This window comes from Citrobacter sp. Res13-Sevr-PEB04-36 (assembly GCF_015672735.1).
Taxonomy (GTDB): Bacteria; Pseudomonadota; Gammaproteobacteria; order Enterobacterales; family Enterobacteriaceae; genus Citrobacter.
On sequence record NZ_JADABY010000055.1, the window covers coordinates 1 to 115343 of the forward strand.

Sequence of the window (115343 nt, forward strand, 5' to 3'; positions counted from 1 at the left end):
GCTTCGCTTTTTCTCAGCGGCGCGGGGTGTGCATATTACGCCATCCCGCTACGAAGTCAAGCTTTTATTTTGCTTTTCTCCGCGAGGTTCTCACTGGAACCCCGCTGACCCGGCGGCTTGTAATCCGTTATTCCGTGTCAGTGGAGGCGCATTATAGGGAGTTATTTCAGGCTGACAAGCGGAAATTTAAAATAATTTTCCGAGTGCGCATTATTTCATCAAAACTCATAAAACTGCCAGTTTTTCGAGCGTTTTGAAGCCGTAACGCTGGAGTACTGGCAATAATTGTTCAGCCTCAGGCGTCATTGCCATGCAAAAAGCGATGTTTTCGTCAGCTGATTTTGCGTCAGGGGATTCATGCTCTAGCAACCAGGCTGTACGGCGCGCAATCGCGGCACCGGAATCCACCAGTCGCGTCCCTTCAGGTAGAACCTGTAAAAGTTCTTCTTGTAATAGAGGGAAATGCGTACATCCGAGAACAACCGTATCCGGCGGTTCCGACATCCGCAGCCATGGACGCAGAATGCGCCGCAACTCATCCAGAGGAACCGCTTCTCCGTGCAGCTTAGCTTCTGCTAGTTCCACCAGCTCAGCGGAACCCAACATCGCAATCTGACACTCGTTCGCAAAGCGCGCAATCAGCTCATGCGTATATGAACGCTTCACCGTCGCACGCGTAGCCAACAACCCCACTACACCGTTAGCCGTAAGGCGCGCCGCCGGTTTAATCGCAGGTACCACGCCGACGACCGGGAAGGCGAACTTTTCACGTAGCGCAGGGAGTGACACCGTGCTGGCGGTATTGCAGGCGATAACAGCCAGTGAAAGAGGGTAGCGCTGCTGAACCGCAGTCACAATCTCAACAACACGCTCGACAATAAACTCCTCGCTCTTCTCTCCATAAGGAAAGGCGACGTTATCGAAAGCGTATATATAGTGGAGATCCGGCAAGAGGTTGCGGATCTCGTTATAGACCGACAACCCACCGACGCCGGAATCAAACACCAGCACGGTGGGACGTGGATCAGAAGGTGTAGCTGCCAGACAAGGTGTATTCCCGTCCTGCAGTTGGGTAGCCATAAACTGTCTCGTAATCTTTATCGAACAGGTTGGCGATTTTACCACGAACTGTCAGCTGTGAGGTGATCGGATATGACACTGCCAGATCCCACAAACTCACTCCACCCAATTTTACCGGCTGGTTAGTGACATAGTCCTTGTCATATCGTGTTCCCAGATATTGATACGTCAGGCCCCAGTCAAAATCATAGACCTGCCAGTCGAGCTGATACTTCACCTGCTGTTTGGAACGGCGGGCCAGCGGCTTGTCCGTAATCGCATTACGCGCATCGACATAGTCATAGCTCAGCGTATGCGCCAGCGGACCCGTATCGAAACTCGCCGTCGCTTCAACGCCTTTAATCCGCACTTTCCCTTCGTTATAGTATTTCAGAGTGTGGGGGTCATAATCGATCATGTTATCGATATCGTTGCGATATCCTGACAAACGCCAGTTTACATCCGCTGTTAACCCTTCAAACGCCCCTTCCCACTGCTTGCTCTCTTCAGGATCAAGGTTTGCATTGCCATACATACCGTACAGCTGCCCCAGATTAGGTGCTTTGTAAGAGGTACCATAAGAAGCAATAAAACGATAACCGTCAATAAACGCCCAGCCGGCGCTGGTTTGCCATGTACCATGACGACCAAACTGGGAATTGTCGTCACTGCGCGCTGCGCCTTCGAAGGTGAAATCGCCGAGCTGTTGCAATCCGGTCAGATAAAGACCGGTATTACGCTGATCGTAGCCATCCGTAACATACCCGGTGCCTGGCTCTGTTGTTTGCTTTTGCCAGTCGACGCCAGCACCCACATTACCGTGGCCAACCACCATACTGTTTGACCACTGAAGATTATATTGCTTCATCTCATCCAGGGTTGCCGAGGAGTCGTAGCGACCATAGTCCGGGTCATAGTTGTAGTCTTTGCTATGGCTGTAGCTGGAAACAAGCTGTGACTGGATTTGCTCGCCATTAAAGCGCAGTCCGGCATCCCAGCTTTGGCTATAGAGCTTACGGGTATCGACTAACGGCGTGCCCGGAGAATAATAGGAGTCATAATTGGTACGGTTATCATAGCCATAGCCGCGCACAAACCCGCTCCAGGTGTCAGAGAAGTTATGTTCCAGTGCGCCATACAGCGTCTTACTTAAAAAACCATCTTTGTCGGGCTGCGCTTGCTCACCAGTGCTGCCGTAGGCGACAACGTCAAAACCTTTGGTATAGGCATAATCCCCCATCAGCGTCACGCGCGTATTCTCACCGAGCTGTTGCTGCGTCGAAATGTCGTAATTCTGATAACCATTACTGCCCACACCGGCGGTCAATTCCGTCCCCGGGTTTTCGCGTGTGGTAATGATATTCACCACGCCACCAATCGCATCAGAACCATAAACAGCAGAACGCGGCCCGCGAATATATTCAATGCGTTGCACCAGTGATACCGGGAACTGGCTGAGATCGGCGGCACCGCTCACGCCCGCTAAGTTCAGACGCACGCCGTCAATCAGCACCAGTACATGGCTGGCGTTAGTCCCACGAATAGAAATAGACGAATTTTGTCCCATACCACCGTATTGCGCGATATCAACACCTGGCAGGCGGCGAAGAACGTCATTCACAGAGGTGGATTGCCAGCGATCGATTTCCTGACGCGTAACAACGGTGATGGGAGCAAGCACTGCGCTAAGAGGTTGCTGAAAACGGTTAGCAGTAACGACGAGAGTATCCGGGCTAGCATCCTGCGCCCAACCAGAAAATGCCGCGACGGAAAGTGCCGTCAGCAGCAATGATTTTTTAATCATTGTAAAGCATCCACAATATAAGAAGGATGCCGCAGGTCCCACCGATAGTACGCGATGATGAAAACCAGATGCGACGTTAACCGGCAGGTCTTCGGGCTTGGAAGGTTATTCAGGATAGAGAATAAAAAGAAATGAAGACTTCCCACCCACAGGCAGTGTCTGCTTACGCTCTCATTTCACCTTTCCTTACCGCTGCGCGTCAGCTCCAGATTTACACTGGATTCCCTTTTAACTCACAGGACCGGAACGCGGATGCTACAGTTTGTTACAACCCACTGTCCAGACCGCACGTCACAATATAGGAAATCATCAATGACTGGACATCTGTTGAGCAATCCCTACAATCCCCGCGTACTTTTATTTTTCAGGATGCATCATGACCCCCGAACACCTTCCGACAGAACAGTATGACGCGCAGCTGGACGAAAAAGTGGCACGTTTGCAGAGCTTAATGACGCCCTTTACCGATCAGGCTCCGGAAGTGTTTCGCTCGCCGGTTAGCCATTATCGTATGCGCGCTGAGTTTCGCATCTGGCACGACGGCGATGACCTGTACCACATCATGTTCGACCAGCAGACCAAAAGCCGTATTCGTGTCGACAGCTTTCCGGCAGCCAGCGAACTCATCAATTCGCTGATGACGGCCGTGATAGAAGGGGTTCGCCACAACCACATCCTGCGTCATAAATTGTTCCAGATTGATTACCTCACTACCATGAGCAATCAGGCGGTAGTCTCCATGCTGTACCATAAAAAATTAGATGACGAATGGCGTCAGGAAGCCGAGGCGTTGCGAGATGCGCTGCGCGCGCAAAACCTGAACGTGCATCTGATTGGCCGGGCCACCAAAACTAAAATCGAGCTGGACCAGGATTACATCGACGAACGTTTGCCGGTTGCGGGTAAAGAGATTATCTATCGCCAGGTTGAGAACAGCTTTACCCAACCGAATGCCGCCATGAACATTCAAATGCTGGAATGGGCGATTGATGTCACCACAGATTCGCAGGGCGACCTGCTTGAGCTGTACTGTGGTAATGGCAACTTCTCGTTAGCGCTGGCGCAGAACTTTAACCGCGTACTGGCCACCGAAATCGCCAAACCGTCCGTGGCTGCTGCACAGTACAACATTGCGGCTAACCATATTGATAACGTGCAAATTATTCGTATGGCAGCCGAAGAATTTACCCAGGCGATGAACGGCGTGCGTGAGTTCAACCGTTTGCAGGGTATCGATCTGAAGAGTTACCAGTGTGAGACCATTTTTGTTGACCCACCGCGTAGCGGTCTGGACAACGAAACGGAGAAGATGGTGCAGGCGTATCCGCGAATTCTGTACATCTCCTGCAACCCGGAGACGCTGTGTAAGAACCTGGAAACATTGAGCCAGACGCACAATGTGTCACGTCTGGCGCTATTCGATCAGTTCCCGTATACGCACCATATGGAGTGCGGAGTATTACTGACCGCGAAGTGATTTTTTTGTAGGCCGAGCAAGCGAAGCGCCCCCGGCCTACAAATACTATTCCGCAATTTCTTGCTTACGGTTACGCACCTTAAAGCCGATCCAGAACACCAGAATCACAGACAGGACCGCCGGGAAGAAGTTCGAGCCGATATCCGGATATTCCGCACGCACCACGGTGCTGTACAACAGAACGCCAAGAATAAAACAGGCCGCAGCCAGACCCGGCAGCCCCACAGGCATTGTGCGATTCTGGTAACGTTGATGCAGGCAGTAAACTGTCAGCACCAGCGAAATAATGGGGAATACGGAGAATGGCACAATGGAGCTAAACAGCGCCGCGAATGTGCCATTGATCGATAAGCCAGCAACCAGCGCCAGCAGCAGCGTACCTTTATCTTGACCTGACTGTTTCATTGCTCGTCCTTCTCGTTACTCGGAGTGATGCGTCATCTTCTCTTGTTCACGGCGGTACCAATAAAATGCGCCCTTGGCGATCATGCGCAATTGCAATACCAGCCGCTCTTCCAGTTGTCGACGCTGTTCGGCGCCAACATCCAGCGCTTCTGCCCCCGCACTGAAAACAATCGTCACCATGGCTTCGGCTTGTGCTTCAGTAAACGCACGAGGCATATGGTTTTCGAGTTCCAGATAGTCCGCAAGTTCCGCAATGAAATGCTGAATTTCGCGAGCCACTGCGGCACGAAATGCCGCGGAGGTACCAGACCGCTCGCGCAATAATAAACGGAAGGCGTTAGGATTGTTGCCGATGAACTCCATAAATGTTGAGACCGAGGTGCGGATCACACTGCCGCCCTTGGCGATGCGTTGACGCGCCTGACGCATCAACTGGCGTAGCATCAGGCCACTCTCATCCACCATCGTCAGGCCGAGTTCATCCACATCGCGAAAATGGCGATAAAATGAGGTTGGCGCAATGCCCGCTTCACGAGCAACTTCTCGTAAACTGAGGCTGGCAAAACTCCGCTCTGCGCTCAATTGACTAAATGCGGCTTCGACCAGCGAACGCCGGGTTTTTTCTTTTTGTTGCGCTCTAACGCCCATCACGATGTCTGAATCCTTCCTTATAGCTTGCTGGCACTATACCAGAGATTAGGCGGTTGGCATGGCTTTGTGAACGATTGTTTACGCGCAGTTTGTGCTTCGGCTTCGCAAAAAAGCACAACGATAATTGGGTTATCCCAACAACGATGTTACTATTCTGTTGCTTTTATGTATAAGAACAGGTAAGCCTGACCATGTCACATTCCTACGATTACGATGCAATAGTAATAGGTTCCGGCCCCGGCGGCGAAGGCGCTGCAATGGGTCTGGTTAAGCAAGGTGCGCGCGTTGCCGTTATTGAGCGCTATCATAACGTCGGCGGCGGTTGTACCCACTGGGGTACCATCCCGTCAAAAGCGCTCCGCCACGCCGTTAGCCGTATCATTGAATTCAACCAAAACCCACTCTACAGCGACCATTCCCGGCTTCTTCGCTCTTCTTTTGCCGATATTCTTAACCATGCCGATAACGTCATTAACCAGCAAACCCGTATGCGGCAAGGTTTTTACGAGCGTAACCACTGCGAAATTTTGCAGGGAAACGCCCGTTTTGTTGACGAGCACACCCTTGCCCTGGAGTGCCACGACGGTACGGTAGAAACGCTCACAGCGGATAAATTTGTTATTGCCTGTGGCTCTCGCCCCTACCACCCGACTGACGTCGATTTTTCACACCCGCGCGTTTACGATAGCGATTCCATTCTCAGTTTGCACCATGAACCTCGCCATGTTCTGATCTATGGCGCGGGCGTCATTGGCTGTGAATATGCGTCGATCTTTCGGGGAATGGACGTCAAAGTTGATTTGATCAACACCCGCGACCGTCTGCTGGCGTTTCTTGATCAGGAGATGTCCGACTCGTTGTCTTATCACTTCTGGAACAGCGGCGTGGTGATTCGCCATAACGAAGAGTACGAGAAAATTGAAGGCTGCGATGATGGCGTCATCATGCACCTGAAATCCGGGAAGAAACTGAAAGCCGACTGCCTGCTGTACGCCAACGGTCGTACCGGTAACACCGATTCGTTAGCGCTGGAGAATATTGGCCTGAAGACGGACAGCCGCGGCCAGCTAAAAGTGAACAGCATGTACCAGACGGCGCTGCCGCATGTGTACGCCGTGGGGGATGTGATCGGTTATCCAAGCCTTGCCTCCGCAGCTTACGATCAGGGCCGTATTGCCGCCCAGGCGTTGGTGAAAGGTGAGGCTACCGCGCACCTGATCGAAGATATCCCGACCGGTATTTACACCATTCCCGAGATCAGCTCCGTCGGTAAGACTGAACAACAACTGACGTCAATGAAAGTCCCTTACGAAGTCGGCCGTGCACAGTTTAAACATCTGGCTCGCGCACAAATCGTCGGGATGAGTGTCGGAACATTGAAGATTCTGTTCCATCGGGAGACCAAAGAGATTTTAGGGATCCACTGCTTTGGTGAACGCGCTGCCGAAATTATTCATATCGGTCAGGCAATAATGGAGCAAAAAGGTGGTGGTAACACCATCGAGTACTTCGTTAACACCACCTTTAACTACCCAACCATGGCTGAAGCTTATCGGGTAGCTGCACTGAACGGCTTAAACCGCCTGTTTTAATGTGTTGTCGAAATGGCCATCCATTGCACCACGGATGGCCTCTGCCAGCTGTTCATAACGGCTACGCAGTGGCGAACCCGGACGGTATACCAGACCAATGGTACGACGCGGTTCTGGCTTAATGCACGGCACATAGACCACACCATCACGCTTACGCTCCGGTGGGACAGCCAGCGCGGGCAGTAAAGTAATCCCGCTGCCTGCTGCCACCATGTTACGCAGCGTTTCCAGACTGGTTGCCCGGAAATGGGTATCTTCATCAGCACCGGCTTCAAAACAGAATCCCATCGCCTGATCGCGCAAACAGTGACCATCTTCGAGCATTAACAGTTTTTCACCTGCCAGATCGGACATCGGTACGCGGTCACGGTTTGCCCATGGATGATCTTCATAGATCGCCAACATCATTGGCTCATCAAACAGCGGTACCTCGATAAACGCCTCACTCTCTTTCACCAGAGCCAGAATCACACAGTCGAGTTTACCGCTGTCCAATTGTGCCAACAGCTGATGCGTTTGCGCTTCATGCAGGTACATTTCCAGTTTCGGGAAGGTCTGGTGCAACATAGGAATAATATGCGGCAGTAGGTAAGGTCCTACCGTAGGGATCAAACCAATATGCAGCGGGCCAGACATTGTCTCACCCTGTTGGCTTGCCATCTCCTTGAGCACTTTGACCTCGCGCAACACGGTGCGCGCCTGATCCACCAGCAGTAAACCCGCTTGAGTGAACAGCACTTTACGACTCGTACGCTCCAGCAACATAACGCCAAGCTCATCTTCGAGTTTGCGGATTTGCCCACTCAGCGTTGGCTGGCTGACGTGACAGGAGTCTGCCGCTCGTCGGAAGTGACGGTGTTCGGCGAGTGCTACCAGGTATTCAAGATCACGAATATTCATTATTCATCCTCCATTGCCACGATAGTTCGTAGCGATAGGTAGAATAGCAACGAACGATTATCCCTATCAAGTATTCTGTTTAATAATGCACCACAGAAACGGCGCAGACCCCTTTAACCCTTGAAGCCACTGCCCGTTAAGAGATCTGATCTCATACTCGAAATAACTAAAGCCAACGTGAACATTTGCGGACCTCTGGTCCGCTTTTTTTTGCATAAAAAAGCCCGGCTTGAAGCCAGGCTCAGATAACCATCCGGCAAAACACACGTTACGCCAGACGTGCCTTCGCGTAGCCGATCGCCTGCGCCACCTGCTGTGGTGAAACGCCACCTTTCGCCGCACGCTTGTCGAGGCACGACTGCAGCGAGAGGATCGGGTACACGTCATCGCCAATCACCGCGCTAAATTTTTGCAAATCAGCCAGTGACAGTGCTTCCAGCGGTTTACCCTGACGAATCGCCTCCACTACCGTTTCACCCACAATATGGTGCGCTTCGCGGAACGGTACACCTTTTGCCACCAGATAATCGGCCAGCTCAGTAGCGTTGGCATAGCCCTGCTGTGCAGCCTCCTGGCAGCGTGGGCGTTTAACCTGAATACCTTCCAGCACCAGCACCGCCATATGCAGGCAATCCAGCCAGGTATCGAGTGCGTCGAACAGCCCTTCTTTGTCTTCCTGCATATCCTTGTTATACGCCAGCGGCAGTCCTTTCAGCGTCATCATCATGCCGGTCAACGCACCTTGTACGCGGCCACATTTGCCACGAATCAGTTCTAAGGCATCCGGATTTTTCTTCTGCGGCATTAATGATGAGCCGGAAGTTACGCGATCGGACAGTTCTACAAAACCGGCTTCCCCGGTATTAAAGAAAATCAGATCTTCAGCAAAGCGTGACAGGTGAACCATACCGATAGAAGCATCCGAGAGGAGTTCCAGCACGTGGTCACGGTCAGAAACGCTGTCCAGACTGTTGCGAGTCGCCGAGGCAAAGCCCAGCCAGTCGGCCAGTTGTTCACGATCGATTTCATAGGCAGTACCCGCCAGCGCGCCACAACCTAACGGGCTGACGTCCAGACGCTTGAGCGCATCCTGCAAGCGGCTTTCATCACGCGCCAGCATTTCAACATAGGCCAGACACCAGTGAGCAAACGTCACCGGCTGCGCACGCTGCAGGTGCGTATAACCCGGCATAACGGCATCCTGGTTATTCTCTGCCGTCACTACCAACGCGCTTTGCAACTGACGGTTAGCAGACAACAATTCAAGCACCGTGTCTTTGCACCACAGTTTAAGATCGGTTGCCACCTGGTCATTACGGCTACGCCCGGTATGCAGTTTTTTACCCAGTTGACCGACTTTATCGATGAGCTTGCCTTCTACCCAACTGTGAATATCTTCCGCATCACTTTGCAGGATCTGCTGTGGGTCGAGCCGCACCTCTTCCAGCAGATTATTGAGCGCCTCTTCCAGCTGAAGTTGTTCATCGGAGGTCAACACGCCGACCGTGACCAGCGCTTTGGACCAGGCCACAGAGCCGACGATATCTTGTTCGGCCAGGCGGTAGTCGAAGCGCAAAGAGTCGTTGAACTGTTTGAACCGCTGATCTGCTGCCTGTGTAAAACGCCCACCCCAAAGTGCCATAACGAATTTCCTTAATATGATATTTTTGCCCGGTGGCGCAACGCTTACCGGGCCTACAAAACCCATGCAGGCCGGGTAAGGCGAAGCCGCCATCCGGCACAGTAGTAGTTAAGCCAGAATACGGGTACCGATCGGCGTGCCGTTAAACAGTGCCGGGAGTTGTTCGGCATGACGCCAGGAAGCGATATCTACCGGACGTCCCAGAGTACGTGCCGCATCCAGCGCCGCGTTCACCTTCACAATCATGCCATCGGTAATAATACCTTGTTCGATCAACTGCTCTGCTTTGGCGGCGGTCATTTCGGCGATCCGCTGACCTTTACCATCCAGAATACCGCTGACGTCAGACAACAGAATCAGATCCGCGCCCAACGTTGCCGCCAGCGCCGTCGCTGCCTGATCGGCATTGACGTTCATCAGTTGCCCTTCTTTCGTTACGCCAATTGAGCTGACCACCGGCAGAAAACCGTTTTCCAGCAGCGTGTTAATCAGCTTAGGCGAACCCGGCTGTGCCAGCCCAACGTGACCTAACGCTACATCGAGCTGGGTCACTTTTACGCTGTCGCCATCGCCAAGGTACAGACCGACAGCGTCAATATGGTGTTTCTTCGCCCACGCCAGCAGCGTTTTATTCGCTGTTCCGGCCAGGGCGCCAGTAATGATGTCGATCTGGTCAGCTGGTGTCACGCGCAGACCATTTTTCTTTGTCACCGGCAAGTTGAGCCCTTTCATCAGCTCATCAACCACGCAGCCGCCACCGTGAACAATGACCAGCGGACGCTGGTGCGACTCGCGATAATTTACCAGTGCGGTAAACAGACGCTCCAGCGCCTCTTCGCTATCCAGTAAAACGCCGCCCAGCTTGATAATTAATGGATTCATCATTGCACCCTTAAAGAAGAGACTGCGTTTCAGCAAAGCCGAAACGGATATTTGCGCACTGCATCGCCTGTGCGGCAGCGCCTTTCAATAAATTGTCTTCGGTTGCCACCACAATCAGATGCTCGCCCTGCACGGCAAAGCCGATATCGCAGAACGGCAGCCCCACCACATTTTTCAGGGCCGGAACGCCGTTGTCATACAGGCGAACCAGAGGTTTATCACCATAGGCCTGCTGCAGCGTTTGCGCCACCTGCGCATGGGTCACACCCGGCTTCAGACGACAGGTGATGGTTTCCAGTATCCCACGCGGGAAGTTGCCCAGATGCGGGGTGAAAATCACGTCCGCCCCCAAATGTGTGGCGATTTCCGGTTGATGGCGGTGGGTAAACACGCCATACGGCTGCAAGCTAACTTCACAGAAACTGTTCGAGATGGCAGCTTTACGTCCTGCTCCGCTCACACCACTGGTGGCGTTAATCACCGGCCACTGGCTGAGATCAAGCAGGTCTGCATCAATCAGCGGTTTGAGCGACAACTGCGCCGCCGTGGGATAGCAACCCGGTACGGCAATCAGATTCGCGTCTTTTAGCTTGCTTGCACTCCACTCCGCCAGCCCGTAGACCGCTTGCTCCAGCAGCTCAGGATGCTGATGAGTAAAGCCATAATATTTTTCATAGAAGGTGCCGTCGTTTACACGGAATGCACCGGAGAGGTCGAACACCACACAACCGGCCTGCAGAAACAGTGGTGCCAGGTCATGGCTGACCTCATGGGCCGTCGCGAGGAACACAACATCTACCCCTGCGCTAAACTCGCTGATATCCGACATGGGTTGCAATGGCAAATCGACAATGCCCTTTAACTGCGGATGTAAATCAGAGATTAACTTTCCTGCATCATTGCTTTGCGCTGAGACAGTCAAAGCGGTTATGGTCATATCAGGATGGCGATTTACATAGGTCACAAGCTCTGCACCAGCATAGCCACTGGCGCCCACAATCAGCGTATTCAACATCGGGGCTGTTCACCTTCTTAGATTCGGTTGCCAGGTATAAGCCTTTATCACCTCACCTTACACTTGGTGGGTTTTATTACGCTCAACATTATTGTATTTTTATTCACAAATACTGCATGAATATTGATACTATCATGACCCGAGGTGTGTCAACAATGAAAAACAATTTACCGCCATTTATCGAGATTTACCGCGCTCTGATTGCCACACCGTCGATTAGCGCCACCGAAGAAGCGCTCGATCAAAGTAATGCAGGTTTAATCACTCTGCTGGCGGATTGGTTCAAAGATTTAGGCTTCAGCGTTGAGGTACAACCGGTTCCCGGCACCCGCAATAAATTCAATATGCTGGCGAGTACTGGCACCGGTGCCGGTGGCCTGCTGCTCGCCGGTCATACCGACACCGTACCGTTTGACGACGGACGCTGGACGCGCGATCCGTTCACCCTGACCGAGCATGACAATAAGCTCTACGGGCTGGGGACGGCGGATATGAAAGGCTTCTTCGCATTTATCCTCGATGCGCTGCGTGATGTCGATGTGAAACAGCTGAAAAAGCCACTCTACATCTTGGCCACCGCCGATGAAGAAACCAGTATGGCGGGCGCACGTTACTTCTCTGAAAACACAGCGATTCGCCCGGATTGCGCGATCATCGGTGAGCCAACGTCCCTGCAGCCAATTCGCGCGCACAAAGGCCATATTTCCACGGCGGTACGCGTGCTCGGCCAGTCAGGACACTCCAGCGATCCGGCGCGCGGCGTGAACGCCATTGAACTGATGCACGATGCCATCGGCCACATTATGCAGTTGCGCGACTCACTGAAAGCACGCTATCACCACGATTCATTCACCGTGCCTTACCCGACGCTGAACCTCGGCAGCCTGCATGGCGGCGATGCCTCCAACCGTATTTGCGCCTGCTGCGAACTGCATATGGATATCCGCCCGTTGCCGGGAATGACGTTAAGCGACCTGAATGGCTTACTGACGGAGGCGCTGGCCCCGGTGAGCGAGCGCTGGCCTGGCCGACTAACGGTTTCCGAGCTGCACCCGCCGATCCCGGGTTACGAATGCCCGCCGGATCACCAACTGGTCGAGGTAGTGGAAAAACTGCTCGGCGAGAAAACCGACGTGGTGAACTACTGCACCGAGGCGCCGTTTATCCAGACGCTGTGCCCGACGCTAGTACTGGGACCGGGTTCCATTAATCAGGCACATCAACCAGATGAATATCTGGAAACACGCTTCATTAAGCCAACCCGCGAATTAATTACCCAGGTTGTGCATCATTTTTGCTGGCATTAACCGAACGTCGCCTCGCTAATCCTTTGGTGGTAAGCGAGGCGTTTTTTTTAACATTTGCATAAGCAACGCTTATTTGACGCGATGTGAATTAAATAACGTAAATTCCCGCCATTTTTTCGTTTGCTGAACCGATTTCGCAGCAATTGACGTCAGGTGTTTTACGTGGCTTTATAAAAGACGACTAAAAAGTTAAGTCCGAAAGATTTCGCGTTGCAGCCAACGCCGCTGCGGCGCGAAAGATACAGGGCATTTACAAATAAAGATGGGGTGTCTGGGTTAATATGAACGAACAATATTCCGCGTTGCGTAGTAATGTCAGTATGCTCGGCAAAGTGCTGGGAGAAACCATCAAGGATGCGCTGGGAGAGAACATTCTCGATCGCGTAGAAACAATCCGTAAGCTGTCTAAATCATCCCGCGCTGGCAATGAAGCAAACCGTCAGGAGCTGCTCACTACGCTGCAGAATCTTTCCAACGACGAACTGCTGCCAGTTGCCCGCGCGTTTAGTCAGTTCCTGAACCTGGCCAATACCGCCGAGCAGTACCACAGCATTTCGCCAAAAGGCGAAGCTGCCAGCAACCCGGAAGTGATTGCCCGTACCCTGCGTAAACTGAAAGACCAGCCCAACCTCGATGAAGCGACAATCAAAAAAGCCGTGGAATCGCTTTCTCTGGAGCTGGTGCTGACCGCCCACCCGACCGAAATTACCCGCCGTACGTTGATCCATAAAATGGGCGAGGTAAACGCGTGTCTCAAGCAGCTTGATAACAAAGACATCGTCGATTACGAACGCCACCAGCTGATGCGCCGCCTGCGCCAGTTAATCGCCCAGTCCTGGCATACGGATGAAATCCGTAAACTGCGTCCCAGCCCGGTTGATGAAGCCAAATGGGGCTTCGCCGTGGTTGAAAATAGCCTGTGGGAAGGTGTGCCGAACTATCTGCGCGAACTGAACGAACAGCTGGAAGAGCATCTGAACTACAAGCTGCCCGTCGATTTTGTCCCGGTCCGATTCACCTCCTGGATGGGCGGCGACCGTGACGGCAACCCGAACGTAACGGCAGATATCACCCGTCATGTACTGCTGCTCAGCCGCTGGAAAGCGACCGACCTGTTCCTGAAAGACATTCAGTTTCTGGTTTCCGAGCTGTCGATGGTCGATGCCACACCTGAGCTATTAGCGCTGGTAGGTGAAGAAGGGGCGGCAGAACCTTACCGCCACCTGATGAAAATGCTGCGTTCGCGTTTGATGACGACCCAGGCCTGGCTGGAAGCGCGCCTGAAAGGCGAAAAATTGCCGAAACCTGCTGGCCTGTTAACGCAAAACGAGCAGCTATGGGAACCGCTGTACGCGTGTTATCAGTCACTGCAAGCCTGCGGTATGGGCATCATCGCCAATGGCGAACTGCTCGATACCCTGCGCCGGGTGAAATGCTTTGGCGTACCGCTGGTGCGTATCGATATTCGTCAAGAAAGCACCCGTCATACTGAAGCATTGGGCGAGCTGACCCGTTATCTGGGCATTGGCGACTACGAAAGCTGGTCAGAAGCAGACAAACAGGCCTTCCTGATCCGCGAACTGAACTCCAAGCGCCCACTGCTCCCACGCAGCTGGGAACCGAGTAACGATACTCGCGAAGTGCTCGACACTTGTCGGGTGATCGCCGAAGCACCTCATGGATCTATTGCTGCCTACGTTATCTCAATGGCGAAAACACCATCGGACGTGCTTGCCGTTCACCTGCTGCTGAAAGAAGCCGGTATTGGTTTTACCATGCCGGTAGCGCCGCTGTTTGAAACGCTGGACGACCTGAACAACGCTGACGATGTAATGACTCAGCTGTTGAACATCGACTGGTATCGCGGTCTGATTCAGGGCAAACAGATGGTTATGATTGGCTACTCTGACTCTGCAAAAGACGCAGGCGTTATGGCGGCTTCCTGGGCGCAATATCAGGCACAGGATGCGTTGATCAAAACCTGCGAAAAAGCCGGCATTGAATTGACGTTGTTCCATGGTCGCGGTGGTTCTATTGGCCGCGGCGGCGCACCGGCTCATGCGGCGTTGCTCTCACAGCCGCCAGGCAGCTTGAAAGGCGGACTGCGCGTCACTGAACAGGGAGAGATGATCCGCTTCAAATACGGTTTACCGGAAGTGACCATCAGCAGCCTGTCGCTATATACCGCCGCAATCCTGGAAGCCAACCTGTTACCACCGCCAGAACCGAAAGACAGCTGGTGTCATATTATGGATGAGCTGTCAGATATCTCCTGCGAGCTGTACCGGGGATACGTTCGTGAGAACAAAGACTTTGTTCCCTACTTCCGCTCTGCAACTCCCGAGCAGGAACTGGGTAAATTGCCGCTCGGTTCACGTCCGGCTAAACGCCGCCCGACCGGCGGAGTAGAATCTCTGCGTGCCATTCCATGGATATTCGCCTGGACACAAAACCGTCTGATGCTCCCGGCCTGGCTGGGCGCTGGTACCGCACTGCAAAAAGTGGTCGAAGACGGTAAACAAAGCGAACTTGAAGCGATGTGCCGCGACTGGCCATTCTTCTCCACGCGTCTTGGCATGCTGGAAATGGTGTTCTCGAAAGCGGACCTGTGGCTGGCGGAATACTACGATCAACGACTGGTCAAAAAAGAGCTGTGGCCGCTGGGCGAAGAACTGCGCCATCGACTGGAAGCCGACATCAACGTGGTGCTGGCGATTGCCAACGACTCGCATTTAATGGCCGACCTGCCATGGATTGCCGAGTCAATTCAGTTAAGGAATATTTATACCGATCCGTTGAACGTGTTACAGGCTGAACTTTTACACCGTTCGCGTCTGGCAGAAGAACAAGGTGAGGCGCCCGATCCGCGCGTTGAACAAGCGCTAATGGTCACCATCGCCGGTGTTGCTGCCGGTATGCGTAATACCGGTTAAGCAAGTCCCTATCACCCTCGTGCTATTGCGCGGGGGTGACGTAAAAAACTGCTGTCATAACCACTTCATTTCAAATATATTTCTCCCCCTTGATTCATTTATTTTATGAATGAATCATCAACAACATGCGTTTCTAACATCGCAACGCTTCAGATCCCCTTAAGATTTAGCCGCTACTCTTGGCGACACGATTAATAACAGGCTCACACTATGCAATCCTTATCACCCCAGTCTAAACCCCTGTTTAGCTGGAAAGCCCTGGGTTGGGCGCTTCTCTATTTTTGGTTTTTTTCTTCATTACTACAGGGCATTATCTATTTTAGCGGTTACAGCGGTTCGACCGGATTACGCGACTCATTGTTATTTAGTTCTCTGTGGCTGATCCCGGTATTTTTATTTCCAAATCGAATCCGTATTATTGCCGCCGTCATTGGCGTCATGTTGTGGGCTGCGTCGCTCGCTGCGCTGAGCTATTACGTCATTTACGGGCAGGAGTTCTCACAGAGCGTGCTGTACGTGATGTTTGAGACCAATGCAAATGAAGCCAGTGAATATTTAAGCCAGTATTTCAGCCTCAAGATCGTTTTTGTCGCGCTGGCCTACACCGCAGTGGCGATTCTGCTGTGGACACGTCTGCGCCCGGTTCATATTCCCTCTCCCTGGCGTTATCTGGTATCGTTTGCGCTGTTATACGGTTTGATTCTGCATCCGATGGCCGTCAATACGTTTATTAAGCATAAACCTTTCGAGCAAACGCTGGATGGTCTTGCTGCGCGTATGGAACCCGCCGCGCCGTGGCAGTTTATCTCGGGCTATTATCAGTATCGTCAGCAACTGACTTCTCTGAACAGTCTACTAAATAAGAATAACGCGCTGCCGCCGCTGGCACACTTCAAAGACAACTCTGGCGATGCCCCGCGCACGCTGGTGCTGGTGATTGGGGAGTCAACTCAGCGTGGACGCATGAGCCTGTACGGTTACCCACGGGAAACCACGCCAGAACTCGACGCACTGCACAAATCCGATCCTAATCTGACCGTATTCAATAATGTCGTGACCTCACGTCCGTACACCATTGAAATCCTGCAACAGGCGCTGACCTTCGCCAACGAGAAGAACCCGGATTTATATCTGACACAGCCGTCGCTGATGAACATGATGAAACAGGCTGGTTATAAGACCTTCTGGATCACCAACCAGCAAACGATGACCGCCCGTAACACCATGCTGACCGTATTTTCCAAGCAGACGGATAAGCAGTTCTATATGAATCAGCAGCGGACCCAAAGTGCGCGTGAATACGACAGCAACGTGCTGGCACCGTTTAAAGAAGTGCTGACCGATCCGGCGCCGAAAAAGTTCATCATCGTTCATCTGCTGGGAACGCATATTAAGTACAAATTCCGCTATCCGGACGGTCAGGGAAAATTCGACAACAATATCGACAACGTCCCGGCAGGCCTGAGCAACGATGAGCTGGAGTCCTACAACGACTACGACAGCGCCAATGTGTATAACGACCACATCATTGCCAGTCTGATTAACGACTACAAAGCCACCGATCCGAATGGCTTCCTGCTCTACTTCTCCGATCATGGGGAAGAGGTGTATGACACGCCGCCGCATAAAACACAGGGTCGTAATGAAGACAACCCAACGCGCCATATGTATACGGTGCCGTTCCTGCTATGGACGTCTGAAAAATGGCAGGCCGCACACCCGCATGACTTCTCACAAGATGTTGATCGTAAGTACAGCAGCTCTGAACTTATCCACACCTGGTCTGATTTAGCGGGCTTTACCTACGATGGATTCGACCCGACGCGTGCCATTACCAACCCGCAGTTCAAAGAGACAACCCGCTGGATTGGTAATCCGTACAAGAAAAATGCTCTGATAGATTACGATACCCTACCTTACGGCGATCAAATCGGTAATCAGTGATAGTTTGCTATATCAGGCCACTCTTTTAGGGTGGCCTTTTTTTATCATCAACGTTACTGTGGCCCTGTCTGCTGCCTGCAAGGGATTCACATGTATCACGACGTCAGCCACCTTCTTTCCCGCCTGATTAACGGTCCCCTCCCGCTGCGGCAGGTATGTTTCGCCAGTACCAACGGTTCAATGCCGGAATTAGCCTATCAGGTTGATTTTCCCCGGCTGGAGATTGTACTGGAAGGGGCACTCGTTGATGCCAGTAGCGGAAGCCGGCTTACTGCTGGCGACGTACTGTACGTCCCGGCAGGTGGCTGGAATCTCCCTCAGTGGCACACGCCGGTCACGACGCTCAGCATCCTGTTCGGCAAACAGCAGTTGGGTTTCAGCGTCGTTCAATGGGATGGCAAGCAGTATCAAAATCTCACCAAACAACACGTTGCACGGCGCGGACCGCGTATCGGCTCCTTCCTGCTGCAAACCCTCCATGAGATGCAGATGCAGCCTCGGGAGCAACAAACAGCCAGGCTGATCGTCGCCAGTTTGTTAAGCCACTGTCGCGATCTACTCGGCAGCCAGATCCAGACCGCATCGCGCAGCCAGGCACTTTTCGAAGCCATTCGCGACTATATTGACGAACGCTACGCCTCGCCACTGACCCGTGAATCCGTCGCCCAGGCGTTTTATATCTCGCCGAATTACCTGTCGCACCTGTTTCAGAAAACGGGCGCTATCGGTTTTAACGAGTACCTGAACCATACGCGACTGGAACACGCCAAGACGCTACTGAAGGGTTACGACCTGAAGGTTAAAGAAGTGGCGCACACCTGTGGGTTTGTCGACAGTAACTACTTCTGTCGCCTGTTTCGTAAGAATACAGAGCGTTCTCCGTCAGAGTATCGTCGGCAATATCACAGCCAGTTAACGGAGAAAAAAACTACTCCAGAATAAGCTGGGTATGCTGCGGAGCTGAAAGTAGTTTACGCACGGCACTCATCACCCGCTGAGGTTCTCGTAAAAAGGCGCTAATTCCCGACCGCACATAGCGACTCTGGGTAAATCGCTCAGCGCCTGCCAGATCAATATCGGTAATCAGCAACACCACATCGGCACGGCTAATATCCTCTTCAGTTAGTCGATTCTCCGTACCGAGCGCCCCCTGAGTTTCAATCTTGATAATCCACTTCTCATGCTGACAGAGCTTTTCCAGTCGCTCAGCCGCCATATAGGTATGCGCCACGCCGCTGACACAAGCGGTCACGGCGACCAGATATCGTACAGATGCGACGGCCATATCAACCTCCCACAGTGACCAGAAATCCGGCGTCTTCCGCCAACTCACGCAACACCGCCACCTCCAGGGCTGACGGGGCGGGTATATCTTTCATCGACCATTGCTGCCCAAGCAGGCGGTATTTTGGCTCGCCATATTGATGAAACGGTAGCAGGTGAACCTGCTTTATGTCTAATGATGCTAATACGGTTAGCGCATGTCGCATGTTCTCCACGCCAAGCGTAAAGCCCGGAATCAACGGCAAACGAGGAATGACATTGATTCCCTCACGCACTAACAGCCGCAAATTCTCCAATACGCGCGGAAGATTCATATTTACGACATCTCTAGCCTGGCGCACATTCATTATTTTCAGATCGAAGAGTACCTCATCGCACATTTTTGCCAGCGGCAAAATGCGACTGACAGGGGCATCTCCCGCCGTTTCAATGGCGCACTGAACACCGTTTCGCCGCAGGCGCTGTAAAAATCGGGTAGCGAAGGGTGCTTGCATCAACACTTCACCACCTGAAAGCGTCACCCCTCCGCCAGAGGTACGAAAGAAAATATCATCCTTCATCACCTCGCGTTCCAGCTCATCCAGCGTGATATCGCGGCCAATACGCTCAAACGCGCCGGAAGGACATTCATCCGCATCGCGCAGACACGGCGCGCAATGCAGGCATTTACTCTCCCGACGTACCGTTTCAATACGTGGCGAAATTGACTCCGGATTGGCGCACCATGGACAGGCATGTGGGCAGCCTTTAAAAAAAACCACCGTACGAATGCCCTGCCCGTCATTTAGCGAATAACGCTGAATGTTGAAAATGCGCGCAACCTCCTCGCCGCGCGGCTCCACAACCTCACAGTTGATGCGCGGTGCGGCGAATGATGTCATCCTGAATCTCCTTTGACAGCTCAACAAAGAAGGCGCTGTATCCCGCCACGCGGACCACCAGCCCGGCGAAGTCCTGCGGGTGCTGCTGCGCTTCCCGCAGCGTATCGGCATTCACTACGTTGAACTGGATGTGTTGCAGCTTGAGCTGGGTAAATGCGCGCAGAAAATCAGCCAGTTTTCGTAAACCCGCCTCACCTTCTAGCGTGGCTGGCGTGAACTTCACGTTCAACAACGTACCATTAGAAAGCAGCGTGTTATCCAGTTTACTTACCGATTTCAGCACCGCCGTCGGTCCCTGCATATCCTGACCCAGCATCGGCGACAAACCACCGTCCGCCAGTTGTTCTCCTGCAAAACGGCCATCCGGCGTTGCCCCCACTACGGAACCCAACGGCACGTGCGCAGAGACGGTATAGGAACCCGGTGTAAACTGACCACCGCGTGGGTTCTGATATCTTTCCACCTCTTTGCAGTAATGACGCAGCAGTTCGGCGCTGATGTTATCCACATCATCAATATCGTTGCCGTATTTTTCGAAGCGGTTGATCAACCTGGCGCGAATTTTCGCACCTTCCGGAGTAGCGAAGTTGCCTTTTAATACCGACAGGAGTTCGTCAAAACGTAAACGCTGTTGCTCAAATACCAGCCCATTAAGCGCATGCAGAGAGTCGCTCAAGTTAGCGATGCCAATACCCTGTACGCCGGAGAAGTTGTAACGCGCGCCACCATCAGTAATATCGCGCCCCTTATCCAGGCAGTCGTTGATAAATGAAGAGAGCAGCGGCACGGGTGCCCAGTCGCGATGCCCGATATCACAAATATTGCTGCCCTCCACCATCAGCGCAATATAGTGGCTGATTTTGGCGCGAATGTGCGCCAGCAAGTTTTCATACGTCAGCGCGCGGTTGCTTTCATTTTCATACAGGCTGATTTCCATCACTTTCAGCAAGTTAAACATGGCAATGTCGTGCAGACCGTAGGTTCTACCGGGAATCGACAGTTCCACACAGCCCACCACCGCGTAATCGCGCGCGTCTTCCAGCGTAACACCACGATTCAGGAACGCCGGCACAACAACTTCATCATTGAAGATTTGCGGAATACCGGTACCAAGACGGATCGTCTCCGCCGTTTTCATCAGGAATGGCGTATCAATCAGCGCATTGGTGCGCACCCCAAGATTCGGCTGCGGCAGCTGCACGCTCTGATAGGCGTCAAGGCAGAGGAACGAGAGCACGTTCACCGCACTGCGCCCACTCTCGGTTAATCCACCCAATAACGCGGTATACCCCGTCGGAAAACCAGCGAAATAGCGGGCGCTGCTGGTGGATCGGAGCAGTACGATGTCGTTGCACTTTACCCACAGCGATTCGAGGAGCTCTTTTAAAAACGCCGGGTCTTCGCCCTGGGTCAACGAGGTCTGGTAGAACGGCAGCATATACTGGTCAAAACGCCCTAGCGAGAGCGAACTGGCGTTGGATTCGTATTGCAGAATAATGTTCATGTACCAGAACAGCTGGCACGCTTGCCAGAAGGTCTGCGGCTTATGTTCGGCGTTGTGGCGAGAGTGAGCGGCAATCGCCAGCAGTTCCTGACGACGCTGCGCATCAGGGCAGCCTGACGCCATTTTCTCCGCAAGCGTAGCATAACGGAGAATGTGCCGTTGCGAGGCTTCAAGCAGCAGCAGTGCAGCCTGATAAAAGTGATTATCCGGATGCTGTGTAGCATGCTGACGCATCTGTGATACCAATTCACCCAGCCCATGATTCAACAGGCGCGGGTAATCAATAATGATATGCCCCTGCCCTTTGTCCGTCTGATTCACGCTAAAAATCTGGGTGCTGACGGCGGCCTTCACCTCATCGGTCATCTGACCGTTGATAAAATCTTTCATAGACCGTTGCTCCCAGTACGGGAACAAGACGTCGCGGTACAGGTGTTTATCTTCATCGCTGATATCAAAACGGTCCTGCGGGCGCGTCGGGAACTGATCCAACTCCTTAAGCAACCAGTACGGATCCATCTCTGGTGACATAATACCCGCACGTGGTTTAACGGTACGGTTCCCGGCAATCAGTTCTTCATCACGAATCGAAATTTCAACGTGCTCAAGGATATAGGCCGTTGCTTTGGCCCGCCGCAGAATAACCGGTTCCCCCTCCGTCTGCTGATGGCTCACAGTGTAAAGCTGTGCGCGTTCAAGTGAAATTTCACGGTTATTCTCGAAGAGAGCAGCTTTCAAACGTTGAATACGAGTGGTCATGAAGAACTCCTGTGGGCAAGCTTGTTGCCGGATGGCGGTGTGAATGCCTTATCGGGCCTACGGGGATTAATATCGTAGGCCCGATAAGCTGCGCCATCGGCGCAGTCTAACGTTACGCGGTTTGCGCCAGATGCGCGCCAATCTTGTTCATGATGGCGTCGGCGCGTTTGACCGCATCGCTGATGTTGACACGAACAATGGTTTTCCCGGCAAAACGCTCCTCAAACTTGATACCGATATCTTTGGTCAAAATGACCATATCAGCATCTGCCACATCTGCCGCAGTCAGCTCATTTTCCAGGCCAATCGAGCCCTGAGTCTCCACCTTTACTTCCCAGCCTTTGGCTTTGGCTGCGCTTTCCAGCGCTTCAGCTGCCATATAGGTGTGCGCAACACCAGAAGGACATGCGGTTACTGCGATAATCTTAGTCATGGCTCATTCCTCACTTAATTCATTTCAAAATCTAAATCCAGGTCGTCTTCTTTCTCATCAACCTGGGACACATTCTTCCGCGCCAGACTTTTCAGTACGTTAACGCACACAGCAGTCACTACAGCACCAATGGCAACTGCCGCGATATAACCCAGTTTTCCTTCCACGACGGGCAGAACAATCAGCCCCCCCCAACCGGCATAACACTGCGCACCAAACAGCGCGGCGGTTACCGTGCCACAGGCTGAGCCGATCATAATGGACGGGATCACGCGCAGTGGGTCAGCTGCAGCAAAAGGAATCGCCCCTTCAGTGACGCCGACGCAGCCCATCACCAGTGCGGCTTTGCCGGCCTCACGCTCTTCAGACGAGAAATTCTTGCGGCCAATCAGCGTTGCCAGCCCTAAACCCAGCGGCGGAACACAGATCCCCACAGCAGCAATCGCGACGACGGTATACACCCCCTGCGCCACGCAGATCAGCATGAAGGCGTAGGCAACTTTATTGATTGGACCACCCATATCGAAGGCCAACATTAAGCCCATTATGACCGCCAGCAGTACAATGCTGCCCTGCTGCATTCCTTGCAGCCATTGCGTCAGGTTGGTGGTTAATGCACCCACCGGCTCACCCAATCCCCACATCATGATGCCTGCGGTAACAAAGGTGCCGACGATGGGAATAACGAAGATAGGCATGACTGAGCGCAATACCTTATGCACAGGAATTTTCTTCAGATAATGGACGACGATACCGCCGATGATCCCGGCGATCAGTGCGCCAAAGAACCCGGCACCAAAGCTATTGCCAACCCAGGCCCCAATCGCACAAGGTGCCAACGCGGAACGCTCGGCAATGGAATAGCCGATATACGCAGCGAGGAACGGCACCATCAGGGTCAACCCGGCAACACCAATATCAAATAACTTTTTGAGATTGGGATCGGTAGCAACATCCGGTACAGCGCCCTTGCCATACAGCATGACGGAGACCGCCAGTAAAATACCGCCTGCTACTACGAAGGGGATCATATGTGAAACACCGGTCATCAGATGCTGACGGGTGTTTTTCAGGATCTGCACCAACTCTTGCATAAGTCGCTCCCGGGCTGGTTGAAGCCCATATCCATAAGGTTGTTGCGGAAAACAATAGGCAATCTGGGGCGGCACAGACAGTGGATAAAAAGGCCATTTACTGGACTTTTGTAATGTCAGTACAAAAATGCGATCCGCCTCATAACTTACGAAATATCGGAAATGTAGGAAGGAACATCGACTTGTGAAGCATCTCTCACTTTGATAGTTACATTACATTTGTCCAGTTTTTGGCAGATTTGTCACATGGCGGGTTCAGGCATTGCCCTTTTATTCTGTAATCAGAAATCGTTACGGGAGAGAGGCTATGGGCCTGATTGTGGAATTTACCTGTGAATTGCCTAATGGCGTACATGCACGCCCGGCAAGCCACGTTGAAAAACTGTGCAACAGCTTTACCTCACACATTGAGTGGCACAACCTGCGCACTGACCGGAAAGGGAACGCCAAAAGCGCGTTAGCGCTGATTGGCACCGACACGCTGGCGGGCGACAACTGCCAGCTACTGATTTCCGGTGCAGATGAACAAGCAGCCCACCAGCGTTTGAGCCAGTGGCTACGCGATGACTTCCCACAATGCGACGCTCCGCTGGCGGAGGCCATAAACAGTGAACTGGAGCCACTTCCGGCATCACTCACTCACCTGAACCCCCAGATTTTCCGTGCCAGAGCGGTTTGCAATGGTAGCGCGGGCGGAATCCTGACACTTCTTTCGTCGCTGGATCTCAACGCACTCGGCGAGCTTCCCACTGCCGGGAATGTGGAAGCTGAGCAATCCGCGCTGGATAACGGCTTAACCCTGCTGGTGAAGAATATTGAATTCCGTTTACTCGACAGCGACGGCACGACCAGTGCGATTCTGGAAGCACACCGCTCGCTGGCGGGTGACACTTCCCTGCGTCAGCACCTGCTGACAGGGGTTTCTCGCGGGTTAAGCTGCGCCCAGGCGATAGTCGAAAGCGCAGGGCACTTCTGCGATGAATTTGCCCGCTCCAGCAGCAGCTATTTACAGGAGCGCGCGCTGGATGTACGCGACGTCTGCTTCCAGCTTTTACAGCAAATTTATGGCGAACAGCGTTTTCCTGCACCGGGAAAACTCACCCAGCCAGCAATCTGCATGGCTGATGAACTCACACCTAGCCAGTTCCTCGAACTGGACAAAATATTTCTCAAGGGTTTGTTGCTTAAGAGTGGCGGCACCACCTCGCACACCGTCATTCTCGCCCGCTCATTCAATATTCCCACACTGGTCGGCGTGGACATTGAGACCCTGGCGCCGTGGCAGCAGCAAACCGTCTACATCGACGGCAATGCAGGCACCATCGTCGTGGCGCCAGATGAATCCATTGCTCGCTATTACCAGCAGGAAGCCCGCGTACAGGACGCCCTGCGCGAGCAACAGCGTATCTGGCTCACCCAGCAGGCACGCACCGCCGATGGCATCCGCATCGAAGTTGCCGCCAACATCGCCCACTCAGTGGAAGCATCGGCGGCATTTGGCAACGGCGCGGAAGGGGTTGGCCTGTTCCGTACAGAAATGCTGTATATGGACCGAACCAGCGCTCCCGGCGAGAACGAACTGTACAATATTTTTTGTCAGGCGCTAGAGTCAGCAAAAGGCCGCAGCATTATTGTTCGTACGATGGATATCGGCGGTGATAAACCCGTTGATTACCTGAATATTCCCGCCGAAGCTAACCCGTTTCTTGGTTATCGCGCCGTGCGTATTTATGAAGAGTACGTCACGCTGTTTACCACACAATTGCGGGCGATCCTCCGCGCTTCAGCGCACGGTAGTCTGAAAATAATGATCCCGATGATCTCCTCCATGGAAGAGATCCTGTGGGTCAAGGAAAAGCTGGCGGAAGCCAAACAGCAGCTACGCAATGAACACATCCCGTTTGATGAGAAGATCCCGCTCGGTATCATGCTGGAAGTCCCCTCGGTGATGTTCATCATCGATCAGTGCTGTGAAGAAATTGATTTCTTTAGCATTGGCAGTAACGATCTGACCCAGTATCTGCTGGCAGTCGATCGTGACAATGCCAAAGTCACCCGTCACTACAACAGCCTGAATCCGGCCTTCCTGCGCGCGCTGGATTACGCGGTACAGGCGGTACATCGTCAGGGCAAGTGGATTGGTTTGTGCGGTGAGCTTGGCGCAAAAGGGTCGGTTCTGCCGCTGCTGGTCGGACTGGGACTGGATGAACTTAGCATGAGCGCGCCGTCAATTCCTGCCGCCAAAGCGCGGATGGCAGAACTCGACAGCCGCGCCTGCCGTCAATTGCTGAACCAGGCGATGGCGTGTCGCACCTCGCTGGAAGTGGAACACCTTCTGGCCCAGTTCCGCATGACTCAACAGGACGCCCCACTGGTTACCGCCCAATGCATCACGCTGGATAGCGACTGGCGCAGCAAAGAAGAGGTTCTCAAAGGGATGACCGACAACCTGCTGCTGGCCAGTCGCTGCCGCTACCCGCGCAAGCTGGAGGCCGATCTGTGGGCGCGCGAGGCGGTCTTTTCCACCGGACTAGGCTTCAGCTTCGCCATTCCGCACAGCAAATCTGAACACATAGAACAATCCACCATTAGCGTGGCACGACTGAAAGCGCCTGTACGCTGGGGTGATGACGAGGCGCAATTCATCATTATGCTAACCCTCAACAAACATGCCGCAGGCGACCAGCACATGCGTATTTTCTCGCGACTGGCCCGCCGCATTATGCACGAAGAATTCCGCAACTCGCTGGTTAACGCCGCTTCCGCCGACGCTATCGCCAGCCTGCTGCAACATGAACTTGAACTGTAAAGGAAAGGTTATGGAACTGTACCTGGATACCGCCAACGTGGCTGAAGTCGAACGTCTGGCACGCATTTTCCCTATTGCCGGTGTCACCACCAACCCGAGCATCGTGGCGGCAAGTAAAGAGTCCATCTGGGATGTACTGCCGCGCCTGCAAAAAGCAATTGGCAAAGACGGCATTTTGTTTGCGCAGACCATGAGTCGTGATGCGCAGGGCATGGTGGCAGAGGCTAAGCGCCTGAGCCACGCTATGCCGGGTATTGTAGTGAAGATCCCGGTCACTGCCGAAGGCCTGGCTGCTATCAAGCAGCTGAAAAAAGAAGGAATTACCACCTTAGGCACCGCCGTGTACAGCGCAGCACAAGGACTGCTGGCCGCGCTGGCTGGGGCAAAATATGTCGCACCTTATGTAAACCGCATTGACGCCCAGGGCGGCGACGGTATCCGCACGGTACAGGAGCTGCAAACATTGCTGGAGCTACATGCGCCAAACAGCATGGTGCTGGCGGCCAGCTTTAAAACGCCACGCCAGGCACTGGATTGCTTACTGGCAGGATGTGAAGCAATCACCCTGCCATTAGACGTAGCGCAACAAATGCTCAATACCCCTGCGGTAGAGTCAGCGATAGATAAGTTTGAACAAGACTGGAACAACGCATTTGGTCGTATCACTCTTTAAGGAGAAAACGTATGGATCGCATTATTCAATCACCGGGTAAATACATCCAGGGTGCCGATGTTATTACTCGTCTTGGCTGCTACCTCAAACCGCTGGCGGAACGCTGGCTGGTTGTTGGAGACAAATTTGTCTTAGGCTTTGCGCAACCCGCCCTGGAAAAAAGCTTCCAGGATGTCGGCCTGGCGCTGGAAATCGCCCCGTTTGGCGGGGAATGTTCACAAAACGAAATCGACCGCCTGCGCGGCGTGGCGGAAAAAGCGCAGTGTGGCGCGGTCCTCGGTATTGGTGGCGGTAAAACGCTGGATACCGCCAAAGCGCTGGCTCACTTTATGGGCGTGCCGGTCGCTATTGCACCGACCATTGCCTCAACTGATGCCCCCTGCAGCGCACTCTCGGTAATTTACACCGATGCAGGTGAGTTCGATCGCTATCTGCTGCTGCCGAACAACCCGGACCGGGTCATTGTGGATACCAAAATTGTCGCGGGGGCACCGGCACGTTTACTCGCTGCGGGTATTGGCGATGCGCTGGCGACCTGGTTTGAAGCCCGTGCCTGTTCACGCAGCGGGGCTACCACCATGGCGGGTGGCCAGTGTACTCAGGCAGCACTAGCGCTGGCCGAGCTGTGCTACAACACGCTGATCGAAGAAGGCGAAAAAGCCATGCTGGCCGCCGAGCAGCACGTGGTGACCCCGGCACTGGAGCGCGTGGTTGAAGCCAACACCTACCTGAGCGGCGTCGGTTTTGAAAGCGGTGGACTGGCAGCGGCGCATGCCATTCACAACGGCCTGACGGCCATCCCGGATGCACATCACTACTATCATGGTGAAAAAGTGGCGTTCGGTACGTTAACGCAGTTAGTGCTGGAAAATGCACCGGTAGAAGAAATTGAAACCGTAGCGGCGCTGTGCCATTCCGTTGGTCTGCCGATTACCCTTGCTCAACTGGACATCAAGCAGGATATTCCAGCCAAAATGCGCATCGTGTCCGAAGCAGCCTGCGCCGAAGGCGAAACCATTCACAACATGCCTGGCGGCGCCACACCAGAGCAGGTATACGCCGCGCTGCTGGTAGCAGACCAGTACGGTCAACGTTTTCTGCAAGAGTGGGAATAATCCCCGCGAACACTTCCGGCATCGCCGGAAGTGTTTCTTTATGTTCGTTTCAACGCACATTGCCAGTATGACGTGTGTGTTTTATAGTGCGCTTTTCCTTCCGAAGAAGCGTGACTATGCAATCATCAGACAGAAGAATGAGCATTTACGCCATTCTGCAGCAAGACAAGAAAGTCGTCGTTAACGAACTCGCCGAAAAGTTTGGCGTCACCAAGATGACCATACGACGCGATCTCTCTTTCTTTGAAAAACAAGGGATTGTCAAAACGACCTATGGCGGTGCTTACCTGACCAGCGGCGCCAGCGTGGAGCCCAGCTTTCAGCTAAAATCAGTACAAATGGTCGATGATAAACACCTGATCGGCCAAAAAGCTGCCGAACTTGTTGAAGATGGCGAGACCATCATCATTGATTGCGGCACAACACTGCTGGCTTTTGCCCAGTTCCTGTTTGATAAAAAAATCATGGTGATTACCAACTCCATTCCGGTGGTAAGTCTGCTGAAAGGAAGACGTGGGATCAAACTGATTGTCGCCCCTGGAGAATATGAAGATGATACCCAGGGCATGATTTCTTCCAGCACGTCTGATTTTTTCAATAATATCCATGCCGATAAAGTCTTTCTCAGCACCCAGGGCATCAACGAGGCGGGTGAAATCACCGTACCTAAACTGTCGGATGCACATGTAAAGCAGGCCTTGCTGCGCGCCGGGCGACAAAAAATTCTGCTGGCGGATAAAAGCAAATTTGGGCAGACATTTCTTGCCGGGCATGGCCGGATTGCTGATTTTGATTTCATCATCAGTCAGAGCGGGATCCCTGAATCTCTTACTGCACAGCTTAACGAACATGTTCAGTTGCTGTTAGCAGATACCCCATCCTGATTTTTTCCTTTGAAGCGCACACAATGTGGTGCGTTTTTGTGCCTCACAAATGTTCTTTTTGTATTTTTATGTGATCAAAAGAACAAAATAGATCATCAATCGATTGACAATCGAACACCTCAGGCGTGGAATACAAAAAACCCTTCCCGCCACGAGGTCTTTATGAACGGATTACTCAGCTTTAAACCCGCCAACAATGATTGCGATTTCGTCAGGATTGCAAAAAAACAGGATCAGATGTTCCACCGAGTGGCGACAATTTGCCCGGAACGCGCGGAAATTATTACCGAGTCCTTTAAACGCTCCGAGGGCAAATCGATTGTCATTCGCCGGGCGCTGGCGATGGCAGATATTCTGGAAAAGATGACCATCTATATCGAACCAGACATGCTAATCGTCGGCAACCAGGCAAGCGCCAACTTCGCCGCGCCGGTGTTCCCGGAATACTCATTCAACTGGGTGATTGACGAGCTGGACCAGTTCGACAAACGCTCTGGCGACAGCTTCCAGGTGGCCGAAGAAACCAAAGCGCGTCTACGCGTACTGCAAGATTACTGGCAGGGAAAAACTCACCAGGATGAAGTGCTGACCAATCTGCCGCAGATGAACCGCCTGGCGGAAAAACAGGGCGTGCTGCACCGCGGCGGAATCAGTATGTCCGGCGACGGTCACATCATTCCTAACCATGACTTCGTGCTGGAAGTCGGCTACGGCGGCATGCGCGATATCGCGAAACAGCATCTGGCTGAAGACAAAGACCTGACCGAAGAGCAGACCGATTTCTACCAGGCCGTCATCATCACCATGGATGCGGCGCTGAATTACTGCAAACGTTTCTCGCTGCTGGCTAAAGAAGAAGCCGCAAAAACCGCCGACGCTAAACGCCGCGGCGAACTGCTGGCGATGAGCGAAATGTTCGCTCACCTGATGGAAAGCAAAGCACAGAATTTCTACGAAGCCGTCGAAACCGTCTATCTGACTCACTTGCTGATGATGATCGAAAGTAACGGTCACTCCTTCTCCTTTGGTCGCTTTGACCAGTACGTCTGGCCGTTCTACGAAGCGGATATCAACTCCGGCAAAATCAGCAAAGAGAAGGCGCTGGAGATCCTGACTCACTTCTTCATCATGACCAACAGCCTGAACAAAGTTCGCCCATGGGGTCACACCCAGTACAGCGGCGGCTACCCACTCTATTCCAACCTGATGGTTGGCGGCATGAAGCCGGACGGTACCGACGGCACCAACGACCTTTCTTATTTATCGCTGGAAGCCATGGCATTGACCGGCCTGCCGGAGCCAAACCTGAGCGTACGCTTCTCTAAAGATACCCCGCATTCACTGATGCAAGACTCCGCAAAACTGATCCGCAAAGGTTTCGGTATGCCGTCTATCTTCTGTGACGAAGTGGTGATCCCGGCAATGATGACCCTCGGTCTGAGCGAAGAAGTCGCGCGTGAATATGCCTCAATGGGCTGCGTGGAAACCGCTATTCCAGGCCGCTGGGGCCATCGCGCCACCGGCATGACCTACGTCAACTTCGGCAAAATTCTTGAGCTGGTGATGAACAACGGCTGCGATCCAGCAACCGGCGTACAACTGGTTAAAGTGAACGGCAAAGAAGGCCGCGAGATTAACTACGAATCCTATGACGAAGTGTGGGCCGCGTGGAACCAACTGCTGGAGTTCTACTCCGATCTGGCGGTGGACTGCGACCTGGTCTGCGACCGCGCGCTGAAATATCACGATGCCGACGCCTTTGCCTCCGCCACCATCAACTGTTCGCTGGAGCGCGGTAAAACGTTGAAAAACGGCGGTGCAGAGTATGACTTCGTCAGCTCCTCCAACATCGGTCCTTCCGTGGTAGGCGACAGCCTGGCCGCCGTGAGAAAACTGGTCTTTGATGATAAAGTCCTGACGCTCAAACAGCTACGCGACGCCATGGACTGCAATTTTGAAGGTCTTGAAGGTGCCCGCGTGCGTAAGCTGTGCCGCAACGCGCCGAAGTTTGGTAACGATATCGACTACGTTGACTACATCGTCGCTGACGTATTCGAGTCCTATCTGAAGCTGCTGCCAAAATACAAAACCGACCGTTATGGCAAAGGTCCGAAGGGCTGTGGATACACCATGTCCACCTCCAACATCACCTCTTACGTACCGAATGGGTTCGACGTTGGCGCGACCCCGGATGGCCGTCTGGCAACCCTGCCGCTGAACGAAGGTGCATCACCGTGCCTTGGCGCTGATAAAGAAGGCCCGACGGCAGTGATCAATTCCATGGCGAAACTGCCAAACCAGAAAATTGCTGGCGGCCAGCTGTTGAATATGAAATTCACGCCAAGCGCGCTGGAAGGTGACGACAACCTGGAGAAATTTACCCACTTCATGGAAGCCAGTCGCGAGAAGAATATCTTCCACAACCAGTTCAACATCATCGACTCGAATATTCTGCGTGCCGCCAAAGAGCGCCCGGAAGATTATCCGAACCTGATGGTCCGCGTGGCTGGTTACTGCGCTCTGTTCTCAACGCTGATGCCGGAAGCGCAGGATGCGATTATTGCCCGTACAGAACTGGCCTGGTAAATATCCCGTCATACTTCAAGTTGCAGATGCGTTGGCTACGCTCGCTCACCCCAGTCACTTACTTTAGTAAGCTCCTGGGGATTAGCTCCCTTGCCGCCTTCCTGCAACTCGAATTATTTAGGGCATATATGGAGGTAACATGAAGACTGGCCTGATTTCCCGTATTCAACGCTACTCGACCAAGGATGGTCCGGGGATACGTAGCACCGTATTTATGCAGCAATGTAATTTACGCTGTCAGTGGTGTGCGAATCCGGAAACCATCAGGCCAGGATTTAATGTGTTCTGGTTTAAAGAACGCTGCCGCCAGTGCGGTACCTGCACCCAGGCCGCAGTCAACAACACCATCACCATGGCGGAGCCGGGTAATGGCGTGAATATCGACCGGAAAAACTGCACTAACCTGCTGGACGTCGTCGATATGTGCCCCTATGACGGCTACGAAAAAGTGGGCAAAGAGATGACTTCCCGCGAGCTGGCCGATCTGCTGTTGCGCGATAAATCGTTTTACGATTCCAGCCACGGCGGCGTCACTTTTTCTGGTGGCGAACCGGCGCTACAGGCCGAATTCGTCAGAGAAACCGCTCTGTTGTTAAAAGAAGCTGGCGTACATGTTTGTCTTGATACCGCAGGACACATCCGTTGGGAGAAACTGCGCCCGTTGATTGAAACGGTCGATTTGGTCTCTTACGACTTTAAAGCCTTTAATGCCGAGACGCATCTCGCCTGCACTGGTGTGGATAACCGCCTGATCCTTGAGAATGCCAAAGCCATCGCGGCAATGGGCACGCCGATGTTTGCCCGTATGGTCATTGTTCCAACGCGCAATGATGACCCGGAAGATATTCGCCAACGCCTCGATTTTATCCGCAAACTTGGCAGTGCCGTGCTGCAGGTCGATATCCTGGAATATCACATCTATGGTGTCGGAAAATATCAAAAGCTTGGTATGCCTTATCTTCTTAACAATATTCCGGCCTGCCAGCGGGAAATTACCGAACAAATAAAACATTACGCCGAAGAGATTGGCCTGAAAGCAACTATTGGCGGCTAAAGGATGAACATGTTGAACTTTATTATTACTGAAACCTACAAAGAAATGAGTGGACTGGCAGCAGAGCGGATTGCTCTTGCGCTAAAGAAAAAGTCAGATTTAGTGATGGCGCTGCCTACTGGCGGAACGCCTGTTGGTCTTCTCGAAGAGATGAGCCGAATGGCCAAAAGCGGCGAGGCTAATTTCGCCAAAGCTAAATCCTTTAATATTGATGAATATATTCCGCTAAAAAAAGATGACCCGCAGAGCTATTATTGGTTTCTCAATCACTACTTTTATCAGCATGCTAATATTTCTGTCGAAAATACCTTTGTCCCGGATATTCTGGCCGATGATTTAACCGCCGAATGCGCACGTTACGAACAAACTATCCAGGCACATGGTGATTTTGATATCACCATCCTCGGTATTGGTCATGACGGGCATATTGGCTTTAACGAACCACACGCTACCCATAGCCCCGTCTGTCACATTATTAATCTTAATGAAGAAACTATCGAAGCCAATGCTCGATTCTTCTCACATAAAGAAGATGTTCCGCAGCAGGCCATTACCCTCGGTATGGGGACTATCCTGAGAAGTAAAGAGATCGTCCTGATTGCTAACGGAAAATCGAAAGCGGCGGTGATGAAGCAACTTCACAACTGCGCGCACATCGATCCGTTGTTCCCGGCGTCGTTCCTGTTGCTACACCCGAATGTAACAGTGATTTGCGATCGCGAGGCAGCATCACTGCTAAATATTTAATGTCCTGAGGCGCTTATGATTATTCAAAGTGAACGGGTATGGCTTTACGGGAGTTTTTTTCCAGCACACATTACCGTTGAGAACGGGAAAATTCACGATATCAACGTCGGATTAATCGCCAACGCTGATTATGATTTTGGCCAACGCTGCATTGTCCCCGGTTTTATTGATATGCATGCACATGGCGGATGGAACTATGATACCAACGAAGATGACGCCGCAGGTCTACGTCGTTGGATCTCACACTTACCGCAGGAAGGCGTCACCGCCTTTTGCCCAACAACGGTGACTGACGATCACCCCATTCTGCTTGCGGCATTACGTAATATTGCAAAGGTGATGCAGCGACCCTCGGCGGGTGCGGAGATCCTCGGCATCCATCTTGAAGGTCCTTTCCTGAACCCTCGATATCGTGGCGCACAGCCGGAGAAGGCAATCCGGCAGACAAGTATTACTGACTTCGCCGCTTATGAACAGGCGGCTGAGGGGCAAATCATCGCCGTCACTCTGGCGCCAGAGATGGACCCCGACCACCAGCTAACCCGCTACTGCAAAAAGAAGAAAATCGTGGTCAGCATGGGACATTCCGATGCTTCATTCGAACAGGCATTAGAAGCGATTGGCAATGGCGCAAGCAGCGTCACCCACGTTTACAACGGTATGGCAAAATATATAAACCGTGAACCCGGTTTACTGGGGGCAGCATGGCGGCTGGACGGGCTGTATGGTGAACTGATCGCCGATGGCATTTTTGTCAGCCTGGTTTCAGCAGCACATTTATTCCATGCCAAAAATGATGATTACATCATTATGATTAGCGACTCAATGAAAGCCAAAGGTGAAGCGTCTGGCCGCTACATGTTTGGCGGCGAACCGATGATTCTCGGTGACGACGGTGCCACCCGACGAGAAAATGGCGTACTGGTAGGGAGCACATTGCAACTCAATCGCGGCCTATACAATATGGTCGAGAGAGCAATGGTGCCATTTAGTTCAGCGTTAAAATCTTGCACGATTAATCCCGCTCGGCTTCTCGGATTGGGCGATCGTAAAGGAAAGATACAGTACGGTTATGATGCCGATATTGTCGTACTGGAAGATAATTACCAGATTAATACTACCTTCTGTAAAGGAGTGATATCCTGGTCAATTAATTAAACAGTATTTAGCATAATTATAATTAAGCCAGCGGCTGTTAAATAACAGCTGCCGGAGGTTATTTATATTTATTTAAATAAATAAGTAATTTTCACTTAAAATTTAAAACGAGACACAGATAACATTAATTAATTAAATATTCACTTAAAAATACCGCACTACACAATAAGACCTACCCACCCAATTTATCTCCCATCGCAAACATTATTTACCAGCCAGCAAAGCTTTTGCTGGATTGATGATTTTTATATGCTTACAGGGAATATTATGAATATTTTAGGATATTTACAAAAAGTGGGCCGTGCATTAATGGTTCCGGTAGCAACCTTACCCGCTGCGGCTATTTTAATGGGCATCGGATATTGGATCGATCCCAATGGCTGGGGGAGCACCAATGCGCTGGCTGCCTTATTCATTCAGTCAGGTTCGGCCATAATCGACAATATGGGCGTACTGTTTGCTGTCGGTGTGGCATATGGGATGTCAAAAGATAAAGACGGTGCAGCAGCACTGACGGGATTTGTTGGCTTTCTGGTACTCACCACCCTCTGTTCACCCGCCGCTGTGGCGATGATCCAACAAATCCCGCTGGATCAGGTCCCTGCCGCCTTTGCCAAAATTAAAAATCAGTTTATTGGCATTATGGTGGGCGTAATCTCCGCCGAACTCTACAACCGCTTTGGCAGCGTCGAATTGCCAAAAGCCCTTTCATTCTTCAGCGGGCGCCGGCTGGTCCCCATCATCACTTCTTTCGTAATGATTGTTGTCGCTTTTATCATGATGTTCATCTGGCCTGTGGTCTTCAGCGGCCTCGTCGGATTTGGCGAACATATCCAAAAACTCGGCTCCATCGGCGCAGGTATTTACGCCCTCTGTAACCGACTCCTGATCCCCGTCGGTTTACACCACGCCCTCAACTCCGTCTTCTGGTTTGATGTCGCCGGAATTAACGATATCCCCAATTTCCTCGGAGGCGCGCAGTCTATTGAGACGGGTAAAGCCGTTATCGGCATCACAGGACGTTATCAGGCCGGTTTCTTCCCGATCATGATGTTTGGTCTGCCAGGGGCTGCACTGGCAATTTATCAGTGTGCGCGCCCGGAAAACAAAGCGAAGGTGTTAGGCATTATGATGGCGGGCGCGTTCGCCTCATTCTTTACCGGCATCACCGAGCCTCTGGAATTCTCTTTTATGTTCGTCGCACCAGTACTTTACGCGATTCACGCGCTGCTGACCGGCATTGCCGTCTTTGTTGCGGCCAGCCTGCACTGGATTGCCGGTTTTGGCTTTAGCGCAGGTCTGGTGGATATGATGCTTTCTTCACGCAACCCACTCGCCGTGCAATGGTACTTACTGATTCCAATGGGCCTGGTATTTTTTGTTCTCTATTACCTGGTATTTCGTTTCACCATCATCAAATTTGAACTGATTACCCCAGGGCGTGAGTTGGCGCTTGCCGGAAGCAACGCCGATGGCCAGGACATCAACATCAGCAGCCCAAAAGATCAGAATGTTAGCGAACTTGCTCGTCAGTACATTGCCGCCATCGGCGGCTCGGAAAACCTGACTGCCATTGATGCCTGCATCACTCGTTTACGTCTGGGAGTCAAAGACTCTTCACTGATCAATGACGCGCTGGCAAAACGTCTAGGCGCAACGGGCGTAATCCGCCTGAATCACACCAGTGTGCAGATAATCGTCGGATTTGCCGCAGAAAAAATCGCCAATGCAATGAAAACCACAGGCTTTGTAGAGGCCGCCAGAGTGGTCACCGTCGCCACTGCCCCCACCCCGGCGAAGCCGCTGATAACAAAATATGCCGGTGTTATCACTGAGCTGGTTGCGCCAGTAAGTGGTGAGATAGTCATGCTCGAGCAGGTGCCGGATGAAGCCTTCGCCAGCAAAGCCGTTGGAGACGGTATGGCTATCCAACCGACAGGTAAAATAGTTGTTTCGCCCGCCGCTGGCACTGTCGTCAAAATCTTCAACTCCAATCATGCTTTCTGCCTGACAACGCGCACTGGTGCGGAAATCATCGTTCATATGGGGCTGGATACCGTTGCACTTAACGGGCAGGGGTTTAGTCGTCTGGTGGAAGAAGGGGCGGAAGTTGTCGCAGGTCAACCGGTACTGGAAATGGATCTCGATTTCCTTAATGCCAACGTTCGCTCAATGCTGAGCCCGATGGTATGCAGCAATATTGAGGATTTCGCAGGTATTCAGTTTAATACGCGAAGCGGAGACGTCGTGGCGGGGCAGACTCTACTGTACACAATCAAAGGGTAAACAAAAAAGTCAGCGACTGCCCGAAAGCAGTCGCTGATCTGATTTGCGATACAGATTACAACAAATCGAAACGGTCCAGATTCATCACTTTCACCCATGCCGCGACAAAGTCTTTCACAAACTTCTCGTGGGCATCACTGCAGGCATACACTTCAGCCACAGCACGCAGGACCGAGTTAGAGCCAAACACCAGGTCAGCGCGGGTTGCCGTGTACTTCACTTCGCCGCTCAGACGGTCGCGACCTTCGAACAACTCCTGTGACTCATCAACCGCTTTCCACTCGTGACGCATATCCAACAGATTGACAAAGAAGTCAGTGCTGAGTACGCCAGGACGATCGGTAAAGACACCATGCTGACTACCATCGAAGTTCGTTCCCAGCACGCGCATACCGCCCACCAGCGCGGTCATTTCCGGCGGGGTTAACGTTAGTTGCTGCGCTTTATCGATCAACAGCGACTCGGTGGTCGAAACCTCAGGACGGGAACGATAATTACGGAAACCATCGGCAATCGGCTTGAGCAGTTCAAACATCTCAATATCGGTCTGATCCTGACGCGCATCCACACGACCCGGCGCAAAAGGTACATTGATGCTGACACCCGCCGCACTTGCCGCCTGCTCTACACCTACAACACCGGCCAGCACGATGATATCGGCCAACGAGGCGGTATGCGCGGATTTATAAATACCTTCCAGCACTGGCAGAACACGGGCTGCCGTCGCATTCACATCCCAGCCGCGCTGTGGATTCAACGCCAGCCGCGCGCCGTTAGCCCCACCGCGTTTGTCACCACCACGGAACGTTGATGCAGAAGCCCACGCCACCGACACCAACTCGCCCACGGAAAGCCCGGAAGCCGCAATTGTCGCCTTCAGGTTAAGGATATCTTCTTCGCTTGGGTTGAAGAACGCGTGCGGCAGCGGATCCTGCCAAATCAGATCTTCCTGCGGGACTTCAGGTCCAATGTAACGTGATTTTGGCCCCATATCCCGGTGCGTCAGTTTAAACCACGCGCGGGCAAAGGCTTCGTTAAACGCCTGCGGATCGTTGAGGAAACGCCGGGAGATCTTCTCGAACTCCGGATCAAAGCGCAGCGTCAGATCGGTTACCAGCATCGTCGGCTTACGTTTTTTCGACGGATCAAACGGATCCGGAATAATTTCAGGAGCATCGACCGCTTCAAACTGGATAGCACCGGCCGGGCTGCGGGTCTGTACCCATTCGTATTTGAACAGGTTCTCGAAGAAATAGTTGCTCCACTGGGTCGGCGTTTGCGTCCAGACCACTTCCAGACCGGAGGTGATATTGTCTGCGCCCACGCCACTGCCGTAGCTGCTGGCCCAACCTAAGCCTTGTGCTTCAATCGGTGCCGATTCTGGATCGGGGCCGACGTGCGATGCAGGGCCTGCACCGTGGGTTTTACCCAACGTATGCCCGCCGCCGATCAGCGCTACGGTTTCTTCGTCGTTCATCCCCATGTTGCCGAAGGTGGCACGAATCGCTGCCGCCGCAGAAAGCGGTTCGCCGCTATGGTCCGGCCCTTCAGGGTTCACATAGATAAGTCCCATCTCGGTCGCACCCAGCGGGGATTTCGCCAGTTCTTCCGGGTGGCGGTGCGTCAACCAGGCTTTTTCGTCGCCCCAGTTCACATCCAGATCCGGTTCCCATACATCTTCACGGCCGGCACCAAAGCCAAAAGTACGGAAGCCGGAGTTTTCCAGCGCCACGTTACCCGCAAGGATAAACAGGTCGGCCCAGGAAATTTTCTGCCCATATTTTTGCTTAACAGGCCACAACAGACGGCGTGCTTTATCAAGGCTCACGTTGTCCGGCCAGGAGTTTAGTGGTGCAAAGCGCTGCTGTCCGCGACCTGCGCCACCGCGTCCATCAATAGAGCGATAGGTCCCTGCACCGTGCCATGCCATACGGATAAATAAACCGGCATACGAGCCCCAGTCAGCGGGCCACCACGGTTGAGATTCGGACAGGAGTGCTCTGAGATCCCCTTTCAGGGCAGAATAGTCGAGTTTGCTAAATTCTTTGCGGTAATTGAAATCTTCACCCAATGGGTTCGAACGGTTGGAGTGTTGATTCAAAAGGTCTACGCGGAGTTGATTCGGCCACCAGTCGCGGTTATTTCTTCCTGCTCCCGCACTGAGATCGTGACCGCCTTGATGGAAAGGACACTTACCGGCAGTTGATGCGTTTTGGCTATCGTCGGACATGCTCATCTATATGCTCCCTTTACAGTGTTCTAGCTACGATATACACCACCAGAGATAAGATATAGTCGAAAAAACCCACAGATTCGATAGCTAAATCCTTTTATATTTTTAGTTACAGAGATGTAGATCAAAATGATCTACAAAAAGCCCTCCGTAGAGGGCTGATGTTACAATTAAGCAGGCCTGACGCCCAGCGTATGGCATATCGCGTAGCTCATCTCGGCGCGGTTGAGCGTATAGAAATGAAAATCTTTCACCCCTTCGCGGCTTAAAATCTTCACCATGTCCATGGCAATGTTAGCGCCCACCAGCTTACGAGTTTCCGCGTCATCATCCAGGCCATCAAACATCGTCGACATCCAGGAAGGGATGCGCACATTGGTCATGTCAGCGAATTTTTTCGCCTGCTTAAAGTTAGAGACAGGCAGGATACCCGGGATAATTTCCACATCGATACCCGCCGTCACACAGCGGTCACGAAAACGCAGATAACTTTCCACGTCGAAGAAGAACTGGGTGATCGCGCGGTTCGCCCCGGCATCGACTTTACGTTTTAGGTTGAGCAGATCGGCCTGGGCGCTTTTCGCTTCCGGGTGTACTTCCGGGTAGGCCGCAACAGAGATATCAAAGTCAGCCACCTCTTTGAGTAACCCAACCAGATCGGTTGCATACATATCCGGCTTACCGCCGCCTGGCGGCAGGTCACCGCGCAGGGCAACAATATGGCGAATACCGTTGTTCCAGTAATCCTGAGCAATGGTACGCAGCTCATCGCGAGTGGCATCAATACAGGTCAGATGCGGAGCAGCTTCAAGGCCGGTACGATCCTTAATCCCTTTAATGATGCTGTGCGTGCGGTCACGCTCACCGGAGTTTGCGCCGTAGGTTACGGAGACAAACTTAGGCTTCAGACTGCTCAGGCGATCGATTGAGTTCCACAGTGTTTGCTCCATTTCACTGGTGCGCGGCGGGAAAAACTCAAACGAAACGTTAATCTGACCCTGGACTTCAGCCAGGCTCTGATTCAGGGCTTCCCGCTGGTTGGCGTGAAAAAAGCTCATACCTTACCTCATCAATCTTTTGTCGTTATATGTTGTGTTGTGAACTGCTATACGTTTAGACGTCTAGATGTAAAAATGACGGAAAAGCACAGTAACGTCAACATAAAAATCATCGTTAAAGGTGAGGAATACTCAGTGAAGATGAAAATAATTCACTTTAGCGTGCAGACAGAAGAGATTCCGATAGCACCGAGGGAAGCCATTGCAGGCGAGATTCTTGTTCAGGCGATAATACCAACCCGGCAGTAATACACAATTCCGTGCCGTATAGAGGACGAAAAACCACGCCCTGCCGCTGGATAGCGGAAAATGACGCAGGAAACAGACTTACACCATCACCACGGGCAATACGTGCCAGCAAAACGTCATGTTCCAGTGGTTCTTCTATGCAGGCAGGTGAGTAACCTGCACGACGGAAAATAACCCGCGTGTAGTCGAAGAAGGCCGGGTTACGCTCACGCTTAAACCAGAATAGAGGGCGCTCGCTGAGCGTGGTTAGCGTCAGCGAATCTGCTTCTGCTTCCGACCAGTGAGCAGGTAAGGCAGCAATCAACGGTTCTTGCCAGACTAGCGGGATCACGGTGAGCCCGGATGTCTCCAGCGGCAACGCCACAATAGCCGCGTCCAGTTTTCCACGTCGCACCTGGCGCACCAACTCCGGCGAGCCGTGACGCACAATATTCAACACCTCAACGCACGTCACAAGCCGGCTTTCCAGCGAGGAAAAAACACCTTGCTCAAATGCAGTGGTCAGCCCAATGCGCAGCGACTGTGTGCCAGTTTGCGCAAGCGTACTCAACGCGGCATAGGTTTTATCCTGCAGCGCCAGCAGCGGGCGGATAATCTCCAGCACGCGTAGCCCTTCATCCGTGAGCGTCAGTCCTTTGGTATGACGTACAAAAAGCGTCACCCCCAGCCGGTCTTCAAGCTGGCGAATATGGCGGCTGAGCGGTGGCTGCGACATAAACAAGCGCTGTGCCGCACGGCTCATATTGTTCTCTTGCGCCACCACCGCAAAGTAGCGCAGCAGGCGAATATCCAAAGAGTGAAGCGGCGAAGTTGTCATACCGAAAAGGTATCACGGAATCGGTATTATCCAAATCATTCTACGCCCCCTATGCTCTCGTCATACCGTAATCAACGAGGGAATTATCATGCATTCAGAACGCTTTATTACCGGTCAAAAAATGTTGCAACAGGTCGATGGTAAAGGGGGCGACGCCGTCATTGAGAGCCTGAAAGAGATTGCGCCAGACTTCGCCCGCTACCTGATCGAGTTTCCTTTTGGCGATATCTACTCGCGTCCAGGGCTGGATTTACGCAGTAGAGAAATTGCCACCGTCGCCGCACTTACAGCACTGGGTAACGCCGCACCGCAGCTAAAGGTGCACATTGCCGCCGCGCTGCACGTGGGGTTAACACAAGAGGAGATAATTGAAGTGATTACGCAGATGGCAGTATATGCAGGCTTTCCTGCTGCGCTGAACGGGCTGTTTGCGGCAAAAGAGGTGTTTTCCACCTGTCAGAATTAAGGCGACAGGCCAGCAGATGCTCTGCTGGCCTGAGTACATTTATGGCTTCACATCTTCCACACGCATGCCTTTCAGTTGCTCATCCGTAAGCGTGTTCCCCGCTTTGAAATAGTCAACGACGGCATTAGAGACGTAGTAACCACCGGATGTATTACGCGCTTTACCTTCGGTAAATGCCGTAAAACCATCACCTCCATCCGCCAGGAAACTATTGGTGGCAATATGATAAACAGTGGCGTCCTCAATCGGTTTGCCGTTTAACGTTAATACGGTAACCCGCTGGCCGACCGGTTTACTGCTGTCATACTTCATCTCCAGTCCTTTGGATACCTGCAACACACCATTGCTTAAGCCCGCACCGTGCTCCATCAAACTACGCAGTTGCTTACCGCTGAGATCCATCGTTGCCAACTCATTCGGGAACGGGAAAGTACTAATGACCGCGCCCATGGTGATGGCACCCGCCGGGATTTCATTGCGGATGCCGCCTGAGTTAGTTAGCGCTAACTGGGTATCTTTACCTGCCGCCACCAGCAGCGCATCCGCCGCCAGATTCCCCAGCGAGGAGGATTCGCCATAAGCACGCGTCAACTCAACCGGTGTATTTGCGACCGTTTGCTGTACGACCTTATCGAGCTGTTTATTCCATCCATCAATGACCGCTTTCGTCTGCGGATCGGGCTGCCACTCATCAGCAAAAATAGTCTTCAGCTCAAAGTTTTTCACGGTAAATTGATGCGGTTTATTCTGATAATCCAGCACCAATTTACCCACATCAATACCGCCACTGTCGGTAGAGAGGATCAGGGTATTGCCCACCTTAATCGGCTCCGGCGTCCCAACATGCGCATGTCCGGTAATAAGAATATCTAACCCTTTCACCTGACCTGCAGTCTGAATATCTTTATCCAGCGCGCGCCGTACATCAGTGCTCCCCTGGCTGGACTGACGCGCAGGCGTACCTTCGTGGATCAGTGCTACGGTCAGATCAACCTTTCCTTTCAGCTCATCAATATAGCGTTGCAGCCACTTCACTTCATTCCGCGCTTCAATACCTACACGCGTCGACGCGGAAACCGTGTCATCAAAGGCAAACACGCCGTGCAGACCAATAACGCCAATCTTCACACCATCTTTTTCAATAATGGTGTAAGGCTTATCCCAGAACATTTTGCGGCTGTTCTGGTAAAAGATATTGCCCTGCACAATCGGGAACTTCGCCTGACTCAACTGCAATAGCGTATTGTCCCAGCCATGATCGAACTCATGGTTGCCCATAGTGACAGCATCGAAATTCATGGTGTTCATGATATCGATAATCGCCTTCCCCTTGGTCAGGCTGCTGATATATGGCCCGGTAAAATAGTCGCCAGCATCAAAAAACCAGGTGGCGCTATTTTTCGCTTTCTCCTGTTTTACCATCGTCGTGATATTGGCCCAACCGCCAATATCGCGTGCGCCATTGGCTATCCACGGCACTTTATACGGTTCGACATGGGCATGGAGATCGTTGGTATAGATAATCGTGACATCTTTGGCACTCGCCCAGAGCGGCAAAGAGACCAGAACACCGACAGCAAGCATTTTTAACTTCATAATCAATCCCTTTCAGTCATATAAAGAATCGCTACGTTACTTTCTGAAAGGTTTTTTTATGTGAGAAAACTCACATCCATCGGTGATAGTTGCGAGCCAGAATCAACGACCATTAATAATCGTTGGTAACAGGATGACGTCACTGTTCACTATCAATTGCTGCAAGTCCTTTGGCTGCCAAAATCTGGGGCTGGCGAGCTCAGCAGATTACAGCTGGCCAGAGTATCGACTGGGTTATGCCGCACTGCATTGCCGGGCATGCGGCAGCCTTCCACCGCTGTTTGATGAGGAACAGTTCCGTTGCTGGTTGTCGGCATATTTAGCGGATTTTGCAGCCAATCGTGGTCAGTTTTGCCCATGTTGCTACCAGCGAGAAATCATCCGCTATGGGTATAATCCCCAGGGCAGCCATCGAGTTCAGTGCCGAAACTGCAAAAAGGTCTGGACACCAAAACAGCAGCCGCCCACCGACATCGTTCCGCCAGAACAAATAGCAACGATCCCCCTGCTCGTCCCTTTTCAGGGTGTTAGCGCAGATCAGCAGCTCTATGTATTACTCAGTTTTGACGCTATTCGCGGCAATATTCTGCATATTTCCAGCAACTTCACACCACACATTGTCGGCGTTTCATTGCTTTACCGCTGGCGTGGCAGCGCGGAGCCAAAAGTCATTCATGACGATATTGTTGAGCGAGTGAGTCAGCGAGAAACCCTGTTTTTACGCCGTAGCCAGTTTGACGAAACTCAGTACGGCAGCGCGATGCTCAAACGGAACGCCAGTGGCGCTATTTTGCGCCCAGTAATTTCCGCACACGGGCATTTCCGCCTACTGAGCCATCTGTGGCCAGAGGTAAAAACCCATATTATTGCCCACGAATGCTTCCTGCGCGGCGCAGCGATTACCGCATGGGCGGAACAGTTTCGCCATCACCGCGCTTCGCTGTGGTTTATTGATGAAGAAATGAATCACGATAAGCGCACGCTGTCCTGGCAATTGCTGGGCAAAACATATCAGGGATGGTGGCAAAACCAGTGGCAAATTTGGCAACGAGGCGATACGCGTAAAATGGTGTGTTTGTTAACGCAAGGGCGGGTTGAAGAAGGCGCGTCTATAACTCTGGCAGCATGCCATCATTTTCTCGCCTGGTTGCGGCAACAGACGGAATTTCAGCAAAGCACCCGTTACTCTGCCCATTCGGTGTTTCAGACGATAAGGACGCTGGTAGATCAATACAACGCCCTGATCACCCAGCGCGATTTGCCCGGTGGCGCTGCCGCTTATCGGGCCTACGGTTCATGAAATATGTAGGCCGGATAAGCGTAAGCGCCATCCGGCAACGCAAACTACAGCAGCTGCGCCAAACGGTTGATGTCTGACTGAATAGCTCCGGCGGTGACGTCACGACCTGCGCCCGGTCCACGGATAACCAGCGGGTTATCGCGATACCAGCGGCTTTCTATAGCGAACACGTTATCGCACGGCAGCAGCGCCGCCAGCGGATGTTCAGGACGGACCGCTTCCACCCCCACACGCGCTTTGCCGTTGGCATCGAAACGCGCTACGTAGCGCAGTACCAGCCCCATTTCACGGGCGGCCTCCAGGCGCTGAACCATCTGCTCATTCAGCTCATCGCCATTTTCAAAGAAATGGTCAATAGAGCCTTCTTCACAGTGCGCAGGCACCAGTGACTCCACGCGAACCTGGTCCGGTTCGATGTCGTACCCCGCTTCACGCGCCAGGATCACCAGCTTGCGCATCACATCTTTACCAGAAAGGTCAACGCGCGGGTCAGGTTCAGTCAGCCCCTGCTGCCACGCCTGATCCACCAGATCAGTGAACGGGACTGAACCGTCAAATTGCAGGAACAGCCACGACAGCGTGCCGGAGAAGATCCCGCTGATCGACAAAATGGTGTCTCCGCTGTCAATCAGATCCCGAACGGTATGATTGATTGGCAATCCGGCACCGACAGTGGCGTTATACAGCCAGTGACGACCAGTTTTCTCGAAGGCGTCGTGGATTTGGCGATACTTATTACTGGTGCTTGCACCCGCCAGTTTATTGGCGCTGATCACGTGAAAACCGTGGCTGGCGAAATCCAGATACTGATCCGCCAGTTGTTCGCTGGCGGTGACATCCAGCACGACTAAATCGTCATACGGATGGGCACGCATCCATAAAAACAGGGACTCTTCATCCTGTTCCACCGCTTCATCATCAAAAAATGCCAACGCGCGGCTGGCATCCAGCCCTTCGTAGTTCAGCAGGCTACGGCGGCTGTCCACCACGCCTGCCAGTACAAATTCAAAACCGGTACGCGCAGACAGCGTGCTTTGCTCACGAGCAAACAGCTCCAGCCAACGCGAACCAATATTCCCTTTACCAAACAGCACCAGACCGATGCGTTTTTCAGCGCGGAAAATTGACTGGTGCAGACCCTGGATCAAGCTTTCGGTCGGACCCGTACGCAGCACGGCGACCAGGCTAATGCCCTCTTCCGACTGCCAGGTAAACTCAACCGGCTGGCCCTTCAATTGTTGCCAGAAACGGTGGCAGTGCAGCGGATTACGCGTCACGCCAGCGCCCACCATCGCCACCAGCGCCAGGCCCTGACGCAAACGCAGCTCACCCGGCAGGCCTGCTTCATCAAGAATTTTCAGCGCGCCGTCCGCGACTTCGGAGGTATAGCAAAATTGCAGTAGTTGGCGGTCAGGATGTACGCCCACCGCCAGTGGACGCACCTGCGCACGTTTTAAAATCTGGTCGATATCTTTGTAAGCCAGCTTAAAGTCCTGGCCGGAGGGAACCAGGAACTCAATCAGGCAGACGTCGTCATGGCTGGTGACAATGCGCGCTCCAGTACCGGAAGCCAGCACGCGTTCAATGCGCGTTGATCCTTGCTCCGGCGTGTAGCTACAACGCAACTGGAGATCAATATCGCTGCCGGAAACCGGCTGTAAGGTGCGAGCATGGAGAACCGGAGCCGCCAGACGCGCCAGCTCGCTGGCTTCATCAAGGCGTAGCAGCGGCAGCAGACAGGCATCTTTCACTTTACGCGGGTCAGCGCTATATACCCCGGCAACGTCGCTCCAGATGGTCACGCGGGAAACGCCTGCCAGTGCGCCAACCTGGGTCGCGGAGTAGTCAGAGCCGTTACGCCCCAACAGCACCGTTTCGCCCGCATTGCTGCGGCTGATGAATCCGGTCACCACCAGGCGTTTACCCGGATGCTGTGCTAGCAGCTGTTGCAGTAAAGGGTACGAAAGGCCTTCGTCCACCTGTGGTTGAGCACCGCGCTCCGCACGCAAAAACTCACGCGCATCCAGCCAGGAGGATTCCAGCCCCTGCTGGTTAAGTACGGCTGACATCAGACGCGCAGACCACACTTCACCATGCCCCACCACTTCGGCATAGACCGCATCGTTGACGCCGCTGTCGAGTAAACCGGCCAGGCGCTCCAGATCGTTAATGAACGCACCTACCAGCCCATCGGCCACCTCAGGCGGCAGCAAGCCACTAATAAGCTCGCTCTGATAGCGGCGTAACGTCTGCTGAACCTGATGCGCAGAAAGGCGATCGGTCTGGCTTAATTTCAGCCAGCTAATCAACTGGTTAGTGGTACTGCCTGCCGCGGAAACGACCATCATATCGTCAGGATGCGAGTACTCCGCCATAATGCCTGCGACACGCAAATAACATTTCACGTCAGCCAGACTGCTACCACCAAATTTGTGCAGTTGACGACCCTTCGCCCCTGCCTGCGCAATCACACTCATGTTTACCCCTTGTTTGCAGCCCGGAAGCCATTTTCCAGGTCGGCAATTAAATCTTCGCCATCTTCAATACCGGTGGAGATCCGCAGCAGCGTCTCAGAAATGCCGGCAGCAGCACGCGCTTCTGGCGCCATCCCCGCGTGTGTCATAGTCGCAGCGTGGGAGATCAAACTTTCAACGCCCCCCAGTGATTCTGCCAGCGTAAACAATGATAACCCGCCAAGGAAGTCACGCAGCGTTTGCTCATCACCATCCAGTTCAAAACTCAACATCGCGCCAAAGCCTTTTTGCTGGCGCGCGGCAATCTCATGCCCCTGATTATCCGGCAATGACGGGTGATACAATTTTTTCACCAGCGGCTGGGTTTGCAAAAAGTCGACAATCACCTGGGCATTGCGTTGCGCCACCTCCATACGGGGTGACAGCGTACGCAGGCCACGCAATAGCAGATAGCTATCAAATGCACCGCCAGTGACGCCAATATTATTCGCCCACCATGCCAGCTCAGTGACCGTTTCTGGATCTTTTGCAATCACCACGCCAGCCACAACGTCTGAGTGACCATTTAAATATTTCGTGCATGAATGCAACACCAGATCGGCGCCCAATGCCAGTGGATTTTGCAGTGCCGGGCTTAAAAAAGTGTTGTCGACGACGCTTACTGCGCCAGCCTCACGCGTCAGCTGGCAGATTTTCGCAATATCGACCACGCGTAACAGCGGATTACTTGGGCTTTCTATCAGCACCAACTTCGGTTTCTCTGCCAACGCGGCTTTCAACGCCGCTTCATTGCCCTGATCAACAAACAGCACGCGATAACACCCACGCTTCGCCAGGCTGTCAAACAGACGATAGCTACCACCGTAACAGTCGTGTGGCGCCACCAGCAGGTCACCCGGCTTCAGGAATACCGTAGTCACCAGATGAATTGCCGACATACCGGTACTGGTCAGCACCGCGCCCGCACCGCCTTCCAGCTCCGCCAGCGCGCGCTGGACAACATCACGCGTCGGGTTACCGCGACGTGAATAGTCATGGGCGCGAGGCTCATTGAAACCGGTAAAATTATAGGTGCTGGAAAGATGAATTGGCGGGACAACGCAACCGTACTGCTCGTCGTCATTTAATCCGCTACGCACTGCGATGGTGGCCTGTTTACGCGTCATATTGAGGAGATCCTGGCTGAGCTGGTGAATAGTCAGACACCAGAGTAATCATTGTTACAATAGCCGTCAATACATCTGGACATCTAAACTTCTTTGCGTATAGATTGAGCAAACTCGAAATAGCCGTTAAAATTATATGCATTAGCGTACATCTGCGTCGGCTAACTTCGTGTCAGGGCCGCGCCACTACGATAAACTACGCACAATTATGGTCCGGGCTCAGGTTCTGGCCTCAATTTTAATGACAAAGAGGATTAAGTATCTCATGGCTGAATGGAGCGGCGAATATATCAGCCCATACGCTGAGCACGGTAAGAAGAGTGAGCAAGTCAAAAAAATTACGGTTTCCATTCCTCTGAAGGTGTTAAAGATCCTTACCGATGAACGCACGCGTCGTCAGGTGAACAACCTGCGCCACGCCACCAACAGCGAGCTGCTGTGTGAAGCGTTTCTACATGCCTTTACCGGGCAACCGTTACCCAACGATGCCGATCTGCGCAAAGAGCGCAGTGATGAAATTCCGGAAGAGGCTAAGGTAATTATGCGTGAACTGGGGATCGACCCGGAAACGTGGGAATACTGATAGCTAAAACGGTGGTTGACGTTTAGAAAGATGAGAAAAGGCAGGATTACTCCCGCCTTTTCTCGCCCCATCCATGTTAACGCATAGCACGCACTATCGAGCGTCATGCATTCACAATGCTTACTTGCTAATACCATTGAGTTTATTCAATGTTTCTTCCATTTTAAGCGTTTCTTTACGGTTCAACGGATAGAAATAAATCAGCACGACTGCCGCTAAAAACAGGCATAAAGCCGGCAAAAGATTCGCCATCGTATAAATATTTTCCTGCACAATGCTGGTTTGCACCGCCCCCCCCGTTGACGAGGATTGATAACCAATGATCGCCAGCATAAAACCGCCAATAGCCCCTGCACACGCCTGACCAATCTTGCGAGCAAAGAAGTTCACACCATAAACGGTGCCATCCTCACGATCGCCAGTGACATACTGGTGATAGTCACAAACATCAGTCATAAACGCCCAAATCATTAGGTTGAATAACCCCGCCCCCAGCGTCGCCAGGAACAAGAAAACCAAATAGACTTTCGGGTCGGTAATATGGATGAAGTACATCATCACATACATAACTACTGAAAAGAGCAGCGCGCCTACGCTGGCTTCTTTCTTACCAAATCGCTTAGTCAGCCAGGATGCCGAGGGCGCCAGCAAAATCAGAGAGCCAAAGGTAAACAGCAACGCCACAGACATCGCCTCTTTATTGTGGAAATAGTCATTAAACAGGTAGGTCATATTGGTGCCGGAAAGCCCCTGATTAATCACGATCAGCAGATCCACCACAACCAGAACAATCAGGGCTTTATTGCGTATCAACCCTTTCAGAAGCACCGACACGGGCATGCTATCTTTTCTCTCCACCCGCACGCGTTCCGTCGTTAACTGGCAGGTCAACGTTAAAAAGATAAAGCCCAGTATTGCGCAACCAATGGCGATCCAGAAGAAGTGCTGCCCGGAAATCACCTGGCTTCCGTCCACCAGAGTGGTGTACATCAGGATAGGAATAAAAAAGCCGGTTGCCCCGCCACCGATTGCTGACCCAACGCTACGCCAGGTTGAGAGCGATACGCGATCTTCCGGGTTAGAGCTAATCGCCGCAGACATGGCACCATAAGGAATACTCACGGTCGATAACAGGGAACCGTAAATAAAATAGGAGCCGCAAATGTAGATAATTTTCGCCGTATACGAAAAATCTTGTACAAACGGCAGGAACAGAACAACCGCAATGATACAGAACGGATACTTCATGCGGCGTACCCAGGGGTTAAAACGCCCATGTACCGTCAGTTTAGACGTATCACATAAGCGCCCTACGCCAACATCGACAAACGCATCAAAGAGTTTGGTCACAAAATACAGTGAGCCGACAATAACGCCGGAAACACCGAGTACGTTAGTGTAATAAATCATTAAAAAACTATTCACCAACCCAAGAATAAAACAAGTTCCCAGGTCACCACATAAATAACCAACTTTATCTCTGAATCCGAAAGGTCTGACGGCAATATTTTTATTGCTTCCGATCATAGTTCCATCATTAGACATGATGTCAACTCCTTAGATATATTACTCACGCAAATAATGCATACATCCTGATGCTCAGCGTAATAAACTGAGACGAAGAGTATTAGCGATCAGAAATTATAACCAAGACCTACACGATAACGGGTCTGACGATCATCAGTGGTCGTAGTGTTATAACCCGAAGAAACGTTACCGATCTCAACAAACGGAACCCAGGAACCTATTTTATAAGCGACCCGGAAGTTATACTCATAATCTTCGCTTTTGTTGTTATATAAATCTTCACTGTCGGCAATTTTATAAATACCGTTTAGCTCAAACATCCAGTTATTGATGTTATAGCCGACCCAGGCTTCAGGGCGATAGACCATACGATCATCTTTACCATCCGTGTTTCTACGCATGTACTCCTGACGATAACGGAACGCGGTCCACCAGTTGTCATCAATATTATACTGCACGCGAATATAAGGCTTATAAATGGTAATGTTATCGCCTGTTTCAATCGCAATGCCTGGCTGCCAGATAAGCCCCTGAGAGGTAAACTGATAGCTTGCCGTATACTCATTGCCGTTACTTTCCATATTGTTCCACGAATCATTTGATTGCGAATCATCGGAACGAGAAATAGCTTCGACTGCCACACCAAAACCGGTAGCAAAACGGTGAGACATATAAACACGGTCATAGTTACGGCCATCGTCATAATACTCATGGCGGTAATCAACATAACCTGCGTGTGCAGCTGCAGAGAATAATGGAATAAGTAATAATGCGGAGTTTAATTTCATAAACGTCCCTTCCCATAAACAATTAAGGAATTAATCCATATTGTTTTCTAAAAAAGAAAAACAAAATTGGATCTATGAATAATTTTAGATTTCCCAAAAATTGTATTTAAGCAGGAGAGACAAAACCTTTTAAATTTTGCCAGGAATTCAAATTAATGGCAAAGGTGTAAAGATAAAAATGACAAAGATCACCAATAGAAACATTTTATCGATAAAATAAAAACACTGTTTTATTTAATGATTAAGAGTTGCATTCATCGGAAAAATACATGCTTCAGCACTGATTCACAGACACAAAAAAAGCGCCGTAAGGCGCTTTTTTCTGACAGCAAAAAACTTATTTGCTGGTACCCGGTACGCTGAAACGCTTGTTGAAGCGGTCAACACGGCCACCGGTAGCAACATCACGCTGTTTGCCAGTATAGAACGGGTGGCATTTACCGCACACGTCGAGGTTCAGATCGTGACCAACGGTAGAGCGGATTTTCATGACGTTACCGCAAGAGCAGTTTGCAGTAATTTCTTCGTATTTCGGATGAATATCTTTTTTCATGGGGAGAACCTCAGTTAAGGCCGCGTCGCTCTTCCAGCCCTAACGCCAGACACCACGCGATGTTAATTATTCCCCGTCACCTTTCACACTGCTGATGCGTTGCCTGCGTTCACTCACTCTGGTCACATAGCTCACTATGCTCCCAGAGATTCGCCCGCTTGCCGCCTTCCAGCCGCGCGAAACTCTCGGGTAATGGTCAGTATTTGACGCAATCAATTTGCATCAAAGGCGGCGAATCATACAGAAATTAGCCTGCTCATGCAAACTGATCCGCATTCTGCCCTCCACTAATGTGTATACTAACCCGCCAGATTTCAAGCCAGGATGATTCAATGCCCGTTGCGCACGTTGCCTTACCCGTTCCGCTGCCCCGTACCTTTGACTACCTCCTGCCGGAAGGCATGAGCGCCAAAGCCGGGTGTCGCGTGCGTGTGCCCTTTGGCAAACAGCAGGAACGCGTCGGTATTGTCCTGTCGGTCAGCGAACACAGCGAACTGCCGCGGAGCGAATTAAAAGCCGTCATTGAGGTGCTGGACAGCGAACCGGTCTATTCGACCTCCGTCTGGCGCTTACTACTGTGGGCTGCTGATTATTACCATCACCCAATTGGCGACGTGCTATTTCATGCCCTGCCGATTCTGCTGCGTCAGGGTCGCCCCGCCACCAATACGCCAATGTGGTACTGGTTCGCCACCGAAGAAGGCCAGGTTACTGACCTTAATGGCCTGAAGCGCTCGCCAAAACAGCAGCAGGCGCTGGCGGCGCTGCGACAGGGAAAAATCTGGCGTGACCAGGTGGCCGACCTCGAATTTAACGATGCCGCATTGCAGGCACTACGTAAAAAAGGCCTGTGCTCCCTGGCAAGCGAAACACCAGAATTTAGCGACTGGCGCACGCATTACGCCGTCTCTGGCGAGCGTTTAAGACTAAATACCGAACAGGCCACCGCCGTCGGTGCGATTCACAGCGCATCAGACAGTTTTAGCGCCTGGCTGCTCGCTGGCGTCACCGGCTCTGGTAAAACAGAGGTCTATTTAAGCGTGCTGGAAAATGTCCTCGCCCAGGGCAAGCAGGCGCTGGTAATGGTGCCGGAGATTGGCCTGACGCCGCAAACCATCGCCCGTTTTCGCGAGCGCTTCAATGCCCCGGTCGAAGTCCTGCACTCCGGTTTAAATGACAGCGAGCGTCTTTCCACATGGCTAAAAGCGAAAAACGGTGAAGCGGCAATAGTCATCGGTACCCGCTCATCGCTGTTTACGCCGTTTAAAAACCTCGGCGTGATTGTCATCGACGAAGAACACGACAGCTCCTATAAACAGCAGGAAGGCTGGCGCTATCACGCTCGCGACCTGGCGGTTTACCGTGCGCACAGCGAGCAAATCCCGATTATTTTGGGTTCGGCGACACCGGCGCTGGAAACGCTGTGCAACGTGCGGCAAAAAAAATACCGCATGCTGCGCCTGACACGCCGCGCCGGAAACGCCCGTCCCGCGACGCAGCACGTGCTGGATCTGAAAGGTCAGCAGGTACAGGCCGGACTGGCCCCGGCGTTGCTCGCCCGCATGCGTCAGCATCTGCAGGCCGATAATCAGGTTATCTTGTTTCTTAATCGCCGGGGTTTTGCCCCCGCGTTGCTGTGTCATGACTGCGGCTGGATTGCCGAATGCCCACGCTGCGATCACTACTACACGCTACATCAGGCGCAGCATCATCTGCGCTGCCACCACTGCGACAGCCAGCGCCCGATACCGCGTCAGTGCCCGTCCTGCGGCTCTACACACATGGTACCGATAGGGCTCGGCACCGAACAGCTCGAACAAGCCTTAGCGCCGTTCTTCCCCGGCGTGCCGATTTCACGCATCGATCGCGACACCACCAGCCGTAAAGGAGCGCTGGAACAGCATCTGGCGGAAGTCCATCGCGGGGGGGCGCGCATTCTTATCGGCACGCAAATGCTGGCGAAAGGCCACCACTTCCCTGACGTCACGCTGGTGGCGCTGCTGGATGTGGACGGGGCATTATTCTCCGCTGACTTCCGTTCCGCAGAGCGCTTTGCCCAGCTCTACACCCAGGTATCCGGGCGCGCAGGACGTGCCGGGAAACAGGGGGAAGTGGTACTGCAAACGCATCATCCTGAACATCCTTTGCTGCAAACCTTGCTGCATAAAGGCTACGATGCCTTTGCTGAGCAGGCGCTGGCCGAGCGGCAAACATTGCAGCTTCCGCCGTGGACCAGCCACGTCATCGTGCGGGCAGAAGATCACAACAACCAGCAGGCACCGCTTTTTTTACAACAGCTGCGCAATCTGATTCAGGCCAGCCCGCTGGCTGACGATAAGCTGTGGGTGTTAGGTCCGGTTCCGGCACTGGCGCCCAAGCGTGGCGGCCGCTATCGTTGGCAAATCTTGTTGCAGCATCCGTCACGCATTCGCCTGCAGCATATCGTCAGCGGCACGCTGGCGTTGATCAATACCCTACCCGATGCACGCAAGGTCAAATGGGTACTGGATGTCGATCCCATTGAGGGATAGCCCCTCATGATGCGAGGCGGATCGTAAAATTAAATATCCATCACACTTTTTATGAAAATTCTGTAACTGCTTCTATTCACTATCTGATAAAAATGTTTCAGATGAAGGTTACCCAGGGACAGGTCTGCACCAGCAGTGCCCTGGCGAGGAGAAAGAGTGAAACCGAACAAGCAGGTCACTGCCGCAACGATGAAAGATGTTGCTCTGAAGGCGAAAGTCTCCACAGCTACCGTTTCCCGTGCATTAATGAATCCAGACAAAGTCTCTCAGTCCACCCGTAGCCGGGTTGAGCAGGCCGCCCTGGAAGTGGGATATTTACCGCAGTCGATGGGTCGCAACGTTAAACGTAATGAATCACGTACCATCCTGGTCATTGTCCCGGATATTTGCGATCCCTTTTTTAGCGAAGTCATTCGCGGCATAGAAGTCACCGCCGCCGAGCAGGGTTATTTGGTACTGATCGGCGATTGCGCGCACCAGAACCAGCAGGAAAAGACCTTTCTTAACCTCATTATTACCAAGCAGATCGACGGCATGGTGCTGCTCAGCTCGCGCCTGCCATTCGATGCCAGCGTAGAAGAACAGCGCAATTTACCACCGATGGTGATGTCCAACGAATTCGCGCCAGAGCTGGAACTGCCCACCGTCCACATTGATAACCTCACCGCAGCGTTTAACGCGATGAACTACCTGCTGGAGTTGGGGCATAAACGTATCGGTTGTATCGCCGGACCAGAGGACATGCCGCTGTGCCACTACCGTCTGCAAGGTTACGTTCAGGCATTGCGCCGCAGCGGGATTACGGTCGATCCACATTTTATCGCACGCGGTGATTTTACCTATGAAGCGGGGGCTAACGCGCTAAAACAGCTGCTTGAGCTACCGCACCCGCCGACCGCCGTTTTTTGTCACAGCGACGTCATGGCGCTGGGTGCGCTCTCCTACGCCAAACGCCAGGGATTAAAAGTACCTGACGATCTGTCGATTATTGGTTTTGATAATATTTCACTAACAGAATTTTGTGATCCACCGCTGACAACTGTCGCACAGCCACGTTTCGATATCGGGCGTGAAGCTATGCTGTTACTGCTCGATCAATTGCAAGGGCAAAATGTCAGCAGTGGCTCACGTTTACTGGACTGTGAGCTCATTATTCGGGGTACGACCCGGGCGCTGACGTAAAGTAAAGCGCTTTCGGACTCCCCTGTCTGGTCAAAGGCCCGCCGCTTAAGTAACATGGCGGGCTGACGAACGAATAAATACAGCGAAACGATAGTGGCACAACGAGATTATGTACGTCGCGGCCAACCGGCACCTTCGCGGCGCAAAAAGAGCACCTCACGGAATAAGCAACGCAATACACCCGCGGTTTCACCCGCGATGGTCGCTATTGCTGCAGCCGTACTCGTGACCTTTATCGGTGGTCTGTACTTCATTACGCATCACAAGAAAGAAGAGTCCGAGACGCTGCAAAACCAGAAAGTTACCGGCAATGGCATTCCGCCAAAGCCTGAAGAACGCTGGCGATACATCAAAGAGCTGGAAAGCCGCCAGCCAGGCGTGCGTGCGCCAACCGAACCTTCTGCGGGCGGCGAAGTGCTGAATGCCGATCAGTTGACCAATGAGCAGCGCCAGTTGTTGGCGCAAATGCAGGCTGATATGCGTCAGCAGCCTACCCAGCTCAACGAAGTCCCATGGAATGAACAAACGCCTGAGCAACGCCAGCAAACGCTGCAGCGTCAGCGTCAGGTGCAACAACAGCAGTGGACCAACGCCCAACAGCAGGCCCAGCAGCCACGTCCTCGGGCAACGGAACAGCCTCAGCAGCAGCAAACGCGTACCGCGCAAGCCGCACCGGTACAGCAGCCGCGTCAAACGCAGCCCAAACCGGTGGCCCAACAGCCGTACCAGGATCTGTTGCAAACACCTGCGCACACCGCTACCACTCAGCCGAAGACGCAGCCAGCCGCACCGATTACCGAAGTGCCGAAGCAGACTGCTGAGAAAAAAGATGAGCGCCGCTGGATGGTACAGTGTGGGTCGTTTAAAGGGGCTGAACAGGCAGAAACCGTGCGTGCACAGCTGGCTTTTGAGGGCTTTAACTCCCGCATTACCACCAACAACGGTTGGAATCGCGTGGTCATTGGCCCACTTAAGGGCAAGGAAAACGCTGACAACACCATCAGTCGTTTGAAAGTCGCGGGTCACACAAACTGTATTCGACTGTCTGCCGGGGGTTGAAACCCCCAAAATCCCCCCCATCTATACTTGCATTACGCCCCGTACATCTGCGCGGGGCCTGAATTCCGTATTTGTAACCAAGGGGTCTGCTCGTGACAACAATAGTAAGCGTACGCCGTAACGGCCATGTGGTAATCGCCGGTGATGGTCAGGCCACACTGGGTAACACCGTAATGAAAGGCAACGTGAAAAAAGTCCGCCGTCTGTACAACGACCAAGTCATCGCGGGCTTTGCGGGCGGCACTGCGGATGCATTCACGCTGTTTGAACTGTTTGAACGCAAACTTGAAATGCATCAGGGTCACCTGGTGAAAGCTGCCGTTGAGCTGGCGAAGGACTGGCGTACCGACCGTATGCTGCGCAAACTCGAAGCGCTGCTGGCCGTTGCCGATGAGACTGCATCGCTCATCATCACCGGTAATGGCGATGTCATTCAGCCAGAAAACGATCTGATTGCCATCGGATCCGGCGGTCCCTACGCCCAGGCTGCGGCACGTGCTCTGCTTGAAAACACCGAGCTTGGTGCCCGCGAGATTGCTGAGAAAGCGTTGGATATTGCAGGGGATATCTGCATTTATACCAACCACTTCCATACCATCGAAGAATTGAACTCCAAAGCGTAAGGATCCCCCATGTCTGAAATGACCCCACGCGAAATTGTCAGCGAACTGAACAAACACATCATCGGCCAGGATAACGCCAAGCGTTCCGTGGCGATTGCTCTGCGTAACCGCTGGCGCCGCATGCAGCTTGACGAAGAGCTGCGCCATGAAGTTACGCCAAAAAACATTCTGATGATTGGCCCAACCGGCGTCGGTAAAACCGAAATCGCCCGTCGTCTGGCAAAACTGGCCAACGCACCGTTCATCAAAGTTGAAGCCACGAAATTCACCGAAGTCGGCTATGTTGGTAAAGAAGTTGACTCCATCATTCGCGATCTAACCGATGCAGCCATTAAAATGGTTCGCGTCCAGGCGATCGAGAAAAACCGTTTCCGTGCCGAAGAAATGGCGGAAGAGCGTATTCTCGACGTACTGATCCCACCGGCTAAAAATAACTGGGGACAGTCTGAACAGCCGCAGGAACCTTCTGCTGCGCGTCAGGCATTCCGTAAAAAACTGCGTGAAGGCCAACTGGACGACAAAGAGATTGAAATTGATCTCGCCGCTGCACCGATGGGCGTAGAAATCATGGCGCCTCCTGGCATGGAAGAGATGACCAGCCAGCTGCAGTCCATGTTCCAGAACCTGGGCGGCCAGAAACAAAAACCGCGTAAGCTGAAAATCAAAGAAGCCATGAAGCTGTTGATTGAAGAAGAAGCGGCGAAGCTGGTAAATCCGGAAGAACTGAAGCAAGAGGCTATCGACGCCGTTGAGCAGCACGGGATCGTGTTTATCGACGAAATCGACAAAATCTGTAAGCGCGGTGAATCCTCCGGTCCGGACGTGTCCCGTGAAGGCGTACAGCGCGACCTGCTGCCGCTGGTCGAAGGCTGCACCGTCTCGACCAAGCACGGCATGGTGAAAACAGATCACATTCTGTTTATCGCCTCCGGCGCGTTCCAGGTGGCGAAACCGTCCGACCTGATCCCGGAACTGCAGGGTCGTCTGCCGATTCGTGTAGAATTGCAGGCACTGACCACCAGCGATTTCGAGCGTATCCTGACTGAACCTAACGCCTCCATCACCGTCCAGTACAAAGCGCTGATGGCAACTGAGGGCGTTAATATTGAGTTCACGGAAGATGGCATTAAGCGCATCGCTCAGGCAGCCTGGCAGGTCAACGAAACCACCGAGAACATCGGTGCCCGTCGTCTGCACACCGTGCTTGAGCGTCTGATGGAAGATATTTCCTATGATGCGAGCGATTTAAACGGCCAAAGCATCACAATTGATGCCGAATATGTGAGCAAACATCTGGATGCGCTGGTCGCAGATGAAGATCTGAGCCGTTTTATCCTATAATCGCGTTCAATGCATTTTCATCACTGTTGATGGGGCTGATAAAGCCCCATTTTTATTGGCGCTAAATATGACTGAACAACAACAAATTAGCCGCTCACAAGCCTGGCTGGAAAGTTTACGACCTAAGACCTTACCGCTCGCCTTCGCGGCGATCATCGTCGGTACGGCATTAGCATGGTGGCAAGGGTATTTCGATCCGCTGGTGGCTCTGCTGGCATTGATAACGGCGGGGCTGCTGCAAATCCTGTCCAATCTCGCAAACGACTATGGCGATGCCGTCAAAGGCAGCGACAAGCCTGACCGCATTGGACCGCTACGTGGCATGCAAAAAGGGGTCATTACCCAACAACAGATGAAACGCGCATTGATGGTCACCGTGGCCTTAATCTGTCTGTCCGGCCTGGCGCTGGTGGCAGTCGCCTGCCACACGATGGCTGATTTTGTCGGCTTCCTGGTGCTCGGTGGCCTGTCGATTATCGCGGCGATCACTTATACCGTCGGCAATCGCCCCTATGGCTACATTGGCCTCGGTGATATTTCCGTGCTGGTTTTCTTCGGCTGGCTGAGCGTGATGGGCAGCTGGTATCTGCAGGCCCACACGCTGATCCCCGCACTAATCCTGCCGGCCACCGCCTGCGGTCTGCTGGCTACCGCCGTGCTCAACGTCAATAACCTGCGTGATATCAACAGCGACAGGGAGAACGGTAAAAATACGCTGGTGGTGCGTCTGGGGGCCGTGAATGCACGTCGTTACCATGCCTGCCTGCTGATGGGGACGCTGGTTTGCCTGGCACTGTTTAATCTGTTTTCGCTGCAAAGTCTGTGGGGATGGCTGTTCATCCTGGCCGCTCCGCTGCTGATTAAGCAGGCACGATATGTAATGCGTGAAATGGATCCAGCGGCAATGCGTCCGATGCTGGAACGCACCGTAAAAGCAGCGCTGTTAACTAACCTGCTGTTTGTGGTTGGGATTTTCTTAAGCCAGTGGTCTGTTTAACTGACAAATATCAATTAACAATTGATGATTTTGCCAACAGTACACATAGCGCGATATACTAAAAATTCTCGCAGCAACTGAACGTTGAGCCTATGAAATACGATACATCCGAGCTTTGTGACATCTATCAGGAAGATGTCAACGTCGTGGAACCACTGTTCTCTAACTTTGGGGGACGGTCGTCGTTTGGCGGACAAATCATCACGGTAAAATGTTTCGAGGACAACGGGTTGCTGTACGATCTGCTCGAACAAAATGGCCGTGGTCGTATTCTGCTGGTCGATGGCGGCGGTTCTGTCCGTCGCGCGCTGGTTGATGCCGAACTGGCGCGCCTGGCAGTACAGAACGAATGGGAAGGTCTGGTTATCTACGGGTCAGTACGCCAGGTAGACGATCTGGAAGAACTGGACATCGGCATTCAGGCGATTGCCGCTATTCCGGTAGGTGCCGCAGGTGAAGGTATTGGAGAAAGCGATGTGCGCGTCAACTTCGGTGGCGTAACGTTCTTCTCCGGCGACCACTTGTACGCCGACAATACCGGGATGATCCTCTCCGAAGACCCCCTCGATATCGAGTAATCGAAAAAGGCACCGTAAGGTGCCTTTTTTATGCGTTATCGCCGATCGCCGGATAGCGGCTTACGCCTTATCCGGCCTACACGCAGAGCCGATTACGCGAGAGATTTCGTGTTGTAGCAAGGCGGCAAACGAAGATATCCCCAGGAGCGTAGTAAACTACGTGACTGGGGTAGCTGAGCACAGCCAACGCTGCTACGGCGCGAAAGATAAAGCGTAATTAGACTTCTTCCATACGGCCCAGGAGAGCATGCAGACGATCCTGCCAGCCGTTCTGCTGTTCTTTCAGGCTGTTGTTCTCACGCTCCAGCTCTTCACGCTGCTGCTGTGCGGACTGAACTTCCTGCGACAGTGAGTTATTCTTTTCTTTCAGCTCTTCGATTTCCATCTGCAACAGCGTGATGGTATCAATCGCCTGCTGTACTTTTGCTTCCAGTTTCTCAAACACTTCTAATGACATCGTCATACCTCTCCTGAATTGCAAGGCGTTGATGGATAAAAATCCTCGTCCCGATAACGGTGACGCCTTAATAAAAACGCGCGTTCTCTACTTAGCTCCGATTGTATGAAGCCGCGCCATCCCTGTCCAGCAGCATCCCGCGTAGATTGCGGTTTGCAACACTTTTAATCCTTGTCCTGGCGACAACCCCCTATAACTCAAAAGTGTTAACATATTGGTTAATGAAATGATTCAGCTCACACTAATTATGTATTACAAATACCTCGTTATGGCGCGAAAACGCTCATTTTGTTGATGCAGTACACACATTTTAATTTCGATATTTCTCGTTTTTGCTCGTTAACGATAAATTAACAGTGTGCCTACCGGGCTCCGGGGATGTCGATGACCTTCTCGCACACAATAAACATTAATCTCTCTTCAGGATCCGATTATGAGTCAAACATCAACCTTGAAAGGCCAGTGCATTGCTGAATTCCTCGGTACCGGGTTGTTGATTTTCTTCGGTGTGGGATGTGTCGCTGCACTCAAAGTCGCTGGTGCGACTTTCGGTCAGTGGGAAATCAGTATCATCTGGGGTCTGGGGGTAGCGATGGCTATCTATCTGACGGCAGGCGTTTCTGGTGCACACCTGAATCCGGCGGTCACAATCGCACTTTGGCTGTTTGCCTGCTTTGACAAGCGTAAAGTTGTTCCTTTTATCATTTCACAAATTGCCGGCGCCTTTTGCGCAGCGGCTTTGGTTTACGGGCTTTATTACAATCTTTTCATCGATTTCGAACAAACCAACCATATCGTGCGCGGCAGCGCTGAAAGCCTCAATCTGGCAGGTACTTTCTCAACGTACCCAAATCCACATATCAATTTTGTGCAGGCCTTCGCAGTTGAAATGGTCATTACCGCTATTCTGATGGGGCTGATTTTGGCACTGACCGACGATGGTAACGGTGTGCCACGTGGTCCACTGGCACCGCTGCTGATCGGTTTATTAATCGCAGTTATCGGTGCCTCTATGGGACCGCTGACCGGTTTTGCAATGAACCCGGCACGTGACTTCGGACCTAAACTCTTCGCCTGGATGGCTGGATGGGGTGAGATTGCCTTCACGGGTGGTCGCGATATTCCTTACTTCCTGGTACCGGTGTTTGGCCCGATTACCGGCGCGATTTTGGGCGCATGGGCATATCGCAAACTGATTGGTCGCCATTTACCGTGCGATGTCTGCGCGATTGAAGAGAAAGATGTCGCGGCCAACACTCAACAAAAAGCTTCGCAGTAATGTGACTACGGGACAAAAAATGATGACTGAAAAAAAATATATCGTTGCGCTCGACCAGGGCACTACCAGCTCCCGCGCGGTCGTAATGGACCACGATGCGAATATCGTTAGCGTTTCGCAGCGCGAATTCGAGCAAATCTACCCTAAAGCAGGTTGGGTAGAACACGACCCAATGGAAATTTGGGCGACTCAAAGCTCCACGCTGGTAGAAGTGCTGGCGAAAGCCGATATCAGTTCCGACGAAATTGCCGCAATCGGGATTACCAACCAGCGTGAAACCACCATCGTCTGGGAGCGTGAAACCGGCAAACCTATCTATAACGCCATTGTCTGGCAGTGCCGTCGTACCGCGGATATTTGCGAGAAACTCAAGCGCGACGGCATGGAAGACTACGTCCGTAACAACACCGGGCTGGTCATTGACCCGTACTTCTCTGGCACCAAAGTGAAGTGGATCCTCGACCACGTAGAAGGCTCGCGTGAGCGCGCTCGTCGCGGCGAACTGCTGTTTGGTACCGTGGATACCTGGCTTATCTGGAAAATGACTCAGGGGCGCGTACACGTAACAGATTACACCAACGCCTCACGTACCATGCTGTTCAACATCCATACCCTCGACTGGGACGACAAAATGCTGGATGCGCTGGACGTCCCGCGTGCCATGCTGCCGGAAGTGCGTCGTTCTTCTGAAGTCTACGGTCAGACCAACATTGGCGGTAAAGGCGGCACGCGTATTCCTATCTCGGGTATCGCGGGTGACCAGCAGGCCGCACTGTTCGGTCAGCTGTGCGTGAAAGAAGGGATGGCGAAAAACACCTACGGCACCGGCTGCTTCATGCTGATGAATACCGGCGAGAAGGCCGTGAAGTCTGAAAACGGGCTGCTGACCACCATCGCCTGCGGTCCAACCGGGGAAGTAAACTATGCGCTGGAAGGCGCGGTATTTATGGCCGGCGCCTCCATTCAGTGGCTGCGTGATGAAATGAAACTCATCAGCGATGCGTTCGACTCCGAATATTTCGCCACCAAAGTGAAGGACACCAACGGCGTATACGTAGTTCCGGCATTCACCGGTCTGGGTGCGCCGTACTGGGACCCGTATGCGCGTGGCGCTATCTTTGGCCTGACCCGTGGCGTTAACTCCAACCACATCATCCGTGCAACGCTTGAGTCTATCGCTTATCAGACCCGTGACGTCCTGGAAGCAATGCAGGCCGACTCCGGCATTCGTCTGCATGCGCTGCGTGTCGATGGTGGTGCGGTCGCCAACAACTTCCTGATGCAATTCCAGTCCGACATTCTTGGCACCCGCGTTGAGCGCCCGGAAGTACGTGAAGTGACGGCACTGGGTGCCGCATATCTGGCAGGTCTGGCCGTGGGCTTCTGGCAAAACCTGGATGAGCTGCAGGAAAAAGCGGTCATCGAGCGTGAATTCCGTCCTGGCATTGAAACCACCGAACGTAACTTCCGTTACAGCGGCTGGAAAAAAGCGGTTAAACGCGCCCTGGCGTGGGAAGACCACGAAGAGTAATCCGTCCTTGCCGGATGGCGACGCTAAAGCGTCTCATCCGGCCTACATGCTTGTGTAGGCCGGATGAGGCAACATCGCTCCGGCAAAATCTTTGTGCGAGGGTAACCCCGCACACACATCAATAATCCCGCCCTCTCCCCTGTGCTACACTTCGCGCCATTCCTTTCTGCTACGAGTTTGCAATGAGACGAGAACTTGCCATTGAATTTTCACGCGTAACCGAAGCGGCGGCGCTGGCTGGCTATAAATGGCTGGGACGCGGCGATAAAAATACCGCCGACGGCGCAGCGGTGCACGCCATGCGTATTATGCTCAACCAGGTCAATATTGACGGCACCATCGTGATTGGCGAAGGTGAAATTGATGAAGCGCCGATGCTGTTTATTGGTGAAAAAGTCGGTACCGGTCACGGCGATGCCGTAGACATTGCGGTCGACCCTATCGAAGGTACGCGCATGACGGCAATGGGCCAGGCGAATGCGCTGGCGGTCCTCGCGGTTGGTGACAAAGGCTGTTTCCTCAACGCGCCGGATATGTACATGGAGAAGTTGATTGTCGGCCCTGGAGCCAAAGGGGCTATCGACCTGAACCTGTCGCTGGAAACGAACCTGCGTAATGTCGCCGCCGCGCTCAACAAGCCGCTAGGCGATCTGACCGTGACTATTCTGGCCAAACCTCGCCACGATGAGGTGATCGCCGAGATGGCGAAGCTTGGCGTTCGCGTGTTCGCCATTCCCGATGGCGACGTTGCGGCCTCCATTCTGACCTGTATGCCAGACAGCGAAGTTGACGTGCTGTACGGCATTGGCGGCGCACCGGAAGGTGTCGTTTCTGCCGCCGTCATCCGCGCGCTGGACGGCGACATGCAGGGTCGTTTGCTGGCACGTCATGACGTCAAAGGCGACAGCGAAGAAAACCGCCGTATCGGCGAACAGGAACTGGCCCGCTGCCAGGCGATGGGCATTGAAGCCGGTAAAGCGCTGCGTCTGGACGAAATGGCACGTAGCGATAACGTTATCTTCTCCGCTACCGGGATCACCAAAGGCGACCTGCTGGATGGGATTAGCCGTAAAGGCAATATCGCCACCACCGAAACGCTGCTGATCCGCGGCAAGTCACGCACGATCCGTCGTATTCAATCCATTCACTATCTCGATCGCAAAGATCCTGATGTGCAGGCGCATATCCTGTAACAAATTTGTTTGATTGAGCCTTCCAGCCCTTCGGGGCTGGAAATCTTTCGTGCAACGAACGAAGATAAGGCAATCAAAGCAGACAGGAGGACACCATGGCAGATTGGGTAACAGGCAAAGTCACTAAGGTACAGAACTGGACCGACGCCCTGTTTAGTTTGACCGTGCGCGCGCCGGTTCTCCCCTTCACTGCGGGTCAGTTCACCAAGCTTGGTCTGGAGATCGACGGCGAACGCGTCCAGCGTGCCTATTCCTACGTGAATGCGCCAGACAACCCCGATTTAGAGTTTTATCTGGTGACGGTGCCTGACGGGAAGCTGAGTCCACGTCTGGCCGCGCTAAAACCTGGCGATGACGTACAGGTGGTTAGTGAAGCTGCAGGCTTCTTTGTGCTGGATGAAGTCCCCGATTGCGATACGCTGTGGATGCTGGCAACCGGCACGGCGATCGGCCCGTACTTATCCATTCTACAACTAGGCAAAGATGTCGATCGCTTTAAAAATCTGGTGCTGGTCCATGCTGCCCGCTATGACGCCGATTTAAGCTATCTGCCGCTGATGCAAGCGCTGGAAAAACGTTACGAAGGGAAATTACGTATTCAGACAGTCGTCAGCCGTGAAACGGCCGCAGGTTCGCTTACTGGCCGCGTTCCCGCGTTGATTGAAAGCGGTGAGCTGGAAAAAGCAGTCGGTCTGCCAATGGATACCGCCACCAGTCATGTAATGCTCTGTGGGAACCCACAGATGGTGCGTGATACCCAGCAGTTGCTGAAAGATACCCGGCAGATGACCAAACACCTGCGTCGCCGACCGGGCCATATGACCGCTGAGCATTACTGGTAAGGGTGTTTGCCTGAAGTCACTTTTGCCGGATGGTGGCTTCGTCTTATCCGGCCTACGGGTGACACTTTCGCCATCTGGCATTGTATTCACGCTTTGTACTTCACGTCCTGCGTATCCTTACCAAACTTATTCTCGCCCTGGGTGCCAACAAACGCGCCCAGGTCAATCAGCATGCCGACCAGAATCAACGTGGGGACAAAGCGTCCGACGACCCACGGCAAGACGCTGGGTAACATCGTCCAATTTCCCGCCAGCAGCATCCACGCCAGAATCATCAATAGCGCCCACGCGCCAGAGCGTCCCCGGTCATGCAGGCGTTTTACCGTCACCGCCGCTGTCGGCCACAGCAAGCACACCAGGCAAAAAGCCGCCGTCTGAATATCGAGGAGTTTTTTACTCGCCAGCGAGAACAGAACCAGCATACCGACAATCCAGAGGCCGACCCAAATCCAGAAATCACGGCGTCCAATACGCCCTTTAATTGAGAATAACCACTGCTGTATGGTCATGTAAGTTCCTTTATTATTGCCTTCAAGAACAGTTTACGCTTTTGACAAGCCCGACGGTTTTGCTCTATGGATTTCGAGTGGTGGGAAGGCGGCAAGTGAATGGGTCCCGATGAGCTTACTCAGGTAAGTGATTCGGGTGAATGAACGCAGCTAACGCACCTGCCACTTGAAAGACGACGAGTATATCGTTTTAATCGTGGTCAGTCATAATGAAAGGTACGATTGATGAAGCAAGGATTTACTCTGTTTTTATTATTGTTTTCAGCCCTGTCCGCTAGCCCTGTGGCTCGGGCGGAAGCGCCCTCGACGGCAACCACTGCCCCCTATCTGCTGGCGGGCGCGCCGACGTTTGATCTGTCGATCAGCCAATTTCGTGAAAACTTTAATACACAGAATCCGAAGCTTGCATTGAATGAATTCCGTGCCATCGACAGCAGCCGCGATAAGGCAAATCTCACTCGCGCCGCCAGTAAGATCAATGAAAACCTGTATGCGTCATCGGCCCTTGAGCGCGGGACGTTGAAAATTAAAAGCATGCAGATAACCTGGCTGCCGATCCAGGGGCCAGAACAAAAGGCCGCCAAAGCCAAAGCGCTGGAGTACATGAGTGCCGTCATCCGCACCGTAGCCCCCTTACTGACCAAAGAACAAAGCCAGAAAAAACTGCAAAAATTGCTCACCGCAGGCAAAAGTAAGCACTACTACGCAGAAACCGAGGGTGCAATTCGCTATGTCGTGGCAGATAACGGCGAAAAAGGGCTGACCTTCGCTGTTGAACCGATTAAGCTGGCGCTATCTGAAAATCTCGAAGGGTCGAATAAATGACAAAAAGCAAAGCCTTTCCGCAGACGAATCTCTATACTGTTTCACAGACCATGCTGCCCTGACGGGCGGCCATCTTCCTTAATTCGCTGACAAGCGTGGAGAAATGAAATGCGACATCCTTTAGTGATGGGTAACTGGAAACTGAACGGCAGCCGCCACATGGTAAACGAACTGGTTGCTAACCTGCGTAAAGAATTGGCTGGCGTTGCTGGCTGCACAGTAGCAATCGCTCCACCGGAAATGTATATCGACCTGGCTAACCACGCCGCTGCCGGTAGCCACATCATCCTGGGCGCGCAGAACGTTGACCTGAACCTGTCTGGCGCATTCACCGGTGAAACCAGCGCTGAAATGCTGAAAGATATCGGCGCGAAATACATCATTATCGGTCACTCTGAGCGTCGTACTTACCACAAAGAGTCTGACGAACTGATCGCCAAAAAATTCGCCGTGCTGAAAGAGCAGGGTCTGACGCCGGTTCTGTGCATCGGTGAAACCGAAGCAGAAAACGAAGCGGGCAAAACTGAAGAAGTGTGCGCACGTCAGATCGACGCAGTACTGAAGACTCAGGGCGCAGAAGCATTCGAAGGCGTGGTTATCGCTTACGAACCTGTATGGGCTATCGGTACCGGCAAATCTGCAACTCCGGCACAGGCTCAGGCTGTTCACAAATTCATCCGTGACCACATTGCTAAAGCTGACGCGAAAATCGCTGAACAAGTTATCATCCAGTACGGCGGTTCCGTAAACGCAGCTAACGCAGCAGAACTGTTCGCCCAGCCGGACATCGACGGTGCGCTGGTAGGTGGTGCTTCTCTGAAAGCAGACGCCTTCGCCGTGATCGTTAAGGCAGCTGAAGCCGCTAAACAGGCTTAAGTTGTTACAAGGGGGGCATTGCCCCCCTTGTCATCTCCGCATTACCAGTATCCCAGCCAGTGCCACCAGAAGGCCCCCGTTACCCCCCAGATAGTCAGATTGGCCACACTCATCACCAGCCCTGTTTTCCACCACTCAGCCAGCGTGACGTAACCCGAGCCAAAAATGATGGGCGCGGTACCCGTGCCGTAGTGCGTGAGCGACATCATCAACGAGGATGAGAACCCCAGCATCAGGCCAAGCAACGCCGGAGGCGCACCTAGACCTAATCCCGCCGCAAAGAACGCCGCGAACATGGCCGTAATATGCGCGGTAGTGCTGGCAAAAAAGTAGTGCGAATAGACGTAAAGCAGAATCAGCAGCAGTGTGGCGATACTCCAGTGAACGCCGAGATGATCGATGGCACTCCCGACGCTGGTCGCCAGCCAGCCAACCAGGCCCAGTTTACTCAGGAAGTCCGCCATCATCACCAGCGCTGCAAACCAGACTATCGTATCCCATGCCCCACGGCATTTGAGAATATCGTCCCAGCTTAATACCCCAGTCACTAACAAAATCGATAAGCCAATTAGCGCTGCACTGGTGGGATTGACGGTCCAGGCACTGCCCATGATCATCGCAGGAACACCCGCCCACAGGCAGAGCAGCAAAACGAAAACCGCAAGCGTGATTTTCTCTGCCAGCGCAAGCGGGCCAAGCGCGTCAAGCTTTTGCCGGGCGAATTGCGGCGCGTTCGGCGTGCGCGTAATGGCTGGCGGATAGAGCCACCAGATAATAATGGGCATCACGATCAGTGAGACGACCGCTGGCAGGAGCGCGGCGATGGCCCACATTCCCCAGGTCATATTCAGTACGCCATCCGTCCCTTTGGTCAAAAAGCTGACAATCAATGGGTTAGGTGCGGTCGCGGTAATAAACATCGCCGAGGTGATTGGGTTAATGTTGTAGTTCACCAACGCCAGATAGCGGCCGGTAGTACCGTTTTCCTTATCTCCCGGCTGAGACCCGAGGCTTTCGGCAATTGCCCGCATGACCGGGTGAATAATCCCACCACCGCGCGCGGTATTGCTTGGGGTTACGGGGGCTATTAGCGTTTCCGCCAGAGTTAACGCCCAGGCAATACCCAGCGTCCGTTTACCAAACAGGGCAATAAACCCATAGCCAATGCGTGCTCCCAGCCCCGTTTTCAACAGGCTTTGCGACAGCATGATGGAAATACCGATGAGCCAAATCAGTTGGTTAGAGAAACCACTCAGCGCATCGCTCAGCGCCGCGGTCGGTTTACCGGGGTGAGTGACACCGGTCATTGCCACCAGCATAATCGCCACAATCGCGATAGCGCCAATCGGCATGGCTTTGCCGATGATCGCCGCGATAGTCCCGATAAACAGCGCCAGCAGATGCCACGCCTCCGGGGTCACGTCAGCGGGACAAGGGATAACAAACCAGATGGTCAGCGTAATCACGATCGAGAAAATGGCGGGCCAACAGCGGATGGGGGTCAATCTGTCCATGAATCAATCCTTGAGTATCCAGCACGCAAATCTGCGCTCCGGTATTAACCGGTATTGGCACGCATAATACAATTCGCTCACTCACAAAACAAAAAATTAACATTATGGTAAAACTATAATTTCCCCAACACGCTAAACCACAGATAATCCAGCGGCAGCAGAACCAGATAAGTTGCCATAGCCAGCGCGATGCACAACAGCATCCCGGCCCTTGCAGGCACTTTCCCTAACGCCATCGCCACCACAATCGGTGATGCCTGGTACGGCAGCAACGGAGTGGAATAGCCCAGTACCTGAATCATAATCACCGACAGCAGCGGAAACCCGGTCGCATCAGCAAAGCTCTGTGCCAGCGTGGTATACAGCGCCGGAACGCCGTTGGCGGTCATAATAAAATTGAGTGCCGTGGTAATACCGGTTAACGCCAGAAAGCTGGTAAAGGGTTTATCCGCGTCCAGCGGCATCACCTGTAACAACGCCTCCCCCACCGCGCTACCGATGCCGGTTTGCGTCACGGTGATCGCCAGCCCCAGAATCCCCGCCACATAAATACAGGTGCGGATGTTTACTCCGCTGGAAAATTCTTCGCCATTAATAAAGCCTACCCGCGGTAACAGCGTAATGATCGCCGCCACCAGCCCGGTCCAGGCCGGACCGATGCCGTGCCAGCTTTCGCTGACCCACATCAGCAACACCACCGCTAACATCCAGGCCAGCCGTTTTTCATCACGGCTCATCGGCGCAGGTGGCGTCACATCATCAGGGGCATGGGGCCTGCCGGGGAACAGCCAGCAGATCAGCCCAACCAACAGCGCGCCTTTTAGCCAGCCGAGGACCGGCGTATGCAGCATTAAATAGGGTAGATAATTCAGATGGATACCGTAAGAACCTTCCGTTGCGCCGCTCATCACCAGATTCGGTACGTTGGCGGGTAGAATGGTAGCGGAAAGCTGGAACGTCCCAAAACCCACGGCCAACGCCAGACCGTACCAGGCACGGGTGCCGTCGATAATACCGGCGCGTTTCGCCATCGCTGCGACAATCGGCATCAGCAGCGCGATACGCCCCATGTTGGACGGCATCACAAACGCCAGCGCGTAGCTCAGCAGCACCACGCTTGCGACCATTAACGGCCAGGAGTCGGTCAGCCGGGAAGACAGCGCCCGCGCCGCCCTGTCCGCCAGCCCCGTTTTACGTATCGCGATACCCAGCACGAAGCCGCTGAAGACCAGCCAAAACGCCGACGAGGCAAAGCCGCCAAAAATCACCTCCGGTGGGGCGATTTTCGCCACCATTGCAACAGAGAAGAAAATCAGCGCCGTAATGAACTCCGGCAAAAGCGATGTGGCCCAGAGCAGGATGGTGATGCCAACCACCAGTGAAGGGATAAACAGAGGGTGCGTAAGCCAGAGCGACATGCCTGTCTCCTGTTGTTTTTTTCAACAAGAATACGGGGACAGGCAGAGCGAGTAAACGCCAGAATAGGTGGGTTACTGCAGGATCTGACACTGATGATCCTGAATCTCCTCGGCGGACGCGAGATTCAGCGACAGCAAATCACGTTGGGTCGCCAGCAGGACAAAGGACTCATCGCTCTGACGTACCATCGCCAGCGCATAGCGCCCCATATGGTCACGCGCTTCCGGTACCTCTTCCGCCAGCATCATAAACGGGCTACGTTGTACCAGTTCGCTTTCCGTGACGCGACGAGCCAGATACTCGTGTCCGCGCAGACCGCCGGGTAACGGCAACCAACGGGTGCTGATTTTCGCCAGATTGTCATCCAGTTGCGCTCTGACATCGGGACGCAAACAAGAGATATGAATGTGAAAATGGTTTTGCGTGCGGCCAGACGGCGAGTTGATCGTCAGTGATACCGCCTTGTCAGGGATTTCCTGGCCGTATTTTTGGCTCATAAAACTGCGCGCTTGCCAGGCAAGCCAGAAAAAGTTCGGCGTGCCGGATTGCAGCAGCAGCGGGCTTTCCGTGCCGTTAATGCGGTAAGTGGGCATCAATAAGTATTGCAGAGGGCCGTTACGGTCTTTGAACACCACGTACCCGGCATCCGGCTTCACCTCCGCACACGGTGCAGGGTTATGCCGTTGCAGCTGGTTCGGCAGACATTGCTCAAGAACAATCTGGCGTAATGCGTCCGGATTACCAGTAAGTTTCCAGTAACCGATGCCCGCAGCGGCGGCGATAACAATCACCGCCAGTAAAAGATAACCTGCTTTTTTCATTACGCGTTTCCTGTATCCCATTGAGGGGCAAGCGTAACGTAAAATGATGACAAATAAAAAAGCCCGATCGCGTTATGCCACCGGGCCTGTAACCGCATCCGCTTTAGCGTTTGCTGATTTGGTCAAACGTACCGCCGTTAGAGAAGTGCTCTTTCTGCGCTTTGGTCCAGCCACCAAACTCATCGTCAATGGTGAACAACTTCAGCTTCGGAAACGCATTTTCGTATTTCTTCGCCACGTCAGCATCGCGCGGGCGGTAATAGTTTTTCGCCGCAATTTCCTGACCCTGTGGAGAGTAGAGATACTTCAGGTAGGCTTCGGCCACGACTTTGCTGTCTTTCTTTTCTACCACTTTGTCGACAATAGAAACGGTCGGTTCCGCCAGGATGGATTCACTCGGCGTGACAATCTCGAACTTGTCTTTACCCAGTTCGTTCGTCGCCAACAGCGCTTCGTTCTCCCACGCGATCAGCACATCGCCAATACCGCGTTCAACAAACGTATTGGTTGAGCCACGTGCGCCAGAATCCAGCACTTCCACGTTTTTGAACAGGGCTTTAACGAAGTCCTGGGCTTTGGTTTGATCGTTGTTGCTGTGGTGCAGGGCGTAACCCCATGCCGCCAGATAGTTCCAGCGTGCCCCACCGGAGCTTTTCGGGTTCGGCGTAATGACTGACACGCCCGGTTTAACCAGATCGTTCCAGTCGTGAATTTGTTTTGGATTGCCTTTGCGCACCAGGAAGACGATGGTGGAGGTGTAAGGTGCAGAGTTGTCCGGCAGGCGTTTAATCCAGTTTTTATCGATACGGCCACGCTCAGCAATGGCATCTACGTCGTAGGCCAGCGCCAGGGTAACCACATCGGCTTCGATGCCGTTAATGACGGATGTCGCCTGTTTACCAGAGCCACCGTGAGACTGGCGGATCACCACGTTATCGCCCGTTTCCTGTTTCCAGTGCGCCGCGAAGGCTTTGTTGTACTGTTCGTACAGCTCACGCGTTGGATCGTACGATACGTTAAGTAACTGAATATCCTTTGCCAGAACGCTGGTCGATGCCAGCAATAATGTTAACCCTACGCCCCATTTGTTCATCGCCCAGCTCTCTTATTGAATGTTGTGATGAGCAGAGCGTGCCAGAAAGCTATCCAAACTTTAAAGAATAAAAAAAGATTTGCTATAACGTGGGGGAATATATGGAGTCGGGTTTTTGCCTGATGGCGCTACGCTTATCAGGCCTACGATTTGCATCATGTAGGCCGGATAAGGCGCAAGCCGCCATCCGGCAATTGCAATCAGTACAGTCTTTTCGCGCAGTCCAGCCAGTCACCTTTGAACGGACGCTTCATGTTCTCGATAGCATCAATGATATCGTGGTGAACCAGTTGTTCGTTCTGAATACCGACGCAACGACCGCCGTGACCTTCCAACAGCAGATCAATAGCATACGCGCCCATGCGGGATGCCAGGATACGGTCGTAAGGCACCGGAGAACCACCACGCTGAATGTGACCCAGTACGGTTGAACGCGTTTCGCGGCCGGTTTCTTTCTCGATATAGTGCGCCAATTCATCAACGTCACACATGTGCTCGGTGATCGCCACAATCGCGTGCTTCTTACCTTTCGCGATGCCGGCTTTGATTTCAGCGACCAGATCGTCACGGCTGAATTCAACTTCCGGAACGACGACAAATTCGCAGCCACCGGCAATTGCTGCCGCCAGGGTCAGGTCACCACAGTAGCGGCCCATCACTTCAACGATGGAGATACGCTGGTGAGAAGAAGAGGTGTCACGCAGGCGGTCAATCGCTTCTACCACGGTACCCAGTGCGGTGAAGTAGCCGATAGTGTAGTCGGTGCCTTTAATATCGTTGTCGATGGTACCTGGCAGGCCGATGCACGGGAAGCCCATTTCAGTCAGACGTTTTGCACCCAAGTAGGAACCGTCACCACCGATAACAACCAGGGCGTCAATACCACGCTTCTTCAGGTTTTCGATAGCCACAGCGCGCACGTTTTCGTCGCGGAATTCCGGGAAGCGAGCAGAACCGAGGAAAGTACCGCCACGGTTGATCATGTCGGACACGCTATAACGGTCAAGCTGAACCATACGGTCTTCGTACAAACCCAGGTAGCCATCATGGATCCCCATGACTTCCAGCCCTTCCGTCAACGCTGCACGTACAACACCACGGATTGCTGCGTTCATGCCCGGCGCATCACCGCCGCTTGTCAACACACCGATTTTCTTAATCATGACTACCTCTGAACTTTGGAATGCAAAATGAAATCTGCTGCCGGAAGTCGATTCCGCATATCGAAACGATCCAACGAATATGCAGATAGTATAACAATCACTTCCTGCTGAATTGATTCAGGTCAGGCCAAACGGTGGTAATTTATACACAAAATGCTGGCCCTACTCACTTTTTTACAACGAATTATGAAAGCTCAAACATCTTGCCTTCCTTGGGTACGACTGAACAAGGATCCTGATGAATAATCACATCCGATCCCGGGAAACGTCGCAAAATAGCCTGCTCAACCTGTTCAGCGACTAAATGAGCCTGAACGAGCGGCAGATCATCTTCCATTTCCAAATGAATCTGAATAAAGCGGGTCGGCCCTGACTGCCGCGTGCGAAGATCGTGAGCGCCGCTGACTCCCGGCCATGACGTCACTATATCAATAATTTCCTGACGTTCTTCATCGGGCAAGGCGCGATCCAGCAGAGATTGCACCGCCTCATATCCCATACGCAATGCGCTATATAGAATATAGATGCCAATCCCGAGCGCAAACAAGGCGTCCGCACGATGCCAACCGTACCAGGCCAGGCCAAGCGCGACAAGGATAGCGCCGTTCATCATAACATCAGACTGATAATGAAGCATATCTGCCCGAACAGCCTGACTTTGCGTACGCTTGACCACCCAGCGCTGAAACGTGACCAGTATGATAGTACAAATTAACGCAATAACGGTGACAACAACCCCGACACCCGGATCTTTCATCGGCGTCGGTTGAATGAGGTGCTGAATCCCGGTCAAAAATAAAAACAGCGCCGAACCAGAAATAAACATACTTTGCGCCAGCGCCGCCAGCGATTCGGCTTTCCCGTGCCCAAACGTATGTTCATCATCAGCTGGCTGCAATGAATAGCGCACCACCAACAGGTTGGTTAACGATGCGGCGATATCGACTAAAGAGTCCACCAGTGCCGCCAGAATACTCACCGACCCGGTATACCACCACGCAAAAATTTTGATCAAAAGTAACAGCGAAGCCATCACGGTTGCCGCGATAGCCGCCCGGCTCACCAGCCGCCCATAGGTTTGATTCATAAACACTCCCGTCAGGATATGCCGCTAGTATAACGGATGAACTAAAACAGTCAGGCAATAAGAAAGTGTCAAATTTTGGGCAAAAAAAAACCCCACATCATGTGGGGGAAGACAGGGATGGTGTCTATGGCAAGGAAAACAGGGTTACTACTGGGAACGTGAGTTGCTACTACTCAATAAATTCAACGATGAGCTTTTTTGCCATTGCGCCACGTCGCGCAGCTGCTCCATTCGTTGTTCATGTTTCTCATTTAAAACCGCTTGCTGCTCGGGCGTTAACAGGCGATACATCTGGTTGCGGACCTTGGCTATTTCAACCTGGCGGGCAACCTGCTGTTGTGCCATCTTTTCTGCCTGAGCGCGCACAGCGCTTTCATCAAAATTCTCTGCGGTGACAAGACGATGCATTGTCTCCATTTCGCTAACATTAACAGGAGGCTGCTCATGTCTGGCCTGCTGCATTAAATCTCGCATCTGTTGACGTTGATGTTCGGTTAAACTGATACCGTCAAACATGTGGCTCTGCGCATTACGTTGCGAAGAGCTTTCACCCAGGTGCCAGTGATCGCCTGTGACGACTTCAGCTGCATGGCTAAACGTACTGAGTGCCAGCGTTGAGGCCATGACGGCAGCGGTAACTTTGCCCATCACTTGCTCCCAAAATCTTTTCTGTCGCGATTCAACGAGAGACAGTTTACGATTCGGGCTGCAAACATGCGTCAGGGGGTGTAAAACAACGTAAAGTCATAGATTAGCGCCGCCTGATGACGTAATTTCTGCCTCGGAGGTACGTAAAAAATGAATAAAATACTGCTAGTTGATGATGACCGAGAGCTGACATCCCTGTTAAAGGAGCTGCTCGAAATGGAAGGTTTCGATGTGCTGGTTGCCCATGATGGGGAGCAGGCACTGGAACTTCTGGATGACAGCATCGATTTACTTTTGCTCGACGTCATGATGCCGAAGAAAAACGGCATTGATACACTGAAAGCACTTCGCCAGACACACCAGACACCCGTAATCATGCTGACCGCCCGCGGCAGCGAACTGGATCGCGTACTCGGCCTTGAGTTGGGCGCGGACGATTATTTACCCAAACCGTTTAACGACCGCGAACTGGTCGCGCGTATCCGTGCCATTCTGCGCCGCTCTCACTGGAGCGAGCAGCAGCAGAACAGCGATAACGGCTCGCCGACGCTGGAAGTGGATGCGTTAAGCCTCAATCCGGGTCGCCAGGAAGCCAGCTTTGACGGACAAACCCTGGAGTTAACCGGCACTGAATTCACCCTGCTGTATTTACTGGCACAGCATCTCGGCCAGGTGGTTTCTCGTGAACATTTAAGCCAGGAAGTGCTGGGCAAACGTCTGACACCGTTCGATCGCGCTATCGACATGCATATCTCGAACCTGCGTCGTAAGCTGCCGGAGCGTAAAGACGGACACCCGTGGTTTAAAACCCTGCGCGGTCGCGGCTATCTGATGGTCTCCGCTTCATGATAGGAAGTTTAACCGCGCGCATCTTTGCCATCTTCTGGTTAACGCTGGCACTGGTGCTGATGCTGGTGCTGATGTTACCGAAGCTCGACTCACGCCAGATGACCGAGCTACTGGACAGCGAACAGCGCCAGGGGTTAATGATTGAGCAGCACGTTGAAGCTGAACTGGCGAACGATCCACCCAACGATTTGATGTGGTGGCGTCGCTTGTTTCGCGCAATAGACAAGTGGGCACCGCCGGGACAGCGGTTATTACTTGTTACGACGGAAGGACGCGTGATCGGCGCAGAACGCAACGAAATGCAGATCATTCGTAACTTTATTGGTCAGGCCGATAACGCCGACCATCCGCAAAAGAAAAAATACGGTCGCGTTGAAATGGTTGGGCCTTTCTCCGTCAGAGATGGCGAAGATAACTACCAGTTGTACCTCATTCGACCTGCCAGCAGTTCACAATCTGACTTTATCAATCTGCTGTTTGACCGACCGCTGTTGCTGCTGATCGTCACCATGTTAGTCAGCTCTCCGTTGCTGCTCTGGCTGGCCTGGAGTCTGGCGAAACCGGCTCGTAAGCTAAAAAATGCGGCGGATGAAGTGGCTCAGGGTAACTTGCGTCAGCATCCTGAACTGGAAGCAGGTCCGCAAGAATTCCTGGCGGCAGGTGCCAGTTTTAACCAGATGGTGACGGCACTGGAACGCATGATGACCTCACAGCAACGCCTGCTGTCGGACATCTCTCATGAGTTGAGAACGCCGTTAACGCGTCTGCAACTGGGGACCGCACTGCTACGCCGTCGCAGCGGCGAGAGCAAAGAGCTGGAGCGTATTGAAACAGAAGCGCATCGACTGGACAGCATGATCAACGACCTGCTGGTCATGTCGCGCAATCAGCAGAAAAACGCGCTGGTCAGTGAAACCGTGAAAGCGAACCACCTGTGGGGTGACGTGCTGGATAACGCCGCCTTTGAAGCCGAGCAGATGGGCAAATCGTTAACGGTTAACTTCCCGCCAGGACCGTGGCCGCTGTACGGTAACCCGAACGCGCTGGAAAGTGCGCTGGAGAACATTGTTCGCAACGCCCTGCGTTATTCACACACCAAGATTGAAGTTGGCTTTGCGGTGGATAAAGACGGAATTACCATCACCGTGGACGACGATGGCCCGGGCGTAAGCCCCGAAGACAGAGAACAGATTTTCCGTCCGTTCTATCGTACCGATGAAGCGCGCGATCGTGAATCTGGCGGTACCGGTCTGGGTCTGGCGATAGTGGAAACGGCCATTCAACAGCACCGTGGCTGGGTTAAGGCCGAAGACAGCCCATTGGGTGGTCTGCGTCTGGTGCTCTGGCTACCGTTGTATAAACGTTCGTAATTGTGCCTGTAGTGCCGGATGGCGATGCTAACGCATATTATCCGGCCTACAGGTTCAATAATCGCTTTACTTCCCCCACAATCTCCGCGAATTATCTTCGATCTTGCCGCTTAAGCGGCGTTTTTGCATCGTTCTGGTCCAGCTCTTCGACAGCCCCGCCGCTGACAGTAAACGGTGATACTGATCGTCATCAAACGGCATATGCCAGGCAATAGCGATGGCCTCCTGCACGCTGACATCACTCACGCGGGACGCCAGTACCAGCGGCGCATCCGCCGACACCATGCCAGCCGCGATTACGCTGCACAACCAGCCGGTCTTGCCCGCCTCCTGCATCTGGCTTGCCATGTCGCTAATACCAAAATGAAAGTTCAGCTTAAAACACGGCGAACGCGGCTGCGTGACCTGAATCAACGCCTCGCCCCACTGGAAGATATCACCAATAAAAACATTCTCTTCCGTCATTCCTTGCGTTGACAAGTTTTCGCCAAAGGCGGGGGCGACAAACAACTCCGCTTGTTCGGGGAAGGCTTGTCGCCAGTACTGATAGTGTTCACGCGGATAATGGCATAGCGCCCGATCCGGCCCGCCGTGAATTTTCGTTTCTGCCTGTTCATCCCCTGCCAGACCGAGCTCGGTCAGCATCAGTTCGCCATCAATCTGGACCTTCGCAATGGCACTGGGGCGGCTTCCCGTGTAATCCCGAATCTTGCCTGCAAATACATCAACCGGATATCGCATCTGTTCCCTCTCCCGATAACTTTTCCCCATTACACCATATTTATTTTACCCCAGTCGCTCAAAATGAGAGCACGGTTCACGTGAAACTTAGGGACACATGCTATCAATGTAAGTTGGTTTTGAAACATCATTTCAATTAAGGAGTCAACACGTGACGGGTCAATCGCAATTTGCTGGCGTCTGGTGTCCTTCCATTACGCCAATGGACAATGACGGCAAGATCGATCTCAACGGTCTGAGCCAACATCTCAAACGCCTTACCGAGGCACAGATCGACGTTATTTTGCTGATGGGCAGTATTGGGGAATTTGCCTCCTTTACGCTCGACGAAAGGCTGCAGCTGATCCGTGAGGCCCGCGCCATGAGCTCGCTGAAGATGGTCGCCAACGTCTCATCCACCTGCCAGAATGATGTGCTATTGATGGCGCAAGAGGCGTATCGCACGGGATACGATGCCGTCATGATCCTACCGCCTTACTATTACGGACAAACGGCAACGCAGCTGCTGAGCTACTTCCGCCAGTTAGGACAACAGCTCAGCGGAAAATGGTTTGCTTATAACTTCCCGGCGCGTACTGGCTGCGATTTAACGCCTGATTTGGTTGCTACCCTCGCCGCCGAATTCCCGAATTTCGCTGGCATCAAAGACACCGTGGACTGCCAGTCCCATACCCGCAGTATGATTCAGACCACCCGCGCCGTACGCGACGATTTTGCCGTTCTCTCCGGATACGACGAATATTACATCCCCAATCTGCTGGCAGGCGGTGCGGGGATTATTTCCGGCTTGAATAACGTGATGCCGGAGCTATTTGTCCACGCACGCGAGGCGTTTAAGCAGGGCGACCTCGCGGCGTTGCGTGATATTCAAGATAAGATTGGCACGTACATGTCCATCTACGCTATTGGCGAGGATTTTGTCACCACCATTAAAACCGTGGTGTCACGTAAGTTTGGTTATTGCACCGGAGTTTCGCGTAATGCAGGTGGGGAGTTGAACGAGGACGAATGCCGAACAATTGATGAAGTATTTGGGCGTTAATTTTATCCGGCCCACATCATCATGTGGGCCGGATATACGCTATGTATCTGGCAAAGAACTGTTACTTCACCGCGCTTCGCATATCAATCGCCGCCGCCTTCGCTTTCACTCTCCGCGACCAGATAGAGGTGATAATCGGCACGAGGATTGAGGTCACAATCACCGACGTCGCGACCAGAGAGGTTGCTGCCGGCGCCATCGGTTTAAATGCCGGAACCATTTCAGCAATCAGCACCGGCGTGGCAACCGCAGCACCTGCTGAGCTGGAGGCGGCAATGCCTGCCGTACCGTCCCCGCCGCCAATCAGTTTATCGGCGATAATCAACGGGATACCGGTGATGATAATCACAGCTACACCCAGCAGGATCCCCAGCACACCGGTCTGCGCAATCACGCCCAAATCAATGGTGTTACCCAGCGCAAAAGCGAAGAACGGAATGAGTGTTTGTACCGCTTTACTGAAGAACTCACGCAGTTCAGGGTCCAAATTCCCCAGCGCGAAACCAATCAGGAACGGCAACACCGCCCCCACAAAGACATGCGGCTCAAACGAGGCTATCCCGGCAGTGCCCAGAATCACCATGGTCATCAATGGGCCTGATTCCAGCGACATCAGGACAAACGCCCCGGCCTCTTCTTTGGTGCCGTACTGCTGCATAATCGACGCATACAGCCCACCGTTGGTCATATCCATTGCGGCCACCAGCGCCAGCGTGGACAACCCGGCGAAGAAACCCACCTCGACCCCGTGTTCTGGCAATACCCGTGATGCTATAGCCGCAACCACCCATGCCACCAGAATCTTGGTGATGACTAACGTGCCGGATTTACGCAGCACAGTGCCGGTAGCGCTTAGCTTTATTGACGCGCCCATGCAAAAGAACCAGACGGCCAGAATCGGCACCGTCCCGGTGATCATACCGTTAGTAAAAGAACCGAAGTATTTTCCGGCACCGGGGGAAAAGGTGTGACACAGTGCGCCCAGAAAAAGCGGCACCAGCATCATACCGCCTGGGATTTTCTCAATCGTACGTTTTATCTGCATTTCCATCACCTGTAGACATAAAAATGGGGCATTTTTTATGGGCGATTGCATCTTGCTTTGAGATGCACCCGTCTTGATGAAGTGAAGATAGACATTCAGAGAAACTATAAAAGTGATCTCAATCGCATAATAAAACCTTGTTTCAATTTATATGGATCAATGTTCCGATGTTGACTTTGATCACAAAAAAACCCCCACAAGCATCGCTTGCAGGGGCATCATCAAACTGAGAAGGTAAAAACTTACTTTTTCGCCGCGAAACGCGCCGCTGCTTCGTCCCAGTTCACCACGTCCCAGAACGCTTTGATGTAGTCCGGGCGACGGTTCTGGAATTTCAGGTAGTAAGCGTGTTCCCAAACGTCCAGGCCCACAATCGGGAAGCCGGAAGCGCCAGAGATAGCCTCACCCATCAGCGGGGAATCCTGGTTGGCAGTAGAAACCACAGCCAGTTTGTCACCTTTCAGTACCAGCCATGCCCAGCCAGAACCGAAACGGGTCGCAGCCGCTTTTTCAAACTCAGCTTTGAAGTTATCAACAGAGCCAAAATCGCGTTCGATAGCCGCTTTCAGGTCACCCTGCAGCGTAGTACCAGTTTTCAGACCTTTCCAGAACAGGCTGTGGTTAGCGTGGCCGCCCGCGTTGTTACGCAGAACGGTTTTCTTATCCGCAGGCAGTTGATCCAGTTTAGCGATCAGCTCTTCAACAGGCAGGCTAGCGAATTCGGGCAGGCTTTCCAGCGCAGCGTTCGCGTTGTTTACATAGGCCTGGTGGTGCTTGGTATGGTGGATTTCCATTGTCTGCTTATCGAAGTGCGGTTCAAGGGCATCATAAGCGTACGGCAGGGATGGCAGGGTATAACTCATAATCATCTCCAGTATTGTCGGGCGGCCAGTGTTAACGCCGCGTAAGCAGTTGAGTCATTATAGTTAATTAAATGATATTGAAAATGATTATCAATGCCGTACTTTTTACAGGGCTATTGCGAGATGAAAATGTGAGCGTCACCGGGAAAATCAGGCGAATTTTGCCAACCTGCGTAGAAAACAGGCAGCGACATAAAGGACAGGGAAGACAAAGCACGAGATAGTCTGCGGATTATCTCACAAGGAAATATTGCTATGTCTGTCAACATCGCCCTTTTCGGAATCGGCCTCGACACATACTGGCCCCAGTTTGCTGGCCTGGAGTCACGTCTGCAGGGTTACCTACAAACGATTGATGAGCGTCTGACGGCGCAACAAGCCACCGTCATTAACGGCGGCCTGATTGATAACATCGATAAAGCCGATGCTCTTACCAGACGGTTGCAGCAGCAACCGGTCGATGCTGTCTGTCTTTACATTAGCACTTACGCACTCAGCGCAACGGTGCTGCCCCTTGTGCAGAGTATCAATAAGCCGGTTATTATTCTTGCCCTACAGCCGGAACCTGGCCTCCCCTATTCGACAATCCGTCAAATTCCCGATCGGGGCGGACGTACTGGAGAGTGGCTGGCACACTGCCAGGCCTGCAGTGCCCCCGAACTGGCCAACGTATTTAACCGTGCAAATATCCGCTTTCAGTTGATTGTTGGCGCGTTACAGGGCGATGAGTATGTCTGGCAACAAACCGCGCAATGGCTACAAGCCCTTAACGCGCGTCAGATGCTGGCAAACTGTCAGGTCGGCGTGCTCGGACACTATTATGACGGCATGGTGGACGTTTACAGCAATATGACGAACCTGTCCGCCAAATTGGGCGTTCGCTTTAAGCCACTGGAAATGTGTGAGCTGGCGGAATACCGCGAGCAGGTCAGCGAGACCGATCTCAGCGCCAAACAACAGGAAATGCACCGAGTGCTTCAGCTGGATGCGACATGCGAACCTGTAGAGCTTGATCGCGCACTCACCACGGCCTGCGCCATGGATAAACTGATTGCCAGGAACACACTCGGTGCTCTGGCCTATTACTACGAAGGTAGAAACGGCAATGCTTACGAGAACATCATCACCTCAATCATTCTTGGCAACACGCTACTCACCCACCGTGGTATTCCCGTGGCAGGTGAGTATGAAATCAAAAATGTACTGGCGATGAAAATTCAGCAGCTTCTGGGAGCGGGTGGTTCATTCTCTGAGCCATATGGAATTGAATTTATTGATGATGCTGTGTTGTGGGGACATGACGGCCCGGCGCACCCGCTGATGGCGAATGGCCCGGTGCGTCTGGTGCCGCTGCCGGTTTATCATGGTAAACCGGGTAAAGGTGTGTCTATCCAGATGACCGTGAAACCTGGCCCGGTAACCTTTCTTTCGGTCATTGAAGATGCCGAAAACGGGGTACGTTTGCAGTATGCCGAAGGTGAGGCGGTGGCGGGTGAAGTCCTCGATATCGGCAATACCAACAGCCGCTATCGCTTCCCGTTATCAGCTCGCGATTTCACCACGCAATGGTGCATGGGCGGTCCAGCACATCATTGCAGCATTGGCCTTGGCCATCATGGTGAGATTCTGGAAAAACTCGCCTGGCTACTGGGTATTCAAGCGGTAAAAATCTGCTAACACGCGATATTTCCGCCCTTCTCAAAAAAGAGGGGCGGAGCAGCATTTGTGATCAATATCCCTTTCATCCCCTGAATTTTGCCAGCATTGTCCATCCTGCGGCAGCATACTGAAGGTTAATGTATTGCTCACTCTTTAGACTTTTAAATATCAAAACGGGTGATTTTCATCCAGCCAGATCGATAATTTAAAAGGAAACAGAATGGGTAACGCAATTACGATGGGGATAATATGGCATCTTATCGGGGCCGCTAGTGCCGCTTGTTTCTATGCCCCTTTTAAAAAGGTACAACACTGGTCCTGGGAAACCATGTGGTCCATAGGCGGCTTTGTTTCATGGCTGATCCTTCCCTGGCTCGTCAGCGCGATCCTGCTGCCTGACTTCTGGGCCTATTACCGTTCATTCAGCGCATCCACACTGCTGCCAGTATTTTTATTCGGTGCAATGTGGGGGATTGGCAACATTAACTATGGCCTGACCATGCGCTATCTCGGTATGTCGATGGGAATCGGCATCGCTATCGGCATTACGCTGATTGTTGGTACCTTAATGACGCCAATCATTGCCGGTAAATTTGACGTACTCATCGGTACGCCTGGTGGGCGTATGACCCTGCTCGGCGTGCTGGTTGCTCTGATCGGCGTGGCGATAGTCACCCGTGCTGGACAGTTAAAAGAGCGCAAGATGGGTATCAAAGCCGAAGAGTTCAATCTGAAAAAAGGTCTGATACTGGCAGTGATGTGCGGTATTTTTTCCGCCGGGATGTCCTTTGCCATGGATGCAGCTAAACCGATGCACGAAGCCGCAGCCGCACTCGGTATCAATCCGCTGTATGTCGCCCTGCCAAGCTACGTGGTGATCATGGGCGGCGGTGCCGTGATTAACCTGGGATACTGCTTCATTCGTCTGGCAAAAATGAAAAACCTGTCGGTAAAAGCCGACTTCTCGTTAGCAAAACCACTGATTATCAGCAATATCCTGTTCTCGGCCCTTGCCGGTCTGATGTGGTATCTCCAGTTCTTCTTTTACGCCTGGGGCCATGCCAAAATTCCGGCACAGTATGACGACATGAGCTGGATGCTGCACATGAGTTTCTACGTCTTGTGCGGCGGTATCGTAGGCCTGATCATGAAAGAGTGGAGTAATGCGGGACGGCGCCCGGTCAGCGTACTGAGCCTCGGCTGCGTGGTGATTATTGTCGCGGCAAACATTGTCGGTATGGGAATGGCAAGCTAGTCCTGTGGATTACTGAGATGACGCCACTGACTCGGCGTCATCCCGGTCTCACGGGTAAAGACCACTGAAAAGTAGTTACTGTCCTCAAAACCACAGCGCATAGAAATCTCACCAATCATCAACTTGCTATGCTGCAGCAGATACTGAGCGTGGCAGACCCGCACCTGCCGAAGATACTGGTTGATGGTCATTCCGGTCTGACGACGAAACTGCTGACGCAGTACACGCTCACTACACTGCTCGCGTTGACAGAATTTATCCAGTTCAAAGGTATGTTCATGGCTGCCGGCCAGCGCGGTGATCAGCTTATCCAGCAGCGTTTCACTGGTGGTCGCCGGGAGCCTATCCGTGGCGTAGCGATGGCGCTTGAGAAGCGTCACTAACTGTCCAAACAACAGCTCAGCCATATCATTACATAACGGTTCGCGCTGTTGGCTTTCATGTTCCAACTGGCTAATTACCTGTCGTGCCTGGGTCATACCGACACTGCCCAGTCGCCAGTGGGGTTGCCACGACGTGCCGTTAAATCCGGGGATCGCATCTTCCCAACCCAGGTTCAGCGTCAACCGCTCCGGGCAGTAGATGATATTCTGCAGGACAAGGTCGTTAACGGAGGTGTACGAATGTTTGTCTGCGGCGCGAATGTAAAACAGATCACCACGCGTTATCCGGTACGGACGATCGTTGAGAACGTGCAGGCCATTGCCGCGCCAGACCATCACCAGTTCACAAAACTCATGAGTATGCTCGGCAAACACATCCTGCGGATAGCGATCGGCGACGGCGACGGCCTGCTGGTCGCTGGCAAAAAAGTCTGATTTCAGAAGGATTAGCTGATTCGCCACCACATCACCTCAACCTGAACGCTTGCCGGATGCGCTACGTTTATTCGGCCTACAGGGCATCCACGTAGGCCAGATAAAGCGCAACCGCCATCCGGCATAAAAGGGTATGATTATCAGCAAACGGACGGTAAAAAACGGTGATAGCTTTCGCGTTACTGGAGGCTACTCCCGGCCATAACGTCGCGTCCCTGACGAATATCACGCGGGGACCAGTTAAATTCCCGGCGAAAGAGCGTCGAAAAGTGATTACTGTCGCCAAAACCGCAGCGATAAGCGATGTCTGTGACGCTGTCATCGCTATGGCGCAATAAGTGCCGTGCTTTGATCAGCCGCAGACGATTGAGGTAGCGTTGCGGCGTCAGCCCGGTTTGCTGTTTGAGCTGGCGGTGCAAGGTACGTAAAGAGAGCGAAAACTGCTCGGCAACAGCTTCCCAGCATACGTCATCGGCAAAGTTATCTTCCAGCCACGCCATCAGTCGGTTAAGACGGGCATCATTATCCGCCGCCGCTTCCATCAGACTACTTTTACGGAGCAGTACCAGCAGTTGCATAAACAAGATCTCACGATTGGCCGCCGTCGGCGTATCCATCTCTTCACCAAGATGTTCTATCTGCCCTATCAAAAGACGTACCTGTTGCAGTACTCCCTGGTTTACACGCCAATGGGACGGATACTGACCATTCTGCTCCTGAGGTAACAGCTGGTTTAATCCGGCCAGAAACTGAAACGCATCCGGGGAACGATACAGCACATTTGTCAGACATAAATTGTCAGTATGTTCATATAAGTGTCTGTCATGATCGCGGACAAAACATACCGTCCCGCCGCTAATGGTGTAGGGCTGTCCATTGAAAACATGAATACCTGTGCCATGTTCAACTATCACAATTTCATGAAAATCATGATGATGCTCGGGAAAAGCAACCTGGGGTAGCCGAGGTTCGATCGCCACGGGCGCTTTACCCGTCGGAAAAAAATCCACGCAATGCAGTACGGTCATGATGACTCCCTTCCTGATCAGATGAACATGGCTGCATAGTAATTAAGGGTTATCACCCTCACCTTAAATTTTTGACGCCAAAGTGCGTAAACACGGTTAATTCTTCAAGAAATGGCAGGAAAGATCGGGAAATGCGGAAGGGGTCACATCAGACAAAATCTCCCCCATTAATAGAATTTGTGAACACCATCACGTTCACCTTTGCCATGCTGCCAGCGGCTTATTGTGGCTGTCACTAACAAGAAGGTACGCCTTTCCGAGGGTTCTTAGACTGAGTGCAATAAAACTCAGAAGGACCTCGCTATGACTCTTCGCCATTGTGTCGCTGTCGATCTCGGCGCATCCAGTGGACGCGTAATGCTGGCGCGTTACGACAGTGACCACCGCACCCTGACGCTGCGTGAAATCCACCGCTTCGTGAACTGTCTGCAAAAAACAGACGGCTTTGACACCTGGGATATCGACAGCCTGGAGAATGACATTCGCCTGGGACTGAAGAAGGTCTGCGATGAAGGCATCCTGATTGACAGTATCGGGATTGATACCTGGGGCGTGGATTACGTCCTGATCGGTAAAAACGGTCAGCGGGTCGGTCTGCCGGTCTCTTACCGTGACAACCGTACCACCGGCGTAATGTCTCAAGCCTTAGCCCAGCTTGGTAACGGCGAGATCTATCGCCGCAGCGGCATTCAGTTTCTTCCCTTTAACACCCTGTATCAGCTCCGCGCGCTGGTCGAACAGCAGCCAGAGCTGGTCTCGCAGGTAGCGCATGCCCTGCTGATCCCCGACTACTTCGGCTACCGTCTGACCGGTGAAATGAACTGGGAATATACCAACGCCACTACCACGCAATTGGTCAATATCAACACCGACGACTGGGATGACACCCTGCTGGCATGGACCGGCGCTGACAAAACCTGGTTTGGCCGCCCGACACATCCGGGGAATGTCATTGGTCACTGGATCTGCCCGCAGAAAAATCAAATCCCGGTGGTTGCCGTCGCCAGCCACGATACCGCCAGCGCGGTAATCGCCTCACCGCTGGCCGATAACAACAGCGCTTATCTTTCTTCCGGTACCTGGTCCCTGATGGGGTTTGAGAGCAAAACACCGTATGCCAACGAGGCCGCGCTGGCGGCAAATATCACCAACGAAGGCGGCGCGGAAGGACGTTACCGCGTGCTGAAAAATATTATGGGCCTGTGGCTGCTGCAACGTGTTTTAAAAGAGCGGCAGATTACCGACCTGTCGGCGCTGATCGCGAAAACCGAAGCGCTACCGGCCTGCCGATTCCTGGTCAATCCGAACGACGATCGCTTTATCAACCCTGTCGATATGAGCGCGGAAATCCAGGCCGCATGCCGCGAATCCGGCCAACCCGTCCCGGTTCAGGATGCTGAGTTAGCACGCTGTATTTTCGACAGTCTGGCGTTGCTGTACGCCGACGTCCTGCATGAACTGGCACATCTACGTGGCCAGGCTTTCAGCCAACTGCATATTGTTGGCGGCGGCTGCCAGAACGCCCTACTCAATCAACTTTGCGCGGATGCCTGCGGTATCCGCGTCATGTCCGGGCCTGTTGAGGCCTCTACGCTCGGCAATATTGGCGTTCAGCTGATGACGCTGGACGAGCTTAACAACGTCGATGATTTCCGCCAGGTGGTAACCGCTAACTACGACCTGACAACCTTCATCCCAAATCCTGACAGTGAAATTGCCCGCTACCAGGCGCAGTTTCAATCAACACGACAGACAAAGGAGCTTTGCGCATGACCACTCAACTTGAACAAGCCTGGGAACTGGCAAAACTGCGTTTCGCCGCGGTAGGTATCGATGTCGAGGAGGCATTACGCCAGCTCGATCGCCTGCCGGTCTCCATGCACTGCTGGCAGGGCGATGATGTCGCCGGATTCGAAAACCCGGAAGGTTCGCTCACCGGCGGTATTCAGGCCACCGGTAACTATCCAGGTAAAGCGCGTAACGCCGTTGAACTGCGCGCCGATCTGGAGCAGGCACTGAGCCTGATCCCGGGTCCTAAGCGTCTGAACCTGCACGCTATCTACCTGGAATCCGATACCCCGGTATCCCGTGACCAAATCAAACCTGAACACTTTAAAAACTGGGTGGAATGGGCGAAAGCGAACCAGTTAGGTCTGGATTTCAACCCGTCCTGCTTCTCGCATCCGTTGAGTGCCGACGGCTTCACGCTGGCACACGCTGACGACAGCATTCGCCAGTTCTGGATTGACCACTGCAAAGCCAGCCGTCGCGTCTCCGCGTACTTTGGCGAACAGCTGGGTACCCCATCGGTGATGAACATCTGGATCCCGGATGGCATGAAAGACATCACCGTTGACCGTTTAGCGCCGCGCCAGCGTCTGCTGGAAGCCCTGGACGAAGTGATCAGCGAGAAATTCGACCCGGCGCATCATATTGATGCCGTCGAGAGCAAACTATTTGGTATCGGCGCAGAAAGCTACACCGTTGGCTCCAACGAGTTTTACATGGGCTACGCCACCAGCCGCCAGACCGCGCTGTGCCTGGATGCAGGTCACTTCCATCCGACTGAAGTGATTTCCGACAAAATCTCCGCCGCCATGCTGTACGTACCGCGCCTGCTGCTGCATGTCAGCCGTCCGGTGCGCTGGGACAGCGACCACGTGGTGCTGCTGGATGATGAAACGCAGGCGATTGCCAGCGAGATCGTGCGCCACAACCTGTTTGACCGCGTACACATTGGCCTCGACTTCTTCGACGCCTCGATCAACCGCATCGCCGCGTGGGTGATCGGTACCCGCAATATGAAGAAAGCCCTGCTGCGCGCGCTGTTAGAACCGACTGAACAACTGCGTCAGCTCGAAGCCAACGGCGACTACACCGCCCGTCTGGCCCTGCTGGAAGAGCAGAAATCGCTGCCATGGCAGGCGGTCTGGGAGATGTATTGCCAGCGTCACGACGCCCCGACCGGCAGCCAGTGGCTGGACAGCGTCCGCACGTATGAAAAAGACGTACTGAGCAAGCGTAGCTAAAGGCGTTGTCTGCCTTGTAGGCCGGATGAGGTGCGTTAGCGCCGCCATCCGGCAACGTACAAAACACTACGCCGGATGGCGCTGCGCTTATCCGGCCTACGTAAGACCCGACACCGCTCGGGCAATGAACAGGAACACCGACCATGCAAAACATTACTACCTCCTGGTTCGTCCAGGGGATGATCAAAGCCACTTCTGATGCCTGGCTGAAAGGTTGGGATGAGCGTAACGGCGGCAACCTGACGCTGCGCCTGGATGAGGCCGACATCGCCCCCTTTACCGCTGATTTCCATGAAAAACCGCGCTATATCGCGCTGAGTCAGCCGATGCCGCTGCTGGCCAATACGCCGTTTATCGTCACCGGTTCCGGCAAGTTCTTCCGCAACGTCCAGCTCGATCCGGCAGCCAATTTGGGCGTAGTGAAAATCGACAGCGACGGTGCGGGCTACCACATTCTTTGGGGGCTGACCCACGAAGCCGTACCGACCTCCGAACTGCCCGCGCACTTCCTTTCCCACTGCGAGCGCATTAAAGCCACCGATGGCAAAGACCGCGTGATCATGCACTGCCATGCCACCAACCTGATTGCTCTGACCTACGTGCTGGAAAACAGCACTGCGCTGATCACCCGCAAACTGTGGGAAGGCAGCACCGAATGCCTGGTGGTGTTTCCGGACGGCGTCGGCATTCTGCCGTGGATGGTGCCGGGTACCGACGAAATCGGCGAAGCAACGGCAGTTTCCATGCAGCAGCATTCTCTGGTGCTGTGGCCATTCCACGGCGTATTTGGCAGCGGCCCGACGATCGACGACGCGTTCGGTTTGATAGATACCGCAGAGAAATCTGCTGAAGTTTTAGTCAAAATTTATTCGATGGGCGGTATGAAGCAAACCATCACGCGCGAAGAGCTGATTGCACTCGGTAAACGTTTTGGCGTGACCCCACTGGCCAGCGCATTAGAGCTGTACTGATACCTCCCTCACTCAACGCCGGATACGGCTTCGCCTTATCCGGCCTACAGGACGTTACCTTTAAGGAGAATATTCATGAGCTTTATGTTGGCACTGCCAAAAATCAGTCTGCATGGCGCTGGTGCGATTGGCGATATGGTTAACCTCGTGGCGAACAAGCAATGGGGTAAAGCGCTGATTGTGACCGATGGTCAACTGGTCAAACTGGGTCTGCTGGACAGCCTGTTTACCGCCCTTGATGCGCATAAAATGTCGTATCATCTTTTCGACGACGTATTCCCGAATCCGACGGAAGAACTGGTGCAAAAAGGCTTTGCGGCATACCAGGACGCAGAGTGTGATTACATCATCGCTTTCGGCGGCGGTAGTCCGATCGATACCGCTAAAGCGGTGAAAATCCTGACCGCCAACCCGGGTCCGTCTACCGCCTATTCCGGCGTGGGCAAAGTTAAAAACGCTGGCGTACCGCTGGTTGCCATTAACACCACCGCGGGTACGGCCGCAGAAATGACCAGCAATGCGGTGATCATTGATTCCGCGCGTAAGGTCAAAGAAGTCATCATCGATCCGAACATCATTCCGGATATCGCTGTCGATGACGCCAGTGTAATGCTGGAAATCCCGGCCTCGGTCACTGCCGCTACCGGTATGGACGCCCTGACCCACGCGGTGGAAGCCTATGTTTCCGTCGGCGCACACCCGTTGACCGACGCCAACGCGCTGGAAGCGATTCGCCTGATCAACCTGTGGCTGCCCAAAGCGGTCGACGAAGGCCATAACCTCGAAGCGCGTGAGCAAATGGCGTTTGGCCAGTATCTGGCAGGGATGGCGTTCAACAGTGCAGGTCTGGGTCTGGTGCATGCGCTGGCACATCAGCCGGGCGCGACGCATAACCTGCCGCACGGCGTCTGCAATGCCATCCTGCTACCGATTATCGAAAACTTTAACCGCCCGAACGCCGTGGCGCGCTTTGCCCGCATAGCACAGGCCATGGGCGTCGATACACGCAACATGAGTGATAAAGTGGCAAGCATGGAAGCCATCAACGCGATCCGCGCCCTGAGCAAGCGCGTGGGCATTCCGGCGGGCTTCAGCCAGCTAGGCGTGACCAAAGAGGACATTGAGGGCTGGCTGGACAAAGCGCTCGCCGATCCGTGCGCACCGTGCAATCCGCGCACCGCCAGCCGCGAAGAAGTCCGCGCGCTGTATCTGGAGGCGTTATGATCCGCAAAGCCTTTGTGATGCAGGTGAATGCCGACGCGCACGTTGAGTATCAGCGTCGGCATAATCCCATCTGGCCGGAGCTGGAAGCCGTACTGAAAGCCCATGGTGCGCATCACTACGCGATTTATCTCGACCAGGAGCGCAGCCTGCTGTTTGCCACCGTTGAGATTGAATCCGAAGAGCGCTGGAATGCCGTCGCCAGCACCGACGTTTGCCAGCGTTGGTGGAAGCATATGCGTGACGTAATGCCGGCAAACCCGGACAACAGCCCGGTGAGCGCAGAGCTAAAAGAAGTGTTTTATTTGCAGTAGTCTTGTAGGCCGGATAAAGCGCTAACGCGCCGCATCCGGCATAACGCAACATAACAGTTAGTTCTGCTCAGAAACCAGAATCGCCTGGGTGTCAGGCTCCAGTGCTTTAAAAATATGCGCCTGATCCGCGGGATAACAAATGTAATCCCCTTCGCCTAATTCTTCCGGCGCTTCCATCAATCCCACCTTCGCCTTTCCCTGCGTCACGATAATATGTTCAACCGATCCCGGTGGATGTGGCTGCGAAATGCGGTCCGCGCCCGGTTGCGTTAGCAGCAGATAGATATCCCGCCTGGCGCCCGGAGGACAGGCCGCCAGTAAAATGGCCTGATAGTGAGCCTGCTCCGCGACTACTTTGGTTCCTTCGCCCCGGCGGATCACCTGCGTTTTTTGCACCACAGGCTCCAGCAGTCGCGCAAAGGGAATATCCAGCGCCACACACAACGACCACAGCGTTTCCAGGCTAGGATTGCCATTACCCGCTTCCAGCTGCGAGAGCGTCGATTTTGCAATTCCCGCACGACGGGCGATCTCTGCCAGCGACAAGCCGGTACGCTGACGTTCACGCACCAGGCTTTTCGCAATCATACTGATGGGTTGGGTCATTCATGACTCCATGTTCTTTATATCGAACGAATCGTTCGTCTTGTAAAGCAATCTTGTTGCGTTCATTATAATGGAAATTCGTTCGATATGGCTAAAACGGGATGAAACATTATTTTTCCAGTCTTAAAGGCGACACGATAAAAGCGATCCTTTTAGTGTGTCTGGCGGTCGGCGTGGTGGGGATATCTTACGGTTCGCTAGCGATGGCCTATGGCTTCCCGCTGTGGGTACCGTTTGTGCTCTCCATTACGGTGCTGGCAGGCGCATCTGAATTTATGTTTATCGGTATTGTCGCCAGTGGCGGTAATCCGCTGGCCGCTGCAGCAGCCGGGTTGCTGGTGAATGCCCGCCACGTTCCGTTCGGCGTAACGGTGCGCGATCTGGTGGGGACACGGGCCGCCAGTTTCCTCGGCTGCCATATCATGAACGATGAAAGCGTGGTGTTCGGCCTGTCGCAAAAAACGCCGGAGCAGCGCAAAGCCGCCTACTGGCTGTGCGGCCTGGGCGTTGCCATTATCTGGCCGCTGGGCACGCTGCTTGGGGCGATGGTTGGCAAGCTACTGCCCGCCCCGGAAACCATCGGCCTGGATGCCGTCTTCCCCGCCATTCTGCTGGCCTTAGTGGTCCCGGCATTTAAAAACCGTACCACGCTGGTTCGCGCCTGTAGCGGGGCCGCACTGTCACTCGCCGCCGTGCCGTTTGCCCCGGTTGGCCTGCCGGTCCTGCTTTCACTGTTTGGCTTACTGACGAGGAAGAAATAATGGGCAACATGACGCTATTTATCGTCGGTATCGCCGTACTCTCTCTGGGCACCTATTTAATGCGTTTAGGCGGCGCGAAACTGGGGAGCCGTCTGGCATTCTCCGAGCGTTCACAAGCGCTGCTTTCCGATGCCGCGACGGTATTACTGTTCTCTGTTGCGCTGGCAACCACCTTTTACGAAGGTGAGCACTTTGCCGGGATGGCTCGGGTGCTGGGCGTTGGTTTTGCGGTTTTTCTTGCCTGGCGAAAAGCACCATTAATCGTGGTAATCATCGCCGCCGCTGTCGCCACCGCGCTGTTGCGTCTGGCGGGTATATAAACTAAAAGTGTGCCCTTGTGCACAAAGCTCGCTCGCGCTTACCTGGCAAAATGTCACTGCACACTGACATATTGCCGCTCATCTCTTCGCCATCTCGACGTTAAAATCGTATTCATTAGGTTTTAACGGAGTCTCACCATGGCAGCCCTTACAGCGAACTGCATTGACCTGAATATTCAGGGCAATAGCGTTTATTCCATCCTCAAGCAGCTGGCGGATATGGCCTTTCATAACGGTTACGTCAGCGACCGTAATCAGTTTTTACAAACGCTGCTGCTGCGCGAAAAATTGCACTCCACTGGCTTTGGTTCGGGCATCGCCGTTCCTCACGGCAAAAGCACCTGCGTGAAGCAACCCTTCGTCCTGTTCGCACGTAAATCCGCCAACGTGGACTGGAAAGCCAGCGATGGCGAAGACGTCAACTGCTGGATCTGTCTCGGCGTGCCACAGGCTGGTGAAGACGACCAGGTCAAAATCATCGGCACCCTGTGTCGCAAAATTATCCATCAGGATTTTATCAACCAGCTGAAACAGGGCGACGTCGACCAGGTGCTGGCGTTGTTAAATCAGACCTTAACCTCATAAGGAAGCGGCTATGGAGACATCCTTACGCTTAGTGGCGATCACCAACTGCCCTGCGGGAATCGCCCACACTTACATGGTGGCGGAAGCACTGGAGCAAAAAGCGCGTTCGCTTGGCCATACCATTAAAGTTGAAACTCAAGGCTCAAGCGGCGTCGAAAACCGGCTGAGCAATGAAGAGATTGCCGCTGCGGATTACGTGATTCTGGCGACGGGACGCGGGTTAAGCGCTGATGATCGCGCGCGCTTTGCCGGAAAAAAGGTCTATGAGATCGCTATTTCCCAGGCGCTGAAAAACATCGACCAGATTTTCACCCAGTTACCCTCTCATTCACAGCTTTTCGCCGCCGATAGTGGCGTCAAGCTGGGCAAGCAGGATGTACAGCAGGGCAGCGTAATGAGCCACTTGATGGCGGGGGTTTCCGCTGCGCTGCCGTTTGTTATCGGCGGTGGTATTCTGGTCGCCATCGCCAATATGCTGGTGCAGTTCGGTTTACCGTATACCGATATGTCGAAAGGTGCGCCGTCGTTTACCTGGGTTGTCGAGTCTATCGGCTATCTTGGCTTCACCTTTATGATCCCGATAATGGGCGCGTATATTGCCTGGTCGATTGGCGATAAACCGGCGTTCGCCCCGGCGTTTCTGGTGTGCTATCTGGCGAACGATAAAGGGCTACTGGGGACGCAATCCGGCGCGGGATTTCTCGGCGCGGTAGTGCTGGGGTTGGCAATTGGCTACTTCGTGCTGTGGTTTCGCAAAGTGCGCCTTGGCAAAGCGCTTCAGCCGCTGCTCGGCTCAATGCTGATCCCGTTCGTCACCCTGCTGGTATTTGGCGTGCTGACGTACTACGTCGTCGGCCCGGTGATGTCCGACATCATGGGCGGCCTGCTGCACTTCCTGAACACCATTCCACCCTCAATGAAAATGGGCGCCGCCTTCCTCGTTGGCGCGATGCTGGCGTTCGATATGGGCGGCCCTATCAACAAAACCGCGTGGTTCTTTTGCTTCTCGCTGCTGGAAAAACACATCTATGACTGGTACGCCATCGTTGGCGTAGTGGCGCTGATGCCGCCCGTCGCCGCAGGCATCGCCACCTATATCGCACCAAAACTGTTTACGTCACAGGAGAAGGCCGCCGCCAGCAGCGCGATTGTGGTAGGCGCAACCGTCGCCACTGAACCGGCAATTCCTTACGCGCTGGCCGCACCACTGCCGATGATTACCGCCAATACACTCTCCGGCGGCATTACCGGTATGCTGGTGATCGCCTTCGGAATCAAACGCCTGGCACCGGGTTTAGGTATCTTTGACCCGCTGATCGGTCTGATGTCGCCGGTGGGGTCATTTTATCTGGTGCTGGCGATAGGCCTGGCGCTAAACATTTCTCTAATCATCATTCTGAAAGGATTGTGGCTCAAACGTAAAGCCGCGCAGCAGGAGCTTGCCCATGAACATTGAGTTACTACAGCAGTTATGCGAAGCCAGCGCCGTCAGCGGTGATGAACAGGAAGTTCGCTCGATTTTGATCAATACGCTGGAACCGTGCGTGGATGAAATCACCTTTGACGGCCTCGGCAGCTTTGTCGCCCGCAAAGGCAATCACGGACCGAAAGTCGCCATCGTCGGGCATATGGATGAAGTGGGCTTTATGGTGACGCATATCGATGAGAGCGGTTTTATCCGTTTCACCACCATTGGCGGGTGGTGGAATCAATCGATGCTCAATCATCGGGTGACCGTTCGCAACCGCGCGGGGATAAAAATACCCGGCGTCATCGGCTCCGTGGCGCCACACGCCCTGACGGAAAAGCAGAAGCAACAGCCGCTGTCGTTTGACGAAATGTTTATTGATGTTGGCGCAAGCAACCGCGAAGAGGTGGAACAACGCGGTATTGCGATCGGTGATTTCATCAGCCCAGAAGCGAACTTTGCCCGCTGGGGTGAAGACAAAATTGTCGGCAAAGCGCTGGATAACCGCGTCGGCTGCGCCCTGATGGCGGAGCTTTTACAGGCGGTGGGTAACCCGGAAATCACCCTGTACGGCGTTGGCAGCGTGGAAGAAGAGGTTGGGCTGCGCGGGGCGCAAACCTCGGCTGAGCATATCAAGCCCGATATGGTGATCGTGTTGGACACGGCGGTTGCGGGCGACGTGCCCGGCATCGACAGTATTAAATATCCGCTGAAGCTCGGCGCTGGCCCAGGGCTGATGCTGTTTGATAAGCGCTATTTCCCCAACCAGCAGCTGGTCGCCGCGTTAAAAGAGAGCGCCGTAAGCAGCAGTGCGCCATTGCAGTTTTGCACCATGAAAACCGGGGCGACAGACGGCGGGCGCTACAACGTGATGGGCGGCGGTCGCCCGGTGGCGGCGCTGTGCCTGGCGACCCGCTATCTGCACGCTAACAGCGGCATGGTTTCGGCAACAGATTATGACGCCCTGTTCACCCTGGTCCGCGAACTGCTGACCACGCTGACGGCGGATAAGGTCAAAGCCTTCACCAATTTTCGTCAGGTGATCTAATGCTCAGTGAACGCCAGTTGAGAATAGTCGACCTCCTTGAACAGCAGCCCTGCTTGCTGGGTGAGCTGGCGCGGCAAACTGGCGTGTCGAGCCGCACGATCCTGCGCGATATTGATTACCTCAACTTTACCTTCAGCGGTAAAGCCCGCATTCACCCCGCAGGGAGTGCAGGCTATCAGCTGGATATTATCGACCGGCACAGCTATTTCCAGCTTTTACAACGTCATGATAATGATGACCGGTTGCTGGCGATATTATTGCTAAACCCATTTACGACCCGCATGCAGCTCGCGTCGACGCTGAATTTACCTGAGACCTGGGTCGCCGACAGATTGCCTCGTCTGAAGCAGCGCTACGAGCGCGCCTTCAACATTCAGAGCCGCCCTGGCGTCGGGCACTTTATTGATGAGCCTGAAGAAAAGCGCATTATCCTGCTGGCGAATTTACTGAAAAAAGATCCGCTGTTGATTCCCCTGCCAGGCATGACGCGCGAGAACATCGAGCAACTTCAGCAGGCCTGCGAAAGCCTGCACGCTTTTGCACTGGTTGCTGGAGAGTATCTCGCCAGCGTAGTGCTTGCCGTTTATGCCCTGCGCAACCAGCTCACCGCTGCCTGGCCTGAGTGTCAGCATTGTGCGCTTAATAATGCGGTGGAACAGGCGGGAATTTATCTGGGAGACAAGGCGTTCAGCACGCTGGTTGGGCTGCTGGAAATGCAGCAACGGCATACCGCTGCTATTTCCGAACAGGGCGTCGTGTCGCTGCTAAAATCGCTCCCCGGCGTCGCCCCACTGAACATTATCGACGAACAGCTGGTCGAAAACATTACCGGTCACCTCCTGCGCTGCGTCGCGGCCCCGGTGTGGATCCCGGAACATCGTCAGGGCAGCATGAACAACCTGAAGGCCGCCTGGCCCGCAGCCTTCGACATGAGCCTGCGTTTTATCGCCCGGTTGCGCGAACAGTTGGATATTCCACTGTTCGACAGCGATCTGATTGGGCTTTATTTTGCCTGCGCCCTGGAACGGCATCAAAACGAACGCCAGCCGATTATTTTGCTCTCCGATCAAAACGCCATCGCCACCATTAACCAGCTGGCGATTGAGCGGGACGTGCTGAATTGCCGGGTGATCATCGCCCGTAGCGTGCATGACGTGAGCGCTATTTGTGAGGAAATAACCCCGTTGTTAATCATCAACAACAGCCACTATCTGATTGATGATGCTGAAAAAAACGTTCTGAATATCAAAAATATTATCACCGCAACCGGTACCGAGCAGATTAAAAACTTCCTCGCTACGGCGTTTATCCGCCAGCAACCTGAGCGTTTCTTTTCCCTGCAGGGCAGCTTCCATTATGCCAATGCGACAGGCGAATCCTGGCAGGGAATTATCGGGAAAATCTGCGGGCAACTGGTGATACAGAGCCATATCACCGAGGATGAAGCACAGCGTATTTGCGCCCGGGAGCATGAAGGTGAAAACTTGATTGTAAATCGTCTGGCGATCCCCCACTGCTGGAGCGAACAAGAGCGCCGCTTTCGTGGATTTTTTATCACCCTTGCTCATCCCGTGCAGGTCAATAACGAGCCGGTCAGCCATGTACTCATCGCTTGTGCCGCCGCCGACGCGCGCCATGAGTTAAAAATCTTCAGCTATTTATCCAGCGTACTGTGCCGTCATCCGGCGGAAACTATTGCGGGACTGGCGGGGTATGAGGCGTTTATTGCGCTGCTCAAAGAGTAACTGCAGAAAACTAAAAAAGCGCCGCAAGGGCGCTCTTTCGACAGTATTAAGGTATCTTATTTCAGCAGTTCAGCCGTCATGTGCACGCGGTTACCGGTGTAAGCCTGAGTGATTTTATAATCGCTGGCACCTGCACGTTCAGCCTGAGCGGCAATTTTCGCTTCAGCACTTTCCAGCGTAGAGCCGGTCGCGGTAACAGACTGAGCAGCGAAAGAACCGAAAGAGGTAGCGAGAGCGATAACTGCGACAAAAGTTTTGATGCTTTTCATGATATAAACCCTTTAACTTAGTTGTTTTGATAAGGCACCGTGCCTTGATGTGATAAATAATAGCCCTCACATCGCACAACTAAAAGCGGAAGGATTTGCCAATCTTGTTCAAATTATTTGAGATATAAAGTGTCACCTGAATACAATCAAATATTACTGTCAGGCACGCGAAAAAAGCCACAATCTGCGGGCAGTTGGTTGCTGCGTCAAGGTGAAAGGCAAAGCAAAATTTATTATTTACATCATGGTGTTGCTCGTGCGGTGCATCACTCAGCCAACGGTTCAGAACGGGTGAAAGAGTTTTACTTCCCGGGTGAATATTGTTTTCTGTACCTGAACTGGCTAACCCACACCTCGGCAGATTACAGCCTGCAAATGATCACCCCAGGCGAAATCAGTGAAATTTCTCTGGCATTGCTGGATGCGCCGGAACATCGGGATATCAAGACACAGTTACTGGTCCAGCAGTTGATCTACAAAGAGAAAAAAGAACAAATGCTGCTGCTTAATACGCCAGAACAACGCTACCAGTATGTTCAGACACACTTCCCCGGTTGGGAATTGCTGCTCACTCAACGAGACCTCGCCAATTACATTGGCATTACACCCGTTAGCCTGTCCCGCATTCGCCAGCGTCTTAACAAAGGTTAACGCATTCCTTTTTTGCGTAGATTATTGTCCCGCCATTCTTCACAAGATGGCGCACATAATGAACGCATTTTTTATCTCTCAGCTGCTGGCCTGCATCAGCTTTGTGCTGGATATTTCAGCCTTTCATTTCCAGCATCGGTCCAAAACGTTATTGCTGTTGACCAGCTCAACCAGCCTGCTGGCTATTCATTTTTATCTTTTGCATCAACCCGCCGCCGCAGGATTAATGCTCATCGCCGCCTGCCGCTACGCGATGGCCACCGTAACGCAACGCCGCTGGGCTATGTGGGGATTTATGATGGGGTCACTGCTGTGCGGTGTTTATCTTTGGCAGGGAATGTGGGGCCTGCTGCCGCTCGCGGGAAGCCTGCTGATGACCTATGCGTCATTTCAGAAACAGGCCGGAAAATTACGTGGATATACATTGTGCGGCAGCCTGTGCTGGCTACTGAACAATGCCATCGTCGGCTCGCCCGTTGCTGTAATGATGGAGCTGGCATTCTCAGGCAGCATTTTGGCTGCCTGGTGGCGTTACTCCGCCACCAGACGTTCCGGGTGCGTATAAATTGTCGCCCTGCCCGGTTTGCAAAAACCCACCAGCGTCAGGTTACAGCGTTCGGCTACTTCCACCGCAAGCGTAGTGGCAGCAGAGACAGCGAACAGGATCTCAACGCCGCACATCGCCGACTTTTGCACCATCTCATAGCTGGCGCGACTGGAAACTAATACCGCTCCTTGCCGCCAGGTTTCACCTTCAATTGCACGCCGTCCGAGCAGTTTATCCAGCGCAACGTGCCGGCCCACATCTTCATGCCCTCCCGCCAGGTTCCCCGACGGCTGGACCCAGGCGGCTGCGTGCGTGCAGCCCGTCAGTTGTCCCACAGGCTGGAAATCGTGCAAATGCCTTAACGCGCGATCGAGATCAGCCAGGTTAAACGTCTGGGTAAACGCCAAAGGCTGGACCGGCTTGCCAATGTCATTGAGCTGTTCCACACCGCAAACACCACAACCGGTACGACCGGCCAGCGCACGACGACGCTCTTTCAAGCCCATAAAACGGCGGCTGGACAGTTCAACCTGAACTTCTAATCCGTTACAGGAAGGCACTACTTCCATGCTGTAGATATCCTGCGGGGACTCAATAATGCCTTCAGAAAGTGAAAAGCCCATCGCAAAATGCTCAAGATCTTTCGGTGACGCCATCATCACCACGTGCGAAATCCCGTTGTACACCAGCGCAACGGGCACTTCTTCAGCGACGACATCCGGTAGAGGATGTTGCAAATCCTCACGTTTCCAGAGAGTCAACTGGCGAGATCCGGTCAAAGTCGTCACATTTTCGATATTTTCTTGAGTAATCTTATTCACTTTCTTTTAACCATATTGGAACACACATACCAACATTGTGGTATTCTTTACAAATCCCTCCTGGATAGAGGGAAATTCACCCAATTCTGGACCTTTGCGGTCCCGTCCGCAAAGAAAAATAACAACCACTTCCCTCGCGGTCGCGATACATCTACGCGAAGGGAACGTGACAATGTCGAAACAAGGAGCGAACCATGCAGGTCAGCAGAAGGCAGTTCTTTAAGATCTGCGCTGGCGGTATGGCAGGCACCACGGCAGCGGCACTGGGTTTTGCACCCGGCGTAGCGCTAGCGGAAACACGGCAATATAAACTGCTGCGTACCCGCGAAACCCGTAACACCTGCACTTACTGTTCCGTTGGCTGTGGACTGTTAATGTACAGTCTCGGTGACGGCGCGAAAAACGCCAAAGCATCCATCTTCCATATTGAGGGCGATCCGGACCATCCGGTGAACCGTGGCGCGCTGTGCCCGAAAGGGGCTGGTCTGGTGGATTTCATCCACTCCGAAAGCCGGCTGAAATTCCCGGAATACCGTGCACCTGGCTCTGATAAATGGCAACAAATTAGCTGGGATGAGGCATTTGACCGCATCGCGAAGCTGATGAAAGAAGACCGCGACGCTAACTACGTTGCGCAGAACGCTGAAGGCGTCACCGTTAACCGCTGGCTTTCCACCGGGATGCTATGTGCTTCCGCCTCCAGTAATGAAACCGGCTATTTAACGCAAAAATTCTCCCGCGCGCTGGGTATGCTCGCGGTCGACAACCAGGCACGCGTCTGACACGGACCAACGGTAGCAAGTCTTGCTCCAACATTTGGTCGCGGTGCGATGACCAACCACTGGGTCGACATTAAAAACGCCAACCTCGTTGTGGTGATGGGCGGTAACGCCGCTGAAGCTCACCCGGTCGGATTCCGCTGGGCGATGGAAGCCAAAATTCACAATGGCGCGAAGCTGATTGTGGTCGATCCTCGTTTTACGCGAACCGCGGCGGTGGCGGATTTCTATGCCCCTATTCGCTCCGGTACTGACATTGCCTTCTTGTCAGGCGTCTTGCTGTACCTGCTAAATAACGAAAAATTCAACCGCGAATATACCGAGGCCTATACCAACGCCAGCCTGATCGTGCGTGAAGATTATGGCTTCGACGATGGCCTGTTCACCGGCTATGACGCGGACAAACGCAAGTACGATAAAACCAGCTGGAACTACGAGCTGGATGAAAAAGGCTTCGCCAAACGCGATGTTACGCTGCAACACCCGCGCTGCGTGTGGAATCTGCTGAAACAGCACGTTTCCCGCTACACGCCGGATGTTGTCGAAAACATTTGCGGTACGCCGAAGGCTGATTTCCTGAAAGTCTGCGAATACATCGCTGAAACCAGCGCCAAAGACAAAACCGCGTCGTTCCTGTACGCGCTGGGCTGGACGCAGCACTCCGTGGGCGCGCAGAACATTCGCACCATGGCGATGATCCAGCTGCTGCTCGGCAATATGGGGATGGCAGGCGGTGGCGTTAACGCCCTGCGTGGCCACTCTAATATTCAGGGCCTGACTGACTTAGGCCTGCTGTCGCAGAGCCTGCCTGGTTACATGACGTTGCCGAGCGAAAAGCAAACCGATCTGCAAACCTACCTCGCCGCCAACACGCCAAAACCGTTGCTGGAAGGTCAGGTAAACTACTGGGGCAACTACCCGAAATTCTTCGTCTCAATGATGAAAGCCTTCTTTGGCGATAAAGCGACAGCGGAAAATAGCTGGGGCTTCGACTGGCTGCCGAAGTGGGATAAAGGGTACGACGTACTGCAGTACTTCGAGATGATGAACCAGGGCAAAGTGAATGGCTACATCTGCCAGGGCTTCAACCCGGTCGCCTCGTTCCCGAACAAAAACAAGGTCGTGGCTTCGCTGTCAAAACTGAAGTTCCTGGTGACTATCGACCCGCTCAACACCGAAACGTCCACCTTCTGGCAAAATCACGGTGAGTCGAACGATGTGGATCCGTCGAAAATCCAGACCGAAGTGTTCCGTCTGCCGTCCACCTGCTTCGCCGAAGAAAACGGTTCTATCGTTAACTCCGGACGCTGGCTGCAGTGGCACTGGAAAGGCGCGGATGCCCCAGGGATTGCCGCCACCGACGGTGAAATCCTCGCCGGTATCTTCCTGCGCATGCGCAAGATGTACGCCGAACAGGGGGGAGCAAACCCGGAACAGGTGCTGAGCATGACCTGGAACTACTCCACGCCGCATGAACCCGCTTCGGAAGAAGTGGCGATGGAGAGCAATGGTAAAGCCCTGGCCGATATTACCGACCCGGCAACCGGCGCGGTGATCGTCAAGAAAGGGCAACAGCTTAGCTCGTTTGCCCAACTGCGCGACGACGGCACCACCTCCAGCGGCTGCTGGATATTCGCCGGTAGCTGGACGCCGGAAGGCAACCAGATGGCGCGTCGCGATAACGCCGACCCATCGGGCCTGGGCAATACGCTGGGCTGGGCATGGGCATGGCCGCTCAACCGTCGCATTCTGTATAACCGCGCCTCCGCTGACCCGCAGGGGAATCCGTGGGATCCAAAACGTCAGATCCTGAAATGGGATGGGGCGAAATGGAGCGGGATGGATATTCCGGACTACAGCGCCGCCGCACCGGGCAGCAACGTCGGGCCGTTTATTATGCAGCCCGAAGGGATGGGACGCCTGTTTGCTATCGATAAAATGGCGGAAGGACCGTTCCCGGAACACTACGAGCCGTTTGAAACGCCGCTGGGCACTAACCCGCTGCACCCGAACGTTATCTCTAACCCTGCCGCTCGTATCTTTAAAGGCGACGAAGAAGCACTGGGCAAAGCGGATAAGTTCCCGTACGTCGGGACAACCTACCGCCTGACCGAGCACTTCCACTACTGGACCAAGCATGCGCTGCTGAACGCCATCGCCCAACCGGAACAGTTTGTGGAAATTGGCGAGAAGCTGGCGAACAAACTCGGCATCTCTCATGGCGATACCGTCAAGGTCTCTTCTAACCGCGGCTACATCAAAGCCAAAGCAGTGGTGACCAAGCGTATTCGCACGCTGAAGGCCAACGGTCAGGATATCGACACCATCGGTATTCCTATCCACTGGGGCTACGAAGGTGTGGCGAAAAAAGGCTTTATCGCTAACACGTTAACGCCATTCGTTGGTGATGCGAACACGCAGACGCCGGAATTTAAGTCCTTCCTCGTGAACGTGGAAAAGGTGGGTACCCAATAGATTTTAGATTGCAGGCAAGCGGTGACGCCAGGCATTCCAGGAGCGTAGAAAACTACGTGACCGGAATGCCTAAGGAAACCAACGAACCTGCAAACTGAAAGATGAAGGGTAAACGGAGACGAATTATGGCTTATCAAACTCAAGATATTATCCGCCGTTCCGCCACTAACGGTTTCACTCCCGCGCCTCAGGCGCGGGATCACCAGGAAGAAGTGGCCAAGCTCATCGACGTCACCACCTGTATCGGCTGTAAAGCCTGTCAGGTGGCCTGTTCGGAGTGGAACGATATCCGCGATGAAATCGGCAGCAACGTTGGGGTGTACGACAACCCCGCCGATTTGACCGCCAAGTCCTGGACGGTGATGCGCTTCTCGGAAGTGGAGCAAGACGACAAACTGGAGTGGCTGATCCGCAAGGATGGCTGCATGCACTGTGCCGATCCGGGCTGCCTGAAGGCGTGTCCGGCGGAAGGAGCAATCATTCAGTATGCCAACGGCATTGTCGACTTCCAGTCCGAGCAGTGTATTGGCTGCGGCTACTGCATTGCAGGCTGTCCGTTCGACGTGCCGCGCCTCAACCCGGAAGACAATCGCGTCTATAAATGTACGCTGTGCGTTGACCGTGTGGTGGTAGGACAAGAACCAGCCTGCGTGAAAACCTGCCCAACCGGCGCGATTCATTTCGGCACCAAAGAGTCGATGAAAACGCTGGCAGGCGAGCGCGTGGCAGAGCTGAAAACCCGTGGTTACGATAACGCCGGACTGTACGATCCGATAGGCGTTGGCGGTACGCACGTCATGTATGTATTGCATCATGCCGACAAGCCGAATCTGTATCATGGCCTGCCGGAAAACCCGGAAATTAGCGCCACCGTGAAGTTCTGGAAAGGCATCTGGAAACCCCTCGCAGCGGTCGGCTTTGCAGCGACATTTGCGGCCAGCATCTTCCACTACGTCGGCGTAGGTCCGAACCGTGCGGAAGAGGAAGAAGACAATCTGCATGAAGAAAAAGACGAGGTGCGCAAATGAAACGACGTGACACCATCGTGCGCTATACAGCGCCGGAACGCATCAACCACTGGGTCACCGCCTTCTGCTTCATGTTGGCGGCGATAAGCGGGCTGGGCTTTTTCTTCCCATCCTTCAACTGGCTGATGCAAATCATGGGCACCCCGCAGCTGGCGCGAATTCTGCACCCGTTTGTCGGCGTGATTATGTTTGCCTCGTTTATCATCATGTTTTTCCGTTACTGGCACCACAATCTAATCAATCGGGATGATATCTTTTGGGCGAAGAATATTCGTAAGATCGTCGTCAACGAGGAAGTAGGTGACACGGGACGTTATAACTTCGGCCAGAAATGCGTATTCTGGGCGGCGATTATCTTCCTGGTCCTGTTGCTGGTGAGCGGAGTGATCATCTGGCGCCCGTATTTTGCGCCTGCTTTCTCAATCCCGGTGATCCGATTCGCGTTAATGCTGCATTCATTTGCCGCAGTAGCGTTAATTGTGGTTATCATGGTGCACATTTACGCCGCCCTTTGGGTGAAAGGCACCATTACCGCGATGGTGGAAGGATGGGTAACCAGTTCATGGGCGAAGAAACATCACCCACGCTGGTACCGTGAAGTCCGCCAGAAACAGGAAAAGTCATCTGAATGAGTATTCGCATAATCCCGCAAGATGAGCTGGGTTCGAGCGAGAAACGCACGGCGGATATGATTCCGCCGTTATTGTTCCCCAGACTCAAAAATTTGTATAACCGCCGCGCTGAGCGTCTGCGCGAGCTGGCCGAAAACAACCCACTGGGTGATTACCTGCGCTTTGCTGCGCTAATCGCTCATGCGCAGGAAGTGGTGCTGTACGACCATCCGCTGCAAATGGACCTGACCGCGCGCATCAAAGAAGCAAACGATCAGGGCAAGCCGCCGCTGGATATCCACGTTCTGCCACGCGATAAGCACTGGCAAAAACTGCTGCAATCGTTAATTGCTGAGCTGAAGCCAGAAATGAGCGGCCCTGCATTAGCGGTGATCGAAAATCTGGAAAAGGCCTCAGAGCAAGAGCTGGAACTGATGGCCAGCGCGCTGTTTGCTTCTGATTTTGCGTCCGTCAGCAGTGATAAAGCGCCGTTCATCTGGGCCGCGTTGTCGCTCTACTGGGCACAAATGGCAAGCCTGATCCCCGGTAAAGCCCGTGCGGAATACGGTGAACAACGCCAGTTCTGCCCAGTGTGCGGTTCAATGCCGGTCTCCAGCATGGTGCAAATTGGTACCACTCAGGGGCTGCGCTATCTGCACTGCAACCTGTGTGAAACCGAGTGGCACGTGGTGCGCGTGAAGTGCAGCAACTGCGAGCAAAGCCGTGATTTAAACTACTGGTCACTGGATAACGAGCAGTCTGCGATTAAAGCTGAAAGCTGCGGCGACTGTGGGACTTACCTGAAGATTCTGTATCAGGAAAAAGATCCAAACGTCGAAGCCGTTGCCGACGACCTCGCCTCACTGATGCTGGACGCACACATGGAGCAAGAGGGCTTTGCCCGCAGCTCCATCAACCCGTTCCTGTTCCCGGGTGAAGGGGAGTAAGTCTACGCCACGTCGGGCAGCGTTTGCTGCCCGTCTTACACTTGATATGGCGTGATTACCCCAGGGATTCCTGACGATACTTTTTTGCGCCTACCATTACCTCCATCCACGTGATAAGGCTAATGGCATTCCGCGGCGGCCATGTTTCTATCGCATACTTTGCTTCAGTCCGTCCGCTAAACAGATCGATGAGGATATTGGTATCAAAAAGCGCTGACCCGTTAACCATTACCATTCCTCACGGAGCTTGCGTTGGTACTCAACACCATATTCCTCACAACCTTGCCATAGACCAAGAGCGCCAGAAATAGTGGTCTCAGCGTTATTTTGCCTTTCCAGATACTGCTCAACCGCTTCCCGTAGTAATTCAGCACGAGGAAGGTTGCGCTACACCTTGAGATCGTTAAGCCGTTGAATCACCTCATCAGACAAATCGAGTAAAATTCTGCCCATACCTATCCCTATCAGCATGCTCATATATACCTCCGGCATATCATTGGCGATTAATTTTCAAACAACATACATCTACCAAAAACGGGAAAAAGCCAATACAGCAACGATTTTTACTTTTGCGAGCCACTTTCCAGAATCTCACCGCCATCAAAAACCGCCATATTCATTTTCTAAAAACCAGGTTATAACACTGTGTATTCATACAGACTAAAGGACTGGAAATGGCACTGGAAAAGGAATTGCAGACCTCGTGGCTGAGTTTATTGCGGCTGGTCGTCCCTCTTCTCGCAAGCAGAATATTGATGACCGGAGGGCGGGTTACATCGCCAGTACAGCGCTCGCTGGTGAGAAAGAGATACGGGTCGCATCAGAAGATATTGTGCTCGAAGGGATGACATTTCGCGTCATTTCACCGCTCAGTGCAACACGTTCACTACCCTGTGTTATTTATTACCATGGCGGCTGCTTTGTCAGTGGCGGGTTTGCCACACACGATAATCAGCTAAGGCAACTCGCTTTCTACAGCGGCTGTCGGGTAATTGCCGTGCAGTATCGCCTTGCGCCAGAGCATGCATTCCCGGCAGCACACGACGATGCAGAAAGCGGGGCCAATATCATCTGGAAATATGCCGAGGAACTGGGTGTAGACCGCAACAGAGTGACCTTTGCTGGCGACAGCGCGGGTGGGCACCTGGCACTGGTTACTGCGCTACGCCAGAAAGCGGCACGTCAGTGGCAACCTGCGCAGCTCATACTGATTTACCCCATGCTCGACGCAACCGCCAGCTTTGCCAGCTACATCAGCAATGGACAAGATTACATTATCACTCGCGACACGCTGCTATCCGGTTACGAGATGTATTTGCCACATACCGACCCGCAGCACCCGGAAGCCAGCCCGCTGTGGCGGGACGACCTTACTGGTTTACCGCCAGTCCATATTATTACCGCTGAATTTGACCCGCTGCGTGATGAGGGTGAAGCGTTATATCAACGGCTGCAGGAGCAACGCGTGGATTGCTCCTGCCAGCGTTATCTTGGCGTTATTCACGGATTTTTCCAGCTCGGAGGCGTGAGCAAGGCGGCACGCAATGCAATGCGTGACGTGGCCTGGCGTGTTGCAACACGCGAATAAAACGCGAACGGGATAGAATGAAAAGTAGGGATTTGCCCCCTACTCTTCTTCGTTCCCACCTTCTTCGTAGGCACCAAACGGCTTTGCGGGTAGCACAATGTAGGTGCCTTCAAACACCACGCCCGCCGTGTCATCGCCAAAGACCTCTACCTGCATCTGGACACGCGCCTTACGGCCTCTCGCCAGACGGTCAAGATCGCCACTCAGCGAACCCAGATCGGCAATAGCCGTCGGTTTCCCGGTGATCGGTCTGCTGTAGCGGATATGCGCATCGGCGAGGATAATCGTTCCGCCCAAATGGCGCTCGCGCAGCATTAGCCAGATCAGCCCCCAACCGGTTAACGTGGCCAGTGAAAACAGGCTCCCGGCGAACAGGGTATGGTGCGGGTTTTGATTGCCGGTTTCGGGCATCGTGGTAATGAATTTTTGCCCGGTATATTGCTGAATACGAACGCCCATTTTCTCGCTCAACGGAATATGTTCGTACCAGGCTTGCTGCAGTTGTCCACACCAGTCGCCGCGATGAAGAATATCATCCAACGTGGCAATGGGCTTGATCATCAAAAAGTGACGTACCGGCGTGGTTTGCGGCGTGGTGATTTCTCCCTGGCTCACAAAACCCAGTTTGGCGAAAAATTCGACCGCATCTTCACGGGCGCTACAGGTTACGCGCTTTACCCCTTCCTGACGCGCCACGGATTCCAGGGTCATCGCCATCAGCGTCCCCAGGCCCTTCTCCTGCACGGATGGGTCAACGGCCATAAAGCGTATAGAAGCTTCGTTATCCGCATTGATATACAAACGCCCAACCGCAACCAGATTACCCTCTTCATCCACCACCATCTGATGGTGCGCCATCGCATCCCAGGCATCTCGCTCGGAGCCTTTTGGCTGGTGCAGCGGTTTACGCAGCATCTCCCAGCGGAACTGGTAATAACGCGCCAATTCTTCTTCTGTTTGCGGTACTCGAAGGTGATACATAGTTGTATTCTCTCTTGTTACCCGCGACCACGCCGGAAGTTGGTTCATACCTGTAACCAGAACGTCACGGGGCCATCATTAACCAGCGAAACCTGCATATCCGCAGCGAATCGTCCGGTTTGCGTATTCATCTCCTGTTGGCGACAGCGCTCAACAAAGTATTCATATAATGCTTCTGCACGTTCGGGCGCCGCGCCCTTTGAGAAACCCGGACGCATACCACGCTCAGTATCTGCCGCCAGCGTAAACTGTGAGACCACCAGCACGCTGCCACCCGCCTGCTGTACGTTCAGGTTCATCTTACCTTCGGCATCGCTAAAAATTCGATAACCGAGCACGCGCTCGCACAGGCGGTTCGCTTTCTGTTCGTCATCATCCCTTTCGACACCTAATAAGACTAAAAGTCCTGGGCCAATTTCACCCGTCACCTCATCCTCCACGGTGACGCTGGCACGGGTTACGCGCTGAATCAATGCAATCATATTTATTCTGCTTCTTCTTGTTCTGCGGCTTGTTTGAGTTTGCGGTATTCACCGAGAGTGACAGTTATTTCCGCGCCTAGCAAGACGATACACCACGTCCAGTATACCCAGACGAATAAAATGGGGATCACCGCCAGCACGCCGTAAATCAACTGATAAGACGGAAACATCGTGATATAGAGCGCAAATCCTTTCTTCCCGGCTTCGAACAACACAGCAGCGACAAAAGCGCCAATCACCGCATCGCGATTAGGTACACGCGTGGTGGGCACAATGCTGTAAAGCAGCCAGAACGAGAGCCAGGAGAGCACCAGCGGTAGCACCCTCAGGACGTTATCGATAACAGTATTGAGTTCACTGGCCCAGCGCAGGGACAAAAGATAAGAGCTGATCGCCAGGCTGGCACCCGCCAGCAGCGGGCCCAGCGTTAAAATCATCCAGTAGACAGCAAAAGAGTAAACTTTGGGTCGTGTGCGTTTGCTTCGCCAAATGGTATTCAACGCGCTATCGATGGCATACATCAGCAACAGCGCAGTCACAATCAGCCCACACGCGCCGACGGCCGTCATTTTGTTCGAGTTAGCAACAAACTGTTCGATATAGCGCTGAATTACGTCGCCAGTAGCCGGAATAAAATTAGCGAAAATAAAATGCCGCAGCTGGATACTAACGTCAGAAAACATAGGGAATGCGGCGAAAAGAGCAAAAACGACGGCAATAAGCGGCACTAGCGAGAGCAACGAGACGTAAGCCAGGTTGCCCGCCAACGTCGTCATGTTGTCCTCATCAATGCGTTGCCATAATAACTTCAACCAGGCCCGTACAGGACGCGTATGATGCCTGGCTTTTTGGTGCACGTTTTTTAGCATAACACCGTCGCGAAATAGTCAGGTATGGTCGTTTTATCAACAACCAGGATGCTGGTGATCCCTAACTGGTTAGCCCCTTCAATATTATCGGCGTTGTCATCAAAAAAGACCGTATCTGCGGCAGAAAAACCTTCGGACTGCAGGACATGCTGGTAAATCCGCGCTTCCGGTTTACGCATGCCGAGTTCCTGAGAAAGATAGATATGGTCCGCAGCCTGGCGAACTTCTGGATACTCATCCGGCCAAAATGTCGTATGCAGGCGGTTGGTATTCGACAGCACCACGACACGATGCCCCTGCTCGCGCAATTTATGCATGATGTCGATGACGTCGGGGCGTAGCGCAACAAAAACGGCCTGCCAGCCATGGGAAAATTGTTCGTAACTCAACGGCAGCGCCATGTCGTGGCACAGCGCCTCGGCAAACGCCTCATCAGTTATTTCACCCCGCTCATGCTGGCGAAAAGCCTCCCCCATGGTGAAACTTTGCTTTAGCGAAGCCAGCGGTACGCGGCTCAGATCGCTCCATGTGCCTAACACGCGATTGAAGTCGATATCAACAATCACATTACCCAAATCAAAGATATAGAGCATGTCCTTCTCCTTACTCGCCATGGATGAATAACTGTAGCGGGAAAGGAGAAGTTTGACTATGCGTGCGTGATGGCTTTGACGTTTCCGAGCCATCACGAGAGGGGATCACATTGCCAGAGCGTCATCCTGGGAAGGACTCACCTGCACAATTTCCACCTGCTGCGACTGGAGCAGATTGTGTAATGCCGGACCGGGATACTCATCAGTAAACAACGCCGTCACCTGAGACACGTTACCGATCTCTACCGCTGCGGAAGCCGTATATTTTGTATGGTCCGCAGCCAACAGAATGTGCCGCGAATGGGCCATCATCATTTTCACTACGCTGGCTTCGTTGACATCAAATTCCAGCATCGCGCCATCATTTTCTATCGCCCCGACGCTGGTCACCAGATAATCAGCCCGAAAATCAGCGACAAACGCCGTTGCGGAAGGGCCGATAATCCCGCTGTTGTGTGGACGCAGCGTCCCACCAGGCACCATCACCTCGAAACGCGGATTGTTGTAAAGAATATGCGCTACACGCAGGCTGTTGGTGATGATGCGCAAATGATTATGGTTTAACAGCGCCCGCGCCACCTGCTCGACGGTGGTACCGATGGTAATAAACACCGTTGAACCATCTGGAATATAGTCAGCCACCGCTTCTGCGATGGCTTTTTTCTCTTCTGTCCAGGAGACTTCACGCTGCTCGAACGCCGTATTCACCACGCTGGAGGCTCTGCCCGCGCCGCCGTGATGACGCGTAATCAATCCCTGTTCGCTTAATTTACGAATATCACGACGTACGGTCTGCGTGGAGACATCCAGCAGGCTGGCCAGCTCGTCAATATTCATATAACCACGCTCGCTAATCAGCATTAGCAGCTGATCGTGCCGCGGGTTACCGGTCAGTTCGGTAAGACTCATGAAATTTCCTCGAAAAACCATTGCCCTGGCATTTTATACAAAAAGTGACAGAAAAGATCGGGTTTGATCACAGTCAGGGATCCCCGCGCGTCCACCCGGGCGCGTACATTTCAGCGCTGCGACTCCGCTGGCGAACCTGACGGCATCTTCCATAGCGTTACCGGAAGCCAGGCTGAACGCCAGCGCGCCGTGAAAAACATCTCCAGCACCGGTAGTATCAACCACATCCACGGCGAATCCAGGCTGATGCTGTAACACATTATTTTTTATCCAGTCACAGCCTTCACTTCCACGCGTCACATACACATGTCCGTTTGTGAGTGTTTGTGCTTTTTTTAGTCCAGATTCAGATTCTTTTGTACCGACCAAACGTGCCAACCCCGGTTCAGAGAATGCCGCATGGTCACTTAACGCCACCAGCTCACTGATATCCTGTGGCGTTACATCGCCATCCAACACCGTCATTACGCCTGCCCGGCGCGCCAGCGTGAACGCCTGTTTTGCCCCTTGATGCCAGCGAACATCGGCCAGTACCACGTCCCACTGGGAGAAGTCTATCTCGTTGAGCCAGTCGGCATCTGGAAGTAAGTCCGGGCTGGGATAATTAACGATTATCCGCTCTCCCTGCGCATCGACCATTATTGCCGATTGTGAAGAGTTCGCTCCCGTATAGCGCCGGGTATAGCGGGTGTTTACCCCCAGGGATTCAAGCTCCGCCAGCAGGCTATTTCCGGTGTCGTCATCGCCCACACGGCCAATAAAGTCCACCTGCGCTCCCAACTTCGCCGCAGCCACTGCCGCCGTTGCCGCTGGCCCACCGCCCACTTCCGTATAGTGCTTTGCCACATATTTCCCACCTTCAGTTGGTAAACCTTCTACGTAATAGATGCGGTCCATCACGGTAATACCCACACAAGCAACACGAATCATTAGTCATTCCTCAAATGTTTTGGATGGGATCATTTTAATTTCACAAAATGTTTAAAAAGTGACGGCTGTCAATTTTTTGACCATAAATTACAAATACGATCAAAAATAGACAGAAAAGACCGATTTTGAATGACAAAAAATGACATCCACGTCTCAGGAGAACGTTATGGCAGTTATAGCATTTATCGGATTAGGTCAGATGGGTTCCCCCATGGCGGGCAACCTGCTGAAGCAGGGCCATCAGCTCAGCGTCTATGACGTTAACCCAGATGCCGTACAGCAGCTGGTTGAAAAAGGGGCTCGCTCTGCCACCAGTCCGGCTGAGGCGGCGAAAGACGCAGAGTTTGTTATCACCATGCTACCAAACGGCGATCTGGTGCGCAGCGTACTGTTCAGCGAGAAGGGTATCTGCGAAAGCCTCTCCCCGCAGGCGTTAGTGATTGATATGTCGACTATTCATCCGCTGCAAACCGACAAGCTGATTGCCGATATGCGAGCCAGGGGCTTGTGCATGATGGATTGCCCGGTCGGACGCACTTCCGATCATGCAGTCGCGGGCACGCTACTGCTGCTGGCGGGTGGCACGGCAGAACAGGTCGAACGCGCCACACCGCTACTGATGGCGATGGGCAGCGAACTGATTAACGCAGGCGGGCCGGGCATGGGTATTCGCGTGAAGCTTATCAATAACTACATGAGTATTGCGCTGAATGCCCTGTCTGCCGAAGCCGCCGTGTTGTGCGAGGCGCTCGGTCTCTCCTTCGATGTGGCCTTGAAAGTGATGAGCGGAACCCCCGCCGGAAAAGGCCACTTCACCACCTCCTGGCCCAACAAAGTGCTGAAAGGCGATCTTTCCCCAGCCTTCATGATCGATCTGGCCCACAAAGATCTTGGCATCGCGCTGGATGTTGCCAATCAGTTGCATGTACCGATGCCGCTCGGCGCCGCCTCTCGCGAGGTTTATAACCAGGCACGTGCCGCAGGTCGTGGTCGTGAAGACTGGACCGCCATTCTTGAGCAGGTGCGTAACAGCGCCGGACTGACTGCCAAAGTAAAAATGTAACGACTGTATAAAGGAAAATTGAATGAACAACTACACCATCAAAGACATTACGCGTGCATCCGGCGGTTTTGCCATGCTGGCAGTCGATCAGCGTGAAGCCATGCGCTTAATGTTTGCCGCTGCGGGTGCGAAATCCCCGGTCAGCGACAGCGTGCTGACCGATTTCAAAGTGAATGCGGCAAAGATCCTTTCTCCTTATGCCTCAGCCATTTTAGTGGATCAGCAATTCTGTTACCGCCAGGTGGTGGAACAAAACGCGATAGCCAAAAGCTGCGCCATGATTGTTGCCGCCGATGCGTTTATTCCGGGCAACGGTATTCCTGTTGATAGCGTGGTGATTGATAAAAATATCGATCCGCAGGCTGTGAAGCAGGATGGAGCCAAAGCGTTAAAACTGCTGGTGCTGTGGCGCAGCGATGAAGATGCCCAGCAACGTCTGGATATGGTGAAAGAATTTAATGAGATGTGCCACTCCAGTGGTCTGCTGAGCATTATCGAACCGGTAGTACGTCCGCCGCGTCGCGGCGATAAGTTCGATCGCGAGCAGGCCATTATCGATGCCGCTAAAGAACTGGGTGACAGCGGTGCCGATCTCTACAAAGTCGAAATGCCGCTCTACGGCAAAGGCTCTCAGCAAGAGCTTCTCACTGCATCACAGCGCCTGAATGAAAACATCAATATGCCGTGGGTCATTCTCTCCTCTGGTGTGGATGAAAAACTGTTCCCTCGCGCAGTTAGCGTCGCCATGACCGCAGGCGCATCCGGCTTCCTGGCCGGGCGCGCGGTCTGGTCATCGGTCGTGGGGCTGCCGGATACCGAACTGATGCTGCGCGATGTTTCTGCACCGAAGTTGCAGCGTCTGGGCGATATCGTCGATGAAATGATGGCCCGCCGCCGCTAATACGAGGATGAAAGAATGAAATGGTTTAACACCTTGAGCCACAACCGCTGGCTGGAACAGGAAACCGACCGCATCTTTAATTTTGGCAAGAACGCGGCGGTACCGACCGGATTTGGCTGGCTGGGAAATAGTGGCCAGGTTAGAGCGGACATGGGAACACATCTGTGGATCACCGCCCGCATGCTGCACGTTTATTCCGTTGCCGCATCCATGGGTCGCCCTGGCGCGTATCAGCTGGTTAGTCACGGAATTAACGCCCTGAACGGCGCGCTGCGCGACAAACACTACGGCGGCTGGTACGCCTGCGTCAATGACGAAGGGGTGATGGACGCCTCCAAGCAGGGCTACCAGCATTTCTTTGTATTACTCGGGGCAGCAAGCGCCGTCACTACCGGTCATCCGCAGGCCCGACAGTTGCTCGATGACGCCATCGAAGTAATCGAAAAATACTTCTGGAGCGAAGATGAGCAGATGTGCCTGGAGTCCTGGGATGAAGCCTTCAGCCAGACGGAAGACTATCGCGGCGGCAATGCCAACATGCACGCAGTTGAAGCCTTCCTGATTGTTTACGACGTTACCCACGACCGTAAATGGCTGGATCGGGCATTGCGCATCGCCTCGGTGATTATTCACGACGTAGCCCGCAGCGGAGAGTATCGCGTCAACGAGCACTTCGATTCACAGTGGAACCCGATTCGCGATTACAACAAAGACAACCCCGCGCATCGCTTCCGCGCCTACGGCGGTACGCCGGGCCACTGGATTGAGTGGGGCAGATTGATGCTGCATCTGCACGCTGCGCTGGAAGCCCGCTTCGAAACGCCTCCCACCTGGCTGCTGGAGGATGCTAAAGGTCTGTTCCACGCCACCATCCGCGATGCCTGGGCTCCCGACGGTGCTGACGG

The 115343-nt window shown here is 53.2% G+C and carries 102 protein-coding genes, 2 pseudogenes and 1 riboswitch (1 of these 105 running past the window's edge); of the genes and pseudogenes, 57 read left to right on the top strand and 47 right to left on the bottom strand.

What is annotated here, in order from left to right:
* Nucleotides 1-225: 225 nt before the first annotated feature.
* The gene (gene murI / locus IMQ48_RS16050; RefSeq protein ID WP_196209818.1) at nucleotides 226-1080 is read right to left on the bottom strand and encodes a glutamate racemase; all 855 of its coding nucleotides are present in this window, start codon (nucleotides 1078-1080) and stop codon (nucleotides 226-228) included.
* Nucleotides 1025-2863: a TonB-dependent vitamin B12 receptor BtuB gene (gene btuB / locus IMQ48_RS16055; RefSeq protein ID WP_196209819.1), complete on the bottom strand. Its 1839-nt coding sequence runs from the start codon at nucleotides 2861-2863 to the stop codon at nucleotides 1025-1027. The genes murI and btuB overlap by 56 nt, the downstream gene beginning before the upstream one ends.
* Before the next feature lie 64 nt (nucleotides 2864-2927).
* Nucleotides 2928-3124, bottom strand: a riboswitch (cobalamin riboswitch).
* 115 nt (nucleotides 3125-3239) lie between these two features.
* On the opposite strand from btuB, the gene trmA reads away from it, so the two are divergent.
* Nucleotides 3240-4340, top strand: a complete 1101-nt coding sequence (gene trmA / locus IMQ48_RS16060) for a tRNA (uridine(54)-C5)-methyltransferase TrmA (protein WP_196209820.1) — start codon at nucleotides 3240-3242, stop codon at nucleotides 4338-4340.
* Nucleotides 4341-4385: 45 nt separating this feature from the next.
* Here the strand turns inward: trmA and IMQ48_RS16065 are convergent, their stop codons facing one another.
* Both IMQ48_RS16065 and fabR read right to left on the bottom strand, forming a co-directional pair.
* Nucleotides 4386-4745, bottom strand: a complete 360-nt coding sequence (locus IMQ48_RS16065) for a YijD family membrane protein (RefSeq protein WP_003825114.1) — start codon at nucleotides 4743-4745, stop codon at nucleotides 4386-4388.
* Nucleotides 4746-4760: 15 nt separating this feature from the next.
* A complete protein-coding gene (fabR, locus tag IMQ48_RS16070; protein ID WP_003028862.1) occupies nucleotides 4761-5396 on the bottom strand; it encodes an HTH-type transcriptional repressor FabR in 636 nt (211 codons plus the stop codon).
* 191 nt (nucleotides 5397-5587) lie between these two features.
* On the opposite strand from fabR, the gene sthA reads away from it, so the two are divergent.
* Entirely contained in the window at nucleotides 5588-6988 is a 1401-nt protein-coding gene (sthA, locus tag IMQ48_RS16075; RefSeq protein ID WP_196209821.1) for a Si-specific NAD(P)(+) transhydrogenase, read from the top strand.
* On the opposite strand, the gene oxyR is transcribed toward sthA, so the two are convergent.
* From oxyR to argC, 4 genes are all read right to left on the bottom strand, one after another.
* Nucleotides 6971-7888, bottom strand: coding sequence for a DNA-binding transcriptional regulator OxyR (gene oxyR, locus IMQ48_RS16080; protein WP_115259743.1), 918 nt, complete (start codon nucleotides 7886-7888; stop codon nucleotides 6971-6973). The two genes, sthA and oxyR, sit on opposite strands and share 18 nt — an antisense overlap.
* 268 nt (nucleotides 7889-8156) lie before the next feature.
* On the bottom strand, nucleotides 8157-9530 hold the full coding sequence (gene argH / locus IMQ48_RS16085) for an argininosuccinate lyase (protein ID WP_196209822.1): 1374 nt from the start codon (nucleotides 9528-9530) through the stop codon (nucleotides 8157-8159).
* A 108-nt stretch (nucleotides 9531-9638) separates the two neighbouring features.
* A complete protein-coding gene (argB, locus tag IMQ48_RS16090) occupies nucleotides 9639-10415 on the bottom strand; it encodes an acetylglutamate kinase (protein ID WP_196209823.1) in 777 nt (258 codons plus the stop codon).
* Nucleotides 10416-10422: 7 nt separating this feature from the next.
* Nucleotides 10423-11427, bottom strand: a complete 1005-nt coding sequence (gene argC, locus IMQ48_RS16095; RefSeq protein WP_196209824.1) for an N-acetyl-gamma-glutamyl-phosphate reductase — start codon at nucleotides 11425-11427, stop codon at nucleotides 10423-10425.
* A gap of 155 nt (nucleotides 11428-11582) precedes the next feature.
* Here argC and argE point away from each other — a divergent pair, with 155 nt between their 5' ends.
* From argE to IMQ48_RS16115, 4 genes are all read left to right on the top strand, one after another.
* A complete protein-coding gene (argE, locus tag IMQ48_RS16100; RefSeq protein ID WP_196209825.1) occupies nucleotides 11583-12734 on the top strand; it encodes an acetylornithine deacetylase in 1152 nt (383 codons plus the stop codon).
* 281 nt (nucleotides 12735-13015) lie between these two features.
* A complete protein-coding gene (ppc, locus tag IMQ48_RS16105) occupies nucleotides 13016-15667 on the top strand; it encodes a phosphoenolpyruvate carboxylase (protein ID WP_196209826.1) in 2652 nt (883 codons plus the stop codon).
* A gap of 210 nt (nucleotides 15668-15877) precedes the next feature.
* Nucleotides 15878-17611 carry a phosphoethanolamine transferase CptA gene (locus tag IMQ48_RS16110; protein WP_196209827.1) on the top strand — a complete coding sequence of 578 codons (1734 nt, stop codon included), beginning with the start codon at nucleotides 15878-15880 and terminating at the stop codon, nucleotides 17609-17611.
* Between the two features lie 90 nt (nucleotides 17612-17701).
* Nucleotides 17702-18553 (top strand): AraC family transcriptional regulator, encoded by an 852-nt coding sequence (locus IMQ48_RS16115; protein ID WP_196209828.1) that lies wholly within the window; start codon nucleotides 17702-17704, stop codon nucleotides 18551-18553.
* On the opposite strand, the gene IMQ48_RS16120 is transcribed toward IMQ48_RS16115, so the two are convergent.
* From IMQ48_RS16120 to IMQ48_RS16140, 5 genes are all read right to left on the bottom strand, one after another.
* A complete protein-coding gene (locus IMQ48_RS16120) occupies nucleotides 18540-18896 on the bottom strand; it encodes a PTS fructose-like transporter subunit IIB (RefSeq protein WP_181517675.1) in 357 nt (118 codons plus the stop codon). The genes IMQ48_RS16115 and IMQ48_RS16120 overlap by 14 nt on opposite strands.
* Nucleotide 18897: 1 nt before the next feature.
* A complete protein-coding gene (locus IMQ48_RS16125; protein ID WP_196209829.1) occupies nucleotides 18898-19776 on the bottom strand; it encodes a [formate-C-acetyltransferase]-activating enzyme in 879 nt (292 codons plus the stop codon).
* Nucleotides 19742-22039, bottom strand: a complete 2298-nt coding sequence (locus tag IMQ48_RS16130; protein WP_196209830.1) for a formate C-acetyltransferase — start codon at nucleotides 22037-22039, stop codon at nucleotides 19742-19744. Before IMQ48_RS16130 ends, IMQ48_RS16125 begins: the two co-directional genes overlap by 35 nt.
* A gap of 112 nt (nucleotides 22040-22151) precedes the next feature.
* Entirely contained in the window at nucleotides 22152-22472 is a 321-nt protein-coding gene (locus IMQ48_RS16135) for a PTS fructose-like transporter subunit IIB (protein WP_196209831.1), read from the bottom strand.
* A 14-nt stretch (nucleotides 22473-22486) separates the two neighbouring features.
* Nucleotides 22487-23566 (bottom strand): PTS fructose transporter subunit EIIC, encoded by a 1080-nt coding sequence (locus IMQ48_RS16140; RefSeq protein ID WP_196209832.1) that lies wholly within the window; start codon nucleotides 23564-23566, stop codon nucleotides 22487-22489.
* Between the two features lie 307 nt (nucleotides 23567-23873).
* Here IMQ48_RS16140 and ptsP point away from each other — a divergent pair, with 307 nt between their 5' ends.
* The 9 genes from ptsP (at nucleotide 23874) to nagE (ending at nucleotide 36878) form a co-directional block, all read left to right on the top strand.
* Nucleotides 23874-26375 carry a phosphoenolpyruvate--protein phosphotransferase gene (gene ptsP, locus IMQ48_RS16145; protein ID WP_196209833.1) on the top strand — a complete coding sequence of 834 codons (2502 nt, stop codon included), beginning with the start codon at nucleotides 23874-23876 and terminating at the stop codon, nucleotides 26373-26375.
* Between the two features lie 10 nt (nucleotides 26376-26385).
* Complete coding sequence (gene fsa, locus IMQ48_RS16150; protein ID WP_196209834.1) at nucleotides 26386-27048, top strand: fructose-6-phosphate aldolase; 663 nt, start codon at nucleotides 26386-26388, stop codon at nucleotides 27046-27048.
* 11 nt (nucleotides 27049-27059) lie between these two features.
* The gene (locus IMQ48_RS16155) at nucleotides 27060-28163 is read left to right on the top strand and encodes a glycerol dehydrogenase (protein ID WP_196209835.1); all 1104 of its coding nucleotides are present in this window, start codon (nucleotides 27060-27062) and stop codon (nucleotides 28161-28163) included.
* Nucleotides 28164-28300: 137 nt separating this feature from the next.
* Nucleotides 28301-29047 (top strand): DeoR/GlpR family DNA-binding transcription regulator, encoded by a 747-nt coding sequence (locus tag IMQ48_RS16160; protein WP_196209896.1) that lies wholly within the window; start codon nucleotides 28301-28303, stop codon nucleotides 29045-29047.
* A gap of 162 nt (nucleotides 29048-29209) precedes the next feature.
* Complete coding sequence (locus IMQ48_RS16165) at nucleotides 29210-31633, top strand: formate C-acetyltransferase/glycerol dehydratase family glycyl radical enzyme (protein ID WP_196209836.1); 2424 nt, start codon at nucleotides 29210-29212, stop codon at nucleotides 31631-31633.
* A 139-nt stretch (nucleotides 31634-31772) separates the two neighbouring features.
* Nucleotides 31773-32687: a glycyl-radical enzyme activating protein gene (locus IMQ48_RS16170; protein WP_196209837.1), complete on the top strand. Its 915-nt coding sequence runs from the start codon at nucleotides 31773-31775 to the stop codon at nucleotides 32685-32687.
* Nucleotides 32688-32696: 9 nt separating this feature from the next.
* A complete protein-coding gene (gene nagB / locus IMQ48_RS16175; RefSeq protein ID WP_196209838.1) occupies nucleotides 32697-33434 on the top strand; it encodes a glucosamine-6-phosphate deaminase in 738 nt (245 codons plus the stop codon).
* 15 nt (nucleotides 33435-33449) lie between these two features.
* Nucleotides 33450-34592 carry an N-acetylglucosamine-6-phosphate deacetylase gene (nagA, locus tag IMQ48_RS16180; protein WP_196209839.1) on the top strand — a complete coding sequence of 381 codons (1143 nt, stop codon included), beginning with the start codon at nucleotides 33450-33452 and terminating at the stop codon, nucleotides 34590-34592.
* Between the two features lie 267 nt (nucleotides 34593-34859).
* The gene (gene nagE, locus IMQ48_RS16185) at nucleotides 34860-36878 is read left to right on the top strand and encodes an N-acetylglucosamine-specific PTS transporter subunit IIBC (protein ID WP_196209840.1); all 2019 of its coding nucleotides are present in this window, start codon (nucleotides 34860-34862) and stop codon (nucleotides 36876-36878) included.
* Between the two features lie 55 nt (nucleotides 36879-36933).
* Here the strand turns inward: nagE and katG are convergent, their stop codons facing one another.
* From katG to IMQ48_RS16200, 3 genes are all read right to left on the bottom strand, one after another.
* The gene (katG, locus tag IMQ48_RS16190) at nucleotides 36934-39114 is read right to left on the bottom strand and encodes a catalase/peroxidase HPI (protein ID WP_196209841.1); all 2181 of its coding nucleotides are present in this window, start codon (nucleotides 39112-39114) and stop codon (nucleotides 36934-36936) included.
* Between the two features lie 167 nt (nucleotides 39115-39281).
* Nucleotides 39282-40169: a methylenetetrahydrofolate reductase gene (gene metF / locus IMQ48_RS16195; protein ID WP_181618112.1), complete on the bottom strand. Its 888-nt coding sequence runs from the start codon at nucleotides 40167-40169 to the stop codon at nucleotides 39282-39284.
* A 157-nt stretch (nucleotides 40170-40326) separates the two neighbouring features.
* Entirely contained in the window at nucleotides 40327-41235 is a 909-nt protein-coding gene (locus IMQ48_RS16200) for a LysR family transcriptional regulator (RefSeq protein WP_196209842.1), read from the bottom strand.
* A gap of 88 nt (nucleotides 41236-41323) precedes the next feature.
* Here IMQ48_RS16200 and IMQ48_RS16205 point away from each other — a divergent pair, with 88 nt between their 5' ends.
* A complete protein-coding gene (locus IMQ48_RS16205) occupies nucleotides 41324-41701 on the top strand; it encodes a carboxymuconolactone decarboxylase family protein (protein ID WP_196209843.1) in 378 nt (125 codons plus the stop codon).
* 39 nt (nucleotides 41702-41740) lie between these two features.
* Here the strand turns inward: IMQ48_RS16205 and IMQ48_RS16210 are convergent, their stop codons facing one another.
* Nucleotides 41741-43297: a bifunctional UDP-sugar hydrolase/5'-nucleotidase gene (locus tag IMQ48_RS16210; RefSeq protein ID WP_196209844.1), complete on the bottom strand. Its 1557-nt coding sequence runs from the start codon at nucleotides 43295-43297 to the stop codon at nucleotides 41741-41743.
* A gap of 133 nt (nucleotides 43298-43430) precedes the next feature.
* On the opposite strand from IMQ48_RS16210, the gene IMQ48_RS16215 reads away from it, so the two are divergent.
* Nucleotides 43431-44597, top strand: a complete 1167-nt coding sequence (locus IMQ48_RS16215; RefSeq protein ID WP_196209845.1) for a cytoplasmic protein — start codon at nucleotides 43431-43433, stop codon at nucleotides 44595-44597.
* A 44-nt stretch (nucleotides 44598-44641) separates the two neighbouring features.
* Here the strand turns inward: IMQ48_RS16215 and metL are convergent, their stop codons facing one another.
* Entirely contained in the window at nucleotides 44642-47074 is a 2433-nt protein-coding gene (metL, locus tag IMQ48_RS16220; RefSeq protein ID WP_196209846.1) for a bifunctional aspartate kinase/homoserine dehydrogenase II, read from the bottom strand.
* A 2-nt stretch (nucleotides 47075-47076) separates the two neighbouring features.
* Nucleotides 47077-48237 (bottom strand): cystathionine gamma-synthase, encoded by a 1161-nt coding sequence (metB, locus tag IMQ48_RS16225; RefSeq protein WP_196209847.1) that lies wholly within the window; start codon nucleotides 48235-48237, stop codon nucleotides 47077-47079.
* Between the two features lie 265 nt (nucleotides 48238-48502).
* Here metB and metJ point away from each other — a divergent pair, with 265 nt between their 5' ends.
* Nucleotides 48503-48820, top strand: coding sequence for a met regulon transcriptional regulator MetJ (gene metJ, locus IMQ48_RS16230; RefSeq protein ID WP_196209848.1), 318 nt, complete (start codon nucleotides 48503-48505; stop codon nucleotides 48818-48820).
* Nucleotides 48821-48940: 120 nt separating this feature from the next.
* Here the strand turns inward: metJ and IMQ48_RS16235 are convergent, their stop codons facing one another.
* The 3 genes from IMQ48_RS16235 to rpmE all read right to left on the bottom strand — a co-directional run bounded on the left by IMQ48_RS16235 (nucleotide 48941) and on the right by rpmE (nucleotide 51688).
* Nucleotides 48941-50365, bottom strand: coding sequence for an MFS transporter (locus tag IMQ48_RS16235; protein ID WP_196209849.1), 1425 nt, complete (start codon nucleotides 50363-50365; stop codon nucleotides 48941-48943).
* A gap of 89 nt (nucleotides 50366-50454) precedes the next feature.
* Nucleotides 50455-51135 (bottom strand): oligogalacturonate-specific porin KdgM family protein, encoded by a 681-nt coding sequence (locus IMQ48_RS16240; RefSeq protein WP_196209850.1) that lies wholly within the window; start codon nucleotides 51133-51135, stop codon nucleotides 50455-50457.
* Between the two features lie 337 nt (nucleotides 51136-51472).
* Nucleotides 51473-51688, bottom strand: coding sequence for a 50S ribosomal protein L31 (gene rpmE, locus IMQ48_RS16245; RefSeq protein ID WP_096758811.1), 216 nt, complete (start codon nucleotides 51686-51688; stop codon nucleotides 51473-51475).
* Nucleotides 51689-52020: 332 nt separating this feature from the next.
* On the opposite strand from rpmE, the gene priA reads away from it, so the two are divergent.
* The 7 genes from priA to rraA all read left to right on the top strand — a co-directional run bounded on the left by priA (nucleotide 52021) and on the right by rraA (nucleotide 59999).
* Nucleotides 52021-54219: a primosomal protein N' gene (gene priA / locus IMQ48_RS16250; RefSeq protein WP_196209851.1), complete on the top strand. Its 2199-nt coding sequence runs from the start codon at nucleotides 52021-52023 to the stop codon at nucleotides 54217-54219.
* 156 nt (nucleotides 54220-54375) lie between these two features.
* On the top strand, nucleotides 54376-55401 hold the full coding sequence (cytR, locus tag IMQ48_RS16255; protein ID WP_196209852.1) for a DNA-binding transcriptional regulator CytR: 1026 nt from the start codon (nucleotides 54376-54378) through the stop codon (nucleotides 55399-55401).
* Nucleotides 55402-55494: 93 nt separating this feature from the next.
* Entirely contained in the window at nucleotides 55495-56460 is a 966-nt protein-coding gene (ftsN, locus tag IMQ48_RS16260) for a cell division protein FtsN (RefSeq protein ID WP_196209853.1), read from the top strand.
* Between the two features lie 92 nt (nucleotides 56461-56552).
* Complete coding sequence (hslV, locus tag IMQ48_RS16265; protein ID WP_196209854.1) at nucleotides 56553-57083, top strand: ATP-dependent protease subunit HslV; 531 nt, start codon at nucleotides 56553-56555, stop codon at nucleotides 57081-57083.
* Between the two features lie 9 nt (nucleotides 57084-57092).
* Nucleotides 57093-58424 (top strand): HslU--HslV peptidase ATPase subunit, encoded by a 1332-nt coding sequence (hslU, locus tag IMQ48_RS16270; protein WP_196209855.1) that lies wholly within the window; start codon nucleotides 57093-57095, stop codon nucleotides 58422-58424.
* A 67-nt stretch (nucleotides 58425-58491) separates the two neighbouring features.
* Nucleotides 58492-59421, top strand: coding sequence for a 1,4-dihydroxy-2-naphthoate polyprenyltransferase (gene menA, locus IMQ48_RS16275; RefSeq protein WP_117343660.1), 930 nt, complete (start codon nucleotides 58492-58494; stop codon nucleotides 59419-59421).
* A gap of 92 nt (nucleotides 59422-59513) precedes the next feature.
* Nucleotides 59514-59999, top strand: a complete 486-nt coding sequence (gene rraA, locus IMQ48_RS16280; RefSeq protein WP_096758819.1) for a ribonuclease E activity regulator RraA — start codon at nucleotides 59514-59516, stop codon at nucleotides 59997-59999.
* Between the two features lie 217 nt (nucleotides 60000-60216).
* Here the strand turns inward: rraA and zapB are convergent, their stop codons facing one another.
* A complete protein-coding gene (gene zapB / locus IMQ48_RS16285) occupies nucleotides 60217-60462 on the bottom strand; it encodes a septal ring assembly protein ZapB (protein WP_005121725.1) in 246 nt (81 codons plus the stop codon).
* Between the two features lie 427 nt (nucleotides 60463-60889).
* Between zapB and IMQ48_RS16290 the strand changes: the two genes are divergently transcribed.
* The 4 genes from IMQ48_RS16290 to fpr all read left to right on the top strand — a co-directional run bounded on the left by IMQ48_RS16290 (nucleotide 60890) and on the right by fpr (nucleotide 65301).
* Nucleotides 60890-61735 (top strand): MIP/aquaporin family protein, encoded by an 846-nt coding sequence (locus IMQ48_RS16290; RefSeq protein ID WP_096758820.1) that lies wholly within the window; start codon nucleotides 60890-60892, stop codon nucleotides 61733-61735.
* A 22-nt stretch (nucleotides 61736-61757) separates the two neighbouring features.
* On the top strand, nucleotides 61758-63266 hold the full coding sequence (glpK, locus tag IMQ48_RS16295; RefSeq protein WP_096758821.1) for a glycerol kinase GlpK: 1509 nt from the start codon (nucleotides 61758-61760) through the stop codon (nucleotides 63264-63266).
* Nucleotides 63267-63448: 182 nt separating this feature from the next.
* Nucleotides 63449-64459, top strand: coding sequence for a class II fructose-bisphosphatase (glpX, locus tag IMQ48_RS16300; protein ID WP_196209856.1), 1011 nt, complete (start codon nucleotides 63449-63451; stop codon nucleotides 64457-64459).
* A 95-nt stretch (nucleotides 64460-64554) separates the two neighbouring features.
* Nucleotides 64555-65301: a ferredoxin--NADP(+) reductase gene (gene fpr / locus IMQ48_RS16305; RefSeq protein WP_196209857.1), complete on the top strand. Its 747-nt coding sequence runs from the start codon at nucleotides 64555-64557 to the stop codon at nucleotides 65299-65301.
* Nucleotides 65302-65387: 86 nt separating this feature from the next.
* On the opposite strand, the gene IMQ48_RS16310 is transcribed toward fpr, so the two are convergent.
* Nucleotides 65388-65810: a DUF805 domain-containing protein gene (locus tag IMQ48_RS16310; RefSeq protein WP_096758824.1), complete on the bottom strand. Its 423-nt coding sequence runs from the start codon at nucleotides 65808-65810 to the stop codon at nucleotides 65388-65390.
* Between the two features lie 225 nt (nucleotides 65811-66035).
* Between IMQ48_RS16310 and IMQ48_RS16315 the strand changes: the two genes are divergently transcribed.
* A complete protein-coding gene (locus tag IMQ48_RS16315) occupies nucleotides 66036-66635 on the top strand; it encodes a YiiQ family protein (RefSeq protein WP_096758825.1) in 600 nt (199 codons plus the stop codon).
* Between the two features lie 108 nt (nucleotides 66636-66743).
* Nucleotides 66744-67511: a triose-phosphate isomerase gene (gene tpiA / locus IMQ48_RS16320; RefSeq protein WP_196209858.1), complete on the top strand. Its 768-nt coding sequence runs from the start codon at nucleotides 66744-66746 to the stop codon at nucleotides 67509-67511.
* A gap of 41 nt (nucleotides 67512-67552) precedes the next feature.
* Here the strand turns inward: tpiA and IMQ48_RS16325 are convergent, their stop codons facing one another.
* The 7 genes from IMQ48_RS16325 to cpxP form a co-directional block, all read right to left on the bottom strand.
* The gene (locus tag IMQ48_RS16325; RefSeq protein WP_196209859.1) at nucleotides 67553-69025 is read right to left on the bottom strand and encodes a DASS family sodium-coupled anion symporter; all 1473 of its coding nucleotides are present in this window, start codon (nucleotides 69023-69025) and stop codon (nucleotides 67553-67555) included.
* Nucleotides 69026-69138: 113 nt separating this feature from the next.
* Nucleotides 69139-70443 carry an SLC13 family permease gene (locus IMQ48_RS16330; protein WP_196209860.1) on the bottom strand — a complete coding sequence of 435 codons (1305 nt, stop codon included), beginning with the start codon at nucleotides 70441-70443 and terminating at the stop codon, nucleotides 69139-69141.
* 72 nt (nucleotides 70444-70515) lie between these two features.
* A complete protein-coding gene (locus IMQ48_RS16335; RefSeq protein WP_196209861.1) occupies nucleotides 70516-71265 on the bottom strand; it encodes a CDP-diacylglycerol diphosphatase in 750 nt (249 codons plus the stop codon).
* Between the two features lie 103 nt (nucleotides 71266-71368).
* Complete coding sequence (locus IMQ48_RS16340; protein ID WP_196209862.1) at nucleotides 71369-72358, bottom strand: sulfate ABC transporter substrate-binding protein; 990 nt, start codon at nucleotides 72356-72358, stop codon at nucleotides 71369-71371.
* A gap of 200 nt (nucleotides 72359-72558) precedes the next feature.
* Entirely contained in the window at nucleotides 72559-73521 is a 963-nt protein-coding gene (pfkA, locus tag IMQ48_RS16345; protein WP_096758831.1) for a 6-phosphofructokinase, read from the bottom strand.
* A 184-nt stretch (nucleotides 73522-73705) separates the two neighbouring features.
* Nucleotides 73706-74608, bottom strand: coding sequence for a CDF family cation-efflux transporter FieF (gene fieF, locus IMQ48_RS16350; protein ID WP_196209863.1), 903 nt, complete (start codon nucleotides 74606-74608; stop codon nucleotides 73706-73708).
* A gap of 147 nt (nucleotides 74609-74755) precedes the next feature.
* Nucleotides 74756-75256 (bottom strand): cell-envelope stress modulator CpxP, encoded by a 501-nt coding sequence (gene cpxP / locus IMQ48_RS16355; RefSeq protein ID WP_117343652.1) that lies wholly within the window; start codon nucleotides 75254-75256, stop codon nucleotides 74756-74758.
* A 150-nt stretch (nucleotides 75257-75406) separates the two neighbouring features.
* Between cpxP and cpxR the strand changes: the two genes are divergently transcribed.
* Nucleotides 75407-76105 carry an envelope stress response regulator transcription factor CpxR gene (gene cpxR, locus IMQ48_RS16360; protein WP_005121756.1) on the top strand — a complete coding sequence of 233 codons (699 nt, stop codon included), beginning with the start codon at nucleotides 75407-75409 and terminating at the stop codon, nucleotides 76103-76105.
* Nucleotides 76102-77475: an envelope stress sensor histidine kinase CpxA gene (gene cpxA, locus IMQ48_RS16365; RefSeq protein ID WP_135323647.1), complete on the top strand. Its 1374-nt coding sequence runs from the start codon at nucleotides 76102-76104 to the stop codon at nucleotides 77473-77475. Before cpxR ends, cpxA begins: the two co-directional genes overlap by 4 nt.
* A gap of 66 nt (nucleotides 77476-77541) precedes the next feature.
* Here the strand turns inward: cpxA and yiiM are convergent, their stop codons facing one another.
* Entirely contained in the window at nucleotides 77542-78216 is a 675-nt protein-coding gene (gene yiiM / locus IMQ48_RS16370) for a 6-hydroxyaminopurine reductase (RefSeq protein WP_196209864.1), read from the bottom strand.
* 151 nt (nucleotides 78217-78367) lie between these two features.
* Between yiiM and IMQ48_RS16375 the strand changes: the two genes are divergently transcribed.
* Nucleotides 78368-79258 (top strand): dihydrodipicolinate synthase family protein, encoded by an 891-nt coding sequence (locus tag IMQ48_RS16375; protein ID WP_196209865.1) that lies wholly within the window; start codon nucleotides 78368-78370, stop codon nucleotides 79256-79258.
* Nucleotides 79259-79319: 61 nt separating this feature from the next.
* Here IMQ48_RS16375 and kdgT read toward each other — a convergent pair whose 3' ends face one another.
* The gene (kdgT, locus tag IMQ48_RS16380; RefSeq protein ID WP_096758837.1) at nucleotides 79320-80303 is read right to left on the bottom strand and encodes a 2-keto-3-deoxygluconate transporter; all 984 of its coding nucleotides are present in this window, start codon (nucleotides 80301-80303) and stop codon (nucleotides 79320-79322) included.
* 242 nt (nucleotides 80304-80545) lie between these two features.
* Nucleotides 80546-81166 carry a superoxide dismutase [Mn] gene (gene sodA / locus IMQ48_RS16385; RefSeq protein ID WP_196209866.1) on the bottom strand — a complete coding sequence of 207 codons (621 nt, stop codon included), beginning with the start codon at nucleotides 81164-81166 and terminating at the stop codon, nucleotides 80546-80548.
* A gap of 255 nt (nucleotides 81167-81421) precedes the next feature.
* On the opposite strand from sodA, the gene IMQ48_RS16390 reads away from it, so the two are divergent.
* The gene (locus IMQ48_RS16390; RefSeq protein WP_196209867.1) at nucleotides 81422-82843 is read left to right on the top strand and encodes an L-fucose/L-arabinose isomerase family protein; all 1422 of its coding nucleotides are present in this window, start codon (nucleotides 81422-81424) and stop codon (nucleotides 82841-82843) included.
* Between the two features lie 202 nt (nucleotides 82844-83045).
* Complete coding sequence (gene rhaT, locus IMQ48_RS16395) at nucleotides 83046-84080, top strand: L-rhamnose/proton symporter RhaT (protein ID WP_196209868.1); 1035 nt, start codon at nucleotides 83046-83048, stop codon at nucleotides 84078-84080.
* Here the strand turns inward: rhaT and rhaR are convergent.
* Nucleotides 84077-84925: an HTH-type transcriptional activator RhaR gene (rhaR, locus tag IMQ48_RS16400; RefSeq protein ID WP_196209869.1), complete on the bottom strand. Its 849-nt coding sequence runs from the start codon at nucleotides 84923-84925 to the stop codon at nucleotides 84077-84079. The two genes, rhaT and rhaR, sit on opposite strands and share 4 nt — an antisense overlap.
* A 152-nt stretch (nucleotides 84926-85077) precedes the next feature.
* Entirely contained in the window at nucleotides 85078-85926 is an 849-nt protein-coding gene (gene rhaS / locus IMQ48_RS16405) for an HTH-type transcriptional activator RhaS (RefSeq protein WP_196209870.1), read from the bottom strand.
* A 303-nt stretch (nucleotides 85927-86229) separates the two neighbouring features.
* Between rhaS and rhaB the strand changes: the two genes are divergently transcribed.
* The 5 genes from rhaB (at nucleotide 86230) to rhaM (ending at nucleotide 91461) form a co-directional block, all read left to right on the top strand.
* Nucleotides 86230-87699 (top strand): rhamnulokinase, encoded by a 1470-nt coding sequence (rhaB, locus tag IMQ48_RS16410; RefSeq protein ID WP_196209871.1) that lies wholly within the window; start codon nucleotides 86230-86232, stop codon nucleotides 87697-87699.
* Complete coding sequence (gene rhaA, locus IMQ48_RS16415) at nucleotides 87696-88955, top strand: L-rhamnose isomerase (RefSeq protein WP_196209872.1); 1260 nt, start codon at nucleotides 87696-87698, stop codon at nucleotides 88953-88955. The genes rhaB and rhaA overlap by 4 nt, the downstream gene beginning before the upstream one ends.
* A 143-nt stretch (nucleotides 88956-89098) precedes the next feature.
* A complete protein-coding gene (gene rhaD / locus IMQ48_RS16420; protein ID WP_181498723.1) occupies nucleotides 89099-89926 on the top strand; it encodes a rhamnulose-1-phosphate aldolase in 828 nt (275 codons plus the stop codon).
* A gap of 75 nt (nucleotides 89927-90001) precedes the next feature.
* On the top strand, nucleotides 90002-91150 hold the full coding sequence (gene fucO, locus IMQ48_RS16425; RefSeq protein ID WP_196209873.1) for a lactaldehyde reductase: 1149 nt from the start codon (nucleotides 90002-90004) through the stop codon (nucleotides 91148-91150).
* Nucleotides 91147-91461 carry an L-rhamnose mutarotase gene (rhaM, locus tag IMQ48_RS16430; RefSeq protein ID WP_196209874.1) on the top strand — a complete coding sequence of 105 codons (315 nt, stop codon included), beginning with the start codon at nucleotides 91147-91149 and terminating at the stop codon, nucleotides 91459-91461. The genes fucO and rhaM overlap by 4 nt, the downstream gene beginning before the upstream one ends.
* 57 nt (nucleotides 91462-91518) lie before the next feature.
* Here rhaM and IMQ48_RS16435 read toward each other — a convergent pair whose 3' ends face one another.
* The gene (locus IMQ48_RS16435) at nucleotides 91519-92067 is read right to left on the bottom strand and encodes a helix-turn-helix domain-containing protein (RefSeq protein ID WP_196209875.1); all 549 of its coding nucleotides are present in this window, start codon (nucleotides 92065-92067) and stop codon (nucleotides 91519-91521) included.
* Nucleotides 92068-92168: 101 nt separating this feature from the next.
* On the opposite strand from IMQ48_RS16435, the gene IMQ48_RS16440 reads away from it, so the two are divergent.
* The 6 genes from IMQ48_RS16440 (at nucleotide 92169) to IMQ48_RS16465 (ending at nucleotide 97994) form a co-directional block, all read left to right on the top strand.
* Entirely contained in the window at nucleotides 92169-92828 is a 660-nt protein-coding gene (locus IMQ48_RS16440; protein ID WP_196209876.1) for an AzlC family ABC transporter permease, read from the top strand.
* Nucleotides 92828-93148, top strand: coding sequence for an AzlD domain-containing protein (locus IMQ48_RS16445; RefSeq protein ID WP_196209877.1), 321 nt, complete (start codon nucleotides 92828-92830; stop codon nucleotides 93146-93148). The genes IMQ48_RS16440 and IMQ48_RS16445 overlap by 1 nt, the downstream gene beginning before the upstream one ends.
* A 138-nt stretch (nucleotides 93149-93286) precedes the next feature.
* A complete protein-coding gene (locus tag IMQ48_RS16450) occupies nucleotides 93287-93733 on the top strand; it encodes a PTS fructose transporter subunit IIA (protein ID WP_181498726.1) in 447 nt (148 codons plus the stop codon).
* A 10-nt stretch (nucleotides 93734-93743) separates the two neighbouring features.
* The gene (locus tag IMQ48_RS16455; protein WP_196209878.1) at nucleotides 93744-95189 is read left to right on the top strand and encodes a PTS fructose-like transporter subunit IIBC; all 1446 of its coding nucleotides are present in this window, start codon (nucleotides 93744-93746) and stop codon (nucleotides 95187-95189) included.
* The gene (locus IMQ48_RS16460; RefSeq protein ID WP_196209879.1) at nucleotides 95179-96249 is read left to right on the top strand and encodes an aminopeptidase; all 1071 of its coding nucleotides are present in this window, start codon (nucleotides 95179-95181) and stop codon (nucleotides 96247-96249) included. Before IMQ48_RS16455 ends, IMQ48_RS16460 begins: the two co-directional genes overlap by 11 nt.
* Nucleotides 96249-97994, top strand: coding sequence for a putative frv operon regulatory protein (locus IMQ48_RS16465; RefSeq protein ID WP_196209880.1), 1746 nt, complete (start codon nucleotides 96249-96251; stop codon nucleotides 97992-97994). Before IMQ48_RS16460 ends, IMQ48_RS16465 begins: the two co-directional genes overlap by 1 nt.
* A gap of 56 nt (nucleotides 97995-98050) precedes the next feature.
* Here the strand turns inward: IMQ48_RS16465 and IMQ48_RS16470 are convergent, their stop codons facing one another.
* Nucleotides 98051-98263, bottom strand: a complete 213-nt coding sequence (locus IMQ48_RS16470; protein WP_196209881.1) for a DUF1471 domain-containing protein — start codon at nucleotides 98261-98263, stop codon at nucleotides 98051-98053.
* A gap of 129 nt (nucleotides 98264-98392) precedes the next feature.
* Here IMQ48_RS16470 and IMQ48_RS16475 point away from each other — a divergent pair, with 129 nt between their 5' ends.
* A complete protein-coding gene (locus tag IMQ48_RS16475; RefSeq protein ID WP_196209882.1) occupies nucleotides 98393-98914 on the top strand; it encodes a Crp/Fnr family transcriptional regulator in 522 nt (173 codons plus the stop codon).
* A 58-nt stretch (nucleotides 98915-98972) separates the two neighbouring features.
* The gene (locus IMQ48_RS16480) at nucleotides 98973-99479 is read left to right on the top strand and encodes a YgjV family protein (RefSeq protein ID WP_196209883.1); all 507 of its coding nucleotides are present in this window, start codon (nucleotides 98973-98975) and stop codon (nucleotides 99477-99479) included.
* Here the strand turns inward: IMQ48_RS16480 and fdhD are convergent.
* A complete protein-coding gene (gene fdhD / locus IMQ48_RS16485) occupies nucleotides 99446-100282 on the bottom strand; it encodes a formate dehydrogenase accessory sulfurtransferase FdhD (protein ID WP_196209884.1) in 837 nt (278 codons plus the stop codon). The genes IMQ48_RS16480 and fdhD overlap by 34 nt on opposite strands.
* A gap of 194 nt (nucleotides 100283-100476) precedes the next feature.
* On the opposite strand from fdhD, the gene fdnG reads away from it, so the two are divergent.
* The 4 genes from fdnG (at nucleotide 100477) to fdhE (ending at nucleotide 106122) form a co-directional block, all read left to right on the top strand.
* Nucleotides 100477-103536, top strand: coding sequence for a formate dehydrogenase-N subunit alpha (gene fdnG / locus IMQ48_RS16490; RefSeq protein ID WP_196209885.1), 3060 nt, complete (start codon nucleotides 100477-100479; stop codon nucleotides 103534-103536).
* Nucleotides 103537-103661: 125 nt separating this feature from the next.
* Complete coding sequence (gene fdoH, locus IMQ48_RS16495; protein WP_196209886.1) at nucleotides 103662-104564, top strand: formate dehydrogenase O subunit beta; 903 nt, start codon at nucleotides 103662-103664, stop codon at nucleotides 104562-104564.
* Entirely contained in the window at nucleotides 104561-105196 is a 636-nt protein-coding gene (fdoI, locus tag IMQ48_RS16500; RefSeq protein ID WP_096758858.1) for a formate dehydrogenase cytochrome b556 subunit, read from the top strand. Before fdoH ends, fdoI begins: the two co-directional genes overlap by 4 nt.
* On the top strand, nucleotides 105193-106122 hold the full coding sequence (gene fdhE / locus IMQ48_RS16505) for a formate dehydrogenase accessory protein FdhE (RefSeq protein ID WP_096758859.1): 930 nt from the start codon (nucleotides 105193-105195) through the stop codon (nucleotides 106120-106122). The genes fdoI and fdhE overlap by 4 nt, the downstream gene beginning before the upstream one ends.
* 67 nt (nucleotides 106123-106189) lie before the next feature.
* Here fdhE and IMQ48_RS16510 read toward each other — a convergent pair.
* A pseudogene (locus IMQ48_RS16510) lies at nucleotides 106190-106351 on the bottom strand (PIN domain-containing protein); the annotation flags it as partial.
* Nucleotides 106351-106593, bottom strand: a pseudogene (locus IMQ48_RS16515) (CopG family transcriptional regulator). The pseudogenes IMQ48_RS16510 and IMQ48_RS16515, both read right to left, overlap by 1 nt.
* A 220-nt stretch (nucleotides 106594-106813) precedes the next feature.
* Between IMQ48_RS16515 and IMQ48_RS16520 the strand changes: the two are divergent.
* Nucleotides 106814-107710, top strand: a complete 897-nt coding sequence (locus tag IMQ48_RS16520; RefSeq protein ID WP_196209897.1) for an alpha/beta hydrolase — start codon at nucleotides 106814-106816, stop codon at nucleotides 107708-107710.
* Nucleotides 107711-107749: 39 nt separating this feature from the next.
* Here the strand turns inward: IMQ48_RS16520 and fabY are convergent, their stop codons facing one another.
* From fabY to IMQ48_RS16550, 6 genes are all read right to left on the bottom strand, one after another.
* Nucleotides 107750-108691, bottom strand: coding sequence for a fatty acid biosynthesis protein FabY (gene fabY, locus IMQ48_RS16525; protein WP_181618151.1), 942 nt, complete (start codon nucleotides 108689-108691; stop codon nucleotides 107750-107752).
* A 44-nt stretch (nucleotides 108692-108735) separates the two neighbouring features.
* Nucleotides 108736-109173, bottom strand: a complete 438-nt coding sequence (gene dtd / locus IMQ48_RS16530; protein WP_196209887.1) for a D-aminoacyl-tRNA deacylase — start codon at nucleotides 109171-109173, stop codon at nucleotides 108736-108738.
* Between the two features lie 2 nt (nucleotides 109174-109175).
* Nucleotides 109176-110042, bottom strand: a complete 867-nt coding sequence (locus IMQ48_RS16535; protein ID WP_196209888.1) for a virulence factor BrkB family protein — start codon at nucleotides 110040-110042, stop codon at nucleotides 109176-109178.
* Nucleotides 110036-110635 (bottom strand): glucose-1-phosphatase, encoded by a 600-nt coding sequence (gene yihX / locus IMQ48_RS16540; protein WP_096758866.1) that lies wholly within the window; start codon nucleotides 110633-110635, stop codon nucleotides 110036-110038. Before yihX ends, IMQ48_RS16535 begins: the two co-directional genes overlap by 7 nt.
* A 105-nt stretch (nucleotides 110636-110740) precedes the next feature.
* Nucleotides 110741-111544 (bottom strand): DeoR/GlpR family DNA-binding transcription regulator, encoded by an 804-nt coding sequence (locus tag IMQ48_RS16545; protein WP_196209889.1) that lies wholly within the window; start codon nucleotides 111542-111544, stop codon nucleotides 110741-110743.
* Between the two features lie 33 nt (nucleotides 111545-111577).
* Nucleotides 111578-112474 (bottom strand): sugar kinase, encoded by an 897-nt coding sequence (locus IMQ48_RS16550; RefSeq protein WP_196209890.1) that lies wholly within the window; start codon nucleotides 112472-112474, stop codon nucleotides 111578-111580.
* 166 nt (nucleotides 112475-112640) lie between these two features.
* Between IMQ48_RS16550 and yihU the strand changes: the two genes are divergently transcribed.
* The 3 genes in view from yihU to yihS are tightly spaced (at most 22 nt apart) and all read left to right on the top strand, a layout consistent with a single transcriptional unit that may run on beyond the window.
* Nucleotides 112641-113537, top strand: a complete 897-nt coding sequence (gene yihU, locus IMQ48_RS16555) for a sulfolactaldehyde 3-reductase (RefSeq protein WP_096758869.1) — start codon at nucleotides 112641-112643, stop codon at nucleotides 113535-113537.
* A 22-nt stretch (nucleotides 113538-113559) separates the two neighbouring features.
* Nucleotides 113560-114438 (top strand): sulfofructosephosphate aldolase, encoded by an 879-nt coding sequence (gene yihT / locus IMQ48_RS16560; protein ID WP_181631696.1) that lies wholly within the window; start codon nucleotides 113560-113562, stop codon nucleotides 114436-114438.
* Nucleotides 114439-114453: 15 nt separating this feature from the next.
* A protein-coding gene (gene yihS, locus IMQ48_RS16565) for a sulfoquinovose isomerase (RefSeq protein WP_196209891.1) crosses the window boundary here: on the top strand, nucleotides 114454-115343 show its 5' portion. It continues 352 nt past the right edge of the window; the window shows 890 of its 1242 coding nt (coding positions 1-890); it begins with the start codon at nucleotides 114454-114456; the stop codon falls past the right edge of the window.

What these genes read in the sequence shown, in the direction of transcription:
- murI (WP_196209818.1), bottom strand. Translation starts at nt 1,080, where the DNA reads ATGGCTACCCAACTGCAGGACGGGAATACACCTTGTCTGGCAGCTACA.
- btuB (WP_196209819.1), bottom strand. Translation starts at nt 2,863, where the DNA reads ATGATTAAAAAATCATTGCTGCTGACGGCACTTTCCGTCGCGGCATTT.
- trmA (WP_196209820.1), top strand. Translation starts at nt 3,240, where the DNA reads ATGACCCCCGAACACCTTCCGACAGAACAGTATGACGCGCAGCTGGAC.
- IMQ48_RS16065 (WP_003825114.1), bottom strand. Translation starts at nt 4,745, where the DNA reads ATGAAACAGTCAGGTCAAGATAAAGGTACGCTGCTGCTGGCGCTGGTT.
- sthA (WP_196209821.1), top strand. Translation starts at nt 5,588, where the DNA reads ATGTCACATTCCTACGATTACGATGCAATAGTAATAGGTTCCGGCCCC.
- oxyR (WP_115259743.1), bottom strand. Translation starts at nt 7,888, where the DNA reads ATGAATATTCGTGATCTTGAATACCTGGTAGCACTCGCCGAACACCGT.
- argH (WP_196209822.1), bottom strand. Translation starts at nt 9,530, where the DNA reads ATGGCACTTTGGGGTGGGCGTTTTACACAGGCAGCAGATCAGCGGTTC.
- argB (WP_196209823.1), bottom strand. Translation starts at nt 10,415, where the DNA reads ATGATGAATCCATTAATTATCAAGCTGGGCGGCGTTTTACTGGATAGC.
- argC (WP_196209824.1), bottom strand. Translation starts at nt 11,427, where the DNA reads ATGTTGAATACGCTGATTGTGGGCGCCAGTGGCTATGCTGGTGCAGAG.
- argE (WP_196209825.1), top strand. Translation starts at nt 11,583, where the DNA reads ATGAAAAACAATTTACCGCCATTTATCGAGATTTACCGCGCTCTGATT.
- ppc (WP_196209826.1), top strand. Translation starts at nt 13,016, where the DNA reads ATGAACGAACAATATTCCGCGTTGCGTAGTAATGTCAGTATGCTCGGC.
- IMQ48_RS16110 (WP_196209827.1), top strand. Translation starts at nt 15,878, where the DNA reads ATGCAATCCTTATCACCCCAGTCTAAACCCCTGTTTAGCTGGAAAGCC.
- IMQ48_RS16115 (WP_196209828.1), top strand. Translation starts at nt 17,702, where the DNA reads ATGTATCACGACGTCAGCCACCTTCTTTCCCGCCTGATTAACGGTCCC.
- IMQ48_RS16120 (WP_181517675.1), bottom strand. Translation starts at nt 18,896, where the DNA reads ATGGCCGTCGCATCTGTACGATATCTGGTCGCCGTGACCGCTTGTGTC.
- IMQ48_RS16125 (WP_196209829.1), bottom strand. Translation starts at nt 19,776, where the DNA reads ATGACATCATTCGCCGCACCGCGCATCAACTGTGAGGTTGTGGAGCCG.
- IMQ48_RS16130 (WP_196209830.1), bottom strand. Translation starts at nt 22,039, where the DNA reads ATGACCACTCGTATTCAACGTTTGAAAGCTGCTCTCTTCGAGAATAAC.
- IMQ48_RS16135 (WP_196209831.1), bottom strand. Translation starts at nt 22,472, where the DNA reads ATGACTAAGATTATCGCAGTAACCGCATGTCCTTCTGGTGTTGCGCAC.
- IMQ48_RS16140 (WP_196209832.1), bottom strand. Translation starts at nt 23,566, where the DNA reads ATGCAAGAGTTGGTGCAGATCCTGAAAAACACCCGTCAGCATCTGATG.
- ptsP (WP_196209833.1), top strand. Translation starts at nt 23,874, where the DNA reads ATGGGCCTGATTGTGGAATTTACCTGTGAATTGCCTAATGGCGTACAT.
- fsa (WP_196209834.1), top strand. Translation starts at nt 26,386, where the DNA reads ATGGAACTGTACCTGGATACCGCCAACGTGGCTGAAGTCGAACGTCTG.
- IMQ48_RS16155 (WP_196209835.1), top strand. Translation starts at nt 27,060, where the DNA reads ATGGATCGCATTATTCAATCACCGGGTAAATACATCCAGGGTGCCGAT.
- IMQ48_RS16160 (WP_196209896.1), top strand. Translation starts at nt 28,301, where the DNA reads ATGAGCATTTACGCCATTCTGCAGCAAGACAAGAAAGTCGTCGTTAAC.
- IMQ48_RS16165 (WP_196209836.1), top strand. Translation starts at nt 29,210, where the DNA reads ATGAACGGATTACTCAGCTTTAAACCCGCCAACAATGATTGCGATTTC.
- IMQ48_RS16170 (WP_196209837.1), top strand. Translation starts at nt 31,773, where the DNA reads ATGAAGACTGGCCTGATTTCCCGTATTCAACGCTACTCGACCAAGGAT.
- nagB (WP_196209838.1), top strand. Translation starts at nt 32,697, where the DNA reads ATGTTGAACTTTATTATTACTGAAACCTACAAAGAAATGAGTGGACTG.
- nagA (WP_196209839.1), top strand. Translation starts at nt 33,450, where the DNA reads ATGATTATTCAAAGTGAACGGGTATGGCTTTACGGGAGTTTTTTTCCA.
- nagE (WP_196209840.1), top strand. Translation starts at nt 34,860, where the DNA reads ATGAATATTTTAGGATATTTACAAAAAGTGGGCCGTGCATTAATGGTT.
- katG (WP_196209841.1), bottom strand. Translation starts at nt 39,114, where the DNA reads ATGAGCATGTCCGACGATAGCCAAAACGCATCAACTGCCGGTAAGTGT.
- metF (WP_181618112.1), bottom strand. Translation starts at nt 40,169, where the DNA reads ATGAGCTTTTTTCACGCCAACCAGCGGGAAGCCCTGAATCAGAGCCTG.
- IMQ48_RS16200 (WP_196209842.1), bottom strand. Translation starts at nt 41,235, where the DNA reads ATGACAACTTCGCCGCTTCACTCTTTGGATATTCGCCTGCTGCGCTAC.
- IMQ48_RS16205 (WP_196209843.1), top strand. Translation starts at nt 41,324, where the DNA reads ATGCATTCAGAACGCTTTATTACCGGTCAAAAAATGTTGCAACAGGTC.
- IMQ48_RS16210 (WP_196209844.1), bottom strand. Translation starts at nt 43,297, where the DNA reads ATGAAGTTAAAAATGCTTGCTGTCGGTGTTCTGGTCTCTTTGCCGCTC.
- IMQ48_RS16215 (WP_196209845.1), top strand. Translation starts at nt 43,431, where the DNA reads ATGACGTCACTGTTCACTATCAATTGCTGCAAGTCCTTTGGCTGCCAA.
- metL (WP_196209846.1), bottom strand. Translation starts at nt 47,074, where the DNA reads ATGAGTGTGATTGCGCAGGCAGGGGCGAAGGGTCGTCAACTGCACAAA.
- metB (WP_196209847.1), bottom strand. Translation starts at nt 48,237, where the DNA reads ATGACGCGTAAACAGGCCACCATCGCAGTGCGTAGCGGATTAAATGAC.
- metJ (WP_196209848.1), top strand. Translation starts at nt 48,503, where the DNA reads ATGGCTGAATGGAGCGGCGAATATATCAGCCCATACGCTGAGCACGGT.
- IMQ48_RS16235 (WP_196209849.1), bottom strand. Translation starts at nt 50,365, where the DNA reads ATGTCTAATGATGGAACTATGATCGGAAGCAATAAAAATATTGCCGTC.
- IMQ48_RS16240 (WP_196209850.1), bottom strand. Translation starts at nt 51,135, where the DNA reads ATGAAATTAAACTCCGCATTATTACTTATTCCATTATTCTCTGCAGCT.
- rpmE (WP_096758811.1), bottom strand. Translation starts at nt 51,688, where the DNA reads ATGAAAAAAGATATTCATCCGAAATACGAAGAAATTACTGCAAACTGC.
- priA (WP_196209851.1), top strand. Translation starts at nt 52,021, where the DNA reads ATGCCCGTTGCGCACGTTGCCTTACCCGTTCCGCTGCCCCGTACCTTT.
- hslU (WP_196209855.1), top strand. Translation starts at nt 57,093, where the DNA reads ATGTCTGAAATGACCCCACGCGAAATTGTCAGCGAACTGAACAAACAC.
- menA (WP_117343660.1), top strand. Translation starts at nt 58,492, where the DNA reads ATGACTGAACAACAACAAATTAGCCGCTCACAAGCCTGGCTGGAAAGT.
- rraA (WP_096758819.1), top strand. Translation starts at nt 59,514, where the DNA reads ATGAAATACGATACATCCGAGCTTTGTGACATCTATCAGGAAGATGTC.
- zapB (WP_005121725.1), bottom strand. Translation starts at nt 60,462, where the DNA reads ATGACGATGTCATTAGAAGTGTTTGAGAAACTGGAAGCAAAAGTACAG.
- IMQ48_RS16290 (WP_096758820.1), top strand. Translation starts at nt 60,890, where the DNA reads ATGAGTCAAACATCAACCTTGAAAGGCCAGTGCATTGCTGAATTCCTC.
- glpK (WP_096758821.1), top strand. Translation starts at nt 61,758, where the DNA reads ATGACTGAAAAAAAATATATCGTTGCGCTCGACCAGGGCACTACCAGC.
- glpX (WP_196209856.1), top strand. Translation starts at nt 63,449, where the DNA reads ATGAGACGAGAACTTGCCATTGAATTTTCACGCGTAACCGAAGCGGCG.
- fpr (WP_196209857.1), top strand. Translation starts at nt 64,555, where the DNA reads ATGGCAGATTGGGTAACAGGCAAAGTCACTAAGGTACAGAACTGGACC.
- IMQ48_RS16310 (WP_096758824.1), bottom strand. Translation starts at nt 65,810, where the DNA reads ATGACCATACAGCAGTGGTTATTCTCAATTAAAGGGCGTATTGGACGC.
- IMQ48_RS16315 (WP_096758825.1), top strand. Translation starts at nt 66,036, where the DNA reads ATGAAGCAAGGATTTACTCTGTTTTTATTATTGTTTTCAGCCCTGTCC.
- tpiA (WP_196209858.1), top strand. Translation starts at nt 66,744, where the DNA reads ATGCGACATCCTTTAGTGATGGGTAACTGGAAACTGAACGGCAGCCGC.
- IMQ48_RS16325 (WP_196209859.1), bottom strand. Translation starts at nt 69,025, where the DNA reads ATGGACAGATTGACCCCCATCCGCTGTTGGCCCGCCATTTTCTCGATC.
- IMQ48_RS16330 (WP_196209860.1), bottom strand. Translation starts at nt 70,443, where the DNA reads ATGTCGCTCTGGCTTACGCACCCTCTGTTTATCCCTTCACTGGTGGTT.
- IMQ48_RS16335 (WP_196209861.1), bottom strand. Translation starts at nt 71,265, where the DNA reads ATGAAAAAAGCAGGTTATCTTTTACTGGCGGTGATTGTTATCGCCGCC.
- IMQ48_RS16340 (WP_196209862.1), bottom strand. Translation starts at nt 72,358, where the DNA reads ATGAACAAATGGGGCGTAGGGTTAACATTATTGCTGGCATCGACCAGC.
- pfkA (WP_096758831.1), bottom strand. Translation starts at nt 73,521, where the DNA reads ATGATTAAGAAAATCGGTGTGTTGACAAGCGGCGGTGATGCGCCGGGC.
- fieF (WP_196209863.1), bottom strand. Translation starts at nt 74,608, where the DNA reads ATGAATCAAACCTATGGGCGGCTGGTGAGCCGGGCGGCTATCGCGGCA.
- cpxP (WP_117343652.1), bottom strand. Translation starts at nt 75,256, where the DNA reads ATGGGCAAAGTTACCGCTGCCGTCATGGCCTCAACGCTGGCACTCAGT.
- cpxR (WP_005121756.1), top strand. Translation starts at nt 75,407, where the DNA reads ATGAATAAAATACTGCTAGTTGATGATGACCGAGAGCTGACATCCCTG.
- cpxA (WP_135323647.1), top strand. Translation starts at nt 76,102, where the DNA reads ATGATAGGAAGTTTAACCGCGCGCATCTTTGCCATCTTCTGGTTAACG.
- yiiM (WP_196209864.1), bottom strand. Translation starts at nt 78,216, where the DNA reads ATGCGATATCCGGTTGATGTATTTGCAGGCAAGATTCGGGATTACACG.
- kdgT (WP_096758837.1), bottom strand. Translation starts at nt 80,303, where the DNA reads ATGCAGATAAAACGTACGATTGAGAAAATCCCAGGCGGTATGATGCTG.
- sodA (WP_196209866.1), bottom strand. Translation starts at nt 81,166, where the DNA reads ATGAGTTATACCCTGCCATCCCTGCCGTACGCTTATGATGCCCTTGAA.
- IMQ48_RS16390 (WP_196209867.1), top strand. Translation starts at nt 81,422, where the DNA reads ATGTCTGTCAACATCGCCCTTTTCGGAATCGGCCTCGACACATACTGG.
- rhaT (WP_196209868.1), top strand. Translation starts at nt 83,046, where the DNA reads ATGGGTAACGCAATTACGATGGGGATAATATGGCATCTTATCGGGGCC.
- rhaS (WP_196209870.1), bottom strand. Translation starts at nt 85,926, where the DNA reads ATGACCGTACTGCATTGCGTGGATTTTTTTCCGACGGGTAAAGCGCCC.
- rhaB (WP_196209871.1), top strand. Translation starts at nt 86,230, where the DNA reads ATGACTCTTCGCCATTGTGTCGCTGTCGATCTCGGCGCATCCAGTGGA.
- rhaA (WP_196209872.1), top strand. Translation starts at nt 87,696, where the DNA reads ATGACCACTCAACTTGAACAAGCCTGGGAACTGGCAAAACTGCGTTTC.
- rhaD (WP_181498723.1), top strand. Translation starts at nt 89,099, where the DNA reads ATGCAAAACATTACTACCTCCTGGTTCGTCCAGGGGATGATCAAAGCC.
- fucO (WP_196209873.1), top strand. Translation starts at nt 90,002, where the DNA reads ATGAGCTTTATGTTGGCACTGCCAAAAATCAGTCTGCATGGCGCTGGT.
- rhaM (WP_196209874.1), top strand. Translation starts at nt 91,147, where the DNA reads ATGATCCGCAAAGCCTTTGTGATGCAGGTGAATGCCGACGCGCACGTT.
- IMQ48_RS16435 (WP_196209875.1), bottom strand. Translation starts at nt 92,067, where the DNA reads ATGACCCAACCCATCAGTATGATTGCGAAAAGCCTGGTGCGTGAACGT.
- IMQ48_RS16440 (WP_196209876.1), top strand. Translation starts at nt 92,169, where the DNA reads ATGAAACATTATTTTTCCAGTCTTAAAGGCGACACGATAAAAGCGATC.
- IMQ48_RS16445 (WP_196209877.1), top strand. Translation starts at nt 92,828, where the DNA reads ATGGGCAACATGACGCTATTTATCGTCGGTATCGCCGTACTCTCTCTG.
- IMQ48_RS16450 (WP_181498726.1), top strand. Translation starts at nt 93,287, where the DNA reads ATGGCAGCCCTTACAGCGAACTGCATTGACCTGAATATTCAGGGCAAT.
- IMQ48_RS16455 (WP_196209878.1), top strand. Translation starts at nt 93,744, where the DNA reads ATGGAGACATCCTTACGCTTAGTGGCGATCACCAACTGCCCTGCGGGA.
- IMQ48_RS16460 (WP_196209879.1), top strand. Translation starts at nt 95,179, where the DNA reads ATGAACATTGAGTTACTACAGCAGTTATGCGAAGCCAGCGCCGTCAGC.
- IMQ48_RS16465 (WP_196209880.1), top strand. Translation starts at nt 96,249, where the DNA reads ATGCTCAGTGAACGCCAGTTGAGAATAGTCGACCTCCTTGAACAGCAG.
- IMQ48_RS16470 (WP_196209881.1), bottom strand. Translation starts at nt 98,263, where the DNA reads ATGAAAAGCATCAAAACTTTTGTCGCAGTTATCGCTCTCGCTACCTCT.
- IMQ48_RS16480 (WP_196209883.1), top strand. Translation starts at nt 98,973, where the DNA reads ATGAACGCATTTTTTATCTCTCAGCTGCTGGCCTGCATCAGCTTTGTG.
- fdoH (WP_196209886.1), top strand. Translation starts at nt 103,662, where the DNA reads ATGGCTTATCAAACTCAAGATATTATCCGCCGTTCCGCCACTAACGGT.
- fdoI (WP_096758858.1), top strand. Translation starts at nt 104,561, where the DNA reads ATGAAACGACGTGACACCATCGTGCGCTATACAGCGCCGGAACGCATC.
- fdhE (WP_096758859.1), top strand. Translation starts at nt 105,193, where the DNA reads ATGAGTATTCGCATAATCCCGCAAGATGAGCTGGGTTCGAGCGAGAAA.
- fabY (WP_181618151.1), bottom strand. Translation starts at nt 108,691, where the DNA reads ATGTATCACCTTCGAGTACCGCAAACAGAAGAAGAATTGGCGCGTTAT.
- dtd (WP_196209887.1), bottom strand. Translation starts at nt 109,173, where the DNA reads ATGATTGCATTGATTCAGCGCGTAACCCGTGCCAGCGTCACCGTGGAG.
- IMQ48_RS16535 (WP_196209888.1), bottom strand. Translation starts at nt 110,042, where the DNA reads ATGCTAAAAAACGTGCACCAAAAAGCCAGGCATCATACGCGTCCTGTA.
- yihX (WP_096758866.1), bottom strand. Translation starts at nt 110,635, where the DNA reads ATGCTCTATATCTTTGATTTGGGTAATGTGATTGTTGATATCGACTTC.
- IMQ48_RS16545 (WP_196209889.1), bottom strand. Translation starts at nt 111,544, where the DNA reads ATGAGTCTTACCGAACTGACCGGTAACCCGCGGCACGATCAGCTGCTA.
- IMQ48_RS16550 (WP_196209890.1), bottom strand. Translation starts at nt 112,474, where the DNA reads ATGATTCGTGTTGCTTGTGTGGGTATTACCGTGATGGACCGCATCTAT.
- yihU (WP_096758869.1), top strand. Translation starts at nt 112,641, where the DNA reads ATGGCAGTTATAGCATTTATCGGATTAGGTCAGATGGGTTCCCCCATG.
- yihT (WP_181631696.1), top strand. Translation starts at nt 113,560, where the DNA reads ATGAACAACTACACCATCAAAGACATTACGCGTGCATCCGGCGGTTTT.